Source organism: Spirulina sp. LEGE 11439, assembly GCF_059821285.1.
This window is the reverse complement of sequence record NZ_JCAMRX010000023.1, coordinates 1-90,879: the sequence shown is the minus strand read 5'-3', so window position 1 is coordinate 90,879 and position 90,879 is coordinate 1. Positions and strand designations below refer to the sequence as shown.

Genomic DNA, 90,879 nt, shown 5'->3' with positions numbered 1-90,879 from the left:
CCAGTCACCAGTCACCAGTCACCAGTCACCAGTCACCAGTCACCAGTCACCAGTTCAGGAAGAGGAGAGAAGAACAGAAAATTTATCTTTCCTCTTCCTTTTTCTCTTCCTTAATTTGCCATTCTTCGAGATCTCGTTCGACAGCGTATTTGAAATCAATGGGGACTAAAATAATCTCTAATTCTTCTTTTTTATTATCGTCTGGGTTGACTCGAGCGTAAAGAAATTTCCGATCGAAATTTTCCTCTCCTAATACTAAAATATAAGGTTGAGAGCGCTCTTTCAGGTCTATTGAAATTGTCGCTAAAGGTTCGGATAAACCATACTCTTCAAGTTCTTCAGAACGAGCTAGAATTAAGCGATCGCGTTCTCCATCGACCAATAAATCGAGTAAAAACGAAACTGCGGGATCGCTAGCAGGAGACTCTTCTGGTTCTTCTATTTGCCAAGAAGATGTTTCGCGATCGCTTTTAATAAACTCCAACTTTTCTTCTTCTCGTTCAATGGTAAAGCCTTGAATATCCTCTTTTATAAAATCAAAAATTTGTCGTTGTTTGGCGGCGTTAACTTCTTGTTGAGATTTGCCAACCGTTTCATATAAATAGACAAAAGTGGTTAAAAAAAGAGCGGTAATGACTAATCCCCAAGTTGTTTTCTTTAATTTCATAGATATTGAGAAAAACAATTCAAAATTTACAAATAATAATGAATAGGAACGCGACCCAAAATATTCCGACTCCTGTGTCGCGTTCTCTTTTTATTAATTCCATCGTCCCACGACAACTCTCATGGTTCCATCGCTGAGGGTTTCTTGTTCTTCTAAGTTAAATCCTTGGTTTTGGACGGTCGTTAATAAGGTTTTGTGAGCATATTTTTGCAGGACAGAATTCACAAACTGTTGGCGATTGAGATTGACACCCCAAAAATCGGCAACGATATCGTAAGTTTCTCCATTTTGACGAAAGCCAATATCATAGCGATTGGGACGGCGAATGACATAATCGGCGGTGGTGCTTTTGTTTTGGTATCCCCGAATTTCTGTATTGCATTCAACCTCGTATCCTAATTCCTGCAAGACGACCTTGAGGATTTCGCCGTTTTTAATTTGAACCTTAATCGTGCTGAAATGAGACATGGCAATTCTCGGCTGATGAAAATGGATGAACGTTCACCCTCTAACAATAACGCAAAATCCGGTACAAGAAAATCTCAGAATTTGCGATCGCATTTCAACTTTACTGGTTGAGGACTGTTGCAGTTTGTTACAATACCTATAAATTTCGCTTAAATTTCCGAAGAGAAAATCTTTACTCCTTATGTCATCTGCTACTAATTCCTTACCAACCAACTTAAGTCGCATTGTCGAACGATTTAAACGGCGTACCGATCCCAAACAACGCTATCGACAATTACTCGCCTATGCTAACAAATTGTCGGTGATGCCAGATGCGGGAAAAATCCCTGACAATAAAGTACCGGGATGCGTCTCGCAAGTTTATATTACCGCCGATCTCGAAGAAGGGAAAGTGATCTACCAAGGAGACTCGGATGCTCAATTGGTGAAAGGGTTAGTCGCACTATTAATTGAAGGACTCAATGGTCTAACCCCAGAAGAAATCCTCCAAGTTAAACCAGATTTTATTGAAGATACGGGCTTGAAAATGAGTTTAACCCCTTCTCGTGCGAATGGATTTTATAACATTTTTCAAACCATGAAAAAGAAGGCATTAGGATTTCAAATTGCGTCAACGGAATCCTAATTATTAAGAAGAAAAATAGTTTATTTTTCCTTGAAAGAACAGGTTCCCAGCGAATTTGCAGTTCTTGCTAAAGAAGAAAAATTACTTGGATCTGAACCATAGGTTAAGAACGGGGAATTTAGAAAGACAAGACGAGAACTTTCTAAATTCCAATCTAACTCAAAAAATCCAAAGGTTTTCAGGAATAAATGTCGATCGAATTGGCGATCTAATTCTAATTTTCCCGCGATCGGACAGTAACGATAGTTCTGTTTTTGATATCCCATAGCAAGGCCAATTGTATAGCCATAGTAAGTAGTCAGACCGATCGTATCAAAATTCGTAATATTAGGATAACGTCTGAAAACAATATCGATAACATTTTTTCTCAGAACTGAAAAATCGCTGCTTTTTTGTTCGAGATCGATCTTGATTTGTAAAACGTTTGTTTGTGGATTTTGATTAATAGAATAAGAATAAGTATTAAAATAAATTGAACGAACTTCTTCGTTTTTTTCTTGAACTTCTTGTTGGATGGCTAAACGGTTATCTGGGGATAATAAACTAGGAAATAATAGATGTGTTCTGTAAAAAGTCAATGTTAAAATCAAGGAAATACTCATCGCAAATCCCAAAGCAATTCTTAAATATTTTTGAGGTAAAGTTGGTAATTCTAAAAGAACTTTTCTTTTATTTCTCACAACGTAACTCCCGACAATCAGATCGTGAAATCCCTGTCTGGTTTTGAGATTAAAGAGAATGAAATACAATGTAATAATAATTGCGGTGCCGGTGTAAAAATCGATAATGAGAGAAAGGGGAGGTTGCCAGAAAATTTTGGAGAAAGGAAGCAGCATTGCCCCTAAAATGCTCCCTCTGATTAGAGAATGAGAGAGAGGAAGCATTTTACCATTTTTAGCGATCGCTTTAATTTTCGTAATTCGTTTACCAAGAGTTTGACCCTTTCCCCAATAACTATTGAAAACACCAAAATACAATCCAGTCAGACCAAAACCAATTAAATTCCCCCATCTCCCCCAACTCGCGAAAGCATCCCCAAAAAACCAGCCTAAAATTAGACTCAGAGACTCGAGCAAAGCTAAGTCGATTGAGAACGCAAAAATACGCCGCCACAAGATTAAATTTGGGTTTAGTTGAGAATCCATCGGGAATTTTGGAGATATCTCTTTCTTAATGAGGATGCGATCGCCTCATATTTTTGGGATCGGCAAAGTATTTTTTGATCTGATATTCTCTATTTTGGTAATCTTCCTTTTTCCACTATAATTCAAACTGTTGCCGCGCAAATCGAGCGAGCCAGCACGGCACAAATAAAATACTGAAACATTGAGGAGTCATTGATGCTTCCCTATAAACGAAATTTTTTAAAAGGTGCAATTGTTGGCTTAGCAGCATTATTGCTATCTGTCAATACGGCCAATGCGGAAAAAACAGAATCTGTTGAAGTCGCAGCAAGCCACGTTCAACATATGTCACCTTCCCTTCTGGATGGAGTCATCGAATATTTCCCCTTGCGATCGCTAGATGAATTACAAGGAATGAGAACGGATCGCGTTGCGGTTAATGTCACAGATAGCACGTACCACGGTTACCAAGCCGTCAAAGTTGTCGTCCAAGACAATCATAAAGATATTAAAAACCCTCTAGATCCAGAATTAAGAGCGCAAGAAATAGCAGATGGAGGATGCGACGGTTGTACGTTTTTTAATATTGGCACGAGGCCTTTTCATAATGGTGTAATTGAAGTTGATATTGCGAGCGGCCCCCCAGAATCCTTTGGCTTTATTGGCATTTTCTTCCGCGTCCAACTGGATGAAGATCAACCCAAAACAAAATCTAAATTTGAAGCGTTTTATCTGCGACCCAACCTCAGTCGCGCTGATGAACCTCTACGAAATTTTACCACGCAATATTTTTCTAAGCCCGATTATCCTTGGTACAGGCTGCGAGAAGAAGAACCCAACAAGTATGAGGCCTATGCTGATATTCAACCCGGAGCTTGGACAAAACTCCGCATTGAAGTATCTGGAGAAATGGCAAAGTTCTACGTGAATAATGTCCCCGAACCTGTCTTAGTGGTCGAAGATCTCAAACATGGTGCCGATGCAATGGGAACGATCGCATTGTATACGGAACCCGGGATTGAAGCCCACTTTAAAAACTTAAAAATCACCCACGCTCCTTAATCACACGAGCAAGAGAGGAGGGGAAAATCCCCTTCTTTTGCCATCATGAATAATCACAGAAATATTATCGAGTAACAATCGCAAAATATTGATTGAGGAATGATTAATGATTAAATGGTTAACAGCAATTGCGATTGCATTATTGCTGTTTTTTTGCTATCCGAACCAAACCAAAGGTTTAGCATTATCCTTAAATTCCCAAGAGGCGATCGCGGATATTCGGCAAACTGAATATTTTCCCCTCCGTTCAATCGACGAAATCGAGAATTTTAATAATAATCGCGCCGATGTTATCGTCAAAACAGTAAATTATCGCGGTTTTGACAGTTTGCAAGTGACTGTTTCTCCCGAGCATCAAACCATCGATCCCAGCAAAGCGATCGCCGAACAAAGCGATGCTTGCGATAGCTGCACGTTCTTAAATATTCTCACTCTGCAACCGTTTCATAATGGTGCGATCGAAATCGATGTTGCCAGCACCGTACCCGAAAATGCCCCCGATTGGGCGCGAGGATTTATTGGTATTATGTTTCGGATTGATGCTAACTACTCATCTAATGGCAATATTGATGCTAAAAACTCGACTTATGAGGGCATTTATCTTCGGCCGCTCAATAGTCAATCGGATGACCAACTCCAGCGCAATCATAGCATACAATATACTTCCGTTCCCGGCTATCCTTGGTACGATTTGCGCCGCAACTCTCCCGGATTATATGAATCCTATGCTTCCATGCAACCAGCAAAATGGACGAAAATGCGGATTGAAGTTGAAGATAATACAGCATATTTATATCTAGATAGGCGTTTAGAACCGGCATTAATTATCAGCGATTTAAAACAAGGAGAAGCCTTACAAGGAGCGATTGGCTTATATACAGAACCCGAAACCATCGCTTATTTTAAAAATTTAACAATTACTCATTATTAGAAATTCAAGCAAAAACTGAGTTGTCTTGATGTACGGTAGCACCATCTTAGTTCTGAAAGCAAAAGACTATATTCTGGTTTGATTGTTTAGAATGAGAATCAATCCCGAGCAAACAGCTATTTTCTCAAATTCTCTCCTATGCTATACCGTCGCTTTGGTCGTACAGAACTGCAAATCCCCATTTTTTCCTGTGGAGGAATGCGCTATCAATATAAATGGCAAGATATCAACTGGCAAGATGTCCCTCAAGACAATCAAAACAATGTTGCAGCGACTATTCGCCGTGCTATAGATTTGGGAATTAATCATATTGAAACCGCACGAGGATACGGATCTTCTGAAATGCAGCTAGGGGCAGTTTTGCCTAAGTTACCAAGGGATGAAATCATCGTCCAAACTAAAGTCGAACCGGTTGCCGATCCAAAAAAGTTTCGTGCAACTTTCGATCGCTCTCTGAGCTATTTAAAACTCGATTATGTGGATTTGTTGGGGTTGCACGGGATTAATAATGCCGAACTCTTGCATTATAGCCTCAAACCGGGAGGCTGTTTGGCAGAAGCGAAAAAATTACAAGCTGAAGGAAAAGTCCGTTTTATTGGTTTTTCTACCCATGCTCCCACAGAAATTATTATTCAAGCTATAGAATCGGGAGAATTTGATTATGTCAATTTACATTGGTATTATATTTTTCAAAATAATTGGCCGGCAATTGAAGCCGCACGTCGTCAAGATATGGGAGTCTTTATTATTAGTCCGTCGAATAAAGGTGGGATGCTTTATCAGGCTCCAGAAAAGCTGGTTCAATTGTGTCAGCCATTAAGTCCAATGGTTTTTAATGGTTTGTTTTGTTTGTCTCACCCAGAAGTGAATACCCTTTCCATCGGTGCTTCTCATCCTTCAGATTTTGACGAACATTTACAAGTTTTAGACTTGCTCGATCGCGCTGAGGAAATATTGCCGCCTATTTTAGAAAGATTAGAACGCGAAGCGATGAATTGTTTGGGAAAAGATTGGTATTTAACATGGCAAAAAGGACTCCCTCAACCGGAAGAAACTCCCGGTAATATCAATATTCCGACAGTTTTATGGCTGCGAAATTTAGCGATCGCTTACGACTTGATTGAATATGGTAAAATGCGCTATAATCTCTTAGGAAATGGTGGACATTGGTTCGCTGGCAAAAAAGCTAAAAATGTTCGCCAATTCGATTTAAGCAATTGTTTGCAAAATAGTCCCCATCGAGATAAGATTCCCGCCTTTTTAGAAGAATGCGATCGGCTTTTAGGTGGAGAAGGTATTAAGCGACTCTCCCAACAATAAAATGATTAAAGTGCGATGCGTATTATCGTAAAGGATAAATGCAGCGCCATCCTTGGTTGGGAAGTTCGATCGCCACTTCTTGTAACGATAAATATTGATGGCGATCGCGATCGAAACTGGCAAAAATATCATCGGCAGTACAATTGGCATCATAAGGTGACATTCCCGCACGAATCAAACAATTGAGCAATTCTCGGCGCTCGATCGTGCCACTACGATTGCACGCAGACTCTCGGACAACGGTATGAAAATTATCCATCAAAACGCGGGTTACGTAATCGACAGCGATAACGAGATGGCATTGCATTTGGGGAATTTGAGCGCAAATTTCTTGCAGAGAGACCTCTCCATCTCGATTTTGTCCGAGTCTCACAAAAATCTCTTTTGCCATTTGTTCGGCATAGTAACGCGGTGCATTTCTAAACGATCGCGCGATCGCCTTCACCAATTCACCTTGGGTTAGTTGGCGATCGCGATCGCGATCGAATTGCACCGTATAGTTAAAATTGTGCGTAAATGTTTTAACAATTTGTTCGACGATCGCTCGTGCATTAATACATCGATCGGCGACTTCAAGGATCTGTTCCCATGCTTCCCCAATGGGAATTCGTCCGCTTCCCGTCATCTCAATATTGTAGAGAATTTCATTAGTAATGCGCTCGGCAATATGATGCGGCATGCAATTTGTTGCCACAAGAACATTAATTAATTCATGGTGATCGATCGTGCCATCTGGATGAGAATCAGCCATTCGCAATGCTTGCTGAAAAGTATGAATAAAACCTTGTACGAGTTGCTCGACTATATCGCCAATTTTACGATCGAGACAGGGAATTTTTTGTTTGACTGCTTCAATTAAAAGCAAGCCATTTTGAGGAGTATCGAGACATTGAAAAATTTCATCAACCATATAAGTTGCAATGGATTCCGGGGTTTGCGCTCGCAGTAAAAGATCGATCGTTTCTTGTCGTCCAATCCTTTCTTGGCGATCGGAAACCGCACCTTGCAAAAATTGTTGAAAGTTATTCAGGTAAACCTGAATCATGCGATTGATAGTAAGATTCAATTGTGTGTCCAACATTTTTTCCCTCAGCAATACAAACACCTACTGCATATCAAACTAAAATAAAAACTGAAAAATATCAAATATTAAATGATATTTTTACAGTTAATATGCTAAGGTTTAAATCTAATATTGTTTTCAATGTTTATGGAGTTTGTTAGTTTTTTATTGAAGTTTTTATGATTCTATTGGTGACCAAATGGGAATCGTAACAATTGAGTATGAAGTTTTTATTGGCTTTATATGAAATTTGTATTGATGTCTTATGAACTTCTTGAACTTCATAACTTCTCATATCTTGCCGATCTCCCTTGCGATCGCGCTAACTCTTGTCCCTGTTGATTAATACAAGGCAATATTTCGTTCGGAGCTTATAGTATGGTTCTATCAATGCGATCGCGACCGCAGATTTGCCCGAGAGCGCGGATATTTACAACGCATGGCTCGATCGCTGGTCTACTCGTAATTTAGTCTTTGCTGGGGAATCGAGTCACAATTATTTTTTTAATGCCTTTGAGCGATCGGGAACAGAGGATCGATCTTTTTTTCTTGATGAATAAACTTTTCTAAAGCATCTAAGCAAGGAATTAATTCATGAGGAGGTGGCGGCACATATCGTCCGACTCCATCTAATCTTGCCAGTTCCGCTCTTGCTTTTACAAGCAAAACCCATATATTCTGAGAAAATTCTAAAGATTCTGGTAAATTGTCTGGAATAAAAGCCCAGTCGCGATCGCCTCCTAGGGAAACTTCCCAGAATTTACCGCCAGCACTTGATGTAAAAGTGGATTTATCCATAATGCCCCCATGTCCTGCAATTTCACTCCTCACCCGCTTATTAAAATTTAAGGCATATTTTTTTAATTGGCAAAATTGAATTAAAATTTAAGGCATATTTTTTTAATTGGCAAGATTAAATTAAAATTTTTACCACAATCCCCACACAGACAAGATTTTGTTAAGCATCTCTGACAGGATTGTTGCAGCTTTCTTAACAATTTGTTAGATTACGGCAAAATTTCGAGGAAGCGGATTAGACCTCTCCGGGAAACCTGATTTTTGCACGGCATAATCAGGGTTTCAGCCTCATTTTTCCGAATTATCGGAGATGTCTATTGAATAGAAGGAAAATATTCCGAGAATAGATTAACCTACTCGTCTTCTGTTTGTTTGCTGCGAATAATAAAATAACTAATAGAAAGCATCAAGACCGCGATCGAGATCGCAATCAGATCGCTAGAAGACTTGGTTTCCAAATCAAAAATAATGATTTTTCGAGCAACAGCAATGAGAGAGGTAACAATTACTAATTCAAGTTGAATGCTGTGCTTTTTTAAGTAAGCTGTAATGTTTTCTAAGATTTCTAGGGCAACTAAAATGTTTAAAAAGAGACCAAAAATATCAAAAATATCATCTTTTAAAGAATGCGATGATTGAATAAACAGATCGGTGACGAGTAAAATACATAAATCGCAGATCGCCCATAAAATTACCCCCACCATTAGCAAGGAAAGCACTTTGGACACTAAACTTTCAACAATTTTCAGAAACACCAAAAAGCGATCGTTTTTGGTGATCCCGTAGATTTGACGAAAAAGTTTGTTGACTTTCATTGCTTTCCCAATGCAAACAATAATATATAAATTGTGAAAAACGCCCGGAATTATCGGGCGTTAATTCATAGCTTGGTATTAGTGAATTTGCCTTATCAAAAGATAGAGTATCCTCAGATAAATTGTTACAAAATATGACAAGCTACTGTTGCCTTAGATGGCATTTGCCCCGGCGACTACCTCTAAAATTTCTTGAGTAATGGAGGCTTGACGTGCCTTGTTATAAGAGCGAGTCAGAGTTTTTACTAATTCCGTGGCATTATCGCTGGCGCTATTCATTGCCGTCATGCGAGCCGCTAATTCGCTAGCTGCTGACTCTTGTAGGGCGCGGAGCAATTGGTTATTGAGATATAAAGGCAAGAGAGCATCGAGAATTTGCGCGGGATCTTGCTCGAAAATCATATCCTTGGGAAAGGAACTCATGGGAGTCGATACTTTTTCGCGTTCGACGCTAAACGAACCCCCAGCCGTCGTTAAGTGAAAAATTTCATCATCGGCATTTTCTAAACCTTGGATCGATAAAGGTAAAAGCGTTTGGATGACCGGACGAGAGCTAATTAAAGAAACAAATTTAGTGTAAACTAGCTCGATGCGATCGACACTTTCCGAAAGAAAGAGAGAGAGTAAATAGTCCGCGACTTTTGAGGCTTCCGAAGCGGTAGGAATTTGATTGAGTCCGATATAGCTTTGCGCGATGGGGGCTTGTCGGCGTTCGTAATATTGGGTTGCCTTCCTACCCACTAAAATTAATTTATAGTTGACTCCTTCCTTTTTTAATTCTTTAATCCGCGCTTCTACTTTTTTGATGACGTTCGTGTTATAGCCGCCACAGAGACCGCGATCGCCAGAAACGACTAATAGCCCTACAGTTTGAACCGGACGTTGTTTGAGTAAGGGCAGATCGACATCTTCAAATTGCAGGCGGTTTTGCAAGCCATAAAGCACTTGTGCCAAACAGTCAGCAAAAGGACGGGTTGCCGTGACTTGTTCTTGAGCGCGACGCACTTTAGCCGCCGCCACGAGGCGCATGGCTTCGGTAATTTTGCGAGTATTTTTGACTGACTTAATGCGATCGCGAATAGCTTTAAGATTGGGCATTTCAGTTATCAGTTATCAGTTATCAGTTATCAGTTATCAGTTAGAGGAAGAAAAAAGACTTTTTTCTTCCTCAAATCCCTAGCAATTAAGCAGAGACGGCAAAGGTTTTCTTGTACTCAGAAATCGCACCTTTGAGCAGACTTTCTCCAGCATCGGTGAGTTTTTTCTCCGAAGCGATCGATTGAGCAAAGTCGGCCTTGCTGGTTTTCAGGTATTCTCGGAAACCTTGGGTAAAGGCAACGATTTTTTCGGACTCGATATCATCCAAATACCCATTCAAGCCAGCATAAACGAGGGCAACTTGTTCGTAAACGGCGAGGGGAGAATATTGGGGTTGTTTGAGAACTTCCCGCAAGCGCTGACCTCGTGCCAATTGTGCTTGCGTTGCTGCATCCAAGTCAGAAGCAAACTGAGAAAAGGCTTCCAATTCGGCAAACTGTGCCAATTCCAGTTTTAATTTTCCTGCCACTTGTTTCATGGCTTTGATTTGTGCGGCAGAACCTACGCGAGATACAGAAATACCGGCGTTGATTGCCGGACGGAAACCGGCATTAAATAAGTCAGAAGATAAGAAGATCTGACCGTCGGTAATGGAAATAACGTTGGTGGGAATATAAGCGGAAACGTCACCAGCTTGGGTTTCAATGATGGGCAATGCGGTCATGCTGCCGCCGCCTAAATCATCGCTGAGTTTTGCCGCCCGTTCCAACAAACGAGAGTGAGCGTAGAAAACGTCTCCGGGATATGCCTCACGACCGGGGGGACGACGCAGTAATAAGGACATTTGCCGATAAGCCTGCGCTTGTTTGGACAAATCATCGTAAATCACCAAGGTAGCTTTACCTTGGTACATAAAGTATTCAGCAATCGTCGCGCCAGTGTAGGGAGCGAGATATTGTAGGGTTGCTGGGTCACTAGCGTTGGCAGCAACAACAACGGTATAGCTCATAGCTCCGCGCTCTTGCAGTTCTCCGACGACTTGAGCGACGGTAGAGGCTTTTTGACCGATCGCGACGTAAACGCAAATTACGTCTTCTTTGGCTTGGTTGAGGATGGTATCAACGGCAACGGCGGTTTTTCCCGTTTGGCGATCGCCAATAATTAACTCGCGCTGTCCTCGTCCGATGGGAATCATCGCATCAATAGCGGTAATCCCAGTTTGCATGGGTTCGTGGACGGAGCGACGTTCAATAATCCCGGGAGCAGGAGATTCGATTAAACGGGTTTCGCTCGATTGAATCTCGCCCTTACCATCGAGAGGACGAGCCAAAGCATCAACGATACGACCGACAATAGCTTCTCCGACAGGAATTTGTGCGATTTTACCCGTGGCTTTAACGGTGCTTCCTTCTTGGATGCCAACCCCACTGCCCATTAATACCGCCCCGACGTTATCTTCTTCTAGGTTCAGGGCAATACCGACGGTACCTTCCTCAAATTCGACGAGTTCCCCCGCCATGACTTTTTCTAAGCCATAAATCCGCGCAATTCCGTCTCCAACTTGGAGGACGGTTCCTACATTAGAAACTTGAACATCTTGATCGTAGGATTCGATTTGCTGGCGAATGATATTGCTAATTTCGTCCGGTCTGATACTAACCATAGTTTGTTTTGGGTAATGGGTAATCGGTAACGGGTAATCGGTATTTTTAAGCGTTCAAACTCATGCCAATGCGACGAAGCTGGCCGCGCAAACTGGCATCTAGGACTTGAGAGCCGACTTTGATGATGACTCCGCCAATAATATTGGGGTCGATTTTCGTTTTCAGTTCGACTCCTCGGGCGCTGGCAAGTCTTCTCACGCGGTCTTCTACGGCTTGGCGCTGTCCTTCGTTCAATTCTCGAGCGCTGGTGACTTCTGCTAAAACGGTTTGATTGAGTTCTCGTAAAAGCACGAGGTATTGCGCCACGACTCCTTCAAGAAAAACAATGCGCCGTTTGTCTACCAGCAGCATTAAAAAATTAATCAGTTGAGCGTCCGTTTCTTCGCCCATGACGCGACGAAGAACGGCTTTTTTATCGTCATCCGCAACAATGGGATTGATGATAAATTCGCGTAACTCTGGGGAGTCTTCCAGCAATCGTTCTAGGGCGCGGAAATCTTCGCCAAAGCGATCGGCTAGATCTCGCGATCGCGCCAGAGACATCAATGCCTGCGCGTAAGGTTCGGCAATGGAGCTACTAACTAAAGATCCTTTCATGGGTTATCCTCCTAATTGCCCGATACAGCGATCGATGAGGCGCTCTTGTTTCGAGTCGTCCAATCGATCTTTGAGTTGTCCTTCCACCCGTTCGATCGCCAGAGCGACGGTACGCTGGCGCAATTCCGCGATCGCTTTGTCCTGTTCGGAACTAACATCGGCGGCGGCGGTGGCTTTCATGCGCTCGACTTCTGACTTGCCTTGCGCCAAAACTTCTTCTTTGGCACGCTGTGCCGTCTGTCCGGCGGTGGTTAAAATTTGCTGAGCCTCTTCTTTGGCCTGCGCTAAATTTTGTTGCGCTGCGGCTAATTCAGAAGCGGCTTTAGCGGCACGTCCTTCAGCTTCTTGAATTTCTGCCTCAATTTTGGCGCGTCGTTCGTCGAGAATTTTCCCGACAACTTGGCCGCCGTAATAAACCAAGATTCCCAGAAGCAAGGCAAGGTTGATGAGGTTGGCTTCAAAAATATCGAAGTTTAATCCGAATCCGCCTTCGGCTTCAGTGGCTAGATAAAATACTGTCCACACAATCTTTATTTTCCTTAAATTTGACTATCTTGCCAATTCCGATCCCAATAGTTTTTCAAGAATCTGCCAGCTTAAAGCATCGACATCCCCTTCAAGGGTGCTGAAGGCTTGAGATTTTTGTGCTTCAATCTCTCGGGCTGCATTTTCGCGTTCTTGTTGGACTTCTTGCTGAGCGGTTTGGACTTGGGCGGCCACAACTTGTTGCGCTTCCTCCCGAGCCTTGGCAATTATTTCTTGGGATTGACGGCGAACGTCTACTAATTCTTGTTCGTATTGTGCGGCGATCGCTTTGGCTTGTTCTAAGCGTCCTTTCGCGTCTTGGGTTTGAGTGCGAACGTAGTCGGCACGTTCGTCAATAACATTACCCAAGGGCTTGTAAAAGATTTTATTGAGAAGAATGACTAAGACAATAAATTGAAACGCCATCAAGGGCAATGTTGCATCAAAGTCAAACATTCCTCCTGCTTCTGCCGCTTCTGCCGCCAATAAAAAACTCCAATGTATCATTGTTGAAGATTCTAAATTTTTCTCTTTGGATGGAGGGTAGAGAGAAGAATCAGCTATTTTTGCATTCAGAATTCAAACAATTATCTCTTCATTTTGAATTTTGAATTGATAATTTTGAATTGACTCTCTCTCTACCTTTTTTTGTCCCGCGATCGGGCAGTGAATTACGAGAAGGGGTTGGCGAAAAGCAGAACCAAGGAAACAACCAAACCGTAAATGGTGAGAGATTCCATGAACGCCAAACTCAATAACAAGGTTCCGCGAATTTTTCCTTCAGCTTCGGGTTGACGAGCAATCCCTTCAACGGCTTGACCCGCGCAGGTTCCTTGACCGATTCCAGGGCCGATTGCAGCCAAACCAACAGCGAGAGCAGCAGCAACAACGGAAGCAGCAGCGACTAAACTATCCATGATTTTTTCCTTTGAGTAATTTTTAACAACGACAACAAGTGAATATTTGCCCTAAAGCAGCAATATTAGTTCAGTAAGCGAGAGCCGCTTACTCATGCTCTCCTTCGCCATGCCCTTCGAGTGCTTCGTGAATGTAAGCAGCCGCGAGGGTGGCAAAAACGAGAGCTTGGATGGCACTCGTAAAGAGTCCCAACATCATAACGGGTAAGGGAATGAACAGAGGGACCAATAAGACGAGAACCGCGACCACCAATTCATCTGCCACAATGTTTCCGAAAAGACGGAAGCTCAGGGAGAGGGGTTTGGTAAAATCTTCCAAAATATTGATAGGCAAGAGAATCGGCGTGGGTTCGATATATTTAGCAAAATATTTCAAACCGCGTTTTCTAAATCCTGCGAAAAAGTAGGCCAGTGAGGTCAACAGCGCCAAAGCAACGGTGGTGTTGATATCGTTGGTGGGAGCCGCCAGTTCTCCGGCTGGAATATGAAGTAATTTCCAAGGAAGGAGCGCTCCCGACCAGTTTGAGACAAAAATGAATAAGAATAGAGTGCCAATGAAAGGGACCCAAGGTCGATATTCTTTTTCCCCAAGCTGATTTTTCGCGAGATCTCGCACGAATTCTAGGGCAAATTCCATGAAGTTCTGCACGCCACTGGGGACGCGCTGAGCGTTCCGGGTGGCGGCTAATGAGGCAATGACTAACAAGGCAATCACAAACCAAGAGGTTAGGAAGACTTGCCCGTGTACCGTCCAGCCACCGACATTCCAGTAAAAATGTTCGCCAACTTCGAGGGATGCTATCGGAAGAAAGGTAAAAACCTTCAAGCCAGCAAAAAATTCCATTGGGCTTTATTTCCCCAATTTCTTAAAAACATCAACGGGATTTCTCGTGAAAATTTTGAGATAAATTTTCTTTCTCTGCGGCAAACGCGATCGCGCTATTTCTCTGCTCACTCCTTTTTCATAAATTCTGAGAAAGTCGTTTGCACGGTATAGGCGATAATCGCTGCTTTATAGGTGAGAAATCCCAAAAATACAGGCACGATATGCAGTTGCTGCCACTGAGTGGCAACGATAATTAATCCTGCAAACAAAGCTAAACGATTGGCGCTGACGCGATTTCCTCCCTCGCCCAATCGTTCCACGTTCTTGGCCAGCATTCTCAGATAAACGATACCCACGCAGGCTCCGAGCAAATAGTTCAGGGCGGTAGAGAGGGAATAGTTCAACCAAACCAGACAAAAGATAATTCCCGTCATGGCAAGAGTCCAAATCAACAAATCTTGTTTGAGTTGGTAATACTCTGCCATTGAATTTCCCCTCGGTTTAGGGGGGGATTCTCTAGGGTTTTCTCTTTCTGATTGAGGGTTGAGAGATGGGTCAGACGGGTTCACGTTTTTGAGTTAGGGGTCAGTCCAAATCGATCGCTCGTTTCGAGCCAAGGGAAATCTTATCACGGCTGTGGAACAATTCTTAAATTTTTGTTTAGACGATATATTGGTTCGGTTCGGAACGGTCAATTATTGTCAACGGCGAATTAAAACTGCATGGGGGACCAATTGCCGGAGGGAATGAAACTCGCCCAATAATAGGGATGTTTGTATTCTGGGTTCATTTCTCCTTGTAACATTTGCAGTTTGATTTCTCTCAGTCCCTCACTTCTGCTCTCTCCGGCTTTAAGTTTCTGGTAATAGGCGACCATGAGTTCTTGGGTGGCGCGATCGCTGACTTTCCAGAGGCTCATAACTTGGCTTTCGGCTCCGGCGATGACGAGGGCGCGTCGCAAGCCGTAAATGCCTTCGCCTCTCGCTACACCGCCTAAACCCGTATCGCAGGCGGAGAGGACAACCAATTGAGTCCCTGCCAATCTCAAGCCGGTGGTTTCGAGGGCGGTGAGGAGTCCGTCTTCTGCGCCGCCCTCACTTTTCATCCCGGCAAGGACTAAGCCCGACCAGAGTAAGGGGTTGTCGGTGGGGTCGTTGGAGGGCGGTTTTTCGCGGAAAAAGCCGTGAGTGGCAATATGCAGGATGCTGGGGCGACATTGTACGAAAAAAGATTAATGTGATACAATAAAATACAATTTTTCGATTTCCAAAAATTTTAAACTATAATAATAAATTTTTTAGGAGCTTTCAATCGTGCTAAAAAATGTAAGTCTTAGTAAATTACGTTTGATTAATGAAAATCTTGTAAATCTTCTTACTTCATATCAAGAAGAAGACGATCAATATCAAAAGTTTTTAAGTGAAAACTTGGAGCTTTTATACAAAGCATTGGCTGATTCTAACATTGCTGAAGAATATAAAGTTGCGGTAGTAGGATCATTCAAAGTGGGTAAGTCATCCTTTGTTAATGCTTTATGTGATACAGGAAGACTTGCATCGGTAAATACTCAACCAGAAACAGCCACGATCGCTATTTTTAAATATGCTGAGACGGCATATGCACAAGTGCATATGATCAGCAGAGAAAAATGGGAAGAAATGGCAGAACCTTTTAAAAATGATCCATCATACAAAGATGATACTCGTTATAGTAAGATTTTCAAAAAAGAAAAATCTGGTGAGTTAGAAATTCCATTAGTAGAGTTAGAGGAAAAATATATAGCATCCCCCAGTATTATAAAAACTATTGAATGTTCTGATTGGAATAACCCAAAATCCCGTAAAGAATTTACTAAGCAAATTAAAAAATATACGTCTAGTCGAGATCCTGTACATTCCTTAGTCGATCGTCTTGAGGTGTATGTCCCTATTTTGCTACTAAAAACCGGAATAAAATTAATTGATACTCCTGGACTGAATGATACTGATCGTTACCGAGTTCGATTAACTGAAGAATTAGTAGAAAATGTTGATGTTATTTTATTTCTAACACGATCTGGAGGATCGTATTCAAAGTCAGATAAAGAATTTATCACGACTCAATTACGAAAAGGTAAAATCAAACATTTGCTAGTTATAGTAACTCAATGTGATTTGACTTTTAATTGTGCATGTAAAGATGCTAAAAATGACGATGAAGAAATTCCAACTTTTGCAAAATATCTTGAAATAGAAGAAAAGCGTATTCGAGAGCAGATTAACAAAACTTTGGATGAACTTTTGGATTCCGAAATAACAGAGGAACAAGGCTATTTTTTCATAGAACAATTGGATAATATCAAAATTAGTTTTATTTCATGTCAATACTACGAAGATCAGCAAGAAAATGCTGGAATTGATGAGTTAAGAAATGAATTAGAGCAAATGCTCGCAAAAAGTGAACGTATTGTTAGAGCAAAGCAGACTCTATTCAAATCCTTTGAAACAGTTTATGAAAAAACCAAAATACTTTTTCAGACTCGCTTAGATACAGTTACTAAAGATTTTGATAAAAAAAGATTTCAAGAACAATTAACTACTATTTCATCAGAACTCGAACATAGTATGAATATCTTTCGTAAAACTACAGATGAAAAAGCTCAACAATTGAAAGATAAGAATAACTCTGATTGGGAATTCATAACCGCTAAAATTAAGATTATGTTAACCTATGCAGAGTTGGTGATTTCAAATGAATTTGAAAAAAAAGATATTGCTAAACACTGGAAAACGAGACGTTATTTGAATTGGGGAGATTTGAGCGATTTACAAAACAAAATTGCTAATCGTTATTTATTGAAATGCAAGTTGTTTTAGAGAGATATACAGATGGATTTGAGAAAGTTTTGGAACAAATTAAAAATGGTTTGGATGGATTGCAAAAAAGTATTATAAAGATAGAAAAAAATAATAGCTTGGATGAAGCTATCAAACCTTTAAATCTAACTAAATTTTTTGATACTAAATACCAATCTTCTCTTGATAATTTGCGATATACAATTAATCACAAAAAACAAAATATTATTAGTTGTGTAGATGACTTTATTTCTGATGATGTAAAGAGTAAAATCGAACAACACAAACGGAAAGTAGCTGGTATTCGTGGAATTGGAACAACTAAACTACAAAACCAAGAAGTGACGGAATTTTACAATTATTTAAAAGAAAAAATGAACGGGGAACTGAGCAACTTCTTGAACAATGAAATGCAATCCTTTGCTTTACATCTTGAACAGCAAGTAACATTGATTTATCGCGATCTTAAGGATGAACTTGAGACTGTTATAGATACCTATTTTCAAAGTATGGAAATAAATTTAGCTCGACTCAACCAAAGTGAAAAAAAGAAATTAGTTCAGTACTTAACAGGTTCATTAGATGAACTTGAAGGAGTTGAGAAAATTTATTTACAATTGAAGAAGCTAAACTAAGACATTACTTCGTATACTTTTGCCTTCAAAATAGCTTGAGATGATAACTCCATTAGATATTTTGTCATCCGAATTAGATCACCTTTACCAGAGTTTGATTGATTCTGGATTTTTAGCTACTTAGTGCATCTTACAAAATTTAAATTGAGTTGAGAGAAGCCTTAAAAAAATGGACGGGTTTTGCCCAAGCGATCGCGATCGCCAGCACCATCCCCAAAACGATTAGAATTCTTGTCGGTTTATATCGCACGATCGTCCTTCCTCTTGTAACTTTCGCGAGCCAAATTCAACGATTTAACGAACATTGCTCCCTGCTGACCACACAATTATATTAATTTTCTCACTGCTTTCCCATTTTTCTGCCTATGCGATCGCCTCTCAAAATGTATCAAAAGTGCGATCGCATTATCAGAGATTCGGTTCATCCGATGCAATCCCATGCAATCTAACTTACCGTCACCATCAACCCAACTTTTAAGCCTAAAGATTCTAATAATGTTTGTAAAAGTTTGAATTCAATCTCTCCCGTTTCTTGTAGTTTGCGATCGAAGCGATCGAACTGTGCTTGAAAACTCTCTGAAAAATTAGTGAACCCTCCTTTTGCTTCAATAACATTGGCAAAGGCTTTTTTAATCATTTTAGGATCGCCTTCCTCTAAAACCACTTCAAGATACATCGCCGCTTCTGAAGGATCTTTTAAAGATTTAATAAGTTCTGTATGATAACTAATAGTTTTAGGCATTGTCTCGACTCAGATACTTTCGAGAAATTGAAAAGGGTTAAAATTATTGTGAGTTAATCTTGCACGATCGCCCGGCTTCCTGTAATGTTATATGCGCCAAACTCAACCATTTAATTTCATCGCGATTGAAGATTGTTCCTTGCTGACAGCACAATTGCCATTGCGCGATCGCTTCTTCTTTCTGTTCTGTTTGTTGATAAACTTGCGCTAACAAACAATGTGCCGCACCCCGATTTTTAATCTTTTCAATCCCGTCTGGTTTCTCTGCTAAAGCGATCGCTTCTTGGAAAGAACTTTCTGCAATATCGTGTCGCCCTTCCAACCAAAATGCCCAACCCAAGTTTTTGAGCAGATTGTAATGCACCGATATCAATTTCTCATCCACTGACAATCCTTGCCAAAGCAGAGGAATTGCAAATTCTGCTTGCTCTTCTACAATATACAAGCGAGCCAGATTATTTTGTGCCGAAACTAAGCCCCCATTTGCCGCGATCGCGTATTGCGTTTCTGCCTTCTCCAACTCCTGCAAATCTTCGTAAATTACGCCGAGATTGTAGTTTACTTTAATATTATTGGGATCGATATTCAAGGCTTGTTTATAATAGTCCTCAGCCGTCGCTAACTGTCCGTCTCGATAGCGTTGTGTTCCTTGCTTGGCATACCATTCCGATAGTACCGGCAGATTAGCGCGAAAAATGACTAGAAAGAAGCAAAACAACGCGATCGAAACTAACTTCATTTCCTCGTGAAAATGCTTGGGAATTCTCAATCTTACTAATAGTTTATTAAAGCCTTCTTGACCGGATTGCGTGAATTCATTACTCGCTTGTAGGAGAGCAATCAAACTGGGAAAAGTTACCGCGATCGCCCCCACCAAACCCGTCCCTCCCACTAAAAAGCGCGGCACGATATCCAACAATAACCCCACATTTGCCGTCCACCCCAGCACATTTCCCATTTTCCACAACCAATCAAACCGATCCCAAGGATGCGGAGGTGCTTCTGTTTCTAACTCCCACCACCACGCCTTTTCCGGGTCGATCTGCAAACTCTGTCGCCACTTCGCCAACTTGACAACCTTTACGATCGCCCCTGCTTGAAGTTTTAGTCGATCGTCCAACTCCACCAAAACGCGATCGCCCTCCCAAACACTCCGATCCTCGCGATCGAGACGCACTTGCAAAATATCTCTCGCTTTTAAAACCGTTAGGGCTAATTCAGCCGAGAGATTTGATTCAGATTGCTCTAAATTGGAGAGTGCCTCCTTATAGTTTAGGAGTGCTTCATCTAACAGAGAATGGCTCATGAATTGAGTTGCGATCGCAATATTCCTAGGATAACCTGAGTTCGGGTTAAGAAGCAGAGGGTAAAGCCCACTCCAACTGCAATTTGGGCTTTTTGGGTTGCGTCGAGGTTTGGAAAAAACTCAATCTTAAAGGTTTCAAAGAGTTCGCGAGGGAGCTTGTGACTGACATAGCCTCGCTCTGCAAAGACTTTCCCATTCAAAGTTTCTCGCAGGTCAAGCACGGGCTTGCGGTCATCTGTATTACCCGGAGTGATTGTCAGATTGAGCAGTTCTCCGCATTCGCTGACAACAAGATGAAGTTTCAAGCCATAGAAACAGCCCATTGAGGTTTGGCCTCGGTAGGAAATTCCTGACTCCATTGCTGATATACATGCTCAAAATAGTAACTTTTGAAGTTGCGGTAATGACTTTGATGAAAGGCTATGAGTATCGTCATTATTTCACTTAGACATAGCGATCCTTCCTTATCCCGAACTGACGTCACTTAAGTATAAGTCTATATTTTGTGTCAGGCTGCTTTTCTCATTATGTTAAAATGCGATTGCATTTTTTAAATACTTGCTCAAAAAACCGAGCCACTTTATTATCTTTTTGCCTCTTACCCAGAATATTAATAAAGCAAATTATTGATTGACTTTAATCGTTGAACTTAAGTATATCGTTCGTTTATCCTTATTTTTCCTGCAATCGTGTCTATCATCTTCATCTATCTTCATCTTAAATTCACAAAGGAAGTTTTTATTTAAAGATTAAGTAAAAAGTTGTTTTTTGAATTCAGTTTATCCGGATGGCACCCCCACAACGAGCTAAGAGGAAATACGGATGTCATTATCGGGGTTTTTGACTATGCAGAAACAATTAAAATCTCTTACTCTTGCGGGAGTCAGCTTGACTCCACTTTTAACGATCGCGGATTTAAGCCAAGCGCAAGATATACCAAAACAATCGGAAGCAGAAATTACCAGCGATCGCGAAAATAATCTCGAGGAAAATATCCTACCGGAAAACGTGGCGATCGCAGCCCCACCAGAATCCTCAGATCCTCGCGATCGCTTTTACTCGTCTCCCGCGCAGCGTTTAGAAGAAGCCCCTTGGCTATTAGAATCTTTAAAACCCACCATTGAATTTAGCGAGAGCAAAATGCCTCGAGAGGATCGGAATTCACTGCCGCAACCCACACCCCCAGAAACCAACCCTATCGAATTTACTCCCCGCATTGGAGCGGGCTATACGACATCAGATGGAGGCTATGATAGTTTAACCAGCATTCAAGGATTCTTGCCCATACAAACTTCGCCTCACGACTTATTTTTTCTGGAAGGAAATTGGCGATTTGATAATGGTAATAACGATCGCCTCGAAGGAATTACAGCAATTTTAGGCTATCGAACTTTTGCTTCGAAAGGCGATCGCCTTTGGGGAGGGTATGTTGCTTATGACAAGCGGACGACGGATTTTAGCGTCTTCCATCAATTGGGCTTGGGTTTTGAAACTTTGGGAGATGTGGATTTTCGGGTTAATGGTTACATTCCCCTCGGGCAAAGTCGTAATTTATATGCGACAAATTCTTTCGATACGGGAACGCAATATTCCGATCTATACTTCCGCGATCGCTATTTAATGTACGACACTTTTCGGATGTTTGGGGAAACACGTTTTTACGAGATGGCGTTAGGCGGGTTTGACGCGGAATTAGGGGTTAAACTACTCTCTTTTGGCGCACCGAGTCAGGATCTGCGCTTGTATGGTGGGGCGTATTACTACAGTGGTGAAAGCGTTACTCCGACATGGGGATGGCGAGCAAGATTGGAAGCACGCCCAACCGAGATGTTAAATTTGGGCCTATCCTTACAACAAGACGATCTTTTTGGCACCAATCTTTCCTTTACATTCGGCGTGAGTTTTCCCAGCCATCGTCGGAAGCGGAAATTAAAGGAGAACGAAACGAATTTACCTCGTTTAGCTGATTCGGTTCGGCGCAACCCTACAATTGCTGTCACTTCAGACACGGAAACCGAGATTTTTACCGAACAAGAGACTGAAGTTCTCGCAAAAAATCCGGCAACGGGACAACCTTGGATTTTTCGTCACGTGACTTTAGGCGCGACGGGGGGAGATGGCACATTTGAGCGTCCTTTTGGCACCGTACAAGACGGCTTGAATACATCCCTTTCTGACGGCAATCATATTGTTTATGTCGAGATTGGAGATGATATCAAGATACCGGGCTTTAGTATTCTCGATCGCGTTCAAGTGCTTTCTCGCGGTCCGGTACAGCCTCTCGAGACGATTCAATTTGGGAATATTCAGATTCCTCTCTCGGGGACGGGTAAATATCCGACGATTCGCGGAACTTCTGTTACAGATGGTGCAATAACTGGGATGGTTGCTTTAGGCAATCACTCGACGTTATCGGGTTTTACGATTCAAGCCGATGACAATAATGGCATTATTGGCGAGAATGTAACCGGGGCGATCGCTCGGGATAATCAAGTTTTCAATAGCGATCGCGGAGTTCACCTGCGTGGGGATGGCGGGACCACTAGCGTGACACTATTGAGAAATTCTATTAGCGATGCCGCACGACAGGGAATCTTTTTCGATGTCCTCAATGGCGGAGCAATTGTCAATTCAGCAATTCTCGACAATTTCATTGCCGACACTATTAATGATGGTATTCGTATTGAAGCAATAAGTAGTTCGCGTTTGGAAAATATCACCATTTCTGGCAATACTATTCGCGATATTCCCGATGGAGAAAATAATTTTGCTGATGGAATTGACATTTTTATAGCCGAAGGAGCAACAGCTAATAATATTTTCATTTCTAATAATACGATTGTCAATATTCCTGATGATGGGATTAATATTGGCATTCATAATAAGCCGAGTTTTGGCGGCAACATGAATAATGTCACAATTGCGAATAATACCATCTCAAATGTTGGTTTTAATTCTCATGCTTGTGGTACGGGAATTGAGATATACAATAGTTCTTCAAATGCTCAAGTTTTTAGCAATCTTAATCTCTTCAATAATTATATTCAAGAGGCTCGAGATAGTAGCATTACGATCGACTCAATTGCTCATGCTGACAAACCAAAAGCCAATCAAGGTGGAATATTTACAATTACTCGTTTTGCTGGCAATACCAGTATTAATCCGGCAAATGGAGTCGATTTAGGATTTCTTTTGGGCAAAAAAAATGGAGCCTCGGTTGAGTTTATCGGTTTGGGAACAGTTCAATTTAATAGTGATATAGCGCCGGCGATCGAGAATACTATTCGGAATAATAATGATTTTGCAGCTAATATTAGCTGGACTAATAGTACCAATCGGAAGAAATGTCCCACTTTAAAATAAATATCAAACTCTCAATCAATCTCTAGAATGGCTGAAGATAGATCGACATCTTGTAGATCGACATTAGCTAATATTGCCTCTGTTAATTTTGCTTTGCGTAAATTTGCTCCTTTTAAATTTGCTCCGGTTAAATTAGCAGCAATCAATTTTGCACCCTCTAAATTCGCATTTTCTAAATTCGCTCCACATAAATTAGCACCAATCAAATTTATGTTTTTTAAACAAGTATTAGCAAGTTGAATATTTTCTAAATGGGCATTACGAAAATTACGCCTTCCTAGGCTATAGTGTTGCAGTAATTCTCCGGCATCGGTGACACGAAGTTCCCGTTGAGGAGGGCGCTGATAAGTAAAAGTAAAAGTATCACCGCAGTGTAAGATATGGCGAAATTCTTCATAAAAAGGATACGAGCCAATACCGCTTAAATTAATCCACGCCCGAGAGCGAGTTAAGGCAATAAATAATTGATTTCTGAGTTGTATACTACTTTCGTTTTTCGCAATTCCATCTAAACCGATAATATAGACCATATCTGCTTCGTGTCCCTTGGCGCGATGAATTCGAGAAACTGTTATTGCACCTTCACACCAAAAGCGATCGGGGTTGTAGTTATACCGATCGCTTTTGAGGATATTACAATCAGAGGTGCTGGGAATATAAATATCTAACCCTTGCTGCATTAAGAAATTAGCAACGTAGGTTTCTAATTTAGCTGCTTCAAAAAATTGTCCTAAAACAATGACTAAAATTTCTGGACTGGGGCGCAAACCATCGTATCTTAAATTATGCACGAGATTGCGAGCGAGATGGGAGAGTTCTTGCTGGCGATCGCGAAAAATTTGTAACTCGAGATAAGACTTTTTCCAAAACTTCGCGATCGGATTGGGTGAGTTTTCTCGGGGGCGATGTAAGGTAATCTTTTGTTGGGAATAAAATTTGCCTTGAACTTCATAGCCGATTGCTTGCCATTCTTCTTTTCTCGTCATTCCCGTCAGCATTCCTTGAGGGCGCAATAAACCCATTGCGATCGCGTGAGCGGCTGTTAAGATTAAATGAGGAGTTCTATAACATTTGCAGAGGATTTCGCTCTTTTTAATGCCGCCTAAATACTGTCCCGTAACAAGATGTCCCAATTCTTCGCCGAACAATTTACTCGCGCTGGGAATCCGCAAACTTTCTAAACTTTGTATCTCATCATAAGCCCAAATGAGTCGTCTTTTCTCGGGATGAGTTGGATCGGTTGGGTGTAAAGATTGATAAGCGAGCCAATAGAAGGATTGTTTGTTTGCAAAGTTCCAGCGATCGCTCATTAAATCCTGTCCTTCATCAATTAAAATGGCATCAAAAAGCTGCGGAATTGCTGCATTTTTTAATAAATGATTGCAGGCTTCGGCTAAGGCTTCACTGGGTTGCTTGCTTTCGGTTTGATTGGCGCTTAAACTGGGAATTCCGGCTTCCCAAGATAAGGTACTGTAAAATCCCGGTTGTTTGCGCGATCCCCAAGCATGAAGAACGAGTAAATTGCGATTTTTCGGATTGTAGCCGATTTCATTATGACTAAAATAACGCAACCAGCGATCGAGTTGTTCGATTAGAGGTTGATAGAGACTGCGAGAAAAGAAAACGAGAGCAATTTTCCAGTCAGGGTATTTGAGGTGAATATGTGCCGCTTTTTGACACAAGATAACACTTTTTCCCGAGCCAGCAATACCGCGAATGCGCTGACATCCGGGAGGAATTTGTTTGGCAATTCTTTCTTGTTGCAGATCGACTTCAGAAATCCATTCTCTTAGTTTTACAAGTATTTGACCGCGACTTTTTGAGTTCGTAAAAATAGGATGATTTTGCTGGCGATAAATGGGAGTTCCTGCTAAAATAGAAAGGAATAGTTTCCATTGTTCCTGCGTGAGTTTGAATGCAGTTCTCAAAGAAGAGATGGAAGCGATCGCATTGAAAATTCCATGCCTATTTTGGAGATTGTTTTTAAATAAAATTGGTGGATTTGTAGGAAGTTGATGAAAACCCCGTACTTGCCATTCTTCCTCAGAAATTAAAGGTAAAGCGATTAAAGCACGTCCGGTTACTTTTTCTTTGAGAATGGGTTCGCGATCGCAATATTCTAGTAATGTAAAAAGTTGATGCTCGGCTTGTTGATAAGGATTTCCGGTTGTAGTATAATAATTTTGAAATTCCCATTGATGTCCGGAAATATTCAGGATTTGCGAGATAGTAATTGATTTGACTTCAATAACGATTAAACCCAATTCGCGATCGGCGATAAGAATATCGGGTTCTTGGCGATACTTCCCCTGTTGAGAAAAGATAGGATAGCGCCAATAACCGAGGCATTCTCGCTGAGAAAATGCCTCTTTTACCGCATCCCAAACGATTTTTTCGCCTGTTTCTCCGGCTTTACCCAGAGGTTCTGTCTCGATAAAATAAGCACTATCTAGCATTATCGTAAACGGAGAATACCTATATAATCTTACCCTTTAATTAAATCTTTGATATGTTCTAAAAGACTTGCACCTCCGTAGTAAAAGGCAATAATTACAGAAATCATTAAAACTGCGATGAAGACGCAAAAAAATGCTCCTCCGATCGCGATCGCACCATCATCTTCAACTAATCCCAATCCAGTCAAAAAGATGCCCATTGCCGGTAAAGTATTCGTACCGGGGATAATAATCATCATAGAAATTGCCATCAAGGCGATCGCACTACCAATAATAATTCTGCCTGGTAAACGGTTACAGACAAAAATGAGGCGAGGTTTCGTGATATTTTCTAATCTTCGCAACCAAGGAATCCCTTTTTTAACAACGGATCTCGCTGTCTCTACTTTAATCGAAGCATTGGCAATTTTAGCAGGAAACCAAGGCTGTCTCGAGCCGATAATAAACTGAACGGCTAACAGAAAAATGAGAAATCCAAAAGGTGCAGAATAACCCGGTGCGGGAATAGGTAAAGCGGAAGGAAGCGCAAGGAGAACAAATAAAAAACCAAAAGTTCTTTCCCCCGCGATCGCGATAATATCTCCCAGCTTAACCTCAGGTTGGCGATCTTCCTCAAAGAAGTAACGATTGAGTTCAGTTGACAATTTAGCCATGCAAGTTCAAGGGAATTTTGCCCATTTACTATACAGCGTTTTGCGAACTTTGGTTCAATCCAGAAAAATTTTACCTGCCATCGCACTTCTTTAAACCCAAAGACATAGCAATTTTTGAATTTCTCTCCATTTGCGATCGCGCTCAATTCCCAAAATCGTCGCAATGTCGGGTATCTTTTCTTCCATTTGGCATAATAGTTTGGCAAATCTTTGCACCGGTTAAAATCATTCCTCTGAAGTTAGCCCTTCTTAAATTGGCTCTTCTCAAATCAGCCCCTCGCCAACGGGTTTCTCTCAATTCGGTCATATTCAAGTTTGCGTCTCTCAAGTCGGCACCGCTCAAGTTCGCAAAACTCAATTCAGCCCGTCCTAAATTCGCCCTTCTCAGGTCAGTCTCTCGAAGATCGGCATCAATTAAAACTGCTCCTCTGAGATCGGCATCCGTTAAAATTGCTCCTCTGAGATCGGCACTATTCAAATTAGCATTTCTTAAGTTGGCATTGCTCAGATCGCAGAGAGGACAGGCATTCGTTGAGAGTAAGCGATCGATATCCTCTTGATTGAAAGCCACAACAGGAGAAGCCAGCCATGCCATTAATATGACAGGGATAGTCAGTACTTTTAAAGGTAGTCTTTTCATTGAGGGTTTCTCCTGTTTTCTTCGTATCAGAGGAAATTGAATCCGCAATATTAAAATTATTCTTGTGAATCTTCTTCGTTTAGTTTTACTGGAGTACAGAAAATTATCATCCCGATTATGGCTGCGATCGCAATTGATTGATTGAACCAGTACATTACGGGATTATACTGAAATATATTGGTGAAATCAACAGCTATTGTTATCAGATATAAGATTTGCAATCCTATCAATTTCCAGTTCAATAGCAAGTTTTTCATCTTTTTTTATCGGATGGAAACTTTCTTAAAAAAGCGATCGCGCTCTCTAAAATTAAAATCCCCCCGATCGGGAGGATTGTTTTAGCACTTAAACCATTGCTAATTCAGGTTCCGGCCAGCGTTCTACCGCTTTCCCAATAACCGATAATTCCTTCATCAAAGCGTCAAATCGTTCTGGGGTCAAAGACTGAGGACCGTCAGAAAGTGCCTTGGCTGGGTTGGGGTGAACTTCGATCATTAACGAATCCGTTCCCGCCGCGATCGCGGCTTTCGCCATAGCCGGCACGTATTCCCATTTGCCGGTACCATGACTGGGATCCAACATGATCGGTAAGTGGGTTAACAAGCGCAGGACGGGAACGACGGCAATATCTAAGGTATTGCGAGTATAGGAGCGATCGAAGGTTCGCAAACCCCGCTCGCAGAGGATCACCTTTTGATTGCCCGCCGCGAGAACATATTCCGCCGCCATCAACCATTCATCAATGGTTGCCGACATTCCCCGCTTCAAAAGAACGGGCTTATCTTGAGCGCCGACTTTCTTGAGCAGGGCAAAATTCTGCATATTTCTCGCCCCCACTTGCACGACATCAGCAACTTCGGCAACTTTGTCCACATCGGCAGTATCCATCACCTCGGTAATGATACCCAGACCCGAAGCCTCTCGCGCCTTTGCCAATAAACCCAAAGCACTTTCCCCGTGACCTTGGAAAGAATAGGGAGAAGTCCGAGGCTTATATGCACCGCCGCGCAGGAATTTCGCCCCTGCTTTTTTAACCCGCAGTGCCGTTTCCACGATCATCTCTTCGTTTTCTACCGAACAAGGACCCGCAACCACAACGACGGGATGGTGTTCGCCAAAAAGGACAGGACCATCGGGAGTGCTGACGGCAACTTCGCTGGGCTGGCCGTGGCGAAACTGGCGGCTGGCGCGTTTATAAGGGCGCTCTACGCGCAGGACGGATTCGATCCAAGGGCTTTTTTCTTCAATTCGGCGTTCGTCAAGACTGGCAGTATCTCCAACTAACCCAACGATAACTTTATGCTGTCCGACAATTTTTTCTGGGGTGAGTCCCCAATCTGCAAATTCTTGGCATAAACGCGCAACTTCGGCTTCTGGCGAGCCAACTTTCATTACAACAATCATGTGGCAATATCCTCTTTATATAAAATGCTACATAACTTCGTAGCCCTGTTAGGTGAATTCTAGAGGGTCGGGGAAACCTCGACCTAAAATTGTTAGTTTTCTTTAGCTTCCTTGGCGGCTTGTTTGGCCTGTCGCCAACCTTGCAGGAGTCTGGCGGCATTGAGGGTAAATTCTTGCCAGCCCACCCAACCTCCGGGACGATCCTCTTCCCATGAGGTGGAAAGAACGCCATAACTCAAGCCGACAAATCCCAAGCCGAATAAAGCCAAGGTGACAGAAAAGACCAGTTGGGGTGGAATTTCTACCCATCCTTGACTGACTAACCCGTAAAAAATGAAAAAACTCGAGAGTCCCAGTGCCGTTGGCAGGCCGCATAATAAGGCCATGCGCCGGATCATGCGTTTACTGACAACTTCGGGGATGGCTGTAGAATTCGCATTGCGATTTTTGTTCCGAGACGCTCCGCGATCGGTTTTTTGGGCAGACACTGAGTCAGTTTTGGGGGAAGTCGCTTTGGCCTTTTTCTTTTTCTTGCTCTTTTGGTGGGGTTCAAAAGGTAAAGGTTCGCGATCGGATTCTGAAGGCATGAGTTTTGTTAGGAGTATTTAACGACGAATTCCCAAGCGGCGGATGAGTTGCTGGTAGTGTTCGTAGTTGTGTTCTTGGATGTAGGAGAGAAGTCTTCTGCGACGACCGATGAGCTTGAGCAATCCCCGACGAGAGGAGTGATCTTTTTTGTTTTGCTTTAAATGCTGGGTGAGTCCTTCAATTCTGGCGGTTAGGATGGCCACTTGTACGTCTGAGGATCCCGTGTCGGTTTCGTGGACTTGATATTCTGAGAAAATTTGTTGTTTGCGTTCTTGTGTGATTGTCATAAATTTGCGATGGGTATTGAAAAACTCAGCAATCTCCAATCTTACCATAAACTTTCTGGTTTCAAATCCGCGATCGCCAAACTAAAGATTTTTCACTAAGCGAAAGCCAATATGATTGGTGCCGGTATCGAGGGCTTGCGATTCCCGTGCTTCTGGGCGATAGCGGCTGCAATAATTGCGAGCGCAGAGAAAAGATCCTCCTTTAATGACGTGCAAAGCGCCTTCCTCGGGCTTTCTCGGGTCTAAACTGCTGGCGCGATCGGGTCCTGTAGGATTGAGGCTGCCATCTTTATCGGGGTGTCCGACGCGATACCAATCGGCGGTTAACTCCCAAACGTTACCCAACATATCGTAAAGTCCATAGCCGTTGGGTTCAAAGGACTCGATCGGAGCAGAACCGAGGTAGCCATCCTCTTTGGTGTTAAAAATGGGAAAAATCCCCTGCCAAGTGTTGGCTTTGGTAGGGGCGTATTGTTCGCGGGGAACGATCGCATCGGCATTGAGACCGCCTCGGGCTGCATATTCCCATTGAGCCTCGGTGGGGAGGGATTTGCCGACCCAATTGGCATAGGCGATCGCATCTTCGTAGGCAATGTGAACGGCAGGATAGTCATCTAAACCCTCGAGGGTACTCTCCGGACCATAAGGGTGCTGCCAGTTTGCGCCGACGACCCAATGCCACCAGCTTAAATAGGCAATCGGTTGAGTTGAGTCGGGCGGCCAGAAGACGATAGAACCGGGTTGTCGTTGTTCCTCTGTTAAGTCGGGGAATTGGTCTTTGGGGATGGGACGTTCGGCGATGGTTTGGTAGTCTGTAGCTTCGACAAATTGGCGGAATTCGGCGTTGGTGATTTCGTGGCGATCGATGCAAAAACTCTCTACCGTGACATCACTGGCAGAGGCTTCGGCAGGATAGTAAGTATCGGAACCGATGTTAAAGGTGCCTTTGGGGATGAAGGCCATGCCGTCGGGACAGGTGGGGGCAGCGATCGCTGCATTGAAAGGCGCGATCGCCAGACTAAGGGAGGCGATGAAACTAATCATTGCGATCGTTAATCGAAATACGGGCAGGATGCCCGTTCCACAAAACCGAGAGAGAATCATATCAAATCTTTGTATTTACTATTGTGCGGTCTGGACGATCGAAGCGATCGCGGCAAAACTCGAAAGAGAGCGGGCGATCGCATCCATACTAAAAGCGCACGTCTGGTACAAACGGCAAGCTGAAACCAGCAGGGGAAGCTAGTCAAGCCCTTCCCCCAGAAAAACCTGGTCGAAGTCATTGGCTACACTGATGAGATACCAATCGTCCTCATCATTGGCTCTGGCTATAGCTTCGTCCGCGTGACAATAGTAGCCCGGCCCGTCTGATACGTCATTATCGCTGCAATCTACCTCCATATCTTCCACTTCTGCATAGTGTTCGCGCTCGAGATCGTCGTGCCGAAGCAGTAGCATAAGGTCATGACCTTGACCGTCATCGGTATATTCCAACATTTGCAAATCGCCATTGGAATTACCCACAGCCATAATCGGCCGCTTACCAATATAGCGCTCGATGCCCACGGGTTTTCCATCTTGGTCATTTATAGGCTGTACCAACTCCTCAGCCCGCACCAGAATCGGCGGGTCGCTTTGATACGTGGTTGTTAGTGTCGAACCCACAATATTTTGAGGAGGGATTCCATAATACTCTTCTGCAAACCCGCGAATGAAGTCGATCTCTCCACCAGAACAGATATAAACTTGAAAATCGTTAGCACGCAGATAATCGAGCAACTCCACCATCGGTTGGTAAATCAAATCGACATAAGGACTATCGAACTCGGGGTTATTTTGCGTGGTGACAAAATCGCCAGCCGCATTGATGTAACTCTCTGTCTCTTCGTCAATACCAAAACCGTAGAGATCGCTAAAGACTATTGGAACGTAGTTAGGGTATTCACTCCAGAGGGTGCCATCATTGTCAAAAACAGCGATGCGATCCTTCGCTTCCACGAAATTGTCACTGCTAGAATTGGTGACATCATCCACAAACTCGATAATGGCTGTCCTCGTTTCGGTGTCATTCCAAGAAATGAGATAGTCGCTCGCTTCTCGGGAGGGGGAATCTGTGGCGATCGCTTGGGTCGTACAACCTGCAATACCGAGCCACAATAGGCAGCACGAACAGAGAAGCGCGAATTTCCTAAATAGTTGGGTTGTCATCATGGTTATGGGTCTGGACGCGAGTATCAATACTTTCAATGAGGGCGATCGCATCCTCTAGAAAATAGAGGAGCGATCGCCAATGTCAGATGAATTCCGAAGCCGGAAATGCGATCGTTATTGAGAATTAAGGCAGTGCTGAATCAAGATTGGATTTACACTATCTCACTCTCGATAAGACGATGCGGATTATTTTCCTAGCCGTTGAACGATCTCTTTAATGACGCGATCGATCAACTCTTCATGACCGGGTTCGGACACAGACGCAGATTGCTCTGAAGACGCGATTTCCTCGGAGGATGAATCGATCTCGATTGGCTCTGAGGATGCGCGTTCCTCTTCAAATGGATCGAGATCGATCGCCACTTTCACAATCTCACCACCCGTAAACTCAAATGGAGGTTCGTAGTCCTCGCTCACTGGAGTCCGCAGGTCCATCCCCACATCAAAGGAATCCATAAAGGTACTCAAAAACGTTGTCTCAATCTGATCGGAAGCTACCGGATCGCCATTGACATAGAGAGAACCCGTGCCACCACAGCCTACGAATCGACTATCTTCTTCTTCTGAGTCTTGAGATGAAGTCCTATCCGTTGCTTCCTCACATAAAGCACCATTGTGTTCGTCGTAATCAAAAACAAAGGCAACTTGAGCCTCACCTTCCGGTAGTTCGTTTTCATCAACGATCTGAGTTCGAGCGAGATTCAGATAGTTGTACTCGAAAACCAGATGATGGTGTTCATTGACATAGAGGCTAAAGCCCACAGTGTCTCCTCCATTGGCTAAGATAACCCCTTGAACCTTTTCCGGATTGCTAATATCCAAGTCTGCGGTAATGGTGTAGTCGGTTAGAGCAAAGTTGGGGGCAACTTCTCCGGGTAGAAATATCGCACCGGGATAAAACTCGAATTTTGGACCATCGCTTAAAGCCGTCGGGCGTTCGATCCCTGTGCGCTCATTAAAGCGATCGTCAAGAGGATAGACATTGTATTTTTTAGCCTCGCTATCGAACAGAGCAGTCATTTCGGCCAATTTGTCTTCTAATTCCTGTTGCTCCCTCGACGTTAATGTCTTTAGATAGTCCGGAGCCAATAAATTATCATGCTGGGTAAAGTCGTTTTCCAGATTGAACAGTTCCCATTCATTGTCTAGCTCTGGATGGTCCTTGCTCATCGTACTTGCGTTATTGATCCAAGGAGCCTGATTGAACGATGATGCCATCCAACCATCGTGGTAAATCCCGCGATGGGCCATCATCTCGAAATACTGGGTATCTCGAAGAGGGTTTGCGTCTGCTCCATCAGATTTGAAGGTGTTGGCAAAGCTGGCCCCTTCCATCGGCTTTTGCGAAGTATCATTGACCTGAGAGGGAGGATCGATGCCCGCCACGTCCAAAATGGTTGGGGTAACATCAATAACATGGAGAAATTGATCCCGTAGTTCTCCCTCAGCCGTCCTCTCAATACCCTTCGGCCAAGAAATCACCATGGGATTGCGAGTGCCACCAAAGTAAGAGGCGACCTGTTTAGTCCAGAGGAAGGGAGCATTCGTAGCCCAACCCCAACCAATGGCAAAGTGAGGAGCCGTTCCAGGATTGCCTAAGTTGTCTTTGCAAGCCAAGTTCTCCTCCATGGTGTAGTCAAGGTTGGCATAGGTCGCAAATTGATTACAGGCAGAACCATAGAAACTGCCTTCTGCACTGCCTCCATTATCACCAACAATGTAGATAATTAGGGTGTTATCTTTTTCACCCAACTCATCGATGGCATCGATCACCCGGCCAACTTGTTCGTCTGTGTATTCCAAGAAGCCCGCATAGGTTTGCATTTGCAAGGCCATCAAGGACCTGTATTCATCGTCGCCTTCATTTGGATAATCAAACTGAGCATCATCCCAAGCGGGAATTTCTGCGGGTCGCTCCGTACATTGGTTAGCGTCAGGAATTATTCCCATCTCTTCCTGCTTCTGACAGATTTCTTTCTGTAGCACATCCCAACCATCGACAAACATTCCCTCATCTGCTCCTGCTGCAACGGCATGTTCTCCCCCGGCTTGGTACTTCTGGGTATAAGAAGGAGGGGGCTGGTGGGGAGTATGGGCAGCCCCAGGGACGAAATAGAGAAAGAAGGGAGTGTCTGGAGACAAAGAGTGGTTATAGCGCACCCAGCTAATGGCCTTATCCGCTAGATCGCGGGTCAAGTTGTAGCTCTCGTCAAGGTTGTCCTTGTCAGGGTAGGCCGGTTGATTGATGGGATTGCGGTTTTCATACAGGCTGGGATACCATTGATCCGTTTCGCCACCGCCACCGGTGAAGCCGTAGAAGTAGTCGAAGCCAAGGTCGTTGGGCCAGCTAGTGAATGGGCCGAGGTTAGAGCTTTGCTCGGCGGGTAAGTTGTGGTTTTTGCCCAACCAAGCTGTACTATAGCCGTGGCCTTGCAAAATTTTGCCAATAGTGGCCGTGCTCTGGGGGATGTATCCGTTATAACCCGGGTATCCATCTGCAAAGTCAGCAACAATGCCAGAGGCAGCGGAGTGATGGTTACGACCCGTTAGTAAGGCGGCGCGGGTCGGAGAACACATGGCGGTGGTATGGAAGCGGTTGTAGCTTAAGCCATTTGCCGCAAGCTCGTTGAGGGTGGGGGTGTGGATCGGCCCTCCAAAGGTTTCCGCAGCACCAAAACCCACGTCATCCAGCATCACTAGCAGAACGTTGGGCGCTCCTTCAGGAGGTTTAACAGGCGGGTGAAGAAGGTTCTCATCTGGATCTGAGTTGACATAGGTGTCGGAGATTCTGCCGTGAAATTCGGGGTCTGGGAGAGGCAGGTCTTGTGCCATTCCGGGGGGGACGGCGGTGCCCAGCAGGAAGGAAAGGGCGATCGCAAATATTGCGATCGACCTCCCAATCCGGGCGAAACTCGGATTAGAAAACATTTAAAAACCTCATAAAAAGGACAAACGAAACTCGAACCGCATTTCAAAACGCAATTCTTATATAGTCTCGATAGGGGTAATAATGTCGCGATCGCTAACTTACTTTTCGTTAATTTGGTATTTAATTCACAGTAAGTTTGAGGTGCAATTTTACAGCAACGAAAGAATTAAAAGATGCTACTCTGATTAAAGATGAGTATATATCTAAAGCCAGTTTCTTTTATATTTATTTTTGTTAAGTTGTATTTTTTTGACTACTCTAGGTTATGTATAAATTAAGTTAGAAATAAGAGATTGCGATCGCTATAAATCAGGGATACTGGAAGAGATTGCTTTATCCTAATATTTTTTTTCCAGAGTTTATTCAAGGGTTTGACCTACTATTTTTTAAACTCTAAAAAAATAATAATTGTTTTATTGGCTCACTTAGATTGATTAGAATAATATTGATTTAATGACTCTTAAAGAAGGCGATCCAACACACTCCCACAAACTATCGAGATCTCGATAATTTGAGTAAAAAAGTGCGTTCGCTGGAACGCACCCTACGAAACTATTGGTCTACCGTGTCTTCGCGGAATGCAAGATTCTGAATCCGCTCGTCTAAGGCCGGTTCTACATCCACTTGCTCAAGGGCGTTGTCTGCCGTCGGGACAATGCGATCGAAGTATTCTGCCAAAACCCCAACCGCCCGTGTGGGGTAGTTTATCAAGAATTGACAGAATTCAGGCGGCATCTCAAAACGCGATCGGGAGGAGCGATCGCGCGATCGCTCCTCCATCGTCTTGCCTGAAATTAGAGGCGAGAAAGATGCGTTCAAACGAACGCACCTTAAAAGTTACTGCATGAGCAAGGAACTAGAGTGGCTCAATACAATTCGTTTTCACCCTAAATTGATCTAACAATTGAACCTCAACTTTATTGATTGTCCCGTCAAATTCAAAAGGAGCATCATCAGCATAGTCCAAGGAAACCGGAGCCCCCAAGTCAACCCCCACATCAAAGGTTTCGCTGGGGGTGAAGGCTGCCGGCACTGTGCGGCAAACAGTTGTTGTGTCCGCATCTACTGCATCGACTCGCAGGGTCACATAGGCTGGGACCAAGGGATTTCCATTTTTGAATAGGGTTTCTACTTCAATGGTGTGGTGGCCTGCGGGAATCGTTGCAGATTGAGCCTTATAGCGATCGAGCAACATCATGTTGTACTCATAGTTAAGTTTGCCATTCTCCATGAATAGACTCAAACCCCCACTAGAACCACCGAGGGCATAGAGAACACCGGAATTTGTGCCGTTGAGATCGACATCGATCGTCACCAAATTGCTTTGACGACCCAGACCGGGTGCTGTAAACTCTGGCATCCGAGTGGTGGTTGTATCAAACGTCCAATGAGTATAGGGGGTGCTGATGCGATCTTTGGGATGGAGACGAGTCCAGAGACCTCCACCAATGGGAAAGACCAGATTGTCTTGTGCTTCTTCCAAAAACAACTGCTTCATCAGTTCCAACACTTCCGGCTCTTGGGCTGCGAGATCGTTGCTTTGGGTGAAGTCTGTTGTCAGGTCATATAACTCCCACACATCTTCTCGGGAATCCCAAGCGGCTAAATCTTCTGAATTGCTAGTCGTCCAAGGAGTCAGAGGACCAAAAGTGCAGGCATACCAACCGTCGAAATAGATGCCTCGACTGCCGTTATTGTCAAAGTACTGGATCGTTTTTTGACTCGGCGCGTTGGCATCATCAAAGGTGTAAACCATGCTGACACCGTCGATCGGATCCTGATGAAACCCGTAAACCTCTTCCGGTGGAGTAATGCCCAAAATCTCGTAGATTGTGGGGGCAATGTCGTTGACATGGTGGAACTGGGAGCGGATTGAGCGATCGGCGGGAATGTGACCGGGCCAAGAAACCACCATAGGGTTAGCAGTGCCGCCGAAGTGGGACGCAATCAGCTTGGTATAGCGGAAGGGTGCATCTCCAGCCCAAGCCCAGCCTGCATGGTACATATTGTCGGTTTTGGCAGTTCCCAAAGCCAACAGACCTTCTGGATCGTCATCGGTACCAAACTGGTCTGCTAGGGCTTGACGCTGTTCTGTGATGGTATTGGGAATCTGGTTTTGGGCCAACAGTTCGCTGATGGAGCCTTTCTGACCTTCAGCACTGGCACCGTTATCGCCCCAGATGTAAAAGACTAGGGTATTATCTCGAATTCCTAGATTATCTAGTTCGTCAATTAGTTTGCCAGCTTGGACATCTGTATGTTCTACAAAGGCGGCATAAACTTCCATTAATCTTTGTTGGAAGGGACGTTCCTCTTCTGGGATATCATCCCAGGCTTGCATATCATCAGGGCGATCGGTCCACACAGCATCTTGGGGAATCCAGCCGATCTCTTTTTGCTTGTCAAAGGCACGCTGACGGGCTGCATCCCAGCCATCGTCAAATTGACCCTTATATTCGTCTGCTAATTCATTGAAGATATGGTGAGGACCGTGGGCTGCACCGGGTGTCCAGTACATAAAGAAAGGCTTATCGGGGGCGTAGGAGCGATGATGGTGCATCCAAGCGATCGCCTTGTCCGCCATATCTTCGCTGAGATGATAAGTCTCGTTGTGGGGTGGCTCGACGGGGGTCGTGTTTTCATAAAGGCGCGGCTCATACTGGGAAGTTTCCCCAGCGATAAATCCGTAAAAATAGTCGAAGCCGTGACCGACAGGCCAGCGATCGAACGGCCCCATCGCAGTGGTCTCAGTGGCTGGGGTGTTGTGCCACTTACCAAAGGCAGAGGTCGCGTAACCGTATTCCCGCAGCACTTCAGGAATCGTGGCTGAGGTTTTGGGAATCGTGCCGAGATAACCATCCCAGTCTGATGCCCGTTCGGTAATGGTACCGGAGTGAACCCGTTGATGATTGCGTCCGGTCAAAAGGGCGGCACGGGTGGGGGAGCAGATGGAGGTGGTGTGAAAGCCATTGTAGGCAATTCCTTCATCCCACAGGCGATCGATCGTGGGCGTATGGATATCGCCTCCAAAGATTTCTGCCTGCCCATAGCCCACATCATCCAACATGACGATCAAGATGTTGGGGGCATCTTCTGGCAAATAGTTGGGTTCTTCCCGCCAATTCATTTCGGACTCTTGCAGGGTTTCGTTGGCGACGCTGGCGGAGGGGACTGGAGGGAAGGGGAGCACGGTGCCATCGGTAGCTTGCGCCAAGACAGGGGGCGCGATCGCGCCCCATAGGAGAGCGGTGGCGATCGCAAACATGGCGATCGCTTTCCTCATCCGGTTTAAAAAACCGTTGCAAAACATAAATAAAACCTCATAAAAGGGTTAACAAAGTCTCGATCGCAGAGGGACATCCCAAAATGAGATCGAGGTAGTTGAGGCGCGATCGCCTCCTTGATGTTTGGGGAGTCGATCGCCCGAGGAAATTTCAAAAGAAAAGGGATTCAGCAAATGCGATCGCTAGAGAAAAAACCTAATCGATTGCTTGTAGGGTTCTGATTCGAGAACCTTTACTACCCTCAGTATCGAATTTGTCCATAATTTCATCGATCGCCGCGTCGTAATCGAAGCGGAAAGGGGGTTGGCTGGGAGGATATGCCTCGAATGTGTTCAGAAACTGCTCGACGATGACACCCACCGGGGCACCCAAGTAGGCCCGTTGAACCCACCACCGTTCGTAGTTATTGGCATCCGTATCGCCCCGCTCGTAAGGATCTCGGCGCAAGTTAAAGAGCTTCGGTGCCCGCAATTTCACAAAGGGTTCCCGCCAGACCTCAAAGCCGTGGCCCCGTTGTTCGGCATAAACGGATTTCCAATCGTTATAGCGCGTTCCGACCAACTGACCTTCATCATTGAAGTAGAAAAACTCTTGACGCGGGCCGTCTTCATTCTCGGGATCGAGTAAATAGGGCAGTTGGTTGTACCCATCCAGATGAGTTGCACAGAGATTGGTGGAAGGCTCAATTAGAGGACACGGACCCAGTAGGTCTTCCTTGAGAGTATCCACACCTACTGCTGCCATTAGCGTCGGAACCCAATCCAAGTGGGAGAAAATCTCGTGGGAGACAACGCCTGCCGGGATGTGACCGGGCCAGCGTACCAAGCCCGGAACGCGGTAGCCGCCTTCCCAGTTGGTGTTTTTCTCGCCTCGGAAGGGAGAGAGACCGCCATCGGGCCATTCGTTGTAATGGGGTCCGTTGTCGGTGGTATAGATGACGATCGTGTTGTCGGCAATGCCCAATCCATTCGGGTTCTCTGTACTGGGAGAATCCAGCAGTTTCAGCAACTCGCCTACGTGACCGTCGTGTTCCAACATCCCATCGCCGTAGAAATCCTGACCGCTCTCGGGTACATTATCGTTGAGATGGGTGTAGAAGTGCATGCGGGTGGTGTTGAACCAAGTGAAGAACGGTTGGTCGTTCGTCACGGCTGTTTGGATAAACTCCTTGGTGCGATCGAGGAATTCGCGATCGACGTTCTTCATGCGTTCGATATTCAGAGGACCTGTATCTTTGCAGAACTGATAGCCCGATTCGCCGAAGCGCTTGAGATAGATTTCCTTGAGATCTTCATCCTGAAGCGGATTTCCATCGATGTCGTAAATTGGCTCTGTAGAGTAAGTATCCGATGCGACGCAATCGAGTACGCCGCGAGGACCAAAGTTGTTGTAAAACGCTGGGTTATCGGGATAGTCTACGTTCTCTGGCTCTTCTTCCGCATTCAAGTGGTAGAGATTGCCCAAAAATTCATCAAAGCCGTGAACTGTGGGCAGAAACTCGTTGCGATCGCCCAAGTGATTTTTGCCAAACTGGCCAGTTGCGTAGCCTTGGGTCTTGAGCATTTCCGCCAAGGTGGGATCGTCATCTTGAAGGCCGTAGGGGGCACCGGGAAGACCCACTTTCAGCAGACCGGTTCGCAGAGCGCTCTGTCCGGTGATAAATGCTCCGCGACCGGCGGTGCAGCTTTGCTCGCCGTAGTAGTCGGTGAATAACACGCCTTCGTTGGCAATGCGATCGATGTTCGGCGTGTCGTAACCCACAATGCCTTTTGCGTAGGCACTGAGGTTCGTCCAGCCGATATCATCTCCCATAATCACCAAGATATTGGGCGGGTTAGTTGTCTGTGCAAAAGCACGGTCGGTCGGAAGCCAAGGTGGTATTCCCGACATGAGAAGTAACAGGGAAATTGCCAAGGCAATCCCCGATTTTAAAACTCGTTTCATTAACAAGTTATCCTTTAATTAAATAATTTTGAAATTACTCGAGGTAGGGTCAAAAAATTTAGAACTAATAAACCTAGTAAGATTTATTGGTAATTTATTTCTTTTTGACGTTAACCACGCTCAGTATAAACACGACTCATTCAATTCGCAAAGTCATTTAGTTCGAAAAAAGATTGAATTTTGTTAAGTTCGCATTTTTGACTTGGCGATCGCAACCTTGTTGACAATCTCTCCTCTTGGCGATCGCACTTCTGAATAGTTTCCAGAAGAGCAGAGGAGGAGCGATCTCCCTATTGCTGGACTTAAATCGATCGCCAAGTCATTGCGGGGTGTCAGACTCGTTATCGATCGAATAACTTCTTGAAAGATTTACCGAAATTCTTCCGACTCACCTTTTTAAGCGATCGGGCAGGCGAGGATGTAGGTGCGATCGCCACCGTAGCGGGAGAATACCAGATAGGAGAGGTATAAACCCGTTCCTGCAAGGTTAGGGGAATCTTATCGCAAGCTGTGGGATCTTCCAGTTCAGCTTCAGCGCACCACTCATCACCGAAAAAGGCCTTATCGTAGTCAGTCCAGCGAGGGGTAGGAATTTCTAACACCCGTGCGTAGTAAAACGCCCGTTCAGCAGGGTTGAAGTCGGGATCTTCCCAAACTTGGGCTAACTCAACTGCACCGATGGTATTCGTCCATTCGGCAGTATCGGTATTCACCGTACCCGTATCGTTGGCTGGGTCAGTTATATCGGGGTTGACTATACTGCCTACGGGTGGGATCTTGCCGTTGGCATCAGGTAGGCGATCGTCCGACCAAACGACATCGTAGACTTTCTCTTGGGTTTCTCCATTGTCATCAAGCCAACCTTTGACAATTTGGATGCGATCGAGGTTGCCGCGAATGGGATCTTTTAAGGCCGCCACCAAAAAGCTTGGCGACTGAATCTCGGGATCGGCACTCGAGTCGCTCGGATATGGGGGCAAATCGCTACCCATAGGAACGCCCTTGGCATAGCCTACATCACCGGGGTTACGACCCAAATCTTCATTAGTAAAATCCCAACCGCCAAATAAGCGGACTACCATGCGCGGTCCACTGGTAGCATAGACTTCCCGTCGTTCCATCGCATCAAAGATGGATTCGCGGGTGTTTTCTTGCGCCCAAACTCCAACATGACCGGCTGCTCCATATTGCCATCCGAATCGCTGTACTTGTGTAGCCTCCGGATAGTCATCGTTTGGGTAAGAACTTTCTTTGGAGAGATGCGCTGCCCGATCTGGACTGGGGGTATAAATAGGAAACTTGCCCATAAAGCTATTTTCCTCGATCGCCGTCAAGGCCATATGGGAATCGGTGGAACCCACGAGACCAATTTTGAAGGGGTTTGCTCCCAATTGTTCTTCAAACTTCAGTCCATTTTTTAAGGCAGCACGGGCATATTCATGCTCGTACATATCATCGGTTTTGGGCGCAGTCATATCCAAATTGGAGTTATCCCAACCGGCGGTCTCAAAACTGGCAAATTCATCATCAGGAGAGAGAAACGGAAGAGTTTCACTGGCTCCCTTTATTTGGATCACTTCATAAAGGGGCTCCCAAAGTTGTCGCCGTTGGGCATAATCGGCACTGAGAGGCTGGCCATCAGGATTGGTATTATCAGCAAACATTTTGTCAGCAAACATGAGTCCGTTGCTGATGTTGCCATTATGGGGAATAGCCAATACATTTCCCCCTGTTACGTCCTCATAGTTCTGCATCCAATTCCAAAGCAATTCTGGATTGGTACCATCTTCTGTTGTCTTGGGGTTTATTTGCTTGGCTTTGTCCTCATTATCGCGGAAAATCACATTACGATGGAGGTTGTTTCCCGAAGCAAGGGAAGTCCACTCATACCCAATGACTGCTGTAAAGTCTCCCGGATCGTTATATTCTTCAGCCCAATTGACTTCATCATTCCAAGCTGCACCGAATTCTTCTTCACTTTGGAGCATACACTCTGGAACTGTTCCTTGAGCAAAGGCTGAGATGATTTCGTTCGTGGCTTCGGCTGCGGCTGAGCCACCTTCTTCGATCGCCGCGTGCCATTCATCTATCTGCGCCTGATCGTCACCGCAATCTTGTGGGGGGCTGCTGATAAACTGTCCAAAAGACCCTAATTGATCCGTGTGGTCAGTAACCACCAAAAAATCTAAGGGACGGGACAACTGTACAAGTTCTCCAGCATCTGTCTTCACAGCTTCTCCTCGAGCAAATCGGTAGGACGCGTCAGGGGTTAAAAGCGTTCCGGCTGCTCCCGCATCAAAGGAATAGATGGTGTGCAGATGGGTGTCACCCCACAATACCTGTTGAGGATACTCTCGTCCACCGGCATAAGGAGAGTAGCCGTAACCATATTCATTTCTGAAAAACTCAGGGATTTCTTCGTATTCTCCGGGGGGTAATCCCTGAGCGAAAGCATTCGAGGACACAGAGAATGTACTCCCTGTCAATAAGCAAATTAGCAATCCTGTAAGCAACAGTTTGCAGATTTTTGACAACCTTCGATTCATGTTGATTCACTCCTGTAGGAATCGTTTTTTGTTGAATTGTCGAACTTCGGACGAGATGTCCTGATGTTCGCGTTTATTGGCGATCGCGGAGCGAGCCATAGGCTTGATGAAGCGATCGCACTATTGCTGGACTTACACTCAGTGAATAGATAACCCATTGTGAGATGCCCGGATCGGCTTTATCCCCAAAACGCCGCAACTCGCTGAATACACCAGAAGGATGCCATTGTGCCAATACTGTAGGTCGGCACCCATCCCAACCAGCGAGGATAGTTTTGGGAACCCAAGCGTTTCAGGCTCTCCATCACCCCAACAACTGCCAGCACGAAGGCCAGTTGCCCTAATTCCACCCCGACATTGAAAAACAACAGAGCAGGAGGAATGTCTTGGGGCGGCAAACCTACCTCGGTCAAGGCTCCTGCAAAGCCAAAGCCATGCAGTAGCCCAAAAGTGAGAGCTACCAGCCAAGGATATTGTTCTGTCAGTCCCGGTTTCCCCATCCGACTGTGAGCCAGTTCTGAGGCCAAGAACAAAATACTGAGGGCGATCGCTGCTTCTACGGGGGCTTGGGGGATATTGACAAAACCCAAAGTTGCCGCCCCTAGGGTAACGCTGTGAGCCAAGGTAAAGGCAGTAATGGTTTTGACCAAATGCCAAGAGGGACCGACAATTAACACCAGCCCCAAAACAAACAGTAAATGGTCGATACCGCCAAAAATATGCTCAACTCCCAGTTTGAGGTAGGTTTGCCCCACCCCAAAAGCGGTCGTTTTTTCTGGAATGACGAAAGTTTCTCGTCCGGTGGGGAGCATGGTGGTTTGGGAATGTCCATCGGCCCATTCCAATCGCAACAGCACTTCTACAAAGCGTTTCACCAGTCCGGGGAAGGTAATGGTTTGTTGAGCCAATCCTTTGTCACCGCAATCTAAAGTCCATTGAGAAACAGCAGTCGCGGAAGTCGGAATGATTTCTGGAGTCATGGTTGCAGTGCAGTGTTTGGGAAACACGGGACGAATGGCGATCGGCAGCCCATATCCGTCATCCCCAGAACCGAAGTCTAGGGGGGTTTTCCAAAGTACATCGATCTGGCCCGAGGGTTGTTCTCGCAGTTCTAGGTATGCGGTTTGAAAGCCATGAGCTTCGGCAGGAGTGGGAGAAAATCCCAGGGTTATACCCACCAAGAGAATCAAATAAAGCCCATTTCGTATCCAGTTCATGGGTTGCCCTCCTGAAGTACTGGGTTAAGGGCTTCCTCATCAATAGAGACTGTATAGCGATCGCGCAATTTTTGATAGAACAGTTTGTCTTGCTTTTGTTTCTGCTCTCGCAGGTAGTCCAAACGCACATTTTTTCTCACTTCTGCCAAGGTTGCGGGATGACCCGGTTCAATTTCCGTGACGTTGACCAGATGACTGCCATAGACGGAATGGAAGGGACCTTGCCAACCCTTTTCTGTAACTCCTGCTATCTCCCGGGCCAAGGTTCCCCCAAAGGTATTGTTGAGGGTTTTAGCCGAGGTGAGCGTATAAGTTGTCGGCAACATAGAGCGATCGCCTCTGAGTTGAGTCGAGTTGGGGTCGGTCTGTAGCTGAGTCAGGAGATTTTGGGCATCGGTATCCGTGCGATCGCCATGCAGTTCTCTACTAAAATAAATTTGATTAAAGCTAAACCGACCGGGGACAGTATAGCGATCGCCATGAGCATCTAAATAGCTTTGCAACGATTCATCTGAAGGCTCTTGGATGCCAACGACATCTTTGACCAAGAACTGCATTTTTTGAATGAGCCGTCGCCTAACAATTAAGTCCCTGTTATCTAACCCCAAGGCTAGAGCTTCTTGATACAAGACCTCATCGCGAACGTAATTATCGACTAAGGTTTGTAATTGTTTGGAATTCGGCTCTCGTCCCCACTGCGACTGCCAAGTTGCTTTCAAAAACTCAATGATAGGGACAGATACTTCAATTTGTTTGGTGGATGGAGAGGTCATCGAAGGACTACCCACCCAAAAATACAGCCCAAAGAGCAAAGCACCCAAAACGAGGAAGTGCAGCAATGGTTCTTTTAAGACCCGAATCAGTAGTTTGGGTCGATCGTCCTTTTTTACTGGGATTTCAGACTGTATACTCTGTGAGTTCGTCAATTTTGTAGCTGTTTCCTGCATGGCAATTCTGGACGCATTTAAGTAATAACTTTTCTAACTTCTGGGTTCCACATAGCGAGGTACGGCTCGAACCACAATCAAGCCTAAATAGGGTAGGTTTGCTTTCAGTTGCTCCTCAACAGTATCGGTAATCTCTTGGGTCTCTTGGAGGGATAAAGTCGGCGATAACATAATGTCCATTTCCACATGGAGGCGATGTCCCAGCCACCGACTCCGTAAGTTTGCGATCGCCTCCCCGTCTACTTCAGGCACGCGATCGATCGCATGGTGGAGAGAGTGCAGCACTTCGGGTTCCACGCCATCTAACAACCGACTAAAAATGGTCTGCCCCGACTCCCAGACGATTTTCAGCAACACGACGGTTATGATTAAGCCCATGGCCGGGTCGGCCCAAGAATAGCCCAAGCTCACACCTATCGCACTGAGCAATACTGCCAAACTGACCAGACCATCGGCCATAGCATGGTAGCCATCGGCGATCAGGGCTGCACTATTGATTTCGCGACCCACCCGAATGCGGAACACCGCCACCACTTCATTGCCGATTAAGCCAGCAATAGCTGCGATCGCCAGTGCCCCCAAATGATGCAAGGGTTGAGGATGGTAAAATCGTTCTACAGACTCATAGGCGGTAATAATGGCACTTAACAGCACAATTGCCACAATCGTGACCCCCGCCAAGTCTTCTAATCGTGCAAAGCCATAGGCAAATCTGGCTGTGGCTTTGCGTCGGGATGCGAGAAACGCCACACCCAAGGGTACGGCAGTCATGGCATCCCCGACATTGTGAATCAGATCGGCGAGGAGAGCGACACTGCCCGAAAGCCAGAACACCGCCGCCTGAAAGATCGCCGTGAGCAGCAAGCCCACCAAAGACCATTTCACCGCCCAGATGCCTCGAGCCGAGCTGGCGATTTCAGGATCGATCGTCCCGTGGTTATGGGTATGACCATTATGGTGATGGTGATGATGGTGCTGTTCTACTTCGAGTTTAGTGAGTTTAGCGACATCATCAGTTGAGATAACGGGAAAAATTTGCGTCATAATTAGGTGATAACTCTCTTCTGGAGACTTAGAAACTTGTACGCGGATCGTGTCTTGATAGCGTTCGGGTTAATAAAGTAGCGATCGCGATGTTTGCGATTGTTCTCCCAATCCGGTTCAAAACATAAACCTCATCCGATAACGAAGGCATTTGGAGGCAAGGATCGCCCTCGTTGCAACGATCTTGCTCTCTTTACACGGCGAGGGCTTCGACGCGATCGCGTCATAATCGAGGGTCAATTTGGCATGTAATTTTTTCATCTTTCTATTCCTTTAAAATAGGTTGTTGGTAAAGATCGGCAGTAATGACTCATTAATGCGTATTTTATTTAAGTGACAACTAAATTCTGGATATGGCTCTAAAACAATCTAGTAAGCAGTAAAACTACTATTCTCGAAATCAATAATACGCATTAAATTAACGATTTATATATGTAATTTTATTAAGATTCTGTTTTTTAAGCCACTCGAGGTTTATATTTGAGTTAAATCAAAAATGAGAATACTTATATCTTTAATCTTTAATACAGGATATAGAAAGTGGGAGAAGATGGTACGATCGCCAGAAATGAAGGGAATTAGAGGACATCTCTTTATCTTGTATTTTGTAAGAAGGAGTTTACATCGATTCATGATTTGCGGTAATCTGACCCGACTCAGAGGTCGAGGGTCATTAATGTAGGAGATGAGTTTATTTGTGTATCAGGAGACAGGGTAGTGAATACTACGAGTCATCAGACAGAATTAGATAGAGTTCAACGGGAAGTCAATCTGTTATTAGATAAAGCAGAAAAGGCAGCCCGGATTTTTAGTTGCTATCGGACAGAACAAGTTCAACAAATTGTTGAGGCAATGGTTCAAGCTGGCAAGGAAAAAGCTGAATTTTATGCGGAATGGTTGGTCGGTGAGACAGGCTACGGTAATGTCGATGACAATGTGAAAAAGAATCTAGATTGTTCGGTTGGATTGCTGAACCGATATCGGATTGCTGATTTTATCGAACCCGCGATCGATGAAGAAAAGAAGATTATTAGCTTTCCCAAACCCGCAGGGGCGATCGCTGCTTTAATCCCCAGTACCAATCCCGTGATGACGGTGTATTACAAGGCCATTATCAGCATGATGACCCGCAATACGATTATTTTTTCTCCTCATCCTGCGGCACAAAATTGCTCGATTCATGTTGTGGATTTAATGGCAGAAGTCGCAGAGCAAGCCGGCGCACCATCCGGGGCAATTCAGACGATTCGCCAACCCAGCCGCCTTGCTCTCAATTATTTAATGGAATCCCCGCAAATTAGCGCGATTCTGGCAACTGGGGGACCCAAACGAGTCCGGGCGGCTTATCGTTCGGGGAATCCCGCAATGGGCATGGGACCGGGGAATGTCCCTTGTTTTGTGCATGAGTCTGCTGACATTGAGATGGCTGCTGCACATATTATTGCCAGTAATAGTTTCGATCACGCGCTACCCTGTGTCTGTGAGTCGGTTGTGTTTGCCGATCGCACCATTGATTCCTCACTCAAAGTCGCTTTAGGGCGATCGGGGGGATATTTTGTGACCGATGAAGCCGCCCAGAAACTCCGCAACTATCTCTTTCTGGAGACCGGATTAAATCCTGAAGCTGTGGGTAAAAGTGCTGTTTGGATTGCTCGACAAGTTGGATTTTCCATCCCGAGTCATACTAAAAGTTTGCTCGTGGAAATCGATACTGTGGGCGATCGCGAACCCTTCAGCCAAGAAAAACTGTTTCCCGTGATGGGGTACATTCAGGTAGAGGGAATAGAAGCGGCGATCGAGAGGATTTTGGTCATGTTGGCGGCGATCGGAAAAGGTCACTCTGCGGTGATTCACAGTCAGGATCTGGCCATCGTTGCCCGTTATGGGGCGGCGTTACCCGTCTGTCGAATTGCCGTGAATACTCAAGGTGTTGAAGGTTCTAGTGGCGTTTCCACGAACCTGACGAGGGGACCGGTGATTGGTACGGGCTTCTTCGGGGGTAGCTCGGTGGATGATAACATCGGTCCCCAATACTTGGTGCAGTGGTCTCGTGCGGCTTATCCCGCAGATTCGCATGTTTCTCTAAAAGAGATGGCAGAAGATATTCATCGGGTCTCCCGAGGGCCAGTGAGAGGTTTAAACCAATGGTGACGCTTTCAGGTACGGTGCAAATGAAACGAGTGGGAGAAGGAAACAATATTGCGCTCTTTGTCCTCGATCGCCCAGAAAAAGCAAATGCCTATCATGATGGTATGATTCGCCAGTTTGCAGAACAGTACGCAAAAGCGGTTAGCGATCGCGACCTTCGCGTAGGTATTGTGACTGGAGCCGGAGAAAAAGTTTTTTGTGCTGGTGCAGATATCTCGAGTTTGGCCGATCGCTCCTATGCCGATGGATTAAACTTACAGAGCCGACAGCTTTTTGATGATTGGGCCAATGCACCCTGGCCGACGATCGCGGCGATTCAAGGACCAGCCATTGCGGGGGGGTTAGAATTGGCTCTTGCTTGTGATTTTCGCATCTGTAGCCCTTCGAGTTGGTTCTCGCTACCAGAAGTCGATTTAGGCTTGATTCCTGCGGCTGGAGGAGTTCGTCGGCTGACCAAATTGGTGAACGAAGCTCGGGCAAAAGCGATCGTGCTTTTTGGGCAAAAGGTAGATAGTACCACGGCGCTACAGTGGGGATTGGTTTCTCAAATTAGCGATCGCGTATGGGAGGACACCCTTCACCTTGCCGAAACTGTCGCTCGACGGGATCCTCTTGCGATGCGTCTCGCTAAACTGTCAGTACAATCGGTTCATGGTAGTCTGGGAGATAAAAATGTCGAAGCGATTGCCCAAGCACTACTCTACCAGCGAAAAATAGAGGCAGGCTAAAGGCATTGTTAGGAATTCCCGTGAAGTCCTCTGGACTCTAACGGGAGAGGAATCGCAACATTTAGAGGGTAAGGCTAAAATCACTCATGCAATCTTTCGGAATTCCTTCTATCTCTCCCAGACTCATTGAGATCGGGACTGCAACTCCCTCGCAAAAATACACCCAAGCCGAGGTGTTAAAAATTTTCGATATCACCGATGCAAAAATTCGCAAAATTTTTAGTAATTCTCATATCAAATCCCGTCACCTTTGTTTACCCAAACCGAACCGAGAGGGTAAGATGCCGCAAGAAAACCAAGAGAATTTATTAGAGAAACATAAACAGAATGCTCTGGATATTGGACAGTCAGCCATCAAAAAAGCATTAGAAAAAGCTGGACTGAATCCTCAAGATATTGATTACATCAGTGTAGTATCCACCACGGGTTTACTCTGTCCAAGCCTGAGCGCACTTTACATCAAAGAGATGGGAATGCGTCGGAACGTTCACCGGATTGATATTGTCGGGATGGGCTGCAACGCAGGGTTAAATGGTCTTCAACCTGTTGTCAATTTTTGTACTCTTTATCCCGAGGCGATCGGCCTCCTTCTTTGTGTTGAAGTGTGTTCTGCCATGTATGCGATCGATGATACTTTGAGTACGGCTGTGGTTAATTCCTTATTTGGAGATGGTGCAGCCGCAACGATCGTTTCTGGCCGATCTTTTCCGGGGTTGTCCGTTGGTCCCAAAATTCTGGGCTTCAGTTCCCACATTATTCCCGAGGCGATCGACGCGATACGGCTTGATTGGCAAGAAACCCAATATGCCTTGTATCTGGATAAACAAATTCCTTATCTATTGGGACGAAATGTTAAGATTCCGGTGAATAACTTGCTCGATCGCTTCGATCGCAAACGCCGAGAGATTCAACATTGGGTGATTCATTCTGGGGGTCGCAAGGTGATCGATGCGATCGAATATTCTTTAAATATTACCGAGCATGATGTGCGCCATACAACTTATATCCTGCAAAATTATGGTAATTTATCCTCAGCTTCTTTTCTCTTCTCCCACGAACGACTGTTACACGAAGGCGTTGCTCGGGAGGGAGAGTTGGTCATGATGATGACTATGGGACCCGGTTCGACCATTGAATGCTGCTTAGGGGAATTTTAATTATGACGCAATACACCACGTTAAAACTCACCAAAAACCTCCTAGGACAGGAAGCGATCGCCCACGTACACTTGCAATGGTCAGATCCGAGCCAGTTGAATGCAGCCCGTTTGTCAGAATTAATCCAATTAATGAATGAACTCGAAGATGACGATACTTGCAAACTAATCGTATTTTGGGGATTGAATGCTCAGCAACCCGAGATCGCGACACCGCCGACATTTGAGGATTGTAGCAAATGGGAAAAATTTCTCCGGCGGCTCGAACGATTTGCGGGGGCATCCATTGCCGCGATCGATGGCGATTGTACTCGGTTTCACTTTCAACTTGCCCTCGCTTGCGATTATCGGGTCTCGACTGCGCGATCGCACTTCCAATTCCCAGAAGTGAAAGAAGGGTATCTACCCGGAATGGGCGTATTCCGATTGGCCAAATATACCGGAATGGGCGTTGCTCGTCGCTTGTTGTTTACGGGGGTTCGGTTTTCTGTTGAAGAAGCGATCGCGTTGGGAATTGTCGATCGCGCCTGTGAAACGACGGCATTAGAACAGGCTGTTCAAGGGGCTCGGGAGGCGTTGATGCCAATTCACCCTCAAGTCTTGCAAAATACCCGCAGATTGCTCGAGGAATCCCTTTCAACCGCTTATGAGGATGCGATCGGGCATTTTCTGGCGGTACAGAATCTCTGTCTTTCAGAAAAGACCCCACCGGAAAATCAATAAGCAAGGATTCGATGAAATCCCTATATTCTCAAGCGATCGCAGGATAATCATTTTTGAATTAATAATTTTGAATTTTGAATTGATGTATGATTCCCTACCAACAAGTGTTTTGCCTTCTGGACTATCGCCTCGTTTCCCATTTTACGGAAACGTGCATTCATCTTGGGGTGTTCGATCGTCTGGCAACCCATTCCTTATCCGTGTCGGAGTTAGCTGAGGAAACGGGAACCCATCAACGAGCGCTCTATCGATGTATACGGGGACTCGCTCACTTTGGGTTATTTGCAATCGAACCTGCTCCTACGCCTTCACTAACTAAAATATCTCTCACTGAAGTTTCACAACATTTAGTCCTGAACTCAGAATTTTCCCTGAGACCGTGGCACGAATTCTGTCAATTGGCCCAATCGAGAAAACACGAGCAACGGCGAACTCTTTGGGAGCAACTGCTACGAACCGGTCAAAGTATTTATCAGCTCGGGCGAGATCGCCTCTTCTACGATTATCTCAGAGAACATCAGGATTTAGCTGCCGCTTTCGATCGCGCAATGGAATCCATGTCGCGGGTCGAAGTTCGGGATATTTTGCAAGGGTTTGACTTTTCTACGTGCAAACATATCACTGAAATTGCTGGGGGAAACGGTGCATTGATTACCCAAATCCTACAGCAGTATGAAGGAATTCAGGGGCAACTTTTTGATTTTCCAGACACGATCGCTCGGATCGTCTCTCAACCTCGTTTGGATGCGATCGGGGTTGATATGCACATCGCATTACCCGATATTCCGGGGGATGGAATCCTAAAACGTATTTTGCATTCCTATTCCGACGAGCAAGCCTACACTATTCTTAGAAATGTAGGGCAGGCCATGCACTCAGGCAACAAGCTATATATTTTTGAACTGATCGAAGAGCCTCAAGTATGCAACCCTTATATCGGGATCAAAAACTTACAGATGTTGTTGGTACATGGCGCACCGGGAGAAAGTGGAGGACCTGGAGAACGAAGTCGGGACGAGTTTGCCTCTTTGCTCGGTGCAACAGGCTTTGAACTCGTTAAAATTCAACCATTACAAGCGATCGATGCCATTGTAGCGGTTTATTCCTAGCCTTCTCCCGGGATACCTTCAGGATGCCAGATCCGAATACGTTTCTCTCTGAGCGCCTGCTCTTCTGCAAACAAGCCCTCGAGTTCTACCACTTTGGCTTCATTGATTCCGAGCTTGCTAGCCATTTTACGAATTGTTGCTTTTTCTCCTTCACTGTAGTCCCCATCCGCAGCCGAAGCCTGAATTGCCTCATAAACTAGAACATAACGTCCTTTTTTTGCTAGAGGATCGCTGAATACCAGCTTTTCGATATCATCCGTTGTGCCATTTCCGCTATAGTTCTTCAGTTCATCAATTTGGCTGTCACTCATTTCAGGATGGTAGGTTGTAGCGTGACCGATTACCCAATTCCGTTCGGGTTGTGAGAGTTCTCCATCTCCATTAGCACAGAGTAGCAATGCTTTGTACCAAATAACAGAGGTTTCGGGGGGAAGGGTTTTGGTAATTCCATAGCGATCGGTTTTAATCCAAGGGGCTGGTCCGTAGGTTTCATACATTGATAGTATGCTCCATTGAAAATTTCTCTTGGAGTATACCATTGTTCATACTTGAATTCTGGATCTTTTTTGAGTAATATTTAAGTTCTATATTGCGAATTCAGGTAGTTTTAGAAGTGCGATCGCACGATCGCCTTTACAATGCGATTTGTATTGGCTTGGGGAGAACAGATAGTTGCAATTCTACCCGAAAGCGATCGCCATCGCGTGAAATTGTTCCGCTATAACTGCTTCCAGTATCAGTAAAGGAAAATGAATTTTGCGCTTGCATAGATAGCACTATAGTATCAATTGAGATTTGCTGCAGTTGTCCATCAAAGAGAATTCTGCGATCGCTTAAGCGATCGCGCAGAAGAATTTGTTGCGTAGGAGGCATCACCCTAACCTCTAAATTTCGCAGTTGAAAGGTTAATATATCCCTTTGAGGTGATGTTTTCAGATTGATTCCCTCGGGCAAACCCGTAATGATTTCAGGAGATGCGATCGCGGCGATCTCGGCAATCTCGGGAGAATTTTTCGGTGCTTTGGGTTTGGGTTCGGTAATATTGGCAGGAGGGACGGGGATAGGAAGAGAAATTTTTTGGGCAGAAATACCCCAGACTTTGGATTTTTTTGCCAGTTCGGAACGACTTTTTAGAGCTTTTTTGACTTGTCCTTGTTGGCTGAAATATTCTTCTTGTTTCTTCTTAACTGCCAGCCAACGAGAACGAGTAAATACGGCTAAGATTTTATTTTCGTCATGGGTATAGCGTTCGTAAAAAGAAAGGGTTTCCACTAAAGATCCCACCTTTTCTAGAGCAATTCCTAATTGGGATGGACTAATAAACTGTTGCCAATCACCATGAAAGAGAATTTTTTCTTTGAAAAAGATTTCGTAACGATAGCGCAGATCTCGCGATAAATCTGGGGGAGAAAGTTCCGAGTAAGCTAAGTCGCGAGCAATAGAAAAAGGTAAGTTTAATTCTTTGGCTTTTTCACTGGTTAAGGTGGATGGATAAGTTTCAATCAATTCGATCGCTATATCCCATTTTTTCCCTTCCAACAAATGAGAGAGTAATTTTTGCAATACTTCTTCACCGCATTCGGCTTCTTTGGCGGCTTCCAAACAAAGTTTCATTTTTTCGCGATCGCCTAAACTCTCATAAGAAAGAACTGCATCTAGCCATCGCTTTTCGGTTTCTAGCATAGGTGCAACATGAGTGAGCCACTCAGAAGAGAGGGGGCGTTTTGCTTCTTCCCAAGCCAAGATAGCGCGATCGCGTCGATCGGTTTTGGCTAAATAAGGTAATCCTTGAGGAAAGCCCAAACTTTCGGCTTTGGCGAGGTTATATTCAGCTTTTTGAGTCGTTTTTGCTTCTTCCCAAAAAGAAATTGCGCGATCGTATTCTCCGGCGCGATAAAAACAAAATCCAGCGCGATCGCTCATCCCTTGATATTTGGCTCGGGCTAATTTTTCTAACACGGTTCCCAATTGCAACCATTCTGCTGCACTCAGGTCTAATTTTTGCCTTTCTCCTAATGTTTCAATCCGTTTACCATAAGTCTGAATTGCTGTTTTCCATTGGGCAGTAAAGCGATATCTTTCTAAGGTATTATTATTGATTTTTCGATCTAAAACCAGACTAAATTCTTGGAGTTTTTCTCGGTTTTCCTCTGCACTGGTCATGAATTCAATGAGAGGGCGAACTTTAACGGGGTTTACTTCTAAGATTTCCGAATCTTTGTTATTTTTTGCATTTCTTTCTAAATCATACCAAGCTAAGAGATTATCCCAACACATTCCTTGCCAGAAACAATTCCAAGCCAGAGATAATTCTTGCTGTTGTAGAAAACATTGTCCTGCTTGGAGATAATTTTCTTCAAATTTTAATGCCCATGCTTCACAGATTTGAACTTGTTTTTCATCTTGTAAGCGCTTATAAGCACTTTGAGCGCGTCGGATTAAATCGGCATTTTCCATATTAATCCCTTCCGTAAAAAAGGTATTGGCAATTTCCGGCAGATCGTCAGTTCCGATCGCATTGGCGCGATCGCCGCGTTTGATGAGTTGAATGCGTGTTTTCCACTGCACTTTACTTTTCTGTTGCTGCAATAATGCTAAAAATCTCTCTAACTCAAATTCATTGCTGGCGTGCTTCCAAAGTTTTCTTTCTCCCACTTCTGTATCAACAATAAATAGTCGTTCTGTGGCGCGACTTGCGGCGACATAGAGTTTATTAAAAAAATATTTAACTTCCTCAGAAGGAGAGTCCATCGGCAGCCAAGCATCGAGATTGCAGGATTCGCCAAATTTATAGAGAACAACTTGTTTGAATTCTAATCCTTTTGCTGCGATCGCACTTAAAACATTCCATAGTGTTGTGCCTTCTCTTTCGCTCTTTTCTTGCAGTTTGACTAAGATCGTGTCTTTCTGAATATAATCAATTTCTCCTCCTTGATCGCAAGGAATAATAATAATTGTATCTTGTAAATATTCTTCTAATTCTTCCGCAGCAATATCTTGTCCGATAATTAATTTTTGGGGATAAAAATCACCATGTTTTCTCGCTTTTTGTGGTTTGAGCTCGGGAAGATCGAAAAGAACGCTACGCCATAACTGGATAAGATTATTAACACCGACAATAGAAGGAATTGAACGATAATTTGATTCTAATTCAGCAAAATTCATCTCTAAACCGAGTTTTCCTGTTGGAGACAGAGTGGTAATCACTTCGTTGTAAAATGCAGCTTTTAAACTCGCCCAGCGAAATCCTGTTGGGTTGAGAGTTTGCAGAGGATCGCCAGCAAAAGCAAAAGGTAAACTTTCCACGTGCTGATGTTCGAGATCGTATTCGGAAAAAACCGATAAACGCATGATCGATTGCAATTCGATATGGGTAAAATCCTGTGCTTCATCGCAAAAAATAGCCGTGTATTCAGGGCTATAACATTTAAGATGAAGCACGCGGCGAATTAGATCTTGATCGTCCCATTTTTCAGCTTCTTGGGTATGGCGCTTGTACCATTTCCAAACCGTCTCATAAATCTCTTTAAATTCTTCTGCCGTGACAGTTTGTTCCCGTCGAGGAATTTCGTGATAGTCTTCAATCTCTAAATAGCGATCGCGCTCGTCTAAATGATAGCCTTTAATAAAGGTACGGATCACCTGCCAGCATAATTCTGGGGAATATTTTCGCCATGTTGTTCGTTCTATCAGTTGGCGGAAGCGATGAAATGAAATATAATTGGCATCGTTAAAGCGATCGCGTTCCTCGAGGGGGAGTAAGTTGCGTAAAAAGGTACGAAATGATTGGAAAAAAGGACTGATATCGGGTAGGTTTTCAGCAATGCCTCGTTTGGCGAGAAAACGATGATGGGAGGCTAATAAGGGAATCACTCTTTCTTTGGCAACTTTGAGTAAGCGTTCGTTATAGGCTAAAAATAAAGGATGGGGTGTGCTTAAAATAGGAATATTTTTTTCTTGGCAAAGGCGTAAATGTTTGTGACAGTAATCGGCAAAAAGATGAAAGAGCATTGTCGATTTGCCACTCCCGGCTTGCCCGTTTAAAAATAAAGGTAAAGAGGGGCGAGTGGTAGAAACATCGTGTAAAATTGCTTCTTCTTCGGCAGAAAGCGCTAAGTTAGCGTTTTCTTCATTTTCAATGGCTAACCAGTTCGTTTCATCTGCTAATAAATAACTGGGATAGGCACGAGAGGCAATAGAGGTTAATTCATCTAATGTCGTTGGCGTTTCTGGATTTAAGGGAGAAATTTCGTTTTCCGGCCAAGTAAAATCAAGAACTTGTTGAATTTGTTCGCGATCGGGTCTTTGGGAAAAGGGTGAAATCAGAAAAAGCACCTGTCTCGATGGTGTATCTGTGGTCAGAATCCGACTGTAGAGAACATAGCAATTTTCTTCTCCATAAAGTTTAATTCCCTGCCAAGCCGTCTCTTCTCCAAAATCTGAGGACGCATCGGCAAGTTCAGTGAGAATTCGATTAAAGATTATCCATTTGTCTTGGATATTTGGAGTCGCAAAACCGTTTAGCCATTGTTCGCTCTCATAAACAACGACTCCATTAAAGTCCATTCGCAAACTGGGACGTTGTAGCCAAAGTCGCAATTCATCGCTGAGGGGTTGGGGGGAATTTTGCCGATCGCTTTCGGTTTTGCGCTGATTGAGCCATTGCCAGAGTTGCTCTTGTTTGATTTGACTATCGAGGAGGTGATGGGCAAAGTTTTCGCGATCGCGCAAAAAGTCTTCATAAGCGCGATCGCCTCGACGAAATACCTTTAACCAACACAGTACGGGATCGCTTCCTATTCGTCTTATTCGCGCGATTAAGCGCAGGTTGCCTTCTTTGCGCTTTAAGTAGGGATAAACGCGCTCAAACCGTGCGAGAGCCTGTTCTAGCCCCATCTTTTCCAATACCCCGCATAAGCGATCGACATGATCCCTCAGTCCCGTTTGTTCCGTGACTTGCTCATCAAATGCGGTGGTGCGATAAACGTACATTCAGCAAACTTCCCAGTGTATAGATCGATACCTCTATTGTCCATTGTGGGGGATCGAATTGAGAATTGGGGTTTGAGGACAGTTATCAGTCACCAGTTATCAGTTATCAGTTATCAGTCACCAGTTATCAGTGAACGATAAACTAGATTACCGATTATCCAAAACGAGTAGCGCGTGATTGTCAATTTGGATGGGTTTGCCTTCTTTATTGGTTGCGCCAAAGGATTCTAAATAAGTGCGGATGGGTTGAGGATAATGGGGGAAATTAAATTGATTGTCGCCAGCCGAAACATCTGCCCAAAAATAACGCAAGTCTCGGGCAATATTTTCGGCTTCTTCTCCAGCTAAATTGAGGGGTGGTAAAGTCACTAATCGGTGCATAAAAGGATAAGAATTATTGCTAATGCGCTCTCGAGATACTTGCGGAATGTTTTTCCAACTCGGTATATTCTTGACGTAAAAAGATTCAATTTTTAATTGTTTCATGCCGCGATCGCTTTCCGATAGGTGCAAAATGCGGTAGGGGTGAGGATAACCCACTGTAGATCCAGTTGTAATGTCATAAATACCTGCTTGTTCGGCGATATCTTGTACGTGAAGATGACCGCTAAAAATCAACTTTACTCCAGCTTTGTGTAATTTTTCTAATAAGATTGGTGCATTATCAAGCATATAGCGTTTACCCATTAAATGTTGGGATTGACCGGGTAAATGTTCGATAATATTGTGATGGATCATCACCAAAATAAATTTATCTTTGGCGGCTAATAATACTTGTTCTAACCATTCTAATTGTTCTTCATCTAAATAGCCTAATTGTTTTCCATTTGAGTCGAATTGATTGGAGTTAAGCGCGATTAATTGAACATTGGGTAAAATTTCGTCAGTATAATAAAGTGTCTCGCTGTTTTTATATCCTGCTTGGCGATAATAGGCAGGAAATTCAGACCAACCAATATTTTTTTCTGTAGGGAGTGGCGTGAGAACATCATGATTTCCCGGAATAACATAACTGGGAAAAGGAAGTGCAGCAAGTCGTTTTTGCAACCATTGATGATTTTCTGGCTCTCCATCTTGAGTCAAGTCTCCGGGGAGAAGTAAAAAATCGAGATCGAGTTGTTCTAAATGATTTAAAATACATTCAAAAATAGGAATACTCGCTTCCACTAAGTGAAAGCGCGGTTTGCTAAAATCGACGGTATGACTTAAAGCAATATGAGGATCGCTAGCGATCGCAAATCGAAAGTTAAGACTCATGATTTAATAGAGTTTTCCTTTACTATATCAAGCTAGAGAAACAATAGACAACCCAATCAAAAAATTGTTTACTATTTACTGTTCAAGGTTAGGGCAAATAGTGCGATCGAGAGAACTGCGATCGGGAGCTTCTTGCCATCCCGATAAAATGTCTTGTAGTTCCGATTGTAAAATTTCTAAGGATTCGATTTGTTCGCGAATTGATTTGAGTTTGAGTAAGAGCCGTTCTTGAACAATGCCGCAGGGAATTTCACCCCGATCGCGCACGGCTAAAATTTCGCCAATTTCTTGCAAACTCAGCCCGAGAGTGCGAGCGCGTTTAATAAAGTTTAAGCGTGTAAAAATTTCTGGTTTAAAAAGGCGATAGCCTGTCGGAGATCGCGTCACAACAGAAACCAGTAAGCCTCTATCTTCATAATAACGAATGGTTTTAACAGATAAGTTGCTCTCGATCGCAACTTGTCCAATTTTTAATAATTGTTCTGATGCTAACAACATGATAATTAGTTATTGGTTATTGGTTATTGACGCTCTTCTTAAGAAGGGTGGGAGAGAAGTCGATATTTGTTATTTAATCAACGCTATTATAACTTTAGTATTTGTAATTAACAACTAATCTTGATGATGAATAATGCAGTATTGAGAACGTTGGAATTATGTTTGGTTGTAGGGATGGCGGGATTCTCTGGGGTTGTAGCCGATCGCATTCCTGCTGCAATCGCCCTTGAAGCAGAACCGGATTCTGCACTATCTTTAGAAGAGACTTCTTGGCAATTTTCAGGTTGGGGAGATAACCGCATTCGTTTAGCCGGAACCTCAATGACGTTGAAATTTAAAGGCGATCGCATCAATGGCTCCGCAGGTTGCAATGGCTATACGGCAATTTATCAAAGTAGCGAAGACAGAATCAGCGTCCGGCGAGTTGCTACGACTCGTATGGCTTGTCCGGGGGAAATTATGGCACAAGAGGAGAATTTTTTGCAGGATTTGCGCTCGGCTCGAGAGTATAAAATTAACGATCGCGGACAATTACAGATTTTTTACCAAGGCGATCGCGGCTCGGGGATGCTAATCTTTACCTCAGAAACCGTACCGAGGAAATCTCTGGTCGGAACGACTTGGCAATTGCGCTCTTGGGGCAATCCTCGCGTGCAAAATCCTCCTCTCAACAATACAACGATTACCCTACAGTTTTTGGCAGAACGTATCGCCGGATCGGCGGGTTGCAACCGTTACAATGCGAGTTATGAAACCGTTGAAGAACGCTTGACAATTTTCCCGATTTCCACAACAAAAATGGCGTGTCCGAGAAGAATGTCTCAACAAGAATCCCGCTATCTCACCGCACTACAAAATGCGATGCGATTTGCAATAAATGACCGAGGAGAACTAGAAATTTTTTACCATAGCGATCGCGGTATAGATGTGCTGACATTTGCCGGAGAATCCCGATCGGGACAAGCCATAATCGACAAAGCATTTTCAACAATGCGACCGTTAAGATAATACAATCAATCATCAGTCATCGCGATCGCGCAATCTCATGCTAGGCCAGATTCTCAATGAACGCTATCAAATTATTGCAATTTTAGGATCGGGAGGATTCGGTCGCACCTACTTGGCACGAGACACGCACCACCCTCATCGTCCTCCCTGTACGGTCAAGCAATTGCAACCGGCGAGTCGCGACTCGCAAAGTCTGGCGATCGCCCAAGAAGCATTCTCTCGTGAAGCAGAAATTTTAAAACAGTTGGGAACTCATCCCCAAATTCCTCAAGTGCTGGCCTATTTTGCCGCCTTCGATGATTTTTTTTTAGTGCAGGAGTATATCGAAGGACACCCTTTAAGTAAAGAAATAATGATTGGCGATCGCTGGCATGAGAGCCAAGCGATCGAGTTTCTTCTGGATCTCTTACCCCTACTGGATTTTATACACGATCGAGGGGTCATTCATCGAGATATTAAACCCGATAATATTCTCCGCCGCCAGCAGGACGGTCGGTTAGTGTTGGTAGATTTTGGCAATATCAAACAAATTCGTCAGCCTGTAACAATTATTGCCAAAGGGATAGAGAAAATTGCCATCGGAACTCCGGGTTATACAGCCAGCGAACAATTCCAAGGAAATTGTTACTTTTGCAGCGATATTTATTCAGTGGGAGCGCTTGTTATTCAAGCTTTAACGGGATTTCATCCGCAATTTTTTCAGTACGACTCTCAAACAGGAGAAATTCTCTGGCAAAAAAATCTTTGCAGTCCAGCCTTGGCCGCCGTTCTCAGCCGCATGGTTGCCTATCGCTTCCAAGACCGCTATCAATCCGCCCGAGAAGCCCTCAAAACCATCGAGCAGCTTCATATTCCTCGTTCCCATACCGAATTACCGCCGATCGCTGCCGTTTCTTATTTCCCTCTACCCGTTCGCGAGGGTCAACTTTCTCGCGATCGCCCCTTCGAGAATAATTCTCTAGCAACTGTCCCTCGTCGCCGACGGCTCAAAAAAACCAAAACCCGCAAGGCAAAAGCAAAAAATCCGCAAGTCTTTCTTCTCTTCTTGGGATTGCCCGTCGCGATCATTTTTTCCCTTTCATTTGGGATTACAATTCTTTTGCAAAAATCCTCCCGTACTCCTGTCGTCACCCAACAACCTCCGCCCCGACAAACAATTTCTTCTCAAGTTGTAGAAACGACTTCTAATGCCGAAATTCCTGCCAATTCTTGTACGGTACGAGTTGGAGTTGGTCTTAACATTCGCTCGCGACCGAATGGTAAAAAAATCGGAGGAATGGTACAAGGGGAACGCGCAATTTTAACCGGACTTGAAGATGGGAACTGGGTTGAAATTAGTAATCCTATTCAAGGATGGGTAGCGAAAAATTACTTGCAATGTAAGCCCTCTTCCTTTATTGAAAATGCGTCTTCTTCTACGACTCCAATAGAGGATGAAGGGCAAACAATTTTACAAGCTGCATTGGCAACAATGGAAGCAGGAGATTTAGCCGGCGCGATCGCTCGGGTGCAATCAATTCAACAGGATAGTTCTGCTTATCGCGAGGCCCAAACCGCAATGACTCAATGGCGGCAAATTCAAGATCGCTATCGAGCTATGCAGGATGCAAAAAAGTCGAGACGTTGGGAAGATATCCTGATCGATCTCGATACTTATGGTTTGCCAGAAAGTCGTTACTGGCGCAGTAAATTTATCGAGTTAGGAGAACAGGCTCGTTCGCGTAATTAAAGAAAAATATTTTCAATTCAGGGTTAATATAGCTTCTCAAAAAATATGAATACTAATCCAAGCTATTACGAAATTTTAAATGTTTCTCCAAGCGCCACCCTCGAAGAAATTAAAATTGCATTTCGCCGTCTTGCCCGTCAATATCATCCCGATTTAAATCCCAATAATCCTCGATCGGCCGAACAATTTAAACGCATTCTCGAGGTTTATGAAGTTCTCTTGAATCCCGAACGCCGGCAATGCTACGACCGCCAATTAGGTATCCACCAAGAAGAGGAAAGAGAACAACCAACTAATGAATTGAGTTTTTACATTCAAGGTATTGAAAAAGCTATTCAAAAAGATTATCAAGGTGCAATTGAAAACTATAATCGAGCAATTAATTTAAATCCTAATTTTCTGGAGGCGTATTTAAAGCGAGGGGAGGTTTTTTATACCTTAAAAGACGATCGCATGGTTTTAGGCAATTGTCGGCAAATCTTACAATTTTTTCCCAATTGTGCAGAAGCATATTATTATCAAGGGCGATCGCGATATCGGTTGGGCTACGTACAATCATCCCTTGAATCTTACGATCGCGCCCTCGGTTGCGATCCGCATTTTGCGGCAGCTTATTATTATCGCGGCATCGCCAATCACGATTTACAAGAGCATTTTCCTGCCAAACGAGATTTAGAACGGGCTGCAGAATTATTTCAAGAACAAAGCGATCGCAGTGGCTATCAATTGGCAATGGATACTCTCTCTCATATTGGCAAAAAAGATTGGCAGAAGGAGTTTCGTTGGGGAATTGGGTTAATTAAGCGCATGGTTTGGGCTGGGTTTGGGATTATTGTTAATCCCAGTCATGGTGGTACTAACGCTTTTTTGAGTTTACAGTCGGGAGAAGCGATCGCAATGGGCTTATTTTGTGGTGCGATCGCTAATATTTTGTTTATCTGTGGTGTTTATTTAGGTTGGCAAGATTTCATTATCTTTCCGTTTTGGTACTTGCCAATTCTCGGATTTATTCCTGGGTTCAGTTTAGCGATATCGGGGTTTATTTTGCGCGTTTTATTTCACGTTCATAATTATTTTGCCGCAGATGTTTTTTTGGCGGGAATAACAGTTATTCCTCTGGGTTTTTTAGTATCGATCGGCGGACTGGTAACTCATTTTGGTGGAATGGCAATCGCAATTGTAACTCTTTTTATTAGTTCTCATTTAATTATCACTCTCTATAAAGGAACGATCGAAATTAGTGGGTTTTCAGAAGCGATCGCGGCTTGGTGCGTTCCGATTATGTTATTCAATAGTAGTGGGTTAACATGGCTCGGATTTAAAATTTTAACGAGTTAATTATTGTTGGAAATATTGAGTTTTTGTTTTAACATTTTAGCACGTTGTGCGATCGCCGGCCAATCTTCTGTTTGAATTAAAGAAGAAGGGAAAAGCTGACTCGATAAACCCACAGCAATTGCTCCCGCTTCAATCAATTTAACTGCATTTTCGAAGGTCACTCCTCCTGTTGGAATCAAGGGAATTTGAGCCAATGGTGCTTTAATTGCTTTGATATAATTCGCTCCACCCACTGTTTGAATGGGAAACACTTTCACGCAAGTTGCACCGGCTTGCCATGCCGTAATAATTTCGGTTGGCGTTAATGCTCCCGGTATAATGGGAATTTTCGCAGCGATCGCCGTTTTAATTAACTGGAGATCCGTATGAGGAGAAAAGATAAACTCCACCCCTACATTGATTGCTTGAGTGAGTTGCTGGGGTGTTACGATCGTACCAACTCCGATCGAACAATGAGGGAATTCATGGCGCAATTTTTCAATTAAAAGCGCTGGGCGATCGCTATTCCAAGCAATCTCAATAAAATCAATCCCTCCCGCGATCGCCGCTCTTGCCATTTGTTGCCCCAATTTCCAGTCGGGGGAACGAATCACGGCAATAATGCGATCGCGTTGCAATTGTTGTAGCCAATTTCGATAGGATGTTTCTACCACAGAAAAGTTAAGGAGGAAGATAACTTAAATTGTACTATTTTTCAGTCTTCTCGGAACAGCGATCGCTGAATCTCGATAATTTTCCCACTCCTTTATCTTTGGGAAAAACGGTATAATAACTCAAGAACAAAACATCAATCGCAAATAATCAATAAACATGAAGTATAACACCCTCGGGACTAGCGAGTTAAAGGTTTCTGAAATCTGTTTGGGAACAATGACCTATGGCGAGCAAAATACGATACAACAAGCTCACCAACAACTCGATTATGCTATAGAACGAGGGATTAACTTTATCGATACGGCAGAAAGTTATCCTACGCCAATGAACCCCAACACGCAAGGAAAAACTGAAGAATATGTCGGAGAATGGTTAAAAAAACAGCAACGCGATCGCTTGATTATCGCCACAAAAGTTACGGGTTATGCACCGCAACTCTCTTGGATTCGTGCTGGGAATAATCATCTCGATCGCAGCAATATCGAACGCGCGATCGATGAGAGTTTAAAACGCTTACAAACTGACTATATCGATCTCTATCAAATTCACTGGCCGGATCGCTATGTGTCTTTATTTGGTAGGGCTAATTATGATATTGCTAACGAACGCGAAACAGTTTCGATTCAAGCACAATTAGAAGTGTTTTCCGAGTTAATTAAAGCCGGTAAAGTTCGTTATCTCGGTTTGAGTAATGAAACCCCTTGGGGGGTTTGCGAGTTCTCCCATTTAGCCCGAAAATTGGGCTTACCGAAAGTAATTTCTCTTCAAAATGCTTATAGTTTAGCCAATCGCGTCTTTGAAATCCATCTCTCTGAAGCCTGTCATCTTAATAATATTGGTCTATTGGCTTACAGTCCTTTAGCATTTGGTCATTTAACGGGAAAATATTTGCAGGAAGCGCCCGCACATTCGCGAATGGGTTTATTTCCTAAATTTGATGAACGCTATCAAAAAACGAACATGACTGAAGCCGTACAAAACTATGTCAAAATCGCTCAAAAATACGATTTGAGTCCTGTCCAAATGGCTTTAGCGTTTGTGCGATCGCGATGGTTTGTCACCAGTACCATTATTGGTGCAACGACAATGGAACAATTACAAGAAAATATTGATAGCATTAACCTTGAATTAAGTCAAGAGATCTTAATGGAAATTGATGAAATTCAAGCTCGCTATCCCAATCCAACACCCTAAAAATGAGCAATTAACAATTATTAATTATCCATGAATGCGATCGCTAATTTTAACTACGAATATCAAGTAGGAGGAACCCTGCCCAATGATGCAAAAACTTACGTTTTGCGTCGCGCAGATAGCCAACTTTACGAACAACTGAAAGCAGGGGAATTTTGCTATGTTTTGAATTCTCGGCAGATGGGTAAATCAAGTTTGCGCGTTCGCACGATGCAACGCTTGGCAGTAGAAGGCATTCTTTCTGCGGATATCGATCTGACTTTAATTGGTACGCAACAAGTCACTTCAGAAGAATGGTATGGCGGTATTTTAAGCTGTTTGATCGGATGGTTCGAGTTAGAAATTGATGCGGGAGAATGGTGGCACGAACATGATATTATTCCTCCCGTACAGCGTTTAGATCGATTTTTAGAGACTATTTTACTGACGCAAGTTTCCCAGCAAATTGTTATTTTTATTGATGAGATCGATAATGTATTAGGGTTAGATTTTAAAGATGATTTTTTTGCTTTTATTCGTGCCTGTTATAATAAAAGAGCAGATAATCCTGAATACAATCGCTTAACATTTTGCTTACTGGGAGTTGCCAAACCTACCGATCTCATTCAAGATCGATATCGAACGCCATTTAATATCGGTTATGGGATTGAATTACAAGGATTTACATGGGAAGAAGCCAAATTTTTAACGAGTGGTTTAGTCGAAATTATTCGCTATCCTCATCTTGCCCTGAAAACAATTCTTAATTGGACGGGAGGACAGCCTTTTTTAACACAAAAACTTTGCAGATTATTACAAGCTCAGGCTGGAATTGCTTGTTGGGAATTGAGTGAAGAGGAACAAGTAGAATGGATCGATCGCGTTATTCAAATTCATCTGATCGATTGCTGGGACACTCGAGACGCACAAGAGCATTTTAACACCATTCGCCGCCGTCTCTTGAGCAATCCCAAGCAGAGCAGAACCTTAGTTTCTCTCTACTGGCAAATTTTACAAGGAGAAGAAATTTCCAGCGATCGCGCTTCGGAAAAACTGGATTTGCGCTTATCGGGTTTGGTAGTAGAGCGAGAAGGGAAATTACAAGTTTATAATCTCATTTACGCGGCTATTTTTAATTTGGATTGGGTGACGCAAACTTTAGCTCAACTCTGTCCTTATGACGAACAATTAGAGGCATGGTTAGACTCGAATTGTCAAGAAACATCCCATCTTTTACGCGGAAAACACTTACAAGATGCCCTGGTTTGGGCTGGCGATCGCAGTTTAAGCGATCGCGATTACCAATTTTTAACAGCTAGTCAAGTTTTAGAGCGTCAAGAAGTTCAAAATGCTCTCGAAGCATCGAAACAAGAATCCATTGCGATCGCACAAAGTTTAGTCGGTAAAATCAACAATCCTCTCATTGTTCTCAAAGTAATTTTATCTTGGACCAACGGACAACCTAATTTAACCCAAAATCTCTGTAAATTTGTTCTTTTGCACCCTGATTTATTGGAGAAAGGGGATGTCGTCGAACAAATTAATCAGATCGTGCGCTCGCAATTTCTCGAACTCTGGGAAACGAGTCATGAAGAGATTAACCAACCTTTGAGAACATTGCGCGATCGCTGGCTATCTAACTCAAAAGAAGCGATCGGAAACTTGCAATTATATCGTCAGATTTTAGAGAATACTGTAATCGAAGAGCCAGACAAAATAACCCCATTGATTGAGTTAGGATTAGTATTGCGAGATAGCGATCGCTTTATCGTTGCCAATTCTCTCTATCAAGAAGCCTTTAATCGAGAATGGACAATTCAACAGATCGATTTACTCGAAGTGGGATTAAACCAAGAAAAACGTCTTAAAGCTCTAAAAGCAGCAACATGGGGACTCATTTCTGCTATTTTCTTAGCACTGGGAGCAACCTTAATCTTAACATGGTCTACCCTAACCGATATTCCCGATCGCTTCATTCCGCTTTCGACCATTCCTCAACCAGAAAACTCCTTAATCTTAGCCGGAATTCTACTCAGTTTAATTGTCATTTATTTAATTGCTAAAATTGGCGGCGAACTCTCAAAATGGTTGGGATTTCCTCCTGTATTAGGAGAACTAATTGGCGGGGTTCTTGTTGGTGGTAGCGGTCTCCATTTGTTAGTGTTTCCAGAGAGTGGAGTCAATTATTCTTTTTCAGAAATCATGACTTTTCTGTCGGCAACAACTCCCATGAGTTCGACCATTGCAGAAACCATTTTTCAAGGTCAAAGTCAGGTTATTTCTATTTTAGCAAATTTTGGGGCAATTATTCTCCTATTTGAAATTGGCTTACAATCCAATTTGAATGAATTATTAAAAGTTGGTTTTAAATCTCTAACTGTTGCGTTTGTGGGAGTAATCTTACCTTTTACAGCAGGAACATTAGGATTAATCTCTTTATTTCAAGTCCCTCTCATTCCAGCATTATTTGCTGGTGCTGCCCTCACCGCAACCAGTATTGGTATTACTTCTCGAGTATTGTCAGAATTAAAACTTCGCGATACGACTCAATCAAATCTGCGCGATCGCAATGAAAATGCCTTGAATTCTTCAGAAGGACAAATCATTTTAGGTGCTGCGGTTTTAGATGATATTTTAGCCATTATAATTTTAGCTGTTATTACCAGTTTGGCCAAGACCGGTTATCTTGCAATCGGACATTTAGTCTATCTCATTTGCGGAGCATTGGCCTTTTTAGTTGGTGCTATTTTACTGGGTCGTTTATTTAACGATCTTTTAGTTACTCTTGCCGATCGCCTCAGCACTCGCGGTCAATTAGTTATTCCGACTTTGACCTTTGCACTCATCTTAGCCTACATTGCTCAAGTCTTAGAATTAGAACCTATTCTCGGAGCCTTTACCGCAGGATTAGTATTTAAAGAAACCAGTCAAGGACAAACCTTACAAAAACAAATTGCACCTATTGCAGATCTCCTCATTCCAGTCTTTTTCGTCACCATCGGTGCGAAAGCTAACTTTCTCGTTCTTTTGCCCAATTATCCCGATAACGATCGCCGCTTACTGATGGCAGTCTTTTTGATTTTAGTGGCTGTTTTAGGTAAACTCATTGCCGGTTTTACCGTTTGGCAAGAATCGCAACTCAATCGCTTGGCAATTGGTATTAGCATGATCCCTCGAGGGGAAGTCGGATTGGTTTTTGTGGGAGTGGGTTCCGCAGTCGGAGTCTTACCGGAATCTTTAGAAACCGCGATTGTCTTAATGGTGATTGTGACCACTTTCTTAATGCCGTTTTGGTTGCGTTTAATTTGGAATGGATAATGAATAATTGCTTATTGACCAGTTGGTCAGTTTAAACTATGATAGAAGGAGTTAGAATCTAAAAATCTCATCTATGCCTAAAATTGTAGATAAAGAAAAAAAGCGACAAGATATTGTAGAAGCATCCGTACAAGTGTTTAAATGCAAGGGTTATCAAGGGACGCGAATTATTGATATCGCGCAAGAAGCTGGCATTGGTAAAGGTACGATTTACGAATATTTCAACAGCAAGGATGAAATTATTTTAGGGGTTTTTGACGAACTCTTCCTCGATTACGAACAATTGCTCTATACTCGCGTGCAAAGCGATCGCGCTCCGATTGAAGAGATAATCAGTAGCGTAGCCACTGCTTTTGAAGATATAGACGACTGTGCGGAACTCATTCCCGTTTATTTTGAATTATGGAGTTCTCGGCAACTGTGCGAAAGTTTGGGATTGAGGGAGAGAATGGGAAAATGGTTCGAGAGATTGAGTGCGGCTTATACAAAATTAATTGAAAAAGGACAGCGATCGCAAGAAATTTCTCCAGAAATTGAGGCGAGGGCTTTTGCTCGAACCCTCGTTAGTGCGATCGATGGTATCATGTTACATTATTGTTTGTTTAAGCCAGATAAAATATTTTTTGCTAAACAAAAACAGGAGTTAGAGAGAACGCTTCGTAAGTCTCTTTTACCTTAAAAATATCTTAAAATATTTGAGAAATGGTATTTTAATGTGATGTTTTAATTATGGTAACAGTTCAACTTCAGCAACTCGATATTCCTTCCGGACAGCGATTGCAGATTCGTAACCTCAATTGGTCTGAATTTGAAGCAATTTTGACCGAACTCGGCGATCGCCGCAATGTCCGTATTGCTTACAGCAATAATATCCTAGAAATAAGAATGCCAACCCCAGAACATGAAGTCGATAAAGAAATTATCGGTGATATTGTTAAAATCCTACTCGACGAACTGGAAATAGATTGTGAGTGCTTCGGTTCAACTACTTTTAAACAACAGTCTATGGCCAGTGGAATCGAACCCGACCAATGTTTTTATATTCAAAATCATACTCGAGTGCGTGGGAAGCGTCGCATCGATCTCGCAATCGATCCTCCCCCAGATCTGGCAATTGAAGTTGATGTGACTTCCAGAACTCAGATGAGTGCTTATCTAAGTTTGGCAGTTCCCGAATTATGGATTTACGAACGAGGGCATCTCAATATTTATATTCTGCAATGGGATCAATATCAGCAAGTTTCAACGAGTTTAATTTTTCCCAATCTACCCATATTAGAGATTGTTCGCGAAACCTTAGAACAGAGTATCGCGATCGGGAGAAGTCCAGCATTGAGAGCATTGCGTCGGAGAATTCAGCAATAGCAAATTTAACTCAGTTTGACCAGTCTCCCACAGAAACACAGGCGATCGCGGTTCTCGTAATACATCGATCGCGATCGCTAATCTCATATTTTTTGTTGTAGTTTTTTGTCGGGATCGTAGATGTTGACCCCGCCCCTATTGGCTCGAAGACATATTGCAGCAAGCGCCGATCGCGATCGCAATAATCTCCTCTTAACCTCATTCTGGTAGTCTCCACTGGTTTGCCTATTCTTCCTTTAAGCAAAAAATTAGAGTGCGATCGCAATGATGAAAAAATTTAACATTCGGACGTTTTTCAGTGCTGCTGCGATTTCCAGCAGTCTTTTCTTGGGTGTAGAAAGTGCTAATAGCGCCCCCATAAAAGAATTTGTTTCCCTTAACCGTTACGCGGTCAATGGTGCCGTTGCCGAAATCATTTCTGCAACCCCTGACGGCAATACTCTCATTTATACCAATGCCGACGATGCTAAAGTAGGTTTACTGGATATCCGCAATCCCCAAAACCCCCAACCCCTCAGCAATATCGATGTCTCGGATATTGGCGAACCCACCGCCGTCGCCGTCACCCCTAACAGCCGTTATGCCTTGGTCACGGTACTGAATTTAGCCGAAGAAATTGCCGACCAACAACCGGGAACTCTTGTTTTTATCGATTTAGCACGGCAAGAAATCGCTGCCCGCATTCCCCTTCTTGGCATTGGACCCGATAACCTCAATATTACCCCCGACGGGCGCAAAGCTATTATTGCCATTGAAGACGAAGAAGACGAGGATAACTTACCGGGTCAGCGTCCGGGATCGGTGAATTTCGTTACGATTAACTACAACGATCCCGCCAGTTCTAAGGTGAACAACGTAGAATTGGATTTAAGCGAGGTTGAAGGGGTAAATTATGCCAGCGACCCTCAGCCCGAATACGTCGCCATCAGTAAAAATGGCCGTACCGTTGCCATTAGTTTGCAGGAAAATAACGCGATCGCCGTCCTTGATATTGCCAGCGAAACGGTAACGAGTATCTTTTCTGCGGGGACATCTCTGCACGATCGCGCCGATATCGTCGAAGATGATGATATTGATTTTTCTCAGCCCTTAGAAGGTCGCCGAGAACCGGACTCTATCGCCATGACTGCCGACGGACGCTACATTATCACCGCCAATGAAGGAGATACCTCCCTCGATAGCTTTGGCGATGGGATTTGGAGTGGGGGTCGCGGTTGGTCGATCCTCGACGTGCAAGGCAATGTTGTTTATGATAGCGGCGATTCTTTGGAAGAATTAGCCATTTTGCGCGGACAGTATCCCGAAGGGCGATCGGAGAACCGAGGTATTGAGATTGAAGGTGCCGCCGTTGCCCAATTTGGCGATCGCGAATATGCGTTTATTGCTTCCGAACGAGGCAGCTTTCTCACGATTTACGATATCACTAATGTTCGCGATCCAGAATTAATCAGCTTTCTCCCCACCGGCAAAGCACCCGAGGGGGTTCTTCCTTTGCCTCAGCGCAACCTCGTCCTCACTGCCAATGAAGATGACGGTACTATCGATTTTTTTGCGGCGAAAATGCTTTGGGAACCCACTGTGATGAGTTATCGGGTAGATTTGCCCTTTAGTGCCTTAAGCGGCTTAGTTCCTGTTCCTAATACCCCCGGCCAAATATACGCCGTCCCTGATAACGCCATGCAGCCTTCCCGAATCTTTCGCCTCGAGGTTGGACGGGAAGGGGCAATGGTCGAAGATGCTCTTATTTTGACCAAAGACGGCGAACCGGCAAACTATGACCTCGAAGGCATTGCGATCGCACCTCGGGGCGGTTTTTGGTTGGTGAGTGAAGGAGACAACCGCGAAGGCAAAGAAAAGCCCAACATTCTCATTAAAGTTAACCCACGAGGAGAAGTCGAGGAAGAAATTTTCTTATCTGAAGATGCAGCCGCGAAAATCACTCGTTTTGGCTTTGAAGGTGTCACGACGAATGCTGACGGAAGTGAAGTTTATATCGCCATTCAACGAGAATTTGAGGGCGAAGATAAGGTTCGCATCGCCAAATATGATGTTACCGATAAAGAGTGGGAATTTTACTATTATCCCCTCGATACAGATAATGTCGGCGGTTGGGTCGGTTTGAGCGAAATTTCTCGCGATACTGACGGCAGTTTTCTCGTTGTGGAACGGGATAACCAAGGCGGTGAAAAAGGTGCGGCTAATGTTCGTGTTAAACGCATTTATCGTTTCTCTCTCAATGGTGTAGAAGCGGGAGAAACGGTAGAAAAAGAGTTAGTCGCCGATCTGTTTACCGATAGTAATTGGTATGAAGAAAAGGTTGAAGGCTTGGCGGTAACGGAAATGGGATATTGGGTGATTAGCGATAACGATGGTGGCGAATTATCTACTCGCTTGCTGTTCTTGCCTCGTTAATTCATGGATTTTGTTGGGCGATCGCATTCATCGCGATCGCTTTTATTCTCTCGGTTCGAGAAACCATTGCCTTATTCTTCTTCAAGATCGATGCCATTCTCTAAGAGCAAGCGTTGTAAGCGATCTGCTCGTTCTCGCTCTCGTTCTGCTCGTTCTCGCTCTCGTTCTGCTCGTTCTCGCTCTCGTTCTGCTCGTTCTCGCTCCTCTATTCTCTCTCGTTCTGACTCAGCCGGACTCCGCAAATACTCCCCCGTTCGAGGATTGAAAAACCGCAACCGACCATCCCGAAGCGATCGCATTTCCAATCCCAAAACTTCCGAAGAGAAAGAAAGCAAATCGTCCTCTAAGCGTTCTGGAGTTAGCAGTTCATAGCGATTTCCGACCAAACGCCGTCCCCTGAGAGGAGGATCGAGATAATCTCCCGTAGGGTCGTATTGAAAATATTCCGCAACCCCCATTTGAGCGTAAATGGTGGGTTTATCTTGTTCGTCTTTATTGTGGGTACTCGCAGAAGTCACCTCTAGCACCCAATTTGGCGTTCTCCCATTCTCCTCCCAAACTCGGTAACTTCTGCGCTGACGTTTTTCTACCCCAAAGACCACGAAAACATCAGGGCAAACTACTGCATCGGGAACGCCTTGTTTATAGGAAAGCCAAAGATTGCCGGAAACATAAACATCTTCCCGATCTCGAAAATAGAACTTAAGTGCTTCAACACCATAAACCAAATAATCGCGAGCGGGATCGCTTTCTGCCATTGGTTCTCCGTCCGGTTCTGGGTAAATAATCGGGGATTTAAGAGGTGCAAGAGTCATTTCAATGAACAGTTATCAATGAACAGTACCGATTGCTAAAGCGGGAGGCTTGAAACCTTACTTTGTTGGTTATGATAGATTTGGGGGATCAATTTCCTCAATCTACCTTATTTTAATACACTTGTTTCTTTTTGAGGCAAAATTCACCGCGATCGCATTTCCTCTCGCTATTCAAAGAAAACCCGCACCTCGCGATCGCCCCCCGGAAATCCTTCATAACGTGCAATTCCCGCTTCTCCCGGTGCAGCAAAATGAAAGCGTCCAAAAGTTCCCAAACTAATCACATCCCCTGCTTTTAATCGTTGTCCGCGATCGCGCAACTGTGTCAGCAAAAAGAGAACAGAATTAAACGGATGTCCGAGAATATCCCGGCCTCGTGCTGCAGTTAAAATCTCTCCTTCTCCATTTTCTAGCATCACTTTCATATTGGCGATCGCCTCGAGAAATTCAGGAGTTGCTTGCACCGCAATTTCCTCTCCTTTTACCCCCCATCTTGCGCCAACATTCATCGCCACGAGCAATTCTGCCGATAATCTTGCTCCTCGCGGTAACATTAAATCAGGAACTTCGATAAAGGGAATAATATTTTTAAGATTGGCCGCCACTTCAGCGATCGTTTTGGCTTCGTTAATGCCTTCATCGCCAACCGTAACCAGAAAATCCACTTCATAGATTAAATTTCCCCCAGAAGCGACGGCAATGGTTGCCCCATTTTCCAGCAGCATTTCCTCAAGTAAAATCCCGACGAGAGGGCGATCGCTGCCCACGATCTCCTGTACTTTTTGACTCGTTGCAGCAATTTTATAACCAATAGGATTTCCCTTTTCTTCGCTTAACAATGCGATCGCCTCTCTTTGCTGGCACTCTGCTTCTGAAAGCGTTTCTAGATTAGCGATCGCTTCCTCCACCTCCTTTGCATTTAGAGGCATTGCTTGTAAATAAGATTCGACATAACGAGTGGCAAATACTTCGCGATCGCAACTTTCCGGATGCGCGATCGCTTTGAGACTTAAACCGATCCAACCCAATACCAAGAAAGAAAAAAGATATCGGCGAACTTGACCATTATTTCTCATGTGGCTCAACTTCCAAAACAATAAAAGAGACGTTGAGAAACGCCTCTTTTTAAACTTAATGCGATCGGTAAACAGGATTTAACTGATAACTGTTTACTGATAACTGTTAAACTGCAACAGCCGTTTTAACTGTAGCTGCCAATTCACCGCTAGCATACTTGCGAGCGTACTCATCCAAAGTTACTTGCTTGATTTTGGTTGCATTTCCTGCTGTACCAAAGGCTTCATAACGTTGCAAGCAGACATCTTTCATCATGGTGATGGAAGGCTTAAGGAAGTGGCGAGGGTCAAAGTTCTTGGGATCTGCAAAAGCCGCTTTACGAATAGCCGCAGTGATCGCCAAACGGTTATCGGTGTCGATATTCACTTTACGAACGCCGCTCTTAATTCCTTTTTGAATTTCTTCAACTGGTACGCCGTAGGTTTCAGGAATTGCGCCGCCGTACTCATTGATAATATCAATCAGATCTGAAGGAACGGAAGAAGAACCGTGCATCACTAAGTGAGTGTTGGGCAAGCGGTTGTGAATTTCTTCAATGCGACTAATGGCAAGGATTTCACCCGTCGGCTTGCGAGTAAACTTGTAAGCTCCGTGGCTAGTACCGATCGCAACGGCTAAAGCATCGACTTGAGTGCGTTCGACAAACTCAACGGCTTCATCGGGGTCTGTGAGCAATTGTTCTTTGCTCAATACGCCTTCAGCACCGTGACCGTCTTCTTTTTCGCCCATTCCGGTTTCGAGAGAACCCAAGCAACCGAGTTCGCCTTCAACGCTGACTCCAATAGAGTGAGCAACTTTAACCACTTCGGCGGTAACGCTAGCATTGTACTCGAAACTAGCAGGAGTTTTTGCATCGGCTTCTAAGGAACCATCCATCATCACGCTAGTGAAACCGTAGCGCATTGCCGTGTAGCAAGTAGAGGGCGCATTGCCGTGGTCTTGGTGCATGGCAATGGGAATATGAGGATAGGTTTCTACTGCTGCTTGGATTAAGTGGCGCAGGAAATTTTCACCCGCATATTTGCGAGCGCCGCGAGAGGCTTGCAGAATAACGGGGCTGTTGGATTCTTCAGCAGCCTGCATGATGGAGAGGATTTGCTCCATGTTGTTGACGTTATAAGCCGGAATTCCATAACCGTTTTCAGCCGCGTGATCTAAGAGCAGCCGCATGGGTACGAGCGCCATAAAATATCCTCCTAATTTTTGTTTGAGGGTTTAAATTTGGTATCTATTACCAAAAAATTTTCTTTACTGCCCTAATCTTAAGATAATTCTTAGCTTTTTGTTAAATTGTTTTTCGCTTTCCCACTTTGGGAGGAGTGGGGAGATGAGGAAAATCAGGGAGATTAAGGCTTTTGGGGGTGCGATCGCGATCTGCGAGGGCGATCGGTATAATAATTGTGTTGGCGAATGGTTCAAAGATTATGGTTCAATTATCCTCACCCTTAGAGTTAGAAATTGAGATGAGTGACGAGCAGTTCTTTGCCCTCTGTCAGAAACATCGAGATTTACAGTTTGAGCGCAGTGCAACGGGAGAGCTTATTATTATGTCACCGACTGGAGGAACAACGAGCAATCGGAACTCGGGCATTAACTATCAAGTGGTTCGTTGGAACAGGCAAACGCATTTAGGAGAAGTTTTTGATTCTTCTGGAGGCTTTATCTTGCCCAATGGTGCAACCCGATCGCCCGATGTCTCTTGGGTCATTTCAGAACGATGGCATTCTCTTCTCCCCGAGCAACAGGAACGATTTATTCCCTTATGTCCCGATTTTGTCTTGGAGTTGAGATCCCCAAGCGATCGCCTCGATCGCATTCAAGCAAAAATGCGCGAGTATATTGACAATGGGGCGAGATTGGGTTGGTTAATCGATCCTCAACGGCAAATCGTAGAAATTTATCGACCTGGTGGTGAAGTAGAAATTTTAGAATCTCCGGAAACGGTATCGGGAGAAGATATCTTACCGGGATTTGTTTTCGAGTTGGCAGAAATTTTTTAAGGTGCGATCGCAACTCCCTTTACAATAATAATTAAAGATCGGTTTTGAGAAATTAAAATTAAAAATGCCCCACACTATTGTTACAGAAGTTTGTGAAGGCGTGACGGATTGCGTTAATGCTTGTCCTGTCGCTTGCATTCACCCTGGACCCGGTAAAAATGTTAAAGGGATGGATTGGTTTTGGATTGATTTTGAAACTTGTATCGATTGTGGGATTTGTTTGCAAGTTTGCCCCATTGAGGGTGCAATTGTACCGGAAGAACGCTCAGATTTGCAGAAAACACCGTAACATTGAAGGCGATCGCTCGATACATTCCTCAAAAGAGCGATCGCGAAACGTTGAGTTAAATTGCGATCGCTTTTTTGGGATTTATTCTTAACATGAAATGGCTAATTCATTTCATTTGTAACAAAACTTAATATTTGTATTCTTCTATTTTAGCGCGATCCACCTAACGACGGAAAAAAGGGCAGAGGGTTAGAGTCCTGCAACGCGGGAAAACACAACGCGAAACCCGAGATCGTTGAAGTGGCTATCGTGGGTGAGATAGAAGCGGAGAGACGCGCGGCAGTAGTGAGGATCGTAGTTCCACGAACCGCCCCGCAGACTGGTACGAATGTTTTTGTTTAATAACTTCTTGAGATTTTTAGACAAGTTTTGATAATCATTCTCATTCTCATCCCACACTTTCCCCTCCCTTGGCGCTCCTTCATAATTTTCGTGCCACGGGTCTAAACACCATTCCCACACATTTCCTTGCATATCGTACAAACCAAAGGCATTCGGATAGGCAAATTCATCTACTGGAGTCGTTTCTTCTCTATACTTCCCTTTAGGTTCGTTAGCAAAAGTGTAATTGCCATTATAATTAGCCAAGTTTGTTGTTATCGTTTCCCCGAAATGAAATGGCGTTGTCGTCCCTGCACGACAAGCATATTCCCATTCTGCCTCACTAGGTAGCCTGTAGTTTTGTCCCGTCAGCTTCGATAGTCTGGCACAAAACTCGATCGCATCGAACAAAGAAACGTTCTCTACCGGTCGATTATCGCCCTTGAAACTGGAGGGATCGGGATTAAGGTCTCTTTCTATCTTTTCTATTTGCGTCACCACTCCTCGCCACTGTGCTTGGGTAATAGGAGTCTTTCCCATAAAAAAGGATTGTACCGCAACTTTGTGCTGAGGACTTTCCCGTTGAAAACCCTCCCAATTGAAATTTTTACACAATCTTTTGATTTCCTCTTCTTCGGTTCCCATCAGAAATTTTCCTTCAGGAATAGCAACCATATCAAGAGTGATACCCTTACCCAAGTCTTCTCGACGATAGTTTTGCGATCGCTTTTCCTTATTAACTATTTCTCCTTTTGCACTCACCGTTACCACTTCAAAATTAAAAGAGGGAAGTGTTTCAGTGGGAGTCCATCGGTCTTCAATGGGTAAAATATCCTCATCTCTCAGTTCTAATAATTGTTGAAAATCTTTGAGTCGCTGACGATGCTTTTCCTTGACAGGAAAGGCACTTTGAAGAGCTTTCCGATAAGCAGACTCATAACGCTTAAGTTTTTGAAAACGTTGACGTAACGGCTGTTTAATTTCTTGTTCGATCTGTTTTGCCTCTTCAGAAGAAATTCCCCATTTTCGGCAGCATTCATCTAAAAACATTCGACTCAGATCGTCTAACTTTCCCGTTTCCCAATCAATCTCATCCTTTTCTTGATTAACAATATTTTGTACTCGCTTGCGATAAGTGACCTTGGGGTCATCTTGCGGTGCTTTTGCAATATAAATTCTATACCCTTGTTCGACAGGATAAAACTGTGGAGTCATTGCCGGAGCCGCTTCTTGCACCTTTTGCAACGCATAATGATGTAACTCATGTGCAGAAATTTTCCCATCTCCATCCATATCAGCAACTCCCGTAACAATTCCTGCAATGAGATATTGCGTGTAAATCGAAAGTTGAGATTCATCCTGTTGAAAAGACGACTGCATCGCAGAAGAAGACGTTAAAATAGCTCGTCCTCTTCCTCCTAACTCTGCTTGAATATCTATCTCACCATCATCTTTTGCCGTCAATCCTTTCGCGATCGCCCCACTATAACAACAATCTAAAATGACCACCTCTCGTTCTGAAGAACTGTCCGTTAGTTGCTGTTGCAAAAAGTATGCCGATACTGCCGTAACCGGATTAATGCCTCGTCGTGCTTCTTTCTGAGTTTGAGGAGTAGCAAAATACAGATTGCGATTGCGATCTTTGACCCCATGACCGGAAAAATAAAACAAGACCAGATCGTCAGTCTGACGATTGGCTAATAGTCCATCGATCGCCGTTTCAAACTTCATGCGATCGGGATTAATTAAGGGCGTAACCTCATCAAAACCGCCCAGATCTTTATCTTGTAAAACCGCCGCCAATTGTTCCACATCCTTCACCGCACTGGGCAAAGGATGAAAAGGTTTTTGATATTCGCTCACTCCCACCAATAAAGCAATCTTAACCACGTTTGTCCCCTAACTATTGATAAAATCATCAATTTGTGGCAGCACCTTATCGATATCTTCCGGGCGACTGAGCTTAACTTCCAGTTTTTTCCCATTTCCTTCTGCTTTAATCTCAACAGTGCGTCCCCAAAGATTATTTCCGAGAGACTGTACCACTGCTTTGAGAGACTTGACAGTAATGGAAGCTTGCAGTTGACCTAACAAAAATCCACCAATGCCTTTTGCGTTCGGATCGGCAGTCTCAATAGGGATAAACTCAACCGCTTCCACTCCTTCTTCTGCTTGTAAATCCGATCGCAGCGTTTCCGTTGCATTTTGTAACGCCTCATCTTTTAACTGAGAATCGGACAAGACAATCGCGATCGAAAAAGTCTGTTCGGACATTCTGATATATTTATTTAACCTTGACATCATCCATTATAAATACCTTGAATCCATTCTGTTAACTGTTCTTTATTATTTTTAAACTCTAAGTACCAATTCCTGCACTCGCAAAAAGCGATCGCACCGTTAAAGAAAATTCCGGTAAGATTTCATCCGTAAGAATGCGATCGCCGCGATAAGTCACGGGTAAACTATCCGGTGCAAAAACCGTAATACTTTGAGATTGAGGATCCACCACCCAAACCCGCAAAACCCCTGTGGCTAAATAATCCGTTGCCTTTTCTGCCATTCCTCCAAAACTTTGACCCGGGGAAATAATTTCGATCGCCAGATCGGGAGGGATCGGACAAGGTTCATCTCCCAAAACTCGCGAGAGGCGATCGCTATGCACGAAAAGTAAATCGGGAATGGGAACCCAGTCTTGTCCCCGTCTCTGTAAAGTGACACACCACTCAATCCCGATTTCTCCTCGCGACTCTCCCCAGTCTTCCAAATAATGCAATAAAGCCCGTTGAGTTTTAGAATGAAAGCGTTGAGGAGGCATTTTGGCAATTAATTCTCCATCGATGAGTTCGTAAGATTCGTGACTTTCCGAACTTGCCAGAAAATCTTTGAGAGAAACAATTTGAGGAGAAGTTTGCACCATAATATGACAGAAAAGCATTCATTTTAGTATAAATGAGAAACAATCTTTCACCGCAAAACTCCCGATTGCCCTGCTTCTGCATCAATATAAAAAGTCACTTGCAAAGACCCATATCTCAACCGCAAGGCTTCTTCAATTTTGCGGGCAATTCCCGTGGTTGCTTTTTCATAACGCGGTTCTACAATAAGGTGCATTTGAATATAAACAAATTGTCCTACAATGCCTCGGGCGCGGACTCGATAACAATGAGAAACCCCTCGCACGCTTTTGGCGATCGCGGCGATCGCTTCCGAGGAAATCGCATTTTGTTCGACCATTAAAGGCAAATTCCACGCGATCGCCTGCCAAAATTCATCTAAAACCAAAATATAAATAATAATTGATAAAAACAAATCGATTAACGGTTCTCCCCACCAAACTCCCCACAGCCCTGCAAACACCAATAAGGTTAAACCTGCTTCTTTAAACAATTGATTGGCATTAAAAGCGAGAATAGCGTGTTCTAAACGTTTGGCTTGATAGAGAGAAAAAACAGCAATTCCGAGAATAGGTAAAGAAACAAAACCGAGAAATTGTAGAACCGGAATTGAAATTTCTAAAGCAAAAGGCAGGGTTTCTCGTTTTAACGCTGCCTGAAATTGAGGGATTAACATCTCGAAAAATAGAAAAGAAGCGATCGCCAAACCTGCAACCAAAACAAACGTCAGCAACACTTCTTTTTTCCCATGACCGTAAATTTCCCGTCCATCTGGGCGATCGCGACCAATAACGGCTAAGAACCCCAACAGGGCATTAAAACAAATAATCAGAGTATGCAAGCATTGTACCAAGAGTCCCAAGGATTGCGCTTCCCAGCCGACGGACACTTTCACCCAAAAGACCAAACCCATTAACCACAACGTCGCCAACAATACCAAGCGACTGACAAAATAAGCATTTTTTTCTTCATTCATCCCGTTCGCGATCGTCTTTAACCATCCTTAAAACTTTACAATTAGAATTGATGCGGCGCTCACTAGGAACTCAATAATGGGAATTCGTTTGCTAGCCTTAGATGTTGATGGTACGATCGCGGGGAAATCCAATCAAGTCTCCGCAGCAGTCACAACGGCGATCGCTGCAGCCCAAAACCGGGGCATTCAGGTTGCGATCGCCACAGGACGAATGTATCGTTCGGCTTTGCGCTTCCACCAAGCGATCGGCGCACAACTGCCTATTATTGCCTATAATGGCGCGTGGATTCAAAATCCTACAACTGGGGAAATTCTCCGTCACAGCCCCTTATCCCTTCAATCTGCGGGGGAATTGTTAGACTATTACGAACACCCCCAATGGCGCGATCGCCTTGACGTTCATTTCTACTGGGACGATCGCCTCTACGTGCGAGAATCCACCCCTCATACTGTTGAATATAGCGTCCGTTCGGGTATTGAAGCCCATGTCACGGGAGATTTACGAACATTACTCAACAATCCTCCCACGAAAGTTTTAGCGTTAAGTCCGGATACCGATGCTATTCAAGAAATTACAACCGCACTCAAAGATCGTTATTCGCCTTCAGAATTATATTTAACCCAGTCCTCTCCCTATTTTTTAGAAGCAACTCATCCCCACGTTAATAAAGGGACGGCATTGCGTTTTTTAACAGAAGAAATTCTCGGCTATTCTCTCGATAATGTTATGGCAATCGGCGATAATTATAACGATTTAGAAATGCTTAAAGCCGTCGGATTAGGGATTGCGATGGGAGATGCTCCACTCGGAGTCCAAAAAGTATCTCAATGGGTTGCTCCTCCTGTGGATAAAGATGGCGTTGCTGCCGCGATCGCGAAGTTTTTACTCTAATTGTTGCGATCGAGAGAGCATCGTCCCCAAGAAGATTTTTCAGCGTGTATCTCTTCCCTCTCGCCTCTTTCCTCAATCAGAAAGAGAACCGATGACTTGCCGTGTTTCGTCTCGGTTCTCTTAACTGGTTCGCTCCTCACACCGCTTTAGAATACCTATGATTTTTAGTAGTGTCAACTCAAAATAAGAATTCCTTATTTGTGATTGTCCGGTCGAAAATTCTTTTTGTAAACTCTAACATTAGCATTCTAACCACGGAGTTACCATTAATTTTTCTTGCAATATCCAACCAAGGATTCGTTGCGCGACAGCCATTAATCCTAATCTTGCCCTAGCGATGTCTAACGGTTGTCCCCAAATTTGACAAGCGCGATCGCAATCTAAAATCTTCTGACTGAGGTTTAATGCCTGTTTTTCCCAACGTCCTGCGTTATTTCCTTTGGTGCGATCGCAAAGATCGATAAACTCTGCAATCAGTGCTATTTCAGCCGGATGTTGCCAGCAACTTTGCCAAGCGCCTAACCACGGGATCGATCTCGGTTCGCACCATTGCCAAGATAAAGATTTTTGCGCGGGGTGCAAGCTAATTAAGCCATCCCTCGAAGCAGAGTATAGCAAAGATAAACAACGAGCGTGAGCGTATTGATATAAATTGAAATGAGAAGAAGCTGACTGTAACAGGGAGGGAGAATGCAGTTTTATGAGAGCATCCAACCAATTCATCAAAGTGCGATCGCTGAAACGAAAATCAATCCAAGGCGATCGCGCAATCTCTACAGAAAATCTCTGATTCTCCTTCAATTTCTTAACAATTCTACTGGCAAATTCTTCAGATCGGGCAGAAATTTGTTTGGCGATCGCACAACGATAAACAATAGGAAACGATAATTTAACGCGATAAACAGGAACTGTACTTGCATTAGTCAATGCGTTTTTAAAAGTATATTGACTCTTTAGCTCATTGCAAACAATGACTGTATATAGCTCCTCTTGTAGCAATGCTTTGAGAGAATAAGAATCCAACAAAATTTATGCCTTACGCCCTTTAATTAGAAACTTCTGCGATTTCAATCGTGCGATTCTCGATGTCTTTGACTAAAAAATTGAGCGGCTTTTTATTGAGAATTTTAAACCGCAAGCGACGAGATTGAATGCGTAAAAGAATGGCATCCAAACACTCGCGATCGAAACAAACGTGACGCTGACGATTTTTTTGCCCAAAACTCGCCCCAGAAATAACATGTAACTGGGTATTTTTTTTCAACTGATACCATAATCCTTCCCCTCCATTCCCTCCCACAGGGGATCCCATTGCGGTTGGTGTCGCCGACATATAAAGCGGATCGATGCTTGCAGCCCCCATTGTTTGCTCGTAGTTATAATAGTAATGCAGAGGAACATCAGCAGCAGGCAAACTTAACAATCCCTCGTAAAATTCCTTCGCCACGCGCAAATCTGAAACCATCACCGTATAAACTTTCGGGGCGCTCGTAAGAAACATCCACATGGCAGCAGCATATCCCACCAGTAACATGACCATAATGCCCTGCGTGGAGAACAAGCTATCCAATCCGGGGAAAAATGCGCCCAATACGGGAAAGTGTAAAACCATAGTTATCATCAGTTATCATCAACGGCGATCGCTTTTCTCTATCTTAGCTATTTTTTAACGCTCCCAATTCTACGCAATTTTTGGGCAAAAGGGAATGAGGAATTAAAAAGAATATAAAATTTCGATCGGTAAACAACAATAAAGTGAGAGAGTTCAGTCTGGGCAATGAACTCGCAAAAAATCTTTGTTTTGTTGCGCCTTAGTGAGTTTTTGAGTCCGAATGAGAGCCGAAATATTTGTAAAATTTTCTTGCCTGCTCCATCAGATTAAAATTACAGCCGCTAGAATCATTATTTATATAGCCTTAACAGAAATTCTTAGAAAAGGAGACTTAACATGAAATTTGGTATTGATATGGGACACAACTGCTCGCCAGATACAGGTGCAGTGGGTATAAAAAAAGAAGATGATTTAACGAAATCCGTTGGTTCTTATTTAATGCAAAAACTATCTACTGCCGGTCACAGCGTCATTAATTGTACGCCGAGTACCGCATCATCAGTCGGAAATTCTCTCCGACAACGAGTGAATAAAGCCAATGCCAACCAAGTCGATCTTTTCATTTCTATTCACTTTAATGCAGCTTTTAAAACCACTAAACCAATGGGAGCGGAAATATATGCGATGAGCAATACCTCAAAAGCGATCGCTCAACCGGTTCTCAGTGAAATTATTAAGCTGGGTTTTAAAAACCGAGGGGTCAAAAATACAGGTTTCTTTGTCATCAAACATACCTCAATGCCCGCCATTTTAATTGAATGTTGCTTTATCGATTCTCAAGCAGACATGAATTTGTTCAATGCCGAAAAAATGGCCGAAGCGATTAAAATTGGCTTAATTGGCGAGGCTGACGATACCTCGGTCGTACAACCGGGAACGTTAAAAATTACGCAAAAAACCCTCCTCAAACCCTCTACCGAACAATCATCGGAATTATCTCCAGACACATTAATCGAAATCGCTCCCGGAGAGTATCCCGTTCTCGATTTTCGTCGAGAAGAGCGACATTATTGGGTCAAATGGTCGAATAAAAGCAAAGGAAATCGAGAGGAGCATTTTATCTTTGAGGAACACGCTGAAGTTATTGTCAAAGATAATTAAGCGATTTCTGTTTTCATCAGTCCAATTTTTTCATACTTGCACTTATTACCAATTTGCAATTGCGAATTGGTAATATTTTTTTGTAAGCTAAATTGCAGCGATCGCCTTTGAGGACAAAGAAAAATGATGCCCAAACTACAACTCGGCTTTTACGGACATTTTCTCCCCAAAGGAGAAGACTTGAGCAAAGTTCTCAACGCAGCAGGAGAAGCGCAAGGTTTAAAATGCTCTAATGAGCAATTATACCAACGCACGAATCTAGGCGGTCCCAAGGTCTCGCGGATGAAAAGCTGGGCAATTCGTTCGGGTTTGGTCCGCAATAATTACCTCAGTCCAGAGGGTAAAATTGTCATGCAGTGCGATCGCTATCTGGAATCTCCCATTACGGCTTGGTTAATGCACTTTTACCTCTGTTTTGGCGGAAATGGCTTGCAAATGCCCCCTCAAAGTGCTACAGAATGGGGAGGATGGACGTATTTTATCTTTGAGTTTTTGCGCGATCGCTCTACTTTTACCCTCGAGGATTTCTTTCAGGCTTGCGAGGCAAATTTTGAGCTAACAAATAGCAAAACTGTGAAAACAATTCTTCGTACTCTGATGAGAACTTATACAGATAATTCTTCTCCACTTTCTCGCTGTCAATTGCTCTCTCTCGTACAACCCAATCAATATCAAATCAATCAAACAACTCTCCCCAATATTTATCTCATTGGCTACTTTCTCGCTCGACTTTGGGAACGAGATTTCTCGGCAACCACTTCCATTCTCACAGAAAAAATCCTTTCGCAACCCTACGGACTTTGCCCCATTCTCAACATTGAATCAGAAGTTTTACAAAGGTACGTGACTCAATTGGAAACCAAAGCGATCGTAGAACAACGGCGCACTGTTCCTCCCGAACAGATTGTTCGCCGTTGGGACGATCCTCTCGCTCTATTGGAGAAAGCCTATACAACTTAATATGTTATATTAGCAAAATGAAAATAATTTAAAATCTGATTCAGGAGCGATCTTATTTCCCTTCTCTCTGTGCTAGGAAACACAACTATTATAGAAATGAATACGCCATCAATTTCTGGACTTCAACTACCTCCATTACCTCCTGTCGATTTAGTATTTGCACGTCACGAGACATTTCATCCGCGTTTTGGTTGGTTGAAAAAAGGTTATGATAAAGCCAAAGAAAATCCTAAAATATTTTTAGAAAATAATGCACCTGTCATGTTAGGAGTGGGAAAAAATATGGTGCGATCGATCCGTTATTGGTGTCGTGCATTTAAAATTTTGGAAGAAGATCGTCCGAGTATTTTTGGAGAAAAATTGCTAGATGACAAAGGGTGGGATCCTTTTTTAGAAGATCCGGCTTCTTTATGGTTATTACACTGGTATTTACTAAAACCCACTTGTGAGGCTGCTGCTTGGTATTTTACATTTAATTTGTTTAGAGGGATTGAATTTAAGAATGAAGACTTGTTTCAGGAATTACAGGAATATACCAAAAAGGGTGGTAAAAATATTGCTGAGAGTTCTCTGAAAAAAGATTTAACTTGTATTTTACGAATGTATGTAGAATCGAGAGGAGAATCAACAGTTTCAGAAGATTCCCTTGATTGTCCTTTTGCTCAATTGGGTCTTATTCAACGAGGAGAAGAAATCCAGCAGTACAGCTTTCAAATTGGTGCTAAAATGAGCTTGCCGAGTGAAGTTATTGTCGCTGCTTGCTTGGAGTTCACAAAATATAAGGGAGAACAAAAAACAATCTCTTTATCGAGTTTAAGCTATGAACTCGGCAGTCCGGGATTAGTCTTTAAATTGCCAGAAAGCGCGATTTATAATGCGATCGAGGATATTTTGCCTTCATGGCCAAAAACGCTCAATCTTAGCGATACGGCGGGAATTATTCAATTTTCTTTTCAAGACGATCCAAATGAACTCGCAAGCGCTATTCTAGAGAAGTATTATCAATAAATCCGTATCGATGAAGCCTTGTAAACTGTCTCAATATTTTAGCGTTAAGCGTCGTTATTCCCGCTCTATCAATTTGGAGCGAGATTTCGATCGCGTAGAGATGCTGGAAGGATATATCATAACCGAGCGATCGCAGGATGTATTGCAAAGAATCCTAACAAGTTTGGGCAATCCAGACGCAAATCGTGCATGGATATTAACCAGCGTTTACGGGACGGGAAAATCATCGTTTGCTCACTTTTTAGGATCTTTAATTGCTGGAAAAAATACAGATTTACGCAGAGTAGCATTAGAAGTTGCTGGAGCAGAGTTTAGTGAACGTATTGGGTCAAATATTCCCAAAACAGGATTAATTCGTGCGATCGCGACGGCAAAAAGAGAACCGATTGCAAACACGATTCTTCGCGCTCTTGTCCGAGGAATTAACGAATTTTGGCAAGGTAAAAAAAAGTCGAAAGCTGCTAAAGAAATATTAGAGTTACAAGAACGAATTGAGTCTGGAAATCCCCCGGATCGTCTTAACCTCACTAAGTTAATTAAAGATTTACAAAAAAGCGCAAAAACAGGAATATTTATTATTATCGATGAATTGGGGAAAAACCTAGAATATGCAGCATATAATGAAGGTGCAGAAGATTTATATTTATTACAACAATTAGCAGAATCTTCGTATAATTCAGAATCTCCTATTTATTTATTATTTCTTTTACATCAAGCCTTTTCTGAATACGGTCAGAGATTAGCAACGGTTAGACGAAATGAATGGATTAAGATTAATAATCGCTTTGAAGATATTTCATTTGCTGATTCTCCTTCACAGACAGTTCGATTAATTAGTCAAGCAATCTGTAGAGACGTTAAATTTAACATCCCTACTGCCAATGACGAATGGTTTGAAATTTTAGCAGAAATTAGAGAAGATTTAACCCGAGAAGAATTAGCAGCAATTTATCCATTACATCCCCTTGCAGTTTTAGCATTACCTTTACTCTGTAGATATTATGGTCAAAACGATCGCTCTTTATTCACTTTTTTGACTAGCAATGAACCTTACTCTTTTGCTAATTTTTTACAGGAAGTAGAAATAAATCATGACATTATACCGACATTAAAAATAGATCGTATTTATGACTATTTTATTGAAGCTGTTGGTTTAGGAATTGGCTCGCGTCCTCATCAAAGTCGTTGGGTAGAAATTTATGGTTTAATTGCAGATGCTCGTCATTTAGAAGAAGATAGTTTGCGAGTTTTAAAAACAATTGGCGCATTTAATTTATTGGGAACTACCAATGCGATTAAAGCAACGCGAAAATTGGTAACATTGGCGTTATGTGATTCGCCTCATAGTGAAGAAAAAGAACATTGGGACAAAATCATCGATCGCTTGTTGAAGCGAGGGATTATTACCTGTTATAAAACTTTAGATGAGTTGCGAATTTGGCAAGGTTCTGATTTTAATGTCGATGCGGAAGTTGAGAGTATTCTTGAAAAAGAGCGATCGCTTCTTTCTACATTACTCGATCGCTTTTATCCCCTCTCTCCTTTAGTCGTACAGCGTCACAGTTATATCACGGGAACTTTGCGTTATTTTGAACGACGCTATTGGGAATCATCTCAAGATGTTCGAGATTTATCTTGTCATGTCGATTGCGATGGTTTAATTCTCTATTGGTTGGATGAGGACTTACCGCAGGATGTGCCGAAATTTACAATAGATGGTAAACCATTAATCTTGCTTTGCGGTCTAAATTTGGGAACATTGCGGATTCATTCGTTAGAATTCTCGGCATTACAACAAATTAAAAATAGTACTTCTCAATTACAAACCGATGGAGTAGCAAGGCGAGAAGTTAATTATCGTTTGAGTCAAGCACAAAAGTTATTAAATGAGAGTATTAAGCGTACATTTGGGTTAATGCGATCGCAAGTTTGTTGGATTGAAGGAGAACAGAAAAAAATCAACAGCGTGAGAGGATTACAAACTCAATTATCGATGGTTTGCGATCGCATTTATTCTCAAACCCCTCGACTTTGGAATGAGTTAATTAATCGTCGCGAGTTAACTTCTCAAGGATCGATGGCGCGGCGACAATTATTGGAAGCAATGTTAAAATATCCAGATCGAGAACGCTTGGAATTGAAAGGATACGGACCTGAAGTGAGTATGTATTCTTCTATTTTATTAGAGACAGGAATTCATCGTCAATTGAAAGGAGAATGGGGATTTTATCGGCCTGCGGAAGCATCGGGAGTGTTACAAATTTGGCAAACAATTGAGAAATTTTGTGTATCGGCGATCGATAAACCACAAACTTTAGACTTACTCGATCGCCATTTAATGGCAACACCTTACGGGATGAAACGTGGAGCAATTTCTGTATTTTTGGCGGCGGTCTTAAGCCATTATACAGATGATGTAGCTGTGTATAAAGAAGGCACATTTATTCCTGTTTTAGAAGTCGAACACTTTGAGTTATTGGTGAAATACCCCTCATGGTTTGCTGTGAAATATTTTGCCGTGACAGGACTGCGATCGCAAGTATTTAAGGAACTCGAATCGGTACTTTCTCAACCGCGAAAATATCCCAAAGGAAGTCGCAATACAACATTGTTAAATGTGGTGACACCGTTGTTACAATTTGCGCGTCAACTTCCCGAATATACGCAGAAAACCCAGAAAGTGAGTTTGCGATCGCAAAAGATTTTACGCGCTTTGCAAGAAACGAGAGAACCAGATGACTTATTATTCAATTCATTGCCCGTTGCTTGCGATTTGCCGCCAATTGGGATGGGAGAAGCAGATAATGGGACAATGGCGAAAACTCTGCGAAAATACCTCGGACAATCGTTTCGGGAATTACAGGGTGCTTACGATGAGAATTTAAAGACTTGTCGGGGATTACTTTACGAAGCGTTTAGATTGCGTCAGGATGAGGACAATTTACGGGACGATCTTTATTTTCGCAGCAGTAAGTTAATGGGAAAAATTATTCAGCCTCTATTAAATCGGTTTGTGGGTGCGGCAATGGATAAGAAACTGAATGAACGCGAGTGGTTAGAGGAAATCTTAAGAATAATTGAGGAAAAAAAACCTCAATCTTGGAGTGATGAAGATGTAACCGCATTTGAGATAAAACTCAGCGATCTAGCGAGAAAATTTAAGAACTTAGAAGCATTGAAAGCAAGTATGGATGCACGAGGGAATAACCAAGGGTTTGATGCACGACTCATTACTTTAACTCGTCCCAATGGAAAAGAGACAAACCAAATGGTTTGGATTCCATTAGATTCAGAGGTAACATTAGAAGATTTGGTCGAAGATATCTTAAATAGGTCAGTTTTAAGGGATAATTGGCAATTACAGCAGGCTTTTGTTGCTAAGTTAACAGAAAGAGTGTTGGGTTTCCGTAATGCTGAAAATGTCGTTTGCATAGAGGAGAAGAAAACAAATGAGCAACAAGATGAAAGCGATCGGAGATCGCTATAGGATTGCGATCGAACAGGCAAAATGAAATATTTCGTATTGTAAAAATATTGGGAATGAGTTTTGTAAATGTTTGTGAAAATTCGTTAAATTAACAAATAATAAAAATGACAGAACAAAAGAAAATCAGGCATATTTTAGGGTTATCTGGAGGTAAGGATAGCACGGCGTTAGCTATCTTATTAAAAGATAAATATCCCAATCTCGATATTGAGTATTTTTTCTGCGATACCCATAAAGAGTTACCCGAAACTTATGATTATCTCAAGCGAATTGAGGCGTATTTGGGTATTAAAATCGAGTATTTGAGTGCGAATACAGGGTTCGATCATTGGCTCAAAGTTTACGGAGGTTATTTACCTTCTCCTCAAAGTCGTTGGTGTACGCGACAGATGAAAATAAAACCCCTTGAAGCATTTGTCGGGGATGACGAAACAGTGAGTTATATTGCGATTCGTGCTGACGAAAATCGCAAGGGTTATATCTCCACCAAACCCAATATCAAACCCGTTTTTCCATTTCAGCAATGGGGATTGGTTAAAGCAGATATTATGAAGTTATTGGAAAATAGCGGCATTGGTTTACCGAATTATTACCGGTGGCGATCGCGATCGGGTTGCTTTTTCTGCTTCTTTCAGCGAAAATACGAATGGGTCATGTTAGCGCAAGAACATCCCGATCTCTTTGCTAAAGCGGTTGAATACGAACAAAAACACGAAGATGGAAGAAGTTACACTTGGACAGAAGGTGAAACGCTATTAGCGCTACTTTCACGGAAAGATGAGATTATTGCAAAACATGAAACAGCCATGAATCGAGAGAAACAAAGATTACAAAACCAATCTTTGACTGAAGTTTTAGAATCTGTCTTAGATGAAGAAGACACAACTTTGCCTTGTTTTGTTTGTCATCTTTAATTATCAACTCTTCTTGAAAAGAATTTTAATCGATTTCATCTTCAAGAAGTTCTTGTTCTATCTTAGCGATAAATTCTTTATCTATAAGTTTGTCTTTTGCTTCTGTAATAAAACCTTCACTCATCGCTTTTTTTATAATCGCAGAACATTGCTGATTGAGCTTTCTTGGTGTTAAACTTGGTAGGGTTGAGATTAAAATAGTAAGTGACTCTTCATCAAAAGGATAAACATTGGGTAAATTATATTTTTGAGGATCTTCTGTTCGATATATATTGAGTAATTCGCTAATATATTCAAAAGCTTCATCTTGAGTTGGTTCGCGTAAATATAGTTTATGGGTCACGCGATCTAAAAGAGCTTGACCCATTGCAATTTCTGCATCTTCAAACGCTTCTGGAGAAGCGAGAGTAATATTCAACATCAATGTAAAATAATGAGGTAATCGATCGATTAGCTCACGTAAACCTTGTGTAAAGCTATAATATCGTTTAGATGGATAATACACTAAAGTTTCTAGCTCATCAATCCAAAAAATAACTCTATTATGTTGCTCGATTTCCTCTATTGGTTCTAATCCGATTAAACATTGGAGTAAAGTTCCTAAAACTTTAAAACGATCTTGTATTGTTTCTACTCCTCGACTTAATCCAAGTTCTTTCAATTCACTTTTTGTGGGTTTAGTAGAAGAAACAAAATAAGATTCTAATAGCCTATTCCATTCATTTGAACTATTGCTTTCGTCAAAAAGTGATAATTGAGTAGAGGAAGGATTATTCTCCATTCCTAGCAACCATACTGCTTTTCCAAGAGCTTCGCTTTCAGTAAGTTCTTGAAGTATTTCTTTTGTTTCTTCTTTACCATGTTTGTTTATAAGGTTGCGGACGACATTCCTAAAGGTTTTAAATTTAATTGCTTCGATAAAATCTCTATATAAAATAAGGTCGGATTCACTAGGCTCTTTGGGTGTTTGAATATAAAAAACAAAAGGTTTCTTGATTTTTGATTCACCTAAAAATTCAAAATGCTCTTCATCGCGAAAGTAGACTGCAGAATGTGTTTTACCACTTCCATATCTCCCCCAATTTAAAACAACTTGTGTAGTTTCATTCGTAAAAGATTCGCTAAACAAATCATTAAATTGCTTTTTTAGCTCTTTAAATCCAGCCCAAACAGCGTCTTTTGGGTTACGAGGAGGCATTATCGAAAATGGATCCTTTTTGAGTAATGCGAATTTCCAATTAATACGACTTGACAACATTATGCTTTAGCTCCTTTAGCATTAACAAAGACAGATTCTATTTGCTTGATTTGTTTTACGTATTGTGTAAATCTCGGTATGCTGTTGATTCTTTTTTCTTCCTCCTCTTTTGAGATTATTTCATTGAATTCCTTCGCAATTATATAGCAATTCCCTAATTCATGAGGTACAGTAGCAGCAATGAGTGTACCAAT

General features: G+C 43.4%; 81 protein-coding genes and 2 pseudogenes. 32 read left to right on the top strand and 51 right to left on the bottom strand.

The window, feature by feature from the left end:
- Positions 1-82: 82 nt before the first annotated feature.
- Both AC6RV6_RS16230 and AC6RV6_RS16225 read right to left on the bottom strand, forming a co-directional pair.
- On the bottom strand, positions 83-667 hold the full coding sequence (locus AC6RV6_RS16230) for a DUF4340 domain-containing protein (protein ID WP_500241916.1): 585 nt from the start codon (positions 665-667) through the stop codon (positions 83-85).
- A gap of 93 nt (positions 668-760) precedes the next feature.
- On the bottom strand, positions 761-1,135 hold the full coding sequence (locus AC6RV6_RS16225) for a DUF1257 domain-containing protein (protein WP_500241915.1): 375 nt from the start codon (positions 1,133-1,135) through the stop codon (positions 761-763).
- 181 nt (positions 1,136-1,316) lie between these two features.
- On the opposite strand from AC6RV6_RS16225, the gene AC6RV6_RS16220 reads away from it, so the two are divergent.
- Positions 1,317-1,760 carry a SufE family protein gene (locus AC6RV6_RS16220; protein ID WP_500241914.1) on the top strand — a complete coding sequence of 148 codons (444 nt, stop codon included), beginning with the start codon at positions 1,317-1,319 and terminating at the stop codon, positions 1,758-1,760.
- A 20-nt stretch (positions 1,761-1,780) separates the two neighbouring features.
- Here AC6RV6_RS16220 and AC6RV6_RS16215 read toward each other — a convergent pair whose 3' ends face one another.
- A complete protein-coding gene (locus AC6RV6_RS16215; RefSeq protein ID WP_500241913.1) occupies positions 1,781-2,905 on the bottom strand; it encodes an RDD family protein in 1,125 nt (374 codons plus the stop codon).
- Positions 2,906-3,100: 195 nt separating this feature from the next.
- On the opposite strand from AC6RV6_RS16215, the gene AC6RV6_RS16210 reads away from it, so the two are divergent.
- The 3 genes from AC6RV6_RS16210 to AC6RV6_RS16200 all read left to right on the top strand — a co-directional run bounded on the left by AC6RV6_RS16210 (position 3,101) and on the right by AC6RV6_RS16200 (position 6,197).
- Positions 3,101-3,946, top strand: a complete 846-nt coding sequence (locus AC6RV6_RS16210; RefSeq protein WP_500241912.1) for a 3-keto-alpha-glucoside-1,2-lyase-like domain-containing protein — start codon at positions 3,101-3,103, stop codon at positions 3,944-3,946.
- Between the two features lie 106 nt (positions 3,947-4,052).
- Entirely contained in the window at positions 4,053-4,877 is an 825-nt protein-coding gene (locus tag AC6RV6_RS16205; RefSeq protein ID WP_500241911.1) for a LamG domain-containing protein, read from the top strand.
- 138 nt (positions 4,878-5,015) lie between these two features.
- The gene (locus tag AC6RV6_RS16200) at positions 5,016-6,197 is read left to right on the top strand and encodes an aldo/keto reductase (RefSeq protein WP_500241910.1); all 1,182 of its coding nucleotides are present in this window, start codon (positions 5,016-5,018) and stop codon (positions 6,195-6,197) included.
- A gap of 22 nt (positions 6,198-6,219) precedes the next feature.
- On the opposite strand, the gene AC6RV6_RS16195 is transcribed toward AC6RV6_RS16200, so the two are convergent.
- The 12 genes from AC6RV6_RS16195 to AC6RV6_RS16140 form a co-directional block, all read right to left on the bottom strand.
- Positions 6,220-7,278, bottom strand: coding sequence for an EF-hand domain-containing protein (locus AC6RV6_RS16195; RefSeq protein ID WP_500241909.1), 1,059 nt, complete (start codon positions 7,276-7,278; stop codon positions 6,220-6,222).
- Positions 7,279-7,764: 486 nt separating this feature from the next.
- Positions 7,765-8,058 carry a hypothetical protein gene (locus tag AC6RV6_RS16190; RefSeq protein ID WP_500241908.1) on the bottom strand — a complete coding sequence of 98 codons (294 nt, stop codon included), beginning with the start codon at positions 8,056-8,058 and terminating at the stop codon, positions 7,765-7,767.
- 353 nt (positions 8,059-8,411) lie between these two features.
- A complete protein-coding gene (locus tag AC6RV6_RS16185) occupies positions 8,412-8,873 on the bottom strand; it encodes a phosphate-starvation-inducible PsiE family protein (RefSeq protein ID WP_500241907.1) in 462 nt (153 codons plus the stop codon).
- 153 nt (positions 8,874-9,026) lie between these two features.
- Positions 9,027-9,971, bottom strand: coding sequence for a F0F1 ATP synthase subunit gamma (locus AC6RV6_RS16180; protein ID WP_500241906.1), 945 nt, complete (start codon positions 9,969-9,971; stop codon positions 9,027-9,029).
- 85 nt (positions 9,972-10,056) lie between these two features.
- Positions 10,057-11,574: a F0F1 ATP synthase subunit alpha gene (gene atpA, locus AC6RV6_RS16175; protein ID WP_500241905.1), complete on the bottom strand. Its 1,518-nt coding sequence runs from the start codon at positions 11,572-11,574 to the stop codon at positions 10,057-10,059.
- Between the two features lie 46 nt (positions 11,575-11,620).
- The gene (gene atpH, locus AC6RV6_RS16170; protein ID WP_500241904.1) at positions 11,621-12,172 is read right to left on the bottom strand and encodes an ATP synthase F1 subunit delta; all 552 of its coding nucleotides are present in this window, start codon (positions 12,170-12,172) and stop codon (positions 11,621-11,623) included.
- Positions 12,173-12,175: 3 nt separating this feature from the next.
- Positions 12,176-12,697: a F0F1 ATP synthase subunit B gene (locus AC6RV6_RS16165; protein WP_500241903.1), complete on the bottom strand. Its 522-nt coding sequence runs from the start codon at positions 12,695-12,697 to the stop codon at positions 12,176-12,178.
- A gap of 24 nt (positions 12,698-12,721) precedes the next feature.
- Complete coding sequence (locus tag AC6RV6_RS16160) at positions 12,722-13,204, bottom strand: F0F1 ATP synthase subunit B' (protein ID WP_500241902.1); 483 nt, start codon at positions 13,202-13,204, stop codon at positions 12,722-12,724.
- Between the two features lie 164 nt (positions 13,205-13,368).
- Positions 13,369-13,614, bottom strand: coding sequence for an ATP synthase F0 subunit C (gene atpE, locus AC6RV6_RS16155; protein ID WP_500241901.1), 246 nt, complete (start codon positions 13,612-13,614; stop codon positions 13,369-13,371).
- Between the two features lie 88 nt (positions 13,615-13,702).
- Positions 13,703-14,458 carry a F0F1 ATP synthase subunit A gene (gene atpB / locus AC6RV6_RS16150; RefSeq protein ID WP_500241900.1) on the bottom strand — a complete coding sequence of 252 codons (756 nt, stop codon included), beginning with the start codon at positions 14,456-14,458 and terminating at the stop codon, positions 13,703-13,705.
- 107 nt (positions 14,459-14,565) lie between these two features.
- On the bottom strand, positions 14,566-15,009 hold the full coding sequence (locus AC6RV6_RS16145; RefSeq protein ID WP_500241899.1) for an ATP synthase subunit I: 444 nt from the start codon (positions 15,007-15,009) through the stop codon (positions 14,566-14,568).
- A gap of 143 nt (positions 15,010-15,152) precedes the next feature.
- The gene (locus AC6RV6_RS16140) at positions 15,153-15,641 is read right to left on the bottom strand and encodes a CHAT domain-containing protein (RefSeq protein WP_500241920.1); all 489 of its coding nucleotides are present in this window, start codon (positions 15,639-15,641) and stop codon (positions 15,153-15,155) included.
- A 112-nt stretch (positions 15,642-15,753) separates the two neighbouring features.
- Between AC6RV6_RS16140 and AC6RV6_RS16135 the strand changes: the two genes are divergently transcribed.
- The 3 genes from AC6RV6_RS16135 (at position 15,754) to AC6RV6_RS16125 (ending at position 18,244) form a co-directional block, all read left to right on the top strand.
- The gene (locus AC6RV6_RS16135; RefSeq protein ID WP_500241898.1) at positions 15,754-17,295 is read left to right on the top strand and encodes a dynamin family protein; all 1,542 of its coding nucleotides are present in this window, start codon (positions 15,754-15,756) and stop codon (positions 17,293-17,295) included.
- Positions 17,280-17,909, top strand: a complete 630-nt coding sequence (locus AC6RV6_RS16130; RefSeq protein ID WP_500241897.1) for a hypothetical protein — start codon at positions 17,280-17,282, stop codon at positions 17,907-17,909. Before AC6RV6_RS16135 ends, AC6RV6_RS16130 begins: the two co-directional genes overlap by 16 nt.
- Positions 17,910-18,058: 149 nt before the next feature.
- Positions 18,059-18,244, top strand: a complete 186-nt coding sequence (locus tag AC6RV6_RS16125) for a hypothetical protein (protein ID WP_500241896.1) — start codon at positions 18,059-18,061, stop codon at positions 18,242-18,244.
- A gap of 110 nt (positions 18,245-18,354) precedes the next feature.
- Here the strand turns inward: AC6RV6_RS16125 and AC6RV6_RS16120 are convergent, their stop codons facing one another.
- The 3 genes and pseudogenes from AC6RV6_RS16120 to AC6RV6_RS16110 form a co-directional block, all read right to left on the bottom strand.
- Complete coding sequence (locus AC6RV6_RS16120; protein ID WP_500241895.1) at positions 18,355-18,651, bottom strand: helix-turn-helix domain-containing transcriptional regulator; 297 nt, start codon at positions 18,649-18,651, stop codon at positions 18,355-18,357.
- Positions 18,652-18,694: 43 nt separating this feature from the next.
- Positions 18,695-19,957 (bottom strand): tetratricopeptide repeat protein, encoded by a 1,263-nt coding sequence (locus tag AC6RV6_RS16115; protein WP_500241919.1) that lies wholly within the window; start codon positions 19,955-19,957, stop codon positions 18,695-18,697.
- An 87-nt stretch (positions 19,958-20,044) separates the two neighbouring features.
- Positions 20,045-20,429: pseudogene (locus AC6RV6_RS16110) on the bottom strand (transposase); the annotation flags it as partial.
- A 350-nt stretch (positions 20,430-20,779) separates the two neighbouring features.
- On the opposite strand from AC6RV6_RS16110, the gene AC6RV6_RS16105 reads away from it, so the two are divergent.
- On the top strand, positions 20,780-23,320 hold the full coding sequence (locus AC6RV6_RS16105; RefSeq protein ID WP_500241894.1) for a right-handed parallel beta-helix repeat-containing protein: 2,541 nt from the start codon (positions 20,780-20,782) through the stop codon (positions 23,318-23,320).
- 11 nt (positions 23,321-23,331) lie between these two features.
- Here the strand turns inward: AC6RV6_RS16105 and AC6RV6_RS16100 are convergent, their stop codons facing one another.
- From AC6RV6_RS16100 to AC6RV6_RS16070, 7 genes are all read right to left on the bottom strand, one after another.
- Positions 23,332-25,776, bottom strand: coding sequence for a pentapeptide repeat-containing protein (locus tag AC6RV6_RS16100; RefSeq protein ID WP_500241893.1), 2,445 nt, complete (start codon positions 25,774-25,776; stop codon positions 23,332-23,334).
- A 29-nt stretch (positions 25,777-25,805) separates the two neighbouring features.
- A complete protein-coding gene (locus AC6RV6_RS16095) occupies positions 25,806-26,429 on the bottom strand; it encodes an exopolysaccharide biosynthesis protein (protein WP_500241892.1) in 624 nt (207 codons plus the stop codon).
- A gap of 142 nt (positions 26,430-26,571) precedes the next feature.
- Positions 26,572-27,069 carry a pentapeptide repeat-containing protein gene (locus AC6RV6_RS16090; protein WP_500241891.1) on the bottom strand — a complete coding sequence of 166 codons (498 nt, stop codon included), beginning with the start codon at positions 27,067-27,069 and terminating at the stop codon, positions 26,572-26,574.
- A gap of 345 nt (positions 27,070-27,414) precedes the next feature.
- Positions 27,415-28,473 carry a 3-deoxy-7-phosphoheptulonate synthase gene (aroF, locus tag AC6RV6_RS16085; RefSeq protein ID WP_500241890.1) on the bottom strand — a complete coding sequence of 353 codons (1,059 nt, stop codon included), beginning with the start codon at positions 28,471-28,473 and terminating at the stop codon, positions 27,415-27,417.
- Between the two features lie 92 nt (positions 28,474-28,565).
- A complete protein-coding gene (locus AC6RV6_RS16080; RefSeq protein WP_500241889.1) occupies positions 28,566-29,060 on the bottom strand; it encodes a PAM68 family protein in 495 nt (164 codons plus the stop codon).
- 18 nt (positions 29,061-29,078) lie between these two features.
- Positions 29,079-29,348, bottom strand: a complete 270-nt coding sequence (gene rpsO, locus AC6RV6_RS16075) for a 30S ribosomal protein S15 (protein ID WP_500241888.1) — start codon at positions 29,346-29,348, stop codon at positions 29,079-29,081.
- Positions 29,349-29,429: 81 nt separating this feature from the next.
- The gene (locus tag AC6RV6_RS16070; RefSeq protein ID WP_500241887.1) at positions 29,430-30,392 is read right to left on the bottom strand and encodes a formylglycine-generating enzyme family protein; all 963 of its coding nucleotides are present in this window, start codon (positions 30,390-30,392) and stop codon (positions 29,430-29,432) included.
- Here AC6RV6_RS16070 and AC6RV6_RS16065 point away from each other — a divergent pair.
- Entirely contained in the window at positions 30,379-30,594 is a 216-nt protein-coding gene (locus tag AC6RV6_RS16065; RefSeq protein ID WP_500241886.1) for a hypothetical protein, read from the top strand. The genes AC6RV6_RS16070 and AC6RV6_RS16065 overlap by 14 nt on opposite strands.
- On the opposite strand, the gene AC6RV6_RS16060 is transcribed toward AC6RV6_RS16065, so the two are convergent.
- The 9 genes from AC6RV6_RS16060 to AC6RV6_RS16020 all read right to left on the bottom strand — a co-directional run bounded on the left by AC6RV6_RS16060 (position 30,591) and on the right by AC6RV6_RS16020 (position 45,470).
- Positions 30,591-31,559: an HAD family hydrolase gene (locus tag AC6RV6_RS16060; RefSeq protein WP_500241885.1), complete on the bottom strand. Its 969-nt coding sequence runs from the start codon at positions 31,557-31,559 to the stop codon at positions 30,591-30,593. The genes AC6RV6_RS16065 and AC6RV6_RS16060 overlap by 4 nt on opposite strands.
- Before the next feature lie 186 nt (positions 31,560-31,745).
- Positions 31,746-34,487 (bottom strand): arylsulfatase, encoded by a 2,742-nt coding sequence (locus AC6RV6_RS16055; RefSeq protein WP_500241884.1) that lies wholly within the window; start codon positions 34,485-34,487, stop codon positions 31,746-31,748.
- A gap of 553 nt (positions 34,488-35,040) precedes the next feature.
- Positions 35,041-35,268: a hypothetical protein gene (locus AC6RV6_RS16050; RefSeq protein WP_500241883.1), complete on the bottom strand. Its 228-nt coding sequence runs from the start codon at positions 35,266-35,268 to the stop codon at positions 35,041-35,043.
- Between the two features lie 76 nt (positions 35,269-35,344).
- The gene (locus AC6RV6_RS16045; protein ID WP_500241882.1) at positions 35,345-37,798 is read right to left on the bottom strand and encodes an arylsulfatase; all 2,454 of its coding nucleotides are present in this window, start codon (positions 37,796-37,798) and stop codon (positions 35,345-35,347) included.
- A gap of 169 nt (positions 37,799-37,967) precedes the next feature.
- Positions 37,968-39,716, bottom strand: a complete 1,749-nt coding sequence (locus AC6RV6_RS16040) for an arylsulfatase (protein WP_500241881.1) — start codon at positions 39,714-39,716, stop codon at positions 37,968-37,970.
- A gap of 341 nt (positions 39,717-40,057) precedes the next feature.
- Entirely contained in the window at positions 40,058-42,181 is a 2,124-nt protein-coding gene (locus tag AC6RV6_RS16035) for a DUF3604 domain-containing protein (RefSeq protein WP_500241880.1), read from the bottom strand.
- A gap of 260 nt (positions 42,182-42,441) precedes the next feature.
- On the bottom strand, positions 42,442-43,479 hold the full coding sequence (locus AC6RV6_RS16030) for a HupE/UreJ family protein (protein ID WP_500241879.1): 1,038 nt from the start codon (positions 43,477-43,479) through the stop codon (positions 42,442-42,444).
- Positions 43,476-44,426 (bottom strand): peptidyl-prolyl cis-trans isomerase, encoded by a 951-nt coding sequence (locus AC6RV6_RS16025; RefSeq protein ID WP_500241878.1) that lies wholly within the window; start codon positions 44,424-44,426, stop codon positions 43,476-43,478. The genes AC6RV6_RS16030 and AC6RV6_RS16025 overlap by 4 nt, the downstream gene beginning before the upstream one ends.
- Before the next feature lie 33 nt (positions 44,427-44,459).
- Positions 44,460-45,470 carry a cation diffusion facilitator family transporter gene (locus AC6RV6_RS16020; RefSeq protein ID WP_500241877.1) on the bottom strand — a complete coding sequence of 337 codons (1,011 nt, stop codon included), beginning with the start codon at positions 45,468-45,470 and terminating at the stop codon, positions 44,460-44,462.
- A 717-nt stretch (positions 45,471-46,187) separates the two neighbouring features.
- Here AC6RV6_RS16020 and AC6RV6_RS16015 point away from each other — a divergent pair.
- The 5 genes from AC6RV6_RS16015 (at position 46,188) to AC6RV6_RS15995 (ending at position 51,334) form a co-directional block, all read left to right on the top strand.
- A complete protein-coding gene (locus AC6RV6_RS16015; RefSeq protein WP_500241876.1) occupies positions 46,188-47,621 on the top strand; it encodes an aldehyde dehydrogenase family protein in 1,434 nt (477 codons plus the stop codon).
- A complete protein-coding gene (locus AC6RV6_RS16010; protein ID WP_500241875.1) occupies positions 47,615-48,346 on the top strand; it encodes an enoyl-CoA hydratase/isomerase family protein in 732 nt (243 codons plus the stop codon). Before AC6RV6_RS16015 ends, AC6RV6_RS16010 begins: the two co-directional genes overlap by 7 nt.
- A gap of 86 nt (positions 48,347-48,432) precedes the next feature.
- Positions 48,433-49,503, top strand: coding sequence for a 3,5-dihydroxyphenylacetyl-CoA synthase DpgA (gene dpgA, locus AC6RV6_RS16005; protein ID WP_500241874.1), 1,071 nt, complete (start codon positions 48,433-48,435; stop codon positions 49,501-49,503).
- Positions 49,504-49,505: 2 nt separating this feature from the next.
- Positions 49,506-50,225 carry an enoyl-CoA hydratase/isomerase family protein gene (locus tag AC6RV6_RS16000; protein WP_500241873.1) on the top strand — a complete coding sequence of 240 codons (720 nt, stop codon included), beginning with the start codon at positions 49,506-49,508 and terminating at the stop codon, positions 50,223-50,225.
- A gap of 86 nt (positions 50,226-50,311) precedes the next feature.
- Positions 50,312-51,334, top strand: coding sequence for a methyltransferase (locus AC6RV6_RS15995; RefSeq protein WP_500241872.1), 1,023 nt, complete (start codon positions 50,312-50,314; stop codon positions 51,332-51,334).
- Here AC6RV6_RS15995 and AC6RV6_RS15990 read toward each other — a convergent pair.
- The 4 genes from AC6RV6_RS15990 to AC6RV6_RS15975 form a co-directional block, all read right to left on the bottom strand.
- A complete protein-coding gene (locus tag AC6RV6_RS15990) occupies positions 51,331-51,831 on the bottom strand; it encodes a TerB family tellurite resistance protein (RefSeq protein ID WP_500241871.1) in 501 nt (166 codons plus the stop codon). The genes AC6RV6_RS15995 and AC6RV6_RS15990 overlap by 4 nt on opposite strands.
- A 136-nt stretch (positions 51,832-51,967) precedes the next feature.
- Positions 51,968-56,326 (bottom strand): helicase domain-containing protein, encoded by a 4,359-nt coding sequence (locus AC6RV6_RS15985; protein ID WP_500241870.1) that lies wholly within the window; start codon positions 56,324-56,326, stop codon positions 51,968-51,970.
- Positions 56,327-56,473: 147 nt separating this feature from the next.
- Positions 56,474-57,583 carry a metallophosphoesterase family protein gene (locus tag AC6RV6_RS15980; RefSeq protein WP_500241869.1) on the bottom strand — a complete coding sequence of 370 codons (1,110 nt, stop codon included), beginning with the start codon at positions 57,581-57,583 and terminating at the stop codon, positions 56,474-56,476.
- A 75-nt stretch (positions 57,584-57,658) separates the two neighbouring features.
- Positions 57,659-58,081: a MerR family DNA-binding protein gene (locus AC6RV6_RS15975; RefSeq protein ID WP_500241868.1), complete on the bottom strand. Its 423-nt coding sequence runs from the start codon at positions 58,079-58,081 to the stop codon at positions 57,659-57,661.
- A 123-nt stretch (positions 58,082-58,204) separates the two neighbouring features.
- Between AC6RV6_RS15975 and AC6RV6_RS15970 the strand changes: the two genes are divergently transcribed.
- Genes AC6RV6_RS15970 through AC6RV6_RS15960 form a run of 3 tightly spaced genes read left to right on the top strand, consistent with a single transcriptional unit; the run spans position 58,205 to position 62,156 of the window.
- Positions 58,205-59,089, top strand: coding sequence for an META domain-containing protein (locus tag AC6RV6_RS15970; RefSeq protein ID WP_500241867.1), 885 nt, complete (start codon positions 58,205-58,207; stop codon positions 59,087-59,089).
- A gap of 37 nt (positions 59,090-59,126) precedes the next feature.
- A complete protein-coding gene (locus tag AC6RV6_RS15965) occupies positions 59,127-60,818 on the top strand; it encodes a protein kinase domain-containing protein (protein ID WP_500241866.1) in 1,692 nt (563 codons plus the stop codon).
- 45 nt (positions 60,819-60,863) lie between these two features.
- Positions 60,864-62,156, top strand: a complete 1,293-nt coding sequence (locus AC6RV6_RS15960) for a J domain-containing protein (RefSeq protein ID WP_500241865.1) — start codon at positions 60,864-60,866, stop codon at positions 62,154-62,156.
- Here the strand turns inward: AC6RV6_RS15960 and AC6RV6_RS15955 are convergent.
- Complete coding sequence (locus AC6RV6_RS15955; RefSeq protein WP_500241864.1) at positions 62,153-62,809, bottom strand: bifunctional 4-hydroxy-2-oxoglutarate aldolase/2-dehydro-3-deoxy-phosphogluconate aldolase; 657 nt, start codon at positions 62,807-62,809, stop codon at positions 62,153-62,155. The two genes, AC6RV6_RS15960 and AC6RV6_RS15955, sit on opposite strands and share 4 nt — an antisense overlap.
- Before the next feature lie 157 nt (positions 62,810-62,966).
- Here AC6RV6_RS15955 and AC6RV6_RS15950 point away from each other — a divergent pair, with 157 nt between their 5' ends.
- From AC6RV6_RS15950 to AC6RV6_RS15930, 5 genes and pseudogenes are all read left to right on the top strand, one after another.
- Positions 62,967-64,004, top strand: a complete 1,038-nt coding sequence (locus tag AC6RV6_RS15950) for an NADP(H)-dependent aldo-keto reductase (RefSeq protein WP_500241863.1) — start codon at positions 62,967-62,969, stop codon at positions 64,002-64,004.
- 30 nt (positions 64,005-64,034) lie between these two features.
- Positions 64,035-64,808, top strand: a pseudogene (locus AC6RV6_RS15945) (AAA-like domain-containing protein); the annotation flags it as partial.
- Positions 64,809-65,942: 1,134 nt separating this feature from the next.
- Positions 65,943-67,301, top strand: a complete 1,359-nt coding sequence (locus AC6RV6_RS15940; RefSeq protein ID WP_500241918.1) for a cation:proton antiporter — start codon at positions 65,943-65,945, stop codon at positions 67,299-67,301.
- Between the two features lie 73 nt (positions 67,302-67,374).
- Positions 67,375-67,980 carry a TetR/AcrR family transcriptional regulator gene (locus AC6RV6_RS15935; protein ID WP_500241862.1) on the top strand — a complete coding sequence of 202 codons (606 nt, stop codon included), beginning with the start codon at positions 67,375-67,377 and terminating at the stop codon, positions 67,978-67,980.
- Between the two features lie 50 nt (positions 67,981-68,030).
- Positions 68,031-68,666 (top strand): Uma2 family endonuclease, encoded by a 636-nt coding sequence (locus tag AC6RV6_RS15930; RefSeq protein WP_500241860.1) that lies wholly within the window; start codon positions 68,031-68,033, stop codon positions 68,664-68,666.
- A 10-nt stretch (positions 68,667-68,676) separates the two neighbouring features.
- Here the strand turns inward: AC6RV6_RS15930 and AC6RV6_RS15925 are convergent, their stop codons facing one another.
- The gene (locus AC6RV6_RS15925; RefSeq protein WP_500241859.1) at positions 68,677-68,868 is read right to left on the bottom strand and encodes a hypothetical protein; all 192 of its coding nucleotides are present in this window, start codon (positions 68,866-68,868) and stop codon (positions 68,677-68,679) included.
- A 62-nt stretch (positions 68,869-68,930) separates the two neighbouring features.
- On the opposite strand from AC6RV6_RS15925, the gene AC6RV6_RS15920 reads away from it, so the two are divergent.
- On the top strand, positions 68,931-71,078 hold the full coding sequence (locus tag AC6RV6_RS15920; protein ID WP_500241858.1) for an esterase-like activity of phytase family protein: 2,148 nt from the start codon (positions 68,931-68,933) through the stop codon (positions 71,076-71,078).
- Between the two features lie 71 nt (positions 71,079-71,149).
- Here the strand turns inward: AC6RV6_RS15920 and AC6RV6_RS15915 are convergent, their stop codons facing one another.
- The 3 genes from AC6RV6_RS15915 to fba form a co-directional block, all read right to left on the bottom strand.
- Positions 71,150-71,893, bottom strand: a complete 744-nt coding sequence (locus AC6RV6_RS15915) for a Uma2 family endonuclease (protein ID WP_500241857.1) — start codon at positions 71,891-71,893, stop codon at positions 71,150-71,152.
- A 167-nt stretch (positions 71,894-72,060) separates the two neighbouring features.
- Positions 72,061-72,969: a 2-keto-4-pentenoate hydratase gene (locus tag AC6RV6_RS15910; RefSeq protein WP_500241856.1), complete on the bottom strand. Its 909-nt coding sequence runs from the start codon at positions 72,967-72,969 to the stop codon at positions 72,061-72,063.
- Between the two features lie 106 nt (positions 72,970-73,075).
- Positions 73,076-74,155, bottom strand: a complete 1,080-nt coding sequence (gene fba, locus AC6RV6_RS15905; protein ID WP_500241855.1) for a class II fructose-bisphosphate aldolase — start codon at positions 74,153-74,155, stop codon at positions 73,076-73,078.
- A gap of 142 nt (positions 74,156-74,297) precedes the next feature.
- Between fba and AC6RV6_RS15900 the strand changes: the two genes are divergently transcribed.
- The 3 genes from AC6RV6_RS15900 (at position 74,298) to AC6RV6_RS15890 (ending at position 75,259) form a co-directional block, all read left to right on the top strand.
- Positions 74,298-74,432, top strand: coding sequence for a hypothetical protein (locus tag AC6RV6_RS15900; RefSeq protein ID WP_500241854.1), 135 nt, complete (start codon positions 74,298-74,300; stop codon positions 74,430-74,432).
- Positions 74,395-74,970: a Uma2 family endonuclease gene (locus AC6RV6_RS15895; RefSeq protein ID WP_500241853.1), complete on the top strand. Its 576-nt coding sequence runs from the start codon at positions 74,395-74,397 to the stop codon at positions 74,968-74,970. The genes AC6RV6_RS15900 and AC6RV6_RS15895 overlap by 38 nt, the downstream gene beginning before the upstream one ends.
- Before the next feature lie 64 nt (positions 74,971-75,034).
- Positions 75,035-75,259 (top strand): ferredoxin family protein, encoded by a 225-nt coding sequence (locus AC6RV6_RS15890; RefSeq protein ID WP_500241852.1) that lies wholly within the window; start codon positions 75,035-75,037, stop codon positions 75,257-75,259.
- Positions 75,260-75,448: 189 nt separating this feature from the next.
- Here the strand turns inward: AC6RV6_RS15890 and AC6RV6_RS15885 are convergent, their stop codons facing one another.
- From AC6RV6_RS15885 to AC6RV6_RS15870, 4 genes are all read right to left on the bottom strand, one after another.
- Complete coding sequence (locus tag AC6RV6_RS15885) at positions 75,449-77,470, bottom strand: caspase, EACC1-associated type (protein ID WP_500241851.1); 2,022 nt, start codon at positions 77,468-77,470, stop codon at positions 75,449-75,451.
- A gap of 9 nt (positions 77,471-77,479) precedes the next feature.
- Positions 77,480-77,854, bottom strand: coding sequence for a hypothetical protein (locus AC6RV6_RS15880; protein ID WP_500241850.1), 375 nt, complete (start codon positions 77,852-77,854; stop codon positions 77,480-77,482).
- Positions 77,855-77,939: 85 nt separating this feature from the next.
- Positions 77,940-78,518 carry a Uma2 family endonuclease gene (locus AC6RV6_RS15875; RefSeq protein ID WP_500241849.1) on the bottom strand — a complete coding sequence of 193 codons (579 nt, stop codon included), beginning with the start codon at positions 78,516-78,518 and terminating at the stop codon, positions 77,940-77,942.
- 29 nt (positions 78,519-78,547) lie between these two features.
- Positions 78,548-79,453: a cation diffusion facilitator family transporter gene (locus AC6RV6_RS15870; RefSeq protein WP_500241848.1), complete on the bottom strand. Its 906-nt coding sequence runs from the start codon at positions 79,451-79,453 to the stop codon at positions 78,548-78,550.
- A 76-nt stretch (positions 79,454-79,529) separates the two neighbouring features.
- Between AC6RV6_RS15870 and AC6RV6_RS15865 the strand changes: the two genes are divergently transcribed.
- A complete protein-coding gene (locus tag AC6RV6_RS15865; protein WP_500241847.1) occupies positions 79,530-80,345 on the top strand; it encodes a Cof-type HAD-IIB family hydrolase in 816 nt (271 codons plus the stop codon).
- A gap of 240 nt (positions 80,346-80,585) precedes the next feature.
- On the opposite strand, the gene AC6RV6_RS15860 is transcribed toward AC6RV6_RS15865, so the two are convergent.
- Together AC6RV6_RS15860 and AC6RV6_RS15855 are read right to left on the bottom strand one after the other, a co-directional pair.
- Positions 80,586-81,272, bottom strand: coding sequence for a hypothetical protein (locus AC6RV6_RS15860; RefSeq protein ID WP_500241846.1), 687 nt, complete (start codon positions 81,270-81,272; stop codon positions 80,586-80,588).
- 118 nt (positions 81,273-81,390) lie between these two features.
- Positions 81,391-81,957, bottom strand: a complete 567-nt coding sequence (locus AC6RV6_RS15855) for a glyoxalase-like domain protein (RefSeq protein ID WP_500241845.1) — start codon at positions 81,955-81,957, stop codon at positions 81,391-81,393.
- Between the two features lie 336 nt (positions 81,958-82,293).
- Between AC6RV6_RS15855 and AC6RV6_RS15850 the strand changes: the two genes are divergently transcribed.
- From AC6RV6_RS15850 to AC6RV6_RS15830, 5 genes are all read left to right on the top strand, one after another.
- Entirely contained in the window at positions 82,294-83,058 is a 765-nt protein-coding gene (locus AC6RV6_RS15850) for an N-acetylmuramoyl-L-alanine amidase (protein ID WP_500241844.1), read from the top strand.
- 123 nt (positions 83,059-83,181) lie between these two features.
- Complete coding sequence (locus tag AC6RV6_RS15845; RefSeq protein ID WP_500241843.1) at positions 83,182-84,018, top strand: DUF4007 family protein; 837 nt, start codon at positions 83,182-83,184, stop codon at positions 84,016-84,018.
- Positions 84,019-84,114: 96 nt separating this feature from the next.
- Positions 84,115-85,026: a DUF4007 family protein gene (locus AC6RV6_RS15840; protein ID WP_500241842.1), complete on the top strand. Its 912-nt coding sequence runs from the start codon at positions 84,115-84,117 to the stop codon at positions 85,024-85,026.
- Between the two features lie 10 nt (positions 85,027-85,036).
- Entirely contained in the window at positions 85,037-88,513 is a 3,477-nt protein-coding gene (locus tag AC6RV6_RS15835; RefSeq protein WP_500241841.1) for a hypothetical protein, read from the top strand.
- A gap of 104 nt (positions 88,514-88,617) precedes the next feature.
- A complete protein-coding gene (locus AC6RV6_RS15830; RefSeq protein ID WP_500241840.1) occupies positions 88,618-89,427 on the top strand; it encodes a phosphoadenosine phosphosulfate reductase family protein in 810 nt (269 codons plus the stop codon).
- 25 nt (positions 89,428-89,452) lie between these two features.
- On the opposite strand, the gene AC6RV6_RS15825 is transcribed toward AC6RV6_RS15830, so the two are convergent.
- Complete coding sequence (locus tag AC6RV6_RS15825) at positions 89,453-90,625, bottom strand: hypothetical protein (RefSeq protein ID WP_500241839.1); 1,173 nt, start codon at positions 90,623-90,625, stop codon at positions 89,453-89,455.
- Between the two features lie 59 nt (positions 90,626-90,684).
- Positions 90,685-90,879 (bottom strand): hypothetical protein (locus AC6RV6_RS15820; RefSeq protein WP_500241838.1); only part of this gene is annotated, 195 nt, incomplete at its 5' end.

What these genes read in the sequence shown, in the direction of transcription:
- AC6RV6_RS16230 (WP_500241916.1), bottom strand. Translation starts at nt 667, where the DNA reads ATGAAATTAAAGAAAACAACTTGGGGATTAGTCATTACCGCTCTTTTT.
- AC6RV6_RS16225 (WP_500241915.1), bottom strand. Translation starts at nt 1,135, where the DNA reads ATGTCTCATTTCAGCACGATTAAGGTTCAAATTAAAAACGGCGAAATC.
- AC6RV6_RS16220 (WP_500241914.1), top strand. Translation starts at nt 1,317, where the DNA reads ATGTCATCTGCTACTAATTCCTTACCAACCAACTTAAGTCGCATTGTC.
- AC6RV6_RS16215 (WP_500241913.1), bottom strand. Translation starts at nt 2,905, where the DNA reads ATGGATTCTCAACTAAACCCAAATTTAATCTTGTGGCGGCGTATTTTT.
- AC6RV6_RS16210 (WP_500241912.1), top strand. Translation starts at nt 3,101, where the DNA reads ATGCTTCCCTATAAACGAAATTTTTTAAAAGGTGCAATTGTTGGCTTA.
- AC6RV6_RS16205 (WP_500241911.1), top strand. Translation starts at nt 4,053, where the DNA reads ATGATTAAATGGTTAACAGCAATTGCGATTGCATTATTGCTGTTTTTT.
- AC6RV6_RS16200 (WP_500241910.1), top strand. Translation starts at nt 5,016, where the DNA reads ATGCTATACCGTCGCTTTGGTCGTACAGAACTGCAAATCCCCATTTTT.
- AC6RV6_RS16195 (WP_500241909.1), bottom strand. Translation starts at nt 7,278, where the DNA reads ATGTTGGACACACAATTGAATCTTACTATCAATCGCATGATTCAGGTT.
- AC6RV6_RS16190 (WP_500241908.1), bottom strand. Translation starts at nt 8,058, where the DNA reads ATGGATAAATCCACTTTTACATCAAGTGCTGGCGGTAAATTCTGGGAA.
- AC6RV6_RS16185 (WP_500241907.1), bottom strand. Translation starts at nt 8,873, where the DNA reads ATGAAAGTCAACAAACTTTTTCGTCAAATCTACGGGATCACCAAAAAC.
- AC6RV6_RS16180 (WP_500241906.1), bottom strand. Translation starts at nt 9,971, where the DNA reads ATGCCCAATCTTAAAGCTATTCGCGATCGCATTAAGTCAGTCAAAAAT.
- atpA (WP_500241905.1), bottom strand. Translation starts at nt 11,574, where the DNA reads ATGGTTAGTATCAGACCGGACGAAATTAGCAATATCATTCGCCAGCAA.
- atpH (WP_500241904.1), bottom strand. Translation starts at nt 12,172, where the DNA reads ATGAAAGGATCTTTAGTTAGTAGCTCCATTGCCGAACCTTACGCGCAG.
- AC6RV6_RS16160 (WP_500241902.1), bottom strand. Translation starts at nt 13,204, where the DNA reads ATGATACATTGGAGTTTTTTATTGGCGGCAGAAGCGGCAGAAGCAGGA.
- atpE (WP_500241901.1), bottom strand. Translation starts at nt 13,614, where the DNA reads ATGGATAGTTTAGTCGCTGCTGCTTCCGTTGTTGCTGCTGCTCTCGCT.
- atpB (WP_500241900.1), bottom strand. Translation starts at nt 14,458, where the DNA reads ATGGAATTTTTTGCTGGCTTGAAGGTTTTTACCTTTCTTCCGATAGCA.
- AC6RV6_RS16130 (WP_500241897.1), top strand. Translation starts at nt 17,280, where the DNA reads ATGCAAGTTGTTTTAGAGAGATATACAGATGGATTTGAGAAAGTTTTG.
- AC6RV6_RS16120 (WP_500241895.1), bottom strand. Translation starts at nt 18,651, where the DNA reads ATGCCTAAAACTATTAGTTATCATACAGAACTTATTAAATCTTTAAAA.
- AC6RV6_RS16115 (WP_500241919.1), bottom strand. Translation starts at nt 19,957, where the DNA reads ATGAGCCATTCTCTGTTAGATGAAGCACTCCTAAACTATAAGGAGGCA.
- AC6RV6_RS16105 (WP_500241894.1), top strand. Translation starts at nt 20,780, where the DNA reads ATGTCATTATCGGGGTTTTTGACTATGCAGAAACAATTAAAATCTCTT.
- AC6RV6_RS16100 (WP_500241893.1), bottom strand. Translation starts at nt 25,776, where the DNA reads ATGCTAGATAGTGCTTATTTTATCGAGACAGAACCTCTGGGTAAAGCC.
- AC6RV6_RS16095 (WP_500241892.1), bottom strand. Translation starts at nt 26,429, where the DNA reads ATGGCTAAATTGTCAACTGAACTCAATCGTTACTTCTTTGAGGAAGAT.
- AC6RV6_RS16090 (WP_500241891.1), bottom strand. Translation starts at nt 27,069, where the DNA reads ATGAAAAGACTACCTTTAAAAGTACTGACTATCCCTGTCATATTAATG.
- aroF (WP_500241890.1), bottom strand. Translation starts at nt 28,473, where the DNA reads ATGATTGTTGTAATGAAAGTTGGCTCGCCAGAAGCCGAAGTTGCGCGT.
- AC6RV6_RS16080 (WP_500241889.1), bottom strand. Translation starts at nt 29,060, where the DNA reads ATGCCTTCAGAATCCGATCGCGAACCTTTACCTTTTGAACCCCACCAA.
- rpsO (WP_500241888.1), bottom strand. Translation starts at nt 29,348, where the DNA reads ATGACAATCACACAAGAACGCAAACAACAAATTTTCTCAGAATATCAA.
- AC6RV6_RS16065 (WP_500241886.1), top strand. Translation starts at nt 30,379, where the DNA reads ATGAAACTAATCATTGCGATCGTTAATCGAAATACGGGCAGGATGCCC.
- AC6RV6_RS16070 (WP_500241887.1), bottom strand. Translation starts at nt 30,392, where the DNA reads ATGATTAGTTTCATCGCCTCCCTTAGTCTGGCGATCGCGCCTTTCAAT.
- AC6RV6_RS16060 (WP_500241885.1), bottom strand. Translation starts at nt 31,559, where the DNA reads ATGATGACAACCCAACTATTTAGGAAATTCGCGCTTCTCTGTTCGTGC.
- AC6RV6_RS16055 (WP_500241884.1), bottom strand. Translation starts at nt 34,487, where the DNA reads ATGTTTTCTAATCCGAGTTTCGCCCGGATTGGGAGGTCGATCGCAATA.
- AC6RV6_RS16050 (WP_500241883.1), bottom strand. Translation starts at nt 35,268, where the DNA reads ATGGAGGAGCGATCGCGCGATCGCTCCTCCCGATCGCGTTTTGAGATG.
- AC6RV6_RS16045 (WP_500241882.1), bottom strand. Translation starts at nt 37,798, where the DNA reads ATGTTTTGCAACGGTTTTTTAAACCGGATGAGGAAAGCGATCGCCATG.
- AC6RV6_RS16040 (WP_500241881.1), bottom strand. Translation starts at nt 39,716, where the DNA reads ATGAAACGAGTTTTAAAATCGGGGATTGCCTTGGCAATTTCCCTGTTA.
- AC6RV6_RS16030 (WP_500241879.1), bottom strand. Translation starts at nt 43,479, where the DNA reads ATGAACTGGATACGAAATGGGCTTTATTTGATTCTCTTGGTGGGTATA.
- AC6RV6_RS16025 (WP_500241878.1), bottom strand. Translation starts at nt 44,426, where the DNA reads ATGCAGGAAACAGCTACAAAATTGACGAACTCACAGAGTATACAGTCT.
- AC6RV6_RS16020 (WP_500241877.1), bottom strand. Translation starts at nt 45,470, where the DNA reads ATGACGCAAATTTTTCCCGTTATCTCAACTGATGATGTCGCTAAACTC.
- AC6RV6_RS16010 (WP_500241875.1), top strand. Translation starts at nt 47,615, where the DNA reads ATGGTGACGCTTTCAGGTACGGTGCAAATGAAACGAGTGGGAGAAGGA.
- dpgA (WP_500241874.1), top strand. Translation starts at nt 48,433, where the DNA reads ATGCAATCTTTCGGAATTCCTTCTATCTCTCCCAGACTCATTGAGATC.
- AC6RV6_RS16000 (WP_500241873.1), top strand. Translation starts at nt 49,506, where the DNA reads ATGACGCAATACACCACGTTAAAACTCACCAAAAACCTCCTAGGACAG.
- AC6RV6_RS15995 (WP_500241872.1), top strand. Translation starts at nt 50,312, where the DNA reads ATGATTCCCTACCAACAAGTGTTTTGCCTTCTGGACTATCGCCTCGTT.
- AC6RV6_RS15990 (WP_500241871.1), bottom strand. Translation starts at nt 51,831, where the DNA reads ATGTATGAAACCTACGGACCAGCCCCTTGGATTAAAACCGATCGCTAT.
- AC6RV6_RS15985 (WP_500241870.1), bottom strand. Translation starts at nt 56,326, where the DNA reads ATGTACGTTTATCGCACCACCGCATTTGATGAGCAAGTCACGGAACAA.
- AC6RV6_RS15980 (WP_500241869.1), bottom strand. Translation starts at nt 57,583, where the DNA reads ATGAGTCTTAACTTTCGATTTGCGATCGCTAGCGATCCTCATATTGCT.
- AC6RV6_RS15975 (WP_500241868.1), bottom strand. Translation starts at nt 58,081, where the DNA reads ATGTTGTTAGCATCAGAACAATTATTAAAAATTGGACAAGTTGCGATC.
- AC6RV6_RS15970 (WP_500241867.1), top strand. Translation starts at nt 58,205, where the DNA reads ATGATGAATAATGCAGTATTGAGAACGTTGGAATTATGTTTGGTTGTA.
- AC6RV6_RS15965 (WP_500241866.1), top strand. Translation starts at nt 59,127, where the DNA reads ATGCTAGGCCAGATTCTCAATGAACGCTATCAAATTATTGCAATTTTA.
- AC6RV6_RS15960 (WP_500241865.1), top strand. Translation starts at nt 60,864, where the DNA reads ATGAATACTAATCCAAGCTATTACGAAATTTTAAATGTTTCTCCAAGC.
- AC6RV6_RS15950 (WP_500241863.1), top strand. Translation starts at nt 62,967, where the DNA reads ATGAAGTATAACACCCTCGGGACTAGCGAGTTAAAGGTTTCTGAAATC.
- AC6RV6_RS15935 (WP_500241862.1), top strand. Translation starts at nt 67,375, where the DNA reads ATGCCTAAAATTGTAGATAAAGAAAAAAAGCGACAAGATATTGTAGAA.
- AC6RV6_RS15930 (WP_500241860.1), top strand. Translation starts at nt 68,031, where the DNA reads ATGGTAACAGTTCAACTTCAGCAACTCGATATTCCTTCCGGACAGCGA.
- AC6RV6_RS15925 (WP_500241859.1), bottom strand. Translation starts at nt 68,868, where the DNA reads ATGAGGTTAAGAGGAGATTATTGCGATCGCGATCGGCGCTTGCTGCAA.
- AC6RV6_RS15920 (WP_500241858.1), top strand. Translation starts at nt 68,931, where the DNA reads ATGATGAAAAAATTTAACATTCGGACGTTTTTCAGTGCTGCTGCGATT.
- AC6RV6_RS15915 (WP_500241857.1), bottom strand. Translation starts at nt 71,893, where the DNA reads ATGACTCTTGCACCTCTTAAATCCCCGATTATTTACCCAGAACCGGAC.
- AC6RV6_RS15910 (WP_500241856.1), bottom strand. Translation starts at nt 72,969, where the DNA reads ATGAGAAATAATGGTCAAGTTCGCCGATATCTTTTTTCTTTCTTGGTA.
- fba (WP_500241855.1), bottom strand. Translation starts at nt 74,155, where the DNA reads ATGGCGCTCGTACCCATGCGGCTGCTCTTAGATCACGCGGCTGAAAAC.
- AC6RV6_RS15900 (WP_500241854.1), top strand. Translation starts at nt 74,298, where the DNA reads ATGAGGAAAATCAGGGAGATTAAGGCTTTTGGGGGTGCGATCGCGATC.
- AC6RV6_RS15895 (WP_500241853.1), top strand. Translation starts at nt 74,395, where the DNA reads ATGGTTCAATTATCCTCACCCTTAGAGTTAGAAATTGAGATGAGTGAC.
- AC6RV6_RS15890 (WP_500241852.1), top strand. Translation starts at nt 75,035, where the DNA reads ATGCCCCACACTATTGTTACAGAAGTTTGTGAAGGCGTGACGGATTGC.
- AC6RV6_RS15880 (WP_500241850.1), bottom strand. Translation starts at nt 77,854, where the DNA reads ATGTCCGAACAGACTTTTTCGATCGCGATTGTCTTGTCCGATTCTCAG.
- AC6RV6_RS15875 (WP_500241849.1), bottom strand. Translation starts at nt 78,518, where the DNA reads ATGCTTTTCTGTCATATTATGGTGCAAACTTCTCCTCAAATTGTTTCT.
- AC6RV6_RS15870 (WP_500241848.1), bottom strand. Translation starts at nt 79,453, where the DNA reads ATGAATGAAGAAAAAAATGCTTATTTTGTCAGTCGCTTGGTATTGTTG.
- AC6RV6_RS15865 (WP_500241847.1), top strand. Translation starts at nt 79,530, where the DNA reads ATGGGAATTCGTTTGCTAGCCTTAGATGTTGATGGTACGATCGCGGGG.
- AC6RV6_RS15855 (WP_500241845.1), bottom strand. Translation starts at nt 81,957, where the DNA reads ATGGTTTTACACTTTCCCGTATTGGGCGCATTTTTCCCCGGATTGGAT.
- AC6RV6_RS15850 (WP_500241844.1), top strand. Translation starts at nt 82,294, where the DNA reads ATGAAATTTGGTATTGATATGGGACACAACTGCTCGCCAGATACAGGT.
- AC6RV6_RS15845 (WP_500241843.1), top strand. Translation starts at nt 83,182, where the DNA reads ATGATGCCCAAACTACAACTCGGCTTTTACGGACATTTTCTCCCCAAA.
- AC6RV6_RS15840 (WP_500241842.1), top strand. Translation starts at nt 84,115, where the DNA reads ATGAATACGCCATCAATTTCTGGACTTCAACTACCTCCATTACCTCCT.
- AC6RV6_RS15835 (WP_500241841.1), top strand. Translation starts at nt 85,037, where the DNA reads ATGAAGCCTTGTAAACTGTCTCAATATTTTAGCGTTAAGCGTCGTTAT.
- AC6RV6_RS15830 (WP_500241840.1), top strand. Translation starts at nt 88,618, where the DNA reads ATGACAGAACAAAAGAAAATCAGGCATATTTTAGGGTTATCTGGAGGT.
- AC6RV6_RS15825 (WP_500241839.1), bottom strand. Translation starts at nt 90,625, where the DNA reads ATGCCTCCTCGTAACCCAAAAGACGCTGTTTGGGCTGGATTTAAAGAG.